General features: G+C 56.6%; 100 protein-coding genes and 2 pseudogenes (2 of these 102 running past the window's edge). 44 read left to right on the top strand and 58 right to left on the bottom strand.

Annotated elements, in window-relative coordinates; translation table 11 throughout:
• Positions 1–821, top strand: the 3' portion of a protein-coding gene (locus ACMGGQ_RS09655) for a LysR family transcriptional regulator (RefSeq protein ID WP_196352252.1). It extends 79 nt beyond the left edge of the window; 821 of the gene's 900 nt are visible here — the last part of the coding sequence; its start codon lies off the left edge, out of view; the stop codon is at positions 819–821.
• Between the two features lie 27 nt (positions 822–848).
• On the opposite strand, the gene ACMGGQ_RS09650 is transcribed toward ACMGGQ_RS09655, so the two are convergent.
• Entirely contained in the window at positions 849–1757 is a 909-nt protein-coding gene (locus tag ACMGGQ_RS09650; RefSeq protein ID WP_045910561.1) for a LysR family transcriptional regulator, read from the bottom strand.
• Between the two features lie 212 nt (positions 1758–1969).
• Between ACMGGQ_RS09650 and ACMGGQ_RS09645 the strand changes: the two are divergent.
• Positions 1970–2224, top strand: a pseudogene (locus ACMGGQ_RS09645) (aldo/keto reductase); the annotation flags it as partial.
• Here ACMGGQ_RS09645 and ACMGGQ_RS09640 read toward each other — a convergent pair.
• Positions 2223–2459, bottom strand: a pseudogene (locus ACMGGQ_RS09640) (aldo/keto reductase); the annotation flags it as partial. The pseudogenes ACMGGQ_RS09645 and ACMGGQ_RS09640 overlap by 2 nt on opposite strands.
• 425 nt (positions 2460–2884) lie before the next feature.
• Here ACMGGQ_RS09640 and ACMGGQ_RS09635 point away from each other — a divergent pair.
• The 3 genes from ACMGGQ_RS09635 (at position 2885) to ACMGGQ_RS09625 (ending at position 4292) form a co-directional block, all read left to right on the top strand.
• On the top strand, positions 2885–3328 hold the full coding sequence (locus ACMGGQ_RS09635; protein WP_048030454.1) for a PACE efflux transporter: 444 nt from the start codon (positions 2885–2887) through the stop codon (positions 3326–3328).
• 94 nt (positions 3329–3422) lie between these two features.
• A complete protein-coding gene (locus ACMGGQ_RS09630) occupies positions 3423–3794 on the top strand; it encodes a VOC family protein (RefSeq protein WP_045910557.1) in 372 nt (123 codons plus the stop codon).
• 135 nt (positions 3795–3929) lie between these two features.
• Positions 3930–4292 carry a DUF4406 domain-containing protein gene (locus ACMGGQ_RS09625; protein WP_048223225.1) on the top strand — a complete coding sequence of 121 codons (363 nt, stop codon included), beginning with the start codon at positions 3930–3932 and terminating at the stop codon, positions 4290–4292.
• A 38-nt stretch (positions 4293–4330) separates the two neighbouring features.
• On the opposite strand, the gene ACMGGQ_RS09620 is transcribed toward ACMGGQ_RS09625, so the two are convergent.
• Entirely contained in the window at positions 4331–5104 is a 774-nt protein-coding gene (locus ACMGGQ_RS09620; RefSeq protein WP_048030458.1) for a DeoR/GlpR family DNA-binding transcription regulator, read from the bottom strand.
• Between the two features lie 86 nt (positions 5105–5190).
• On the opposite strand from ACMGGQ_RS09620, the gene ACMGGQ_RS09615 reads away from it, so the two are divergent.
• Positions 5191–5775, top strand: a complete 585-nt coding sequence (locus ACMGGQ_RS09615) for a GDP-mannose pyrophosphatase (protein WP_420289930.1) — start codon at positions 5191–5193, stop codon at positions 5773–5775.
• Between the two features lie 306 nt (positions 5776–6081).
• A complete protein-coding gene (locus tag ACMGGQ_RS09610) occupies positions 6082–6774 on the top strand; it encodes a helix-turn-helix transcriptional regulator (protein ID WP_048030459.1) in 693 nt (230 codons plus the stop codon).
• A gap of 14 nt (positions 6775–6788) precedes the next feature.
• On the opposite strand, the gene ACMGGQ_RS09605 is transcribed toward ACMGGQ_RS09610, so the two are convergent.
• A complete protein-coding gene (locus ACMGGQ_RS09605; protein WP_048223222.1) occupies positions 6789–7427 on the bottom strand; it encodes an acyl-homoserine-lactone synthase in 639 nt (212 codons plus the stop codon).
• Positions 7428–7866: 439 nt separating this feature from the next.
• On the opposite strand from ACMGGQ_RS09605, the gene tam reads away from it, so the two are divergent.
• Positions 7867–8625: a trans-aconitate 2-methyltransferase gene (gene tam, locus ACMGGQ_RS09600; protein ID WP_048224425.1), complete on the top strand. Its 759-nt coding sequence runs from the start codon at positions 7867–7869 to the stop codon at positions 8623–8625.
• A gap of 5 nt (positions 8626–8630) precedes the next feature.
• Here tam and ACMGGQ_RS09595 read toward each other — a convergent pair whose 3' ends face one another.
• From ACMGGQ_RS09595 to ACMGGQ_RS09565, 7 genes are all read right to left on the bottom strand, one after another.
• The gene (locus ACMGGQ_RS09595) at positions 8631–9821 is read right to left on the bottom strand and encodes a cytochrome c biogenesis protein/redoxin (protein WP_420289929.1); all 1191 of its coding nucleotides are present in this window, start codon (positions 9819–9821) and stop codon (positions 8631–8633) included.
• Between the two features lie 137 nt (positions 9822–9958).
• Positions 9959–11260: an ATP-binding protein gene (locus tag ACMGGQ_RS09590; protein WP_420289928.1), complete on the bottom strand. Its 1302-nt coding sequence runs from the start codon at positions 11258–11260 to the stop codon at positions 9959–9961.
• A complete protein-coding gene (locus ACMGGQ_RS09585; protein ID WP_032647230.1) occupies positions 11257–11997 on the bottom strand; it encodes a response regulator in 741 nt (246 codons plus the stop codon). The genes ACMGGQ_RS09590 and ACMGGQ_RS09585 overlap by 4 nt, the downstream gene beginning before the upstream one ends.
• Positions 11998–12041: 44 nt before the next feature.
• Positions 12042–13037 (bottom strand): alpha/beta fold hydrolase, encoded by a 996-nt coding sequence (locus ACMGGQ_RS09580; RefSeq protein WP_196352259.1) that lies wholly within the window; start codon positions 13035–13037, stop codon positions 12042–12044.
• Between the two features lie 154 nt (positions 13038–13191).
• Positions 13192–13632 carry a GNAT family N-acetyltransferase gene (locus ACMGGQ_RS09575; RefSeq protein ID WP_248221401.1) on the bottom strand — a complete coding sequence of 147 codons (441 nt, stop codon included), beginning with the start codon at positions 13630–13632 and terminating at the stop codon, positions 13192–13194.
• 12 nt (positions 13633–13644) lie between these two features.
• Positions 13645–14115 carry a GNAT family N-acetyltransferase gene (locus tag ACMGGQ_RS09570; RefSeq protein ID WP_420289927.1) on the bottom strand — a complete coding sequence of 157 codons (471 nt, stop codon included), beginning with the start codon at positions 14113–14115 and terminating at the stop codon, positions 13645–13647.
• 11 nt (positions 14116–14126) lie between these two features.
• Complete coding sequence (locus ACMGGQ_RS09565) at positions 14127–14702, bottom strand: hypothetical protein (RefSeq protein WP_248221397.1); 576 nt, start codon at positions 14700–14702, stop codon at positions 14127–14129.
• Between the two features lie 132 nt (positions 14703–14834).
• Here ACMGGQ_RS09565 and ACMGGQ_RS09560 point away from each other — a divergent pair, with 132 nt between their 5' ends.
• Positions 14835–15374 (top strand): GNAT family N-acetyltransferase, encoded by a 540-nt coding sequence (locus ACMGGQ_RS09560; protein ID WP_420289926.1) that lies wholly within the window; start codon positions 14835–14837, stop codon positions 15372–15374.
• Here ACMGGQ_RS09560 and ACMGGQ_RS09555 read toward each other — a convergent pair.
• The 9 genes from ACMGGQ_RS09555 to sad all read right to left on the bottom strand — a co-directional run bounded on the left by ACMGGQ_RS09555 (position 15371) and on the right by sad (position 25737).
• On the bottom strand, positions 15371–16285 hold the full coding sequence (locus ACMGGQ_RS09555) for a bestrophin family protein (protein ID WP_048223212.1): 915 nt from the start codon (positions 16283–16285) through the stop codon (positions 15371–15373). The two genes, ACMGGQ_RS09560 and ACMGGQ_RS09555, sit on opposite strands and share 4 nt — an antisense overlap.
• A 200-nt stretch (positions 16286–16485) precedes the next feature.
• Positions 16486–17937 carry a tagaturonate reductase gene (locus tag ACMGGQ_RS09550; protein WP_420289925.1) on the bottom strand — a complete coding sequence of 484 codons (1452 nt, stop codon included), beginning with the start codon at positions 17935–17937 and terminating at the stop codon, positions 16486–16488.
• 117 nt (positions 17938–18054) lie between these two features.
• Positions 18055–18582 (bottom strand): GNAT family N-acetyltransferase, encoded by a 528-nt coding sequence (locus ACMGGQ_RS09545; protein ID WP_048030473.1) that lies wholly within the window; start codon positions 18580–18582, stop codon positions 18055–18057.
• Between the two features lie 82 nt (positions 18583–18664).
• Positions 18665–19630 (bottom strand): sensor domain-containing diguanylate cyclase, encoded by a 966-nt coding sequence (locus tag ACMGGQ_RS09540; protein ID WP_045910540.1) that lies wholly within the window; start codon positions 19628–19630, stop codon positions 18665–18667.
• Between the two features lie 119 nt (positions 19631–19749).
• Positions 19750–21189, bottom strand: coding sequence for a diguanylate cyclase domain-containing protein (locus ACMGGQ_RS09535; protein WP_420289924.1), 1440 nt, complete (start codon positions 21187–21189; stop codon positions 19750–19752).
• A gap of 113 nt (positions 21190–21302) precedes the next feature.
• Entirely contained in the window at positions 21303–21659 is a 357-nt protein-coding gene (locus ACMGGQ_RS09530; RefSeq protein WP_420289923.1) for a DUF4186 domain-containing protein, read from the bottom strand.
• A complete protein-coding gene (glsB, locus tag ACMGGQ_RS09525) occupies positions 21659–22585 on the bottom strand; it encodes a glutaminase B (protein ID WP_420289922.1) in 927 nt (308 codons plus the stop codon). Before glsB ends, ACMGGQ_RS09530 begins: the two co-directional genes overlap by 1 nt.
• Positions 22586–22647: 62 nt before the next feature.
• Positions 22648–24237 (bottom strand): methyl-accepting chemotaxis protein, encoded by a 1590-nt coding sequence (locus ACMGGQ_RS09520; RefSeq protein ID WP_126533879.1) that lies wholly within the window; start codon positions 24235–24237, stop codon positions 22648–22650.
• A gap of 111 nt (positions 24238–24348) precedes the next feature.
• On the bottom strand, positions 24349–25737 hold the full coding sequence (sad, locus tag ACMGGQ_RS09515) for a succinate-semialdehyde dehydrogenase (protein ID WP_420289921.1): 1389 nt from the start codon (positions 25735–25737) through the stop codon (positions 24349–24351).
• A gap of 98 nt (positions 25738–25835) precedes the next feature.
• On the opposite strand from sad, the gene ptrR reads away from it, so the two are divergent.
• The gene (gene ptrR / locus ACMGGQ_RS09510) at positions 25836–26714 is read left to right on the top strand and encodes a putrescine utilization regulator PtrR (RefSeq protein WP_032674777.1); all 879 of its coding nucleotides are present in this window, start codon (positions 25836–25838) and stop codon (positions 26712–26714) included.
• On the opposite strand, the gene ACMGGQ_RS09505 is transcribed toward ptrR, so the two are convergent.
• From ACMGGQ_RS09505 to ACMGGQ_RS09495, 3 genes are all read right to left on the bottom strand, one after another.
• Positions 26668–27150 (bottom strand): GNAT family N-acetyltransferase, encoded by a 483-nt coding sequence (locus tag ACMGGQ_RS09505; RefSeq protein WP_024908460.1) that lies wholly within the window; start codon positions 27148–27150, stop codon positions 26668–26670. The genes ptrR and ACMGGQ_RS09505 overlap by 47 nt on opposite strands.
• 91 nt (positions 27151–27241) lie before the next feature.
• Positions 27242–28033, bottom strand: coding sequence for a PhzF family phenazine biosynthesis protein (locus ACMGGQ_RS09500; RefSeq protein WP_420289920.1), 792 nt, complete (start codon positions 28031–28033; stop codon positions 27242–27244).
• Positions 28034–28060: 27 nt separating this feature from the next.
• On the bottom strand, positions 28061–28849 hold the full coding sequence (locus ACMGGQ_RS09495; RefSeq protein WP_420289919.1) for a PhzF family phenazine biosynthesis protein: 789 nt from the start codon (positions 28847–28849) through the stop codon (positions 28061–28063).
• Positions 28850–29026: 177 nt separating this feature from the next.
• On the opposite strand from ACMGGQ_RS09495, the gene ACMGGQ_RS09490 reads away from it, so the two are divergent.
• Positions 29027–30223: a sugar transporter gene (locus ACMGGQ_RS09490; RefSeq protein ID WP_353142377.1), complete on the top strand. Its 1197-nt coding sequence runs from the start codon at positions 29027–29029 to the stop codon at positions 30221–30223.
• Between the two features lie 85 nt (positions 30224–30308).
• On the opposite strand, the gene ACMGGQ_RS09485 is transcribed toward ACMGGQ_RS09490, so the two are convergent.
• On the bottom strand, positions 30309–30974 hold the full coding sequence (locus ACMGGQ_RS09485) for a MarC family NAAT transporter (RefSeq protein ID WP_032651801.1): 666 nt from the start codon (positions 30972–30974) through the stop codon (positions 30309–30311).
• A 255-nt stretch (positions 30975–31229) separates the two neighbouring features.
• Here ACMGGQ_RS09485 and marR point away from each other — a divergent pair, with 255 nt between their 5' ends.
• From marR to marB, 3 genes are read left to right on the top strand one after another with little or no spacing between them, the layout of a single operon-like run.
• Positions 31230–31664: a multiple antibiotic resistance transcriptional regulator MarR gene (gene marR / locus ACMGGQ_RS09480; protein ID WP_008502236.1), complete on the top strand. Its 435-nt coding sequence runs from the start codon at positions 31230–31232 to the stop codon at positions 31662–31664.
• Positions 31665–31686: 22 nt separating this feature from the next.
• Positions 31687–32067, top strand: coding sequence for an MDR efflux pump AcrAB transcriptional activator MarA (marA, locus tag ACMGGQ_RS09475; RefSeq protein ID WP_008502237.1), 381 nt, complete (start codon positions 31687–31689; stop codon positions 32065–32067).
• A gap of 33 nt (positions 32068–32100) precedes the next feature.
• The gene (marB, locus tag ACMGGQ_RS09470) at positions 32101–32319 is read left to right on the top strand and encodes a multiple antibiotic resistance protein MarB (RefSeq protein ID WP_008502238.1); all 219 of its coding nucleotides are present in this window, start codon (positions 32101–32103) and stop codon (positions 32317–32319) included.
• Between the two features lie 32 nt (positions 32320–32351).
• Here marB and eamA read toward each other — a convergent pair whose 3' ends face one another.
• On the bottom strand, positions 32352–33257 hold the full coding sequence (gene eamA, locus ACMGGQ_RS09465; protein WP_420289918.1) for an O-acetylserine/cysteine exporter: 906 nt from the start codon (positions 33255–33257) through the stop codon (positions 32352–32354).
• A gap of 194 nt (positions 33258–33451) precedes the next feature.
• Between eamA and ydeE the strand changes: the two genes are divergently transcribed.
• Entirely contained in the window at positions 33452–34669 is a 1218-nt protein-coding gene (ydeE, locus tag ACMGGQ_RS09460) for an efflux MFS transporter YdeE (RefSeq protein WP_420289917.1), read from the top strand.
• 46 nt (positions 34670–34715) lie between these two features.
• On the opposite strand, the gene zinT is transcribed toward ydeE, so the two are convergent.
• The 8 genes from zinT to ACMGGQ_RS09420 form a co-directional block, all read right to left on the bottom strand.
• Entirely contained in the window at positions 34716–35357 is a 642-nt protein-coding gene (zinT, locus tag ACMGGQ_RS09455) for a metal-binding protein ZinT (RefSeq protein WP_252077151.1), read from the bottom strand.
• Between the two features lie 52 nt (positions 35358–35409).
• A complete protein-coding gene (gene urtE, locus ACMGGQ_RS09450; RefSeq protein ID WP_126533886.1) occupies positions 35410–36108 on the bottom strand; it encodes an urea ABC transporter ATP-binding subunit UrtE in 699 nt (232 codons plus the stop codon).
• Positions 36109–36117: 9 nt separating this feature from the next.
• On the bottom strand, positions 36118–36915 hold the full coding sequence (urtD, locus tag ACMGGQ_RS09445) for an urea ABC transporter ATP-binding protein UrtD (protein WP_063621603.1): 798 nt from the start codon (positions 36913–36915) through the stop codon (positions 36118–36120).
• Positions 36915–37988 carry an urea ABC transporter permease subunit UrtC gene (gene urtC / locus ACMGGQ_RS09440; RefSeq protein WP_196364585.1) on the bottom strand — a complete coding sequence of 358 codons (1074 nt, stop codon included), beginning with the start codon at positions 37986–37988 and terminating at the stop codon, positions 36915–36917. The genes urtD and urtC overlap by 1 nt, the downstream gene beginning before the upstream one ends.
• Positions 37988–39562, bottom strand: coding sequence for an urea ABC transporter permease subunit UrtB (gene urtB, locus ACMGGQ_RS09435; RefSeq protein ID WP_262805253.1), 1575 nt, complete (start codon positions 39560–39562; stop codon positions 37988–37990). The genes urtC and urtB overlap by 1 nt, the downstream gene beginning before the upstream one ends.
• Before the next feature lie 24 nt (positions 39563–39586).
• On the bottom strand, positions 39587–40858 hold the full coding sequence (gene urtA, locus ACMGGQ_RS09430; protein ID WP_023618714.1) for an urea ABC transporter substrate-binding protein: 1272 nt from the start codon (positions 40856–40858) through the stop codon (positions 39587–39589).
• A 202-nt stretch (positions 40859–41060) separates the two neighbouring features.
• Positions 41061–42164: a cobalamin-independent methionine synthase II family protein gene (locus tag ACMGGQ_RS09425; RefSeq protein WP_045910526.1), complete on the bottom strand. Its 1104-nt coding sequence runs from the start codon at positions 42162–42164 to the stop codon at positions 41061–41063.
• Positions 42165–42320: 156 nt separating this feature from the next.
• Positions 42321–42734, bottom strand: coding sequence for a rhodanese-like domain-containing protein (locus tag ACMGGQ_RS09420; RefSeq protein ID WP_008502248.1), 414 nt, complete (start codon positions 42732–42734; stop codon positions 42321–42323).
• 73 nt (positions 42735–42807) lie between these two features.
• Here ACMGGQ_RS09420 and ftrA point away from each other — a divergent pair, with 73 nt between their 5' ends.
• From ftrA to ACMGGQ_RS09405, 3 genes are all read left to right on the top strand, one after another.
• A complete protein-coding gene (ftrA, locus tag ACMGGQ_RS09415) occupies positions 42808–43815 on the top strand; it encodes a transcriptional regulator FtrA (protein ID WP_420289916.1) in 1008 nt (335 codons plus the stop codon).
• 40 nt (positions 43816–43855) lie between these two features.
• Positions 43856–44392 (top strand): dihydrofolate reductase family protein, encoded by a 537-nt coding sequence (locus tag ACMGGQ_RS09410; RefSeq protein ID WP_047075346.1) that lies wholly within the window; start codon positions 43856–43858, stop codon positions 44390–44392.
• A 314-nt stretch (positions 44393–44706) separates the two neighbouring features.
• On the top strand, positions 44707–44937 hold the full coding sequence (locus ACMGGQ_RS09405) for a DUF2554 family protein (RefSeq protein WP_417929137.1): 231 nt from the start codon (positions 44707–44709) through the stop codon (positions 44935–44937).
• Here the strand turns inward: ACMGGQ_RS09405 and ACMGGQ_RS09400 are convergent, their stop codons facing one another.
• The gene (locus tag ACMGGQ_RS09400; RefSeq protein ID WP_417929136.1) at positions 44938–46902 is read right to left on the bottom strand and encodes a peptidase U32 family protein; all 1965 of its coding nucleotides are present in this window, start codon (positions 46900–46902) and stop codon (positions 44938–44940) included.
• A gap of 80 nt (positions 46903–46982) precedes the next feature.
• Positions 46983–47510: a helix-turn-helix domain-containing protein gene (locus ACMGGQ_RS09395; RefSeq protein WP_048223163.1), complete on the bottom strand. Its 528-nt coding sequence runs from the start codon at positions 47508–47510 to the stop codon at positions 46983–46985.
• A 71-nt stretch (positions 47511–47581) separates the two neighbouring features.
• Between ACMGGQ_RS09395 and ACMGGQ_RS09390 the strand changes: the two genes are divergently transcribed.
• A complete protein-coding gene (locus ACMGGQ_RS09390; RefSeq protein ID WP_420290561.1) occupies positions 47582–48769 on the top strand; it encodes a benzoate/H(+) symporter BenE family transporter in 1188 nt (395 codons plus the stop codon).
• Here ACMGGQ_RS09390 and ACMGGQ_RS09385 read toward each other — a convergent pair.
• Positions 48749–49621, bottom strand: a complete 873-nt coding sequence (locus tag ACMGGQ_RS09385; protein ID WP_045910521.1) for a helix-turn-helix transcriptional regulator — start codon at positions 49619–49621, stop codon at positions 48749–48751. The two genes, ACMGGQ_RS09390 and ACMGGQ_RS09385, sit on opposite strands and share 21 nt — an antisense overlap.
• A 173-nt stretch (positions 49622–49794) precedes the next feature.
• On the opposite strand from ACMGGQ_RS09385, the gene ACMGGQ_RS09380 reads away from it, so the two are divergent.
• On the top strand, positions 49795–50691 hold the full coding sequence (locus tag ACMGGQ_RS09380) for a DMT family transporter (RefSeq protein WP_008502257.1): 897 nt from the start codon (positions 49795–49797) through the stop codon (positions 50689–50691).
• Between the two features lie 34 nt (positions 50692–50725).
• Here ACMGGQ_RS09380 and ACMGGQ_RS09375 read toward each other — a convergent pair whose 3' ends face one another.
• Positions 50726–51400, bottom strand: coding sequence for a DUF3313 domain-containing protein (locus tag ACMGGQ_RS09375; RefSeq protein ID WP_045910520.1), 675 nt, complete (start codon positions 51398–51400; stop codon positions 50726–50728).
• 135 nt (positions 51401–51535) lie between these two features.
• Positions 51536–53131, bottom strand: coding sequence for an ABC transporter substrate-binding protein (locus ACMGGQ_RS09370; protein WP_420289915.1), 1596 nt, complete (start codon positions 53129–53131; stop codon positions 51536–51538).
• 111 nt (positions 53132–53242) lie between these two features.
• Between ACMGGQ_RS09370 and pepT the strand changes: the two genes are divergently transcribed.
• Positions 53243–54472 carry a peptidase T gene (gene pepT, locus ACMGGQ_RS09365; protein ID WP_069719249.1) on the top strand — a complete coding sequence of 410 codons (1230 nt, stop codon included), beginning with the start codon at positions 53243–53245 and terminating at the stop codon, positions 54470–54472.
• On the opposite strand, the gene tehB is transcribed toward pepT, so the two are convergent.
• Entirely contained in the window at positions 54469–55062 is a 594-nt protein-coding gene (gene tehB, locus ACMGGQ_RS09360) for a tellurite resistance methyltransferase TehB (RefSeq protein WP_420289914.1), read from the bottom strand. The genes pepT and tehB overlap by 4 nt on opposite strands.
• A gap of 134 nt (positions 55063–55196) precedes the next feature.
• Between tehB and ydcK the strand changes: the two genes are divergently transcribed.
• Complete coding sequence (ydcK, locus tag ACMGGQ_RS09355) at positions 55197–56177, top strand: YdcK family protein (protein ID WP_420289913.1); 981 nt, start codon at positions 55197–55199, stop codon at positions 56175–56177.
• Here ydcK and rimL read toward each other — a convergent pair.
• The 4 genes from rimL to ACMGGQ_RS09335 all read right to left on the bottom strand — a co-directional run bounded on the left by rimL (position 56172) and on the right by ACMGGQ_RS09335 (position 60677).
• Positions 56172–56711, bottom strand: a complete 540-nt coding sequence (gene rimL, locus ACMGGQ_RS09350) for a 50S ribosomal protein L7/L12-serine acetyltransferase (RefSeq protein ID WP_420289912.1) — start codon at positions 56709–56711, stop codon at positions 56172–56174. The genes ydcK and rimL overlap by 6 nt on opposite strands.
• A gap of 102 nt (positions 56712–56813) precedes the next feature.
• The gene (locus ACMGGQ_RS09345; RefSeq protein WP_047075337.1) at positions 56814–58469 is read right to left on the bottom strand and encodes a glucan biosynthesis protein D; all 1656 of its coding nucleotides are present in this window, start codon (positions 58467–58469) and stop codon (positions 56814–56816) included.
• A 242-nt stretch (positions 58470–58711) separates the two neighbouring features.
• Positions 58712–59485, bottom strand: a complete 774-nt coding sequence (locus ACMGGQ_RS09340) for a transporter substrate-binding domain-containing protein (protein WP_048030514.1) — start codon at positions 59483–59485, stop codon at positions 58712–58714.
• A 22-nt stretch (positions 59486–59507) separates the two neighbouring features.
• Complete coding sequence (locus ACMGGQ_RS09335) at positions 59508–60677, bottom strand: pyridoxal phosphate-dependent aminotransferase (protein WP_420289911.1); 1170 nt, start codon at positions 60675–60677, stop codon at positions 59508–59510.
• Positions 60678–60791: 114 nt separating this feature from the next.
• On the opposite strand from ACMGGQ_RS09335, the gene ACMGGQ_RS09330 reads away from it, so the two are divergent.
• Complete coding sequence (locus ACMGGQ_RS09330; RefSeq protein WP_262801713.1) at positions 60792–61634, top strand: LysR family transcriptional regulator; 843 nt, start codon at positions 60792–60794, stop codon at positions 61632–61634.
• On the opposite strand, the gene ACMGGQ_RS09325 is transcribed toward ACMGGQ_RS09330, so the two are convergent.
• Positions 61621–63126 (bottom strand): carboxylesterase/lipase family protein, encoded by a 1506-nt coding sequence (locus ACMGGQ_RS09325; RefSeq protein WP_420289910.1) that lies wholly within the window; start codon positions 63124–63126, stop codon positions 61621–61623. The genes ACMGGQ_RS09330 and ACMGGQ_RS09325 overlap by 14 nt on opposite strands.
• A gap of 43 nt (positions 63127–63169) precedes the next feature.
• The gene (locus tag ACMGGQ_RS09320) at positions 63170–64513 is read right to left on the bottom strand and encodes a VOC family protein (protein WP_420289909.1); all 1344 of its coding nucleotides are present in this window, start codon (positions 64511–64513) and stop codon (positions 63170–63172) included.
• A gap of 527 nt (positions 64514–65040) precedes the next feature.
• Here ACMGGQ_RS09320 and ACMGGQ_RS09315 point away from each other — a divergent pair.
• The 8 genes from ACMGGQ_RS09315 to ACMGGQ_RS09280 all read left to right on the top strand — a co-directional run bounded on the left by ACMGGQ_RS09315 (position 65041) and on the right by ACMGGQ_RS09280 (position 71579).
• A complete protein-coding gene (locus ACMGGQ_RS09315) occupies positions 65041–65226 on the top strand; it encodes a general stress protein (protein WP_004150795.1) in 186 nt (61 codons plus the stop codon).
• 94 nt (positions 65227–65320) lie between these two features.
• Positions 65321–65815 (top strand): ferritin-like domain-containing protein, encoded by a 495-nt coding sequence (locus ACMGGQ_RS09310; protein ID WP_023311678.1) that lies wholly within the window; start codon positions 65321–65323, stop codon positions 65813–65815.
• 23 nt (positions 65816–65838) lie between these two features.
• Entirely contained in the window at positions 65839–66042 is a 204-nt protein-coding gene (locus ACMGGQ_RS09305; protein WP_420289908.1) for a hypothetical protein, read from the top strand.
• A 25-nt stretch (positions 66043–66067) separates the two neighbouring features.
• The gene (locus ACMGGQ_RS09300) at positions 66068–66574 is read left to right on the top strand and encodes a ferritin-like domain-containing protein (RefSeq protein ID WP_014883791.1); all 507 of its coding nucleotides are present in this window, start codon (positions 66068–66070) and stop codon (positions 66572–66574) included.
• Positions 66575–66591: 17 nt separating this feature from the next.
• Entirely contained in the window at positions 66592–67464 is an 873-nt protein-coding gene (locus ACMGGQ_RS09295; protein ID WP_008502274.1) for a manganese catalase family protein, read from the top strand.
• Between the two features lie 67 nt (positions 67465–67531).
• Positions 67532–68935, top strand: a complete 1404-nt coding sequence (locus tag ACMGGQ_RS09290) for a cytochrome ubiquinol oxidase subunit I (RefSeq protein ID WP_045910508.1) — start codon at positions 67532–67534, stop codon at positions 68933–68935.
• Positions 68935–69945: a cytochrome d ubiquinol oxidase subunit II gene (gene cydB, locus ACMGGQ_RS09285; RefSeq protein WP_111966698.1), complete on the top strand. Its 1011-nt coding sequence runs from the start codon at positions 68935–68937 to the stop codon at positions 69943–69945. Before ACMGGQ_RS09290 ends, cydB begins: the two co-directional genes overlap by 1 nt.
• Positions 69946–69953: 8 nt before the next feature.
• Positions 69954–71579, top strand: coding sequence for an alpha-amylase family protein (locus ACMGGQ_RS09280; RefSeq protein ID WP_420289907.1), 1626 nt, complete (start codon positions 69954–69956; stop codon positions 71577–71579).
• Here the strand turns inward: ACMGGQ_RS09280 and ACMGGQ_RS09275 are convergent, their stop codons facing one another.
• The 4 genes from ACMGGQ_RS09275 to ACMGGQ_RS09260 are packed head-to-tail and all read right to left on the bottom strand — an operon-like array spanning position 71580 to position 74073.
• Positions 71580–72566, bottom strand: a complete 987-nt coding sequence (locus ACMGGQ_RS09275; RefSeq protein WP_063621590.1) for an SDR family oxidoreductase — start codon at positions 72564–72566, stop codon at positions 71580–71582.
• A gap of 17 nt (positions 72567–72583) precedes the next feature.
• Complete coding sequence (locus ACMGGQ_RS09270) at positions 72584–73102, bottom strand: 2-oxo-tetronate isomerase (protein WP_045910504.1); 519 nt, start codon at positions 73100–73102, stop codon at positions 72584–72586.
• Positions 73103–73113: 11 nt separating this feature from the next.
• Entirely contained in the window at positions 73114–73560 is a 447-nt protein-coding gene (locus tag ACMGGQ_RS09265) for a DUF421 domain-containing protein (RefSeq protein ID WP_008502280.1), read from the bottom strand.
• A gap of 9 nt (positions 73561–73569) precedes the next feature.
• Positions 73570–74073 carry a hypothetical protein gene (locus tag ACMGGQ_RS09260; RefSeq protein ID WP_111967073.1) on the bottom strand — a complete coding sequence of 168 codons (504 nt, stop codon included), beginning with the start codon at positions 74071–74073 and terminating at the stop codon, positions 73570–73572.
• Positions 74074–74211: 138 nt separating this feature from the next.
• On the opposite strand from ACMGGQ_RS09260, the gene ACMGGQ_RS09255 reads away from it, so the two are divergent.
• From ACMGGQ_RS09255 to ACMGGQ_RS09240, 4 genes are all read left to right on the top strand, one after another.
• Positions 74212–74601, top strand: coding sequence for a YdeI family stress tolerance OB fold protein (locus ACMGGQ_RS09255; protein ID WP_406915011.1), 390 nt, complete (start codon positions 74212–74214; stop codon positions 74599–74601).
• 64 nt (positions 74602–74665) lie between these two features.
• A complete protein-coding gene (locus ACMGGQ_RS09250) occupies positions 74666–75550 on the top strand; it encodes an SDR family oxidoreductase (RefSeq protein WP_045910502.1) in 885 nt (294 codons plus the stop codon).
• Positions 75551–75730: 180 nt separating this feature from the next.
• On the top strand, positions 75731–76654 hold the full coding sequence (locus ACMGGQ_RS09245) for a LysR substrate-binding domain-containing protein (protein ID WP_045910501.1): 924 nt from the start codon (positions 75731–75733) through the stop codon (positions 76652–76654).
• 255 nt (positions 76655–76909) lie between these two features.
• On the top strand, positions 76910–79291 hold the full coding sequence (locus ACMGGQ_RS09240) for a glucose/quinate/shikimate family membrane-bound PQQ-dependent dehydrogenase (RefSeq protein WP_069719256.1): 2382 nt from the start codon (positions 76910–76912) through the stop codon (positions 79289–79291).
• A gap of 117 nt (positions 79292–79408) precedes the next feature.
• On the opposite strand, the gene ACMGGQ_RS09235 is transcribed toward ACMGGQ_RS09240, so the two are convergent.
• From ACMGGQ_RS09235 to ACMGGQ_RS09225, 3 genes are all read right to left on the bottom strand, one after another.
• Positions 79409–81100, bottom strand: coding sequence for a methyl-accepting chemotaxis protein (locus ACMGGQ_RS09235; protein WP_420289906.1), 1692 nt, complete (start codon positions 81098–81100; stop codon positions 79409–79411).
• A 160-nt stretch (positions 81101–81260) separates the two neighbouring features.
• Entirely contained in the window at positions 81261–82379 is a 1119-nt protein-coding gene (locus ACMGGQ_RS09230; RefSeq protein WP_420289905.1) for an S-(hydroxymethyl)glutathione dehydrogenase/class III alcohol dehydrogenase, read from the bottom strand.
• A gap of 31 nt (positions 82380–82410) precedes the next feature.
• A complete protein-coding gene (locus ACMGGQ_RS09225; protein WP_008502288.1) occupies positions 82411–82686 on the bottom strand; it encodes a metal/formaldehyde-sensitive transcriptional repressor in 276 nt (91 codons plus the stop codon).
• A 230-nt stretch (positions 82687–82916) separates the two neighbouring features.
• Here ACMGGQ_RS09225 and ACMGGQ_RS09220 point away from each other — a divergent pair, with 230 nt between their 5' ends.
• The 3 genes from ACMGGQ_RS09220 (at position 82917) to ACMGGQ_RS09210 (ending at position 84721) form a co-directional block, all read left to right on the top strand.
• Entirely contained in the window at positions 82917–83285 is a 369-nt protein-coding gene (locus ACMGGQ_RS09220) for an NlpC/P60 family protein (RefSeq protein ID WP_083261453.1), read from the top strand.
• On the top strand, positions 83285–83788 hold the full coding sequence (locus tag ACMGGQ_RS09215) for a YbjP/YqhG family protein (protein WP_069719259.1): 504 nt from the start codon (positions 83285–83287) through the stop codon (positions 83786–83788). The genes ACMGGQ_RS09220 and ACMGGQ_RS09215 overlap by 1 nt, the downstream gene beginning before the upstream one ends.
• A 63-nt stretch (positions 83789–83851) precedes the next feature.
• Complete coding sequence (locus ACMGGQ_RS09210; RefSeq protein WP_069719260.1) at positions 83852–84721, top strand: AraC family transcriptional regulator; 870 nt, start codon at positions 83852–83854, stop codon at positions 84719–84721.
• On the opposite strand, the gene ACMGGQ_RS09205 is transcribed toward ACMGGQ_RS09210, so the two are convergent.
• Positions 84703–85701, bottom strand: a complete 999-nt coding sequence (locus tag ACMGGQ_RS09205; RefSeq protein ID WP_420289904.1) for a LysR family transcriptional regulator — start codon at positions 85699–85701, stop codon at positions 84703–84705. The genes ACMGGQ_RS09210 and ACMGGQ_RS09205 overlap by 19 nt on opposite strands.
• A gap of 90 nt (positions 85702–85791) precedes the next feature.
• Between ACMGGQ_RS09205 and ACMGGQ_RS09200 the strand changes: the two genes are divergently transcribed.
• The 3 genes from ACMGGQ_RS09200 (at position 85792) to ACMGGQ_RS09190 (ending at position 87453) form a co-directional block, all read left to right on the top strand.
• Positions 85792–86268 (top strand): GNAT family N-acetyltransferase, encoded by a 477-nt coding sequence (locus tag ACMGGQ_RS09200; protein WP_063621586.1) that lies wholly within the window; start codon positions 85792–85794, stop codon positions 86266–86268.
• A 124-nt stretch (positions 86269–86392) separates the two neighbouring features.
• Positions 86393–87061: an epoxyqueuosine reductase QueH gene (locus ACMGGQ_RS09195; RefSeq protein ID WP_420289903.1), complete on the top strand. Its 669-nt coding sequence runs from the start codon at positions 86393–86395 to the stop codon at positions 87059–87061.
• Between the two features lie 119 nt (positions 87062–87180).
• Positions 87181–87453, top strand: a complete 273-nt coding sequence (locus ACMGGQ_RS09190) for a DUF883 family protein (protein WP_045910495.1) — start codon at positions 87181–87183, stop codon at positions 87451–87453.
• A 31-nt stretch (positions 87454–87484) separates the two neighbouring features.
• On the opposite strand, the gene ACMGGQ_RS09185 is transcribed toward ACMGGQ_RS09190, so the two are convergent.
• The gene (locus ACMGGQ_RS09185; protein WP_234082913.1) at positions 87485–88948 is read right to left on the bottom strand and encodes an EAL domain-containing protein; all 1464 of its coding nucleotides are present in this window, start codon (positions 88946–88948) and stop codon (positions 87485–87487) included.
• A 276-nt stretch (positions 88949–89224) separates the two neighbouring features.
• On the opposite strand from ACMGGQ_RS09185, the gene ACMGGQ_RS09180 reads away from it, so the two are divergent.
• Positions 89225–90109, top strand: coding sequence for a hypothetical protein (locus ACMGGQ_RS09180; protein WP_045910493.1), 885 nt, complete (start codon positions 89225–89227; stop codon positions 90107–90109).
• A gap of 35 nt (positions 90110–90144) precedes the next feature.
• Here ACMGGQ_RS09180 and ACMGGQ_RS09175 read toward each other — a convergent pair whose 3' ends face one another.
• From ACMGGQ_RS09175 to ACMGGQ_RS09160, 4 genes are all read right to left on the bottom strand, one after another.
• On the bottom strand, positions 90145–91320 hold the full coding sequence (locus ACMGGQ_RS09175; protein ID WP_045910492.1) for an HlyD family type I secretion periplasmic adaptor subunit: 1176 nt from the start codon (positions 91318–91320) through the stop codon (positions 90145–90147).
• Positions 91317–93497 (bottom strand): type I secretion system permease/ATPase, encoded by a 2181-nt coding sequence (locus ACMGGQ_RS09170; protein WP_048030549.1) that lies wholly within the window; start codon positions 93495–93497, stop codon positions 91317–91319. Before ACMGGQ_RS09170 ends, ACMGGQ_RS09175 begins: the two co-directional genes overlap by 4 nt.
• Before the next feature lie 72 nt (positions 93498–93569).
• The gene (locus ACMGGQ_RS09165) at positions 93570–111575 is read right to left on the bottom strand and encodes an Ig-like domain-containing protein (RefSeq protein WP_420289902.1); all 18006 of its coding nucleotides are present in this window, start codon (positions 111573–111575) and stop codon (positions 93570–93572) included.
• 121 nt (positions 111576–111696) lie between these two features.
• Positions 111697–113034 carry a TolC family outer membrane protein gene (locus tag ACMGGQ_RS09160; RefSeq protein WP_045910489.1) on the bottom strand — a complete coding sequence of 446 codons (1338 nt, stop codon included), beginning with the start codon at positions 113032–113034 and terminating at the stop codon, positions 111697–111699.
• Positions 113035–113774: 740 nt separating this feature from the next.
• On the opposite strand from ACMGGQ_RS09160, the gene ACMGGQ_RS09155 reads away from it, so the two are divergent.
• On the top strand, positions 113775–114518 hold the full coding sequence (locus ACMGGQ_RS09155; protein WP_023618764.1) for a DeoR/GlpR family DNA-binding transcription regulator: 744 nt from the start codon (positions 113775–113777) through the stop codon (positions 114516–114518).
• Between the two features lie 13 nt (positions 114519–114531).
• Positions 114532–114579 carry the 5' end (the start) of an oxidoreductase gene (locus tag ACMGGQ_RS09150; RefSeq protein WP_420289901.1) on the top strand. Its footprint extends 1020 nt past the window's final position, so the window shows 48 of its 1068 coding nt (coding positions 1–48); the start codon lies at positions 114532–114534; its stop codon lies beyond the right edge, outside the window.

Raw genomic sequence — 114579 nt, 5'->3', positions numbered from 1 at the left:
AACTGGAAATTACGCCTCCCTCCGTCAGCAATGCGCTTAAGCTGCTGGAAGATCATATTGGCCATCCGCTTTTTGTGCGTACGACCCGCCGTATTGAGCTGACGGAAACGGGGCAGCTGTTGCTGGAACAGACCGCTGCGGCGGTGGAGTCGCTGGAACATTCGCTTGAAAGCATTCGCGACCAGAATCAGGAGCCCTCTGGTATCGTGCGAATCACGCTCTCGCGTTTTGCCTATCTGTTAATTCTTAAGCCTGCAATAGCGAAATTCTGTCAGCAATATCCGGGTATACAGCTTGAAATTTCGGTTTACGACGGTACCGTGAATGTTATCGAAGAGCGTTTTGATCTTGGGATCCGTTTTGGCGATATCCTCGAAGGTGGGGTGGTGGCGCGGCCGTTAATGAAACCCTTTCGTGAAGGGTTATATGCATCCTCAGCTTATATCAGCGAGCATGGAATGCCCGAGGTGCCGGCTGACCTCAGTCAACACAAGCTAATTGGCTACCGTTTTATTACTAACAACCGCATCCTTCCGTTGATTCTGAACGATCGCGGAGAGCAGTTGACGGTTGAGATGCCCGGGCAGTTAATCAGCAACGATATTGACGTTATGGCAGACGGGATCCGTAACGGCCTGGGAATCGGACGTTTGTTTGAACCCATCTTGCAGTTACAGCCGGACAGGGAGCGCTTTATACCCGTGATGGAGAGCTACTGGAAAACCTACCCGCCAGTGTATCTCTATTACCCCAAAAACGCGGGTAAAACGAAAAGAGTGAAGGCCCTAATTGATTTTCTGATATCCGCTACGGGACGATAACGCCTCGTTCAGTATGGAGGCGCTATTTCACAACCCTAGCGGTCGGGCCTCCTGTATGAACTCAATCAGAAGGCGAAGCCCGGTCGGTAGTTGCCGGCGGCTTGAATAATAGATATGAAAACCTTCCTCCAGCGGGGACCACTCCGTAAGCACCAGGCGGAGCCGTCCATCCTTCACATAGGATGCAACAAGAGGCTCCGGAAAATACATCAGGCCGGCTCCGCCTAATACGGCCACAAGGCCCGTTTCAGCCTGATTGACCGTCACAGAGCCAGGCACACTGATTTGGTACGTTTCGCCGTCTCGCTCAAGTTCCCAGCGATAAATCCGATCGTCGCCGAGACGATTGCTTATACAGCGATGGTGTAATAAATCATCAGGATGTTCAGGCGTTCCGTAGCGTTCAAGGTAGTCGGGGGATGCTGCGATAACCCAGCGAATATCGGCAGATAAACGCCGGGCAACCATGTCTTCCGGGACGGTGCCACCATAGCGGATACCGGCATCGAAGCCCGCATCAGTGACGTCAACCATACGGTTGCTGGCCACAATATCGATTTCAATATCGGGATAGCGATCCATAAACGCGGGCATAACTGGCGCAAGCAAAAGATTGGCCGCTTCAACGGCAGCATTGATGCGGATACGTCCGGTAGGGGTATTACGATACCGGTTAAGCGATTCAAGCGCGCCTTCTATCTTGTCGAAAGGCTGAAGGACAGACTGAACCAGTTCTTCACCTGCAGCCGTAGGTGTAACGCTCTTCGTCGTGCGATTAAGGAGGCGAACACCGAGCCGGGTTTCCAGCCCCTTCAGGGCATGACTAAGCGCTGATGCACTCACACCTAATTCAATCGCCGCACGGCTGAAACTGCGATGACGTGCAATAGCCATGAAATAAATGAGATCGGCGACATCCGCTCTGCTTATTTGCATACAGAATCGTTTTCCTTGTGCGTTAAGGCCCGAATGTATTGATACGGAAATGATATACACCATAGACCGATTAGCGCTAATCCGTTGCTGAATTTATTTCACAAGTCCATCCACTCATCGCCTCTCACTGAACACGTTGTGCTTCGTTATTCTTGAAAATTATGCGCTCTGGCCGTCGGTCAGGGCGGAATATTCACCTAACGGAGCCGTGTATGAACTATACGCATCTTGGCCGCACCGGCCTGAAAGTCAGCCGCCTTTGTCTCGGAACCATGAATTTTGGTGACGTCACCGACGAGAAAACCAGCGCCCGCATTCTGGATGAAGCGCTTGAGGCAGGTATAAATTTCATTGATACAGCAGACGTGTATGGCACCGAACAATCACCCGATATCCAGCAAGGCTCGGGGCTGTCCGAAGAGATTATTGGTCGCTGGATCCAGCAGGGTGGACGCCGTGACCGTATCTGGCCATTTCTCTCAGCGCTTTTCCTGTGATCTCTTCAGAACTTCCGCCCGAGTAGATATTTGCGGTATCAAAAAAATTAATGCCAGCTTCAAGCGCCTGACGAATGAGCGGACGTGACGCTTTTTCATCCAGGGACCAGGGTTGAGGCAAACGTTCGGGGTCACCATAGCTCATACAACCGAGACAAAGACGGGAGACTTTCAAACCGCTACGACCCAGATTCACATACTTCATTCGGTGTTCCTTCTTTTATTACCAGCAATTCTGTATGCGACAGGTTATTGCACTGGTATGAAGGGGACCAGCATGTGCTATCGAATGGTGCTGTGAGTTTTTCTCACAAATGGTTTGTTATCGACGGTGGATTTTATCGAGAAGGGAGGACACCAACGTACTAATTTCTGGAGCTGCATGAGAGCACCATGGAGAATAGACCTATAAATGCAATTTAACATAATATACATTATGCGCACCAAAGTATGGTTCCTCAAAATCTGGATTTATTCGGTCGTGATTGTCCTGGCCCATTCAGAGCTCGTGCAGTCGCCTTTTCACGCGTTCATGCTGTCATGATACCCACACAACCCAACCTCTACGTTTACACATGGTTGAAAGACGTTTGATATACTTCAGCCTTTGACCACTGCTGCCGTAAACTTATGGAAATTGAATTAGATAAAAGTGTCAGAGAAAGGATTTTCCACGCGGTCATTTTTGAAGTGACGGCCAACGTTATTATCGCGCTGTCGCTTGCCTGGCTGATGAACGTGTCGGTGCTCCAGTCAGGCTCGCTGTCCGTGATATCCGCGTTAACCGCAACGGCCTGGAATTTTGTGTTTAACAAACTCTTTGACTCTCTTCAGAAAAAATACCGATTTGAAAGAACATTTCTGGTCCGCGCGCTCCATGCGGCCTGTTTTGAAGTTGGCCTTATCATCACGTTAATTCCTGTGGCAATGGTGATGCTGAATTTAACGGTGACGGAGGCTTTTTTTGTAGAGATCGGTCTTGTACTGTTTTTCCTGCCGTACACGATGCTGTTTAACTGGCTCTACGACTACCTGCGCTGGACATTTGTTGGGCGGAAACGGTCTGCTCTGTAGCGAGACATCTGTCACATAGGCACGCCCTTGATCATATTCGACTCCTCTCACCTTCTATACTCTTCATTTCCCTATCTCTTTTGAGGAGTCGATAATGTTTGACCATGTTAAATTCGGCGTCAGTGATTATGAAAAAAGTAAAACCTTCTTCCTTGAGGCGCTTCGCCCGCTTGGTGTGGAACTCATTGATGAAGGCGCGCCAGATTACGGTGTTGAAATGAGCGCTGGCGACGTTTCACTTTGCCTTTTCCAGACAAATGATAAACCTGCGCCTCTGCATCTGGCGTTTGTGGCTACTACGCGTCAGCAGGTTGATGATTTTTACCACGCCGCGCTGCGCGTTGGCGGACGTGATAACGGCGGGCCGGGATTACGACCGTACGGTGAAAATTATTATGCCGCTTTTGTCATCTCACCTGATGGTCATAACATCGAGGCCGTGTGCCATGCACCGGAGAACCGGTAGCACAACGCCTTTGTCAAAATGCTCATGCGACTTTGTGCACGATATTGCACGAAGTGTTGTATTTCAGGCCGGTAATGGCGTAAGGTATCCTCTGTAAATGTGCAGTTTCATGCAATAACGCTGACAGAGGTATTAATGACACAACAGTTGATTTTAATTGCCGGTCCCTATCGCAGCGGAACCGATGGTGTTCAGGCGCGAATTGACGAGAATCTGGCGCGTCTCGAAAACGCAGCATTAGCCGTTTACCAGCGTGGCCACATCCCGGTCATTGGTGAATGGCTTGCTTTGCCGCTGGCAAAAGCCGCAGGCTCAAAAACGGTAGGTGATGAAATCAGCGAAGCGATGCTGTACCCCGTTGCTCACCGGCTCATCGCAAAATGCGATGCGATTTATCGTATTGCCGGTGCGTCTAAAGGTGCCGATATGGACATTGAGGTAGCCAGAAAATATGGTCTCAGCGTGTATACCGCGCTTGAGAACATTCCAGAAGCGTAAGCCTGGACGCCAGCCAGCCTGACGTTAAAGGCTGGCTGTCAGAGGCGGTCACGATCTGAGGTCAGCACGACGGATACCCCCTTTTCCGATACCGCGCGGATCCACGCCTTATCCGTACCGTCTTCAACGACGATGGTATTCACTGAAGATACATCGCCAATCACAAACGACGACGCGGTGTTGATCTTTTCCGGAGACGCCAGAACGACCGTTTCCGCGGCTCTGCCGGAAAATGCACGTTTGATGCATGCCTCTTCGAAATCACCGGTTGTCAGCCCCGCATCGGGATGAATACCGGTCACTCCCATAAAGAACAGGTCTGCATGTATATTCTCTATGCCTTCGATGGCCGCAGCACCGACCGCAACAATCGAGTGTTTATACAAGCGTCCACCGATTAAAATCACCTCAATGGAGGGATGATCAACGAGCCCCAGAGCAATACTTGGGCTGTGCGTCACCACGGTGATGCGCAAGTCAGGAGGGAAAAATGTAATCAGCTCCGAGGTAGTCGTGCCACCGTCGACAATCACCACCTGGCCTGATGAAATCAGCTGTGCTCCTTTCCGGGCCACCCGTTTTTTCGCATCCATCTTCACGGATTGCCGTTCTGCAAACGGAGCTATAGCGGAAGATGACGGCAGCGCGCCGCCATGAACACGCTGCAAACGCCCTTCTGCTGCCAGCTCGCGCAGATCGCGCCGGATGGTATCTTCAGAGACGTCAAAGAGAATGCTGAGCGCTTTTGACTGGACCTGGCCTTCGGCACCCAGCTTTTCAAGGATCAATTGTTTTCGCTGACTGGTGAGCATCATGAATTCCTGATGTTGCATGTTTTATCTTGAACATGCATGATATTGCTGTTTATGATCATTACTCTACGTAAGGAGGAACAATCGTGCAATCAAAACGTGCAGATGTGCGCATCATCGACAGTGAAACCCTTTCTGACAACTGGTACACCCTTAAAAAATATACCTTTGACCTCCAGCGGCGTGATGGCGAATGGCAACGGCAGCATCGGGAAGTCTATGACCGTGGCAACGGCGCGACGATTCTTCTCTATAACCGTGAGAAAAAGACGGTGATCCTGACGCGTCAGTTCCGCTTCCCTGTCTTTATCAACGGTCACCAGGACGATTTAATTGAAGCTGCCGCGGGATTGCTGGACAACATGGATCCCGAAAGCCGCATAAAAGCAGAAGCGGAAGAAGAGACCGGCTTTCACGTTTCGCGCGTGCAGAAAATCTGTGAAGCCTATATGAGCCCAGGCTCCGTCACGGAAAAACTCTATTTTTATCTTGCAGAGTACCAGCCAGATGACAGAACCGGCGCAGGCGGTGGGATCAAGGCTGAGGGGGAAGATATCGATGTGCTGGAAATGACGCTTGAAGAGGCTTTACGCAGCATTGAAACGGGCAAGATTGTCGACGGTAAGACCATCATGCTGCTTTATCATGTTGCCCTGAAAGGTATTCTGTAACCTACTGGTTTACATCCTGATTTGAAGGCGCATGAAATCGGTACGCTTGTGCGCTACCCGGATGAAAAGCGGAAAACCTCCTAAATTTTGCAGCCTACTATATTTAGTGAACGATTTCGAAATTCGATAAAATCATCAACTATTCCCTCAGTCACCTGCATTTATCATTCAAAAATGCCAAACGTTCACGAGGCTGCCTGCTGAGGTAGCCTGTCTTATCGGTTGTCTGGATTAAAATGCGACTCGCTACAGATAACGAAGCATATTATACTTGGTCCTCCACTCGAACAGGAGGCAGCAACTCACGTGAAGGATACATATTACAACGACATAACGATCAACACGCAAATTCAGAGTGAGCTGGACGCGTTTTTTGAGGATTTCAAAGGGATCGTCTTCGCCTACGCTATTATGAACAAGAAAGATCCTTCGCAGATGAGGATACTCAATAATAGTCCCGAGTGGTTTAATATCTATCTTGAAAGAAAATATCAGTTCATTGACCCTGTCATTATTCGGGCTTTGCGCTGTGTTGACGATTTTTTCTGGGAAAGTGATGTCGTCCTGTCGGATGGTTACAACCTGACACGCATTTTCGACGAAAGTGTCCAGTATGATATTTACCAGGGACAGACGTTTCCTCTGCATGACTATCTGAATAATCTTGTGGTCTTATCCGTCATCAGTCCTAAGCATTCTGGCATTGACATAGAGAAATATCGACCGCAATTTCTACGCTTCCTTGTTCAGTTACATCAGAAGACACTCAATCTTTATAGTCAGCATCAGCAGAAAAAGAATGTTTTCTTATCACCACGCGAGCGCCAAATCCTTAAATGGGTCAGCGCCGGGAAAACGTACGCAGAAATTGCGGTTATTTTGTCTATTGCTGAGCGCACCGTTAAATTTCACATGGGCAATATAATGAAAAAACTCGGTGTAAATAATGCCAGACACGCAATAAAACTTGGAACGGAACTCCGGTTACTGGAGGACTGAGCCTCAGCCACTGGTTATAAATGGCGTAAATGCTCGAGCATTTCGCGAAGCCAGTGACTGGATTTATCTTTGCTAATAATGTCTTCAATAATGCTGGGGCTGGCAGGCATATAAATATAATAAATAACCTCCCCTTTTTCAGAGACGCCGCGCTGAATTACTTCAACTTTCCAGTTCGCATGGCGAAATATGGCATACATACCACGACTGGCTACTGCGTACATCCCGTGATATTTTTTCTTTAGGCAATAAATATTCATTGCAAGAAACAATGCTTTACTGGCGGGCACGCCCTGCAGACTTGCAGAGTCTCGTGTTTCTTTATCTAAAAATAAGCGACTCACTTCACAACAGGGAACATCTGCAGGAAAAACAATGGGATTATCGAAATAGTTGTGAAAGATCTCGCTTATCATTGTCGGCTGCGTTGCGTTAATAAATCGCGCGCCGCATAACAGCTGTCCATCATACATTCCCAGCAAGTATGTCGTGTTATGGGAATCAAACTGATCCTTTTCCATACCTTCGATGCATTCCACTTTCCAGTCGAGTCGGTCCCGAAAAGTTTTTCTTCTGAGTCGGTAGAGTTCGTGTGCTAATGCTGGTGGTAAATCATCGTAGTCGTGTAAAAAAAATTCAATGACAGAATTCATGCTCTTGTTCCTGATAATAACACCTGAAACTATTATCACCTGTCTTTAAGGACAGCTTTCATTGTGCCGCATATTCCCTATACTTAAAAAGTACCTGACCACGAAGTTCTCGCAAAACTAAGCGGTCAGGAGGTCAAAGACCTACGAAACACCAGGGATATACCCATCGATGATTATCTAATATTTAAAGTTTCGGGTACAGAGCATAAGAAGCACTTTGCCGATAAAATATTAAAAAACAATAATCACAAAATAATTACAATAAAAACATTGCCCCTTAATCTTTTAAGGGGTAATATTTCTGTTTGCTTATTTTTTCTACCTTCCCTTCGTTTTACTGACTCTGCTGATTTCATCTGCCCAAAACCCTCGTCGGTACCGCTTTACAGACATCTGCCTGTGCTATTCTTGCTGAATCATGTAAGACGGAGAATTGATGATGGCCGACTGGAATCCTTCTCTTTACCTGCAATTTGGCGCAGAAAGAACGCGTCCAGCCGCCGAATTGCTCGCCAGAATTCCTCTGGATGAGGCTGCGACTATCGCCGATCTGGGCTGCGGTCCGGGCAACAGCACGGCGCTGTTGAAGCATCGCTGGCCTTCTGCGCACATCACCGGGGTCGATAACTCCCCTGCTATGCTCGAGGAAGCACGCGCCGCCTTACCTGACTGCCACTTTGTTGAGGCCGATATCCGGCAGTATAAGCCTGGTCAGCCGCTGAGCCTGATTTATGCCAACGCGTCACTGCAATGGGTTCCGGACCATTACGATCTCCTGCCGCATCTTGTCTCCCTGCTTAAGTTAAATGGCGTGCTGGCGATCCAGATGCCCGACAACTGGCTGGAACCCACTCATGTGGCGATGCGTGAAGTGGCGCTGGAGCAAGACTACCCAGACCGGGGCCGCGAACCTCTGCCGGGCGTACATGCTTATTACGATATTCTGTCGGAGGCTGGCTGTGACGTGGATATCTGGCGGACAACCTATTATCACAAAATGAGCTCTCATCAGGCCATTATTGACTGGGTAAGCGCCACCGGCCTGCGGCCCTGGCTCCAGGAACTGAATGAGAGCGAACAGAAACGTTTCCTGAAACGCTACCATGAACTGCTGGAAGAGCAGTATCCGCTCCAGGAAAACGGGCAGATACTGCTGGCTTTTCCTCGGTTGTTTATCGTGGCTCAACGCCAGCCCTGATCCGATTACAGGCGGGCTTCTTTGAGCAAATGCTGGATAACCTTTTCCTGCCGCGCATAATCCCCCTCGCCAAAGGCGGTATAGCGCAACTGCCCTTTGGCATCAAAGTAGTAATGCGCTGGCCAGTACTGGTTGCCGAACGCATTCCAGATTTGATAGTTGTTATCCGTCACGACCCGATACGGCAGTTGCCACTTTTTCACCGAATTTTTAACCGACGAAAGCGGTTTTTCCCAGGGGTATTCCGGGGTGTGAACCCCAATCACCACCAGACCCTGCGATTGATACTTTGTAGCCCACTCCCGCACATATGGGAGCGTATGCTGACAATTAATGCAGTCCCAGGTCCAGAAATCAATCAGAACAACCTTCCCTCGCAAGGATTCAGACGTGACAGGGTCACCGTTAATCCATCCCGTTCCACCACTTAGCGGAGGCAGCTGGCTGCTGGGCTCAGCGATTGCCACCGGCTGGAGCTTCACCGTCGCGGTTGTGGGTTTTGCCAGGTTTAAGAGCGCGGTCTCAAGACGGTCTGCGACGCCGTTAGCGCCTTTCAGCAACGAGGTCATCCCCGTCGCATTCAGGACGACTGCCGCTAACATCGCCACCCCCGCCCCCTGACGCAGCTTCGCCATGAGTGCCGATTTTGCTTTCAGCGGGGTCATTAGCGTGCGGCCTCCAATGACGAGTAATCCCAGCATCAGCGCGCATCCGCTGCCATAGGCAGCCAGCAGTGCGCCGGTGGTAATGGCGGAATGCCCCGCAATGTTAATGCTGAAGATCGCTCCCAGGATGGGGCCCGCGCAGGGAGACCAGAGCAGTCCTACCGCAAGCCCGGCCAGAAAAGCCGATGCCATTCCGCGCGTTTGCCCGCTTCGGGTGTTGAGGACATTTCCCGCGCTGACGGCCGGACCGGCAATACGCTGGGCGAAAGACGGGAAAATTAAGGCCAGCGCGGCGGTGGCCAGAATGACGAGCGCGATCCAGCGCCCAACAATGGTCGCCTCTGTTATCCACTCGCTGGCGACGGTGACGACCATCGCCACCAGGGTGAACATCACGACCATCCCTGCGAGCAGGGCCAAAATATGTCGTCGTTGCCCCTGAAAACCGGCAAACAGGAGTGGAATAACCGGGAGCGTACATGGGCTGAGCAGGCTTATCATCCCACCCAGAAAAGCGATTAACAGAAACATAATGACCTCACATTACACGTCCTGCGACACTGCAGTGAGGCTATTTCATCGTCCTGATGTGTTCAGGATATGTGTAAACGCGCGGTTTTTGTCTGGCTCTGTATCACCCAGGCCGGGAGATACAAAGCCGTACAATTTTACGAACGACGCGGTAGCGTAATGGCGACATCCAGTCCGCCTCCGGCGCGGTTCGCCAGCCTGAGTTTTCCTTCCAGCTGTGCGGTCAGTTGCGCGGCAATCGCCAGGCCGAGTCCTGTCCCGCCGGTATCGCGATTACGCGAGGTTTCAACCCGATAAAACGGCTGCAGAACCGCCTCCAGTTCGGCTTCGGGTATTCCCGGCCCGTCGTCCACAATGTGAATCACCACCTCTTCGGCAGACGAAATATCAATGGCAATGACGGCACCGCCGCCGAACTTCAGCGCATTATCCAGCAGGTTAGTCATCACTCTACGAAGCGCCTGTGGACGCGTGACGATGGGCAAGCGGGTTTCGCTTGCCTGAAACTGCACGTTTTTACCAATGTCCTGATAATCGCTGGCGATGCTGTTGACCCAGGCGTTCAGCTCCAGCTTCAGCGACGTTTCTTCCAGTGATTCTGATGACCGGGCATACGCGATACCCTCACGCACCAGACGAGACATACTATCAAGATCATTGAGGAGCTTGTCGCGTAGTTCCGGTTCCCCGGCCATTTCGACACGCAGCTTCATGCGAGTAATGGGCGTCTGGAGATCGTGGGAAATCGAGGCCAGGATCTGTGCGCGTTCCCGGAGATAAGACTGAATGCGTGCCTGCATGGCGTTGAAGGCATGCGCTGCCCGCTGCACCTCAAGCGGCCCCTTTTCCGTCATTGGCGTGCTGGCCGCCGGATCTAGCGCGTCCACCGCGCGGGTAAAGTGTGAAAAAGGCCGTACCACCTGCCGCACGGCGATCCAGGCGCAGACGGCCAGAACCAGCAGCTGCAGGACGAGAACGATTGGGAGCCAGCTGGCGACGGGCGGCATGCGCGGGATCAGGTCAATGGTCAGCGGCGCGCCATCGCGTAATGTAAGATGGGCCTGAATATGCGAAATGGCGCCGGGAACCGCGGTAAAGCTAAGCGGGTAATGCGCGGCAAGCGTCGCTTTTAAGGTTCGGATGGCATCTTGCGAACGCTTATCCGTCGGCGCTGAGCCGGGTTCTCCTGTGCCCAGAATATAACGATAGTTACCTCGTTCAAGCCGAGGCAACCAGGTGGCGCGTTCGCTGGCCGGTAAGCGGTCTAAAATGGCGACGCTGGTTGCGACATCGTTTTCCAGATTACCGAGCATCACCGTGCGCGCGCTGTGCATGCGTTCAGTCATGACCAGCGTCAGGCTCAGGGCGTTAGCCAGCAGCAAACCGGACAGTACGACGATCAGCAAACGGGCCAGCAGAGAGCGTGGCCAGAGCGTCATTCGTTAACCTCTTTGATGGTCACCGGCATCGTAAAGACGTAGCCTTCGCTGCGCACGGTTTTGATATAGGCGGGCGTGCGGGCATCTTCATTGAGACGCTGGCGCACCCGGCTTACCAGCAGATCGACAGAACGTTCAAACAGTTCGGCGTCACGTCCCTGCGTCAAATTGAGCAATTGGTCACGGGTCAGCACGCGTTGCGGATGGTCCAGGAAAACGCGCAGCAGACGATACTCCGCCCCACTGAGTGCCACAATCACCCCTTCCGGGTCGATTAAGTGGCGAGCAACGGTATCGAGCTGCCATTCACCGAACATCACCAGCCGCCCTGCTTCTGTCACCTGTAAATTGGGCGGCATCGTGCGAAAACGCCGTAAAATCGCTTTGATGCGTGCCAGAAGCTCACGGGCGACAAACGGCTTCACCACGTAGTCATCCGCCCCCATCTCCAGTCCCAGGATCCTGTCCGTCTCCTCATTGCGCGCCGTCAGCATCAGGATGGGCAGATCTTTATGTTTGCCGCTGCGTAACTGCCGGCATAGCGTGAGACCGTCATCGCCGGGCATCATGACGTCCAGCACCACCAGGTCGATATGCTGTTTATCCAGTACGCTACGCATCTCTTTGCCGTTGGCCGCGCCCGTCGCGCGATAGCCAGACTTACCGAGATAATCGACAATCAGTTCACGAATATCCCTGTCGTCATCGACGACAAGGATGTGGTCAATATGTTCCACCGAACTCTCCAGACCGAAGGGTAACGTACTGAAAATAGCACATTTCACAGCTTATCCGCGTCGATAACTGCCTTGACGAAATCCTGTGGATCTTCCTGAGGCGGGTTATGCCCCACGGTTGCGCCGAAGGTGCGGTGCTCATATTTGCCGGTAAATTTAGCTGCATAGGCCTGCGGTGCCGGATGCGGCGCGCCGTTGTTGCCGCCTTCGATGGTGATCGTTGGGACGGTGATATTCGGCAGCGTGGCCAGTTTTTGCTCGTAGCGGTCGTATTTACGCTCGCCTTTTTCCAGCCCTAAACGCCAGCGATAATTACTGAGCGTCACCGCGACGTGGTCCGGATTATCGAGGGATTTGGCACTGGCGTTAAAGACCGCATCGCTAAATTTCCAGTCAGGCGAGGCCTGCGACCAGATTAAGCGCGCAAAGTCATGCGTGTTTTTGGCATAGCCTTCAGCACCGCGCACGGTGGCGAAATAGAACTGATACCACCACTGCTGCTCTGCTTTTGGCGGCAGCGGCTGTTTGCCAATCTGCTGGCTGCTGATGAGATACCCGCTCACCGACACCAGTGATTTTACGCGCTCAGGCCACAGCGCCGCGACGATATCCGCCGTCCGGGCGCCCCAGTCATATCCTGCAAATACCGCCTGCCTGATATTCAGCGCATCCATCAGATTAACGATATCTTTCGCCATCGCCGAGGGCTGGCCGTTGCGCGGTGTGTTTGCTGACAGGAAACGCGTGGTACCGTAGCCGCGCAGAGACGGCACAATGACCCGGTACCCTTTTGCCGCCAGTGCGGGTGCAACCTCGGCATAGCTGTGAATATCGTAGGGCCAGCCATGCAGTAAAATAACCGGCTGACCGTCTTTCGGGCCAATGTCGACATAACCGACATTCAGATCGCCGGCGTTAATTTGCTGAGGATGATCAAAGGCTGCGGCGACGTTTGTGCCAGTGACTTCGGCCTGACAGGACATCACGGTGCCAAGCGAAACGGTCAGTGCGAGGGTTGAGTAAGCAAGTTTGCTGAACATGTTGGTATCTCCGGTTGAGTACAATTCACGGGGATATCACAACACCTCAATGTATAGCGGATATGTGCGAAAGCGGGTTTATTGCAAGCCTGTGTATGTATCCGGGACGCTGATACAGTGTGATACAAACACAGGCGCTGAAGTTGCTGAAGTTTTAGAGGGAGAGACGATAGCGGACGTAATCGTCAGCTTCACCATATTTGTCATAGAGTTTACGCGCCGGGTTGTTTTCCCGGGTGACCCAGTACAGTTTCGACCACCCTTCGCGCTTGCCTTCGTCAATCAGAGCGTCAATGAGCGCCTTACCGGCTCCCGCCCCGCGTTCGGCAGCATCAACAAACAGATCTTCCAGGTAGCAGATGGGCGCGGTTGACCAGGTGCCTTCATGCAAAATGCACATTGCGAAACCGATGACCTTTTCGTCCTTCTCCACGACCCGGCAGAACATCGATGAATGCGCTGAGAGCGCCCTTTCCCACGTCGCTGCGGTGACGGATTCCTCGAGGAAGCAATCATAAAAATGGGTGTAACCATCCCACAGCGGTCGCCATTGGGAATAATCCTCTGCGCGTAAAGGTCTTACCGTAACTGCCATGTTTTCCTCACATTACAGGTCAATTACCATTTCAAAACAGCGTAAATCAGCCCCCGCCATACGCGAATGATGATTATGTTCTCTCAGCGTAACAAACCCCAGCTTCTGATAAAACGACTGGGCGTTAGGCGTCGCATCGAGCGTCAGGCGGGTTATCCCCCGGCTGCGGGCCTCGTGTTTGAGTGCCTCAATAATCCGGGTCGCCATGCCTTTACCGAAGGCTGCGGGCAAGGTGAAAATCGCCTCCAGGCAATGGGTATCCAGATCGAGATAGCCGCTTGCCGCAATATCGCCCTTTTCATCTTCAATCACGTAAAAAGGGTATTCAATGACCATCTGCCGATAGCGTTCGGGCATCAGATCAGGCGTCCAGCGCGCAATGACCTCTGCGTCGTAACTGGTTTTACAGCCGTGACGAATCGCCTGGTTGCGAATATTCCAGAGTGTTTCGGCTTCCTGTGGCCTGGCTTTTCGTAATGTCATAAGCTCCCCCTTTAACGGCTTTTTAGCCGCATTTCCCGTGCCGATCTGGCAAGACGCTGAGTACGACAATAGAGTGTAAACAGCACAAAGCCGCTGCTGTTCATAACCATCCGACAAAGTAACAGCGCGAAAGATGCAATGACGAGTGGCCAGAGGCTTCCATCATGAGAAAGCAGGATATGTAGAACCTTAACGAGGGTCGTTATCAGCAGGATGATGAACAACGCCATAAAGCCCGACAATCCCGACGTCTTACCACGAGCCAGTAGTACGCTTGTCACAATGAGCGCGCCTGTCATCGTCAATGATGGTAAGAAAAAGCTCAATGCATGATGTAAAGGAGACAAACCCTGCAACGTGCTGAGAAAAGGCAAAAGGTTTAACGCAAACGCCACTAAAAACAGAGGTAACAGCATAGCTACCGGATAAGGATTTTGACGCGGAAGCTCGCTGAGGGGGCGCGAAAAATACCGTTCAAGCTCGGGAGTGGGTCGGGTATCCCCACGGGTAACAGCTTCCTCTATCTCTCTGCCATGCTGCAAGAGATTCTGGAATACGCGTCCAACTAAAAGAGACAAAAATTCCATTAAAATTTCGCCATTAGAGATGCAACCCATCTTTGGTAGTGAATAACCACAGCACGTCTCAACAGAATGTGATAGAGATGAAAATACCAGAACGCAAACAAAAGCATAACGCCTAAATAGGGAGATCCGCGCATGACGATACCGACGCTCACGACAGAACGTTTACTGCTGAAACCGCTGGTAGCGGAAGATGCCGTCCAGATACAAACGTTGTATCCGCGCTGGGAGATCGTCCGCTATATGGTCTCTTCCGTGCCCTGGCCCTATCCGGATAACGGCGCGGAAAACTATGTCAACAACGTGGCGCTGCCGGATATGGCGAAAGGGATTGCCTGGTTCTGGAGCATCCGGCGACGTGAGGTGCCGGATGAATTGATGGGCATTATTTGCCTGTACGACGTCGAGGATAACAACCGCGGGTTCTGGCTCGCGCCGGAGTTCCAGGGTCAGGGATATATGCGCGAAGCCAGCATTGCCGCGACGGATTACTGGTTCAACACGCTAAACAAATCCGTTTTGCGGGCTCCGAAGGCCGCTGCTAACAGCCGCTCCCGTCGTATTTCGGACAGTAGCGGCATGCGGCTTATCAGGACGGAGAAGAAAGCCTACGTCAGCGGGATGCTGGACTCCGAGCTGTGGGAGATCACCCGCGACGAGTGGAACGCCCGTTAGGTCAGCTGATAGTGCTTATCCGGCACCAGCCTTTCCGGAATATTCTCTTCGTCGTTCATCTGCAGCAGATCGCGTTCCATCATGTTGCAGATGGCGTCCAGCGGCAGGTCGTTATCTTCTGTGCCAAATGGGTCTTCCAGCTCTTCCGCCAGGGTGTCCAGCGAGATAAAGGTGTATGAAATCAGCGCCGAGACAAAGGGCGTCATGTAGTGCAGATCCACAACCAGCGCAAACGGCAGCATGATGCAGAACAGATAGACCGTACGGTGCAAAATCAGCGTGTAGGCAAACGGTACTGGCGTGGTCGCAATGCGCTCGCAGCCGGACAGGACGATGGACATATCGTTCAGACGGTTATTCAAGCTGTGAAACAGGATGTCTGAGAGTTGCCCGTTACGTCGCCGCACGGCCAGCCACTCCCCCATGATCAGTAAAATACGGTTCGCGGGCGCGCTGGCGTTCATCACCTGACGTAAATCATCCGGAGAAAGATAGCGAGAGAGTTGCTCTGCGTTCAGCTCCCGGCGCAGGGTCATCCGCAGGCAGTTGGCAAAAGCAATCTGCAGTCGCACGAATTCGCCAAGGTGCTTATCGTCAGGCAAGGTGTTTTTTACCTCGCGAAACAGCGAGCGTGCCGCTATCATCAACTGCCCCCAGAGCAGGCGAGCCTCAACGTAGCGTGAATAACAGGCGTTGTTTCGGAAACCCAAAAAGATAGCGATCGCCACGCCGAGAATGCTGAATGGCGCCACGGTAAATTTGATGCCCAGTGAGGTATACCACGGCAACATCAGGATAACGGCAATAGAAAGCAGGAAATTGAGCAGCAATCGGGTATAGATCTTAGGCAGTACCGAACCGTGCCAGACAAAAATCAGTTGTAGCCAGTGCTGTTTAGGACGAACGATCATAGTGAGTTTCAGGAAAGAAAAGAGCGAGGCTATTAAACGAGATCCCCGTCACCGTTGCAAGCTTGTTAACGGGACATTGCATTTTCTCCCCTGATTAGCGAAATCCGCACAGTGCTGCATGTGCTTTTTAAAAACAAAGGCAATAGTATGTTGTAACTAAATAGATCGTATTCAAACCCGGCCGAAGCCGGGTGAACGCATTAGCAAAGCGGTTTAACCGCAGCGCGCATGCCCTTCAGCAGAATGGCATCCAGGTCCAGCGTGACCTGGTCGACAAGCCCACTCACCTGCGTCAAGTCCTGCTCCCAGTGTTCGCGTGCGCTGAGCACGGACTGTACCAGCTCACGGGTGCTCAACTGCCGATCGCGGTGCTGCGCCCAGAGCTGCTGATAGCTTTCCAGCCAGCACGCATCATCCTGCACCGGATAGCTCTCCCCGTCACGCTCCGCGCGGTAGAACGCGATCAACGCGGCTAAGGCAAACGTCAGACGTGCCGGTAATTGCCCCGTTGCCTTCTGCCCTGCCAGCAGCTGCGGCAGGATGCGGGTACGGTATTTGGTCATACCGTTAAGCGCAATGGAAAGCAGCTGGTGTCTGATGTAAGGGTTACGAAAACGCCCAGTCACCGCACTGGCGAAAGATTCCAGCTCGTTACGCGGCAAATCGAGGACCGGAATGATCTCCTGATAAATTGCTTTTTCGACGAACGCGCAGATCTCCGCATCATTCATCGCCTCGCCTACCGTATCCAGCCCGGCCTGGAAGGCGACCGGCACCAGCGCCGTATGCGCCCCGTTCAGAATGGCAACCTTGCGTTCTTTGTAGGGCCTGATGTCGTCGACAATCCGTACATTTAGCGGGTACTTATCCAGACGAAGTTCGCGGGCAAGGGATGCAGGTCCCTGAATAACAAACAGATAGAAGTGTTCGGCCGTGTCCAGGAACCCATCGTGATAACCCAGCTCAGCTTCAAGCGCAGCCGCTTCGTCACGTGGATACCCCGTCACGATACGGTCAACCAGCGTCGAGCAGAAGCTGTTGGCGTCATTGAGCCACTGAATAAAGGCGGCGGGCAGCGCCCACTCCTGCGCATAGCGCAAGACGAGTTCACGCAGTGCGTCACCGTTGTAGTCAATCAACTCGCAGGGAATGATGATCCAGCCCTTGTCAGCCGCACCGTTGAAGTGGCTAAAGCGCTCAAACAGCAGACGGGTCAGCTTCGCCGGGTAGCTCACCGCAGGGGCATCGTCGAACCGGTCACCCTCGTGGTAGCTGATACCCGCTTCGGTGGTATTCGAGAAAACAAAGCGCATATCCGGATTGTGTGCCAGCTTCAGGAACGCATCATACTGATTGTAGACGTCGATTTCCCGGTTAACGGAGCGGATAAGCCGGCTCGCGCTCACCGCCTCACCCTTCTCATTCAGACCGCGAATGAGCGTGGTATAGAGACCGTCCTGCGTATTCAGTGACGGCGGGAAGTCGCTCTGAATCGGACGGACGATAACCACGCCGGCGTTAAGATCGGCATGTTCGTTTAACAGGTCAATTTGCCAGTCGACAAACGCGCGCAGGAAATTGCCTTCACCAAACTGAATGATGCGTTCGGGATACAGAGCACCGGGAAAATCGCGACGGTTGAGCGTGTTCACAAGAGGTTCCTTTTATGATTAGTCATACAGCCTGATAAGATTGGTACGATAACTTATCAAAACTTAACGACCAGAAACCCTGTTTTGATCAATACGTCGCGTAGTTGTGCAGAAAAATTATAAGAACTTATAAAACACGGACGTGGATGTCATGGCACCGTCCGGCATCAGGGCATAGCGCGGGATCTCACCAACCTTTTGCCAGCCAGCACGCTGGTAGAAGGTCTCGGCCCCGCTGCCGGTGGAGGTATCGAGCACCAGCACCGAAATCTCTCTGGCTCTGGCTTCAGCTTCCAGCGCTTCCATCAATGCCATCGCGGCTCCTTTCCGGCGCGCTTTCTCGTGAACCAGCAGCTTCGCCACATCGGCGCGATGCGGCTGGTTTTCGGGCTGATCTGTGATCAGCTGCACCGTTCCGATGACGCCGTCCTGCGCATCGACGCAGGCAAGCACCAGTCGCTCGCCACGCGCGACGCTTTCGGCAATACCGCGCCAGAAAATACGGGCCTTATCCAGGCCATAAGGAAGCATAAAGCTGACGGATGCCCCGCCGTTTACGCAGTTTTCGAGGATCCCGGCCAGCGCATCAAGATGGGTGAGGATCTCTTCCCGGGTGAGATTTTTGATTTGCAGTGAGGTATTCATTGTTTTTCCTTACGTTGAATACACTCACTTTGTATTTAACAACTTATTAACGCAAGCGGATCGGACATAGGCTTTTGTTATGTCACCGGGCGCGCTGGCGCTGCTGTTTCATGGCGTACATCTTTTCATCGGCATCTTTTAACCACTGCTGCAGGTCGTTGCCGTTATGATCGAATTCGCTAAGCCCCCATGAGAACTGAAGCGACCAGGGATGCAGCTTGCGGGCGTTATAGTGTTCCACCTGCTCAGCGAGATACTGCATGGCAATCCAGGCCCCCTGCTCATCCGTATCCGCAAACAGCACGGCGAACTCGTCCCCGCCAAACCGCACCAGCAGATCCGCTTCACGGAAAGAAGCACGCATCAGTTGCGCCATGACTTTCAGCGCCTTATCGCCCTCTTCATGCCCGTAGCGATCGTTAATCTCCTTAAAGCGATCCAAATCCAGCCAGCCGAGCGTGAGCGGCTCAGCCCGGCGCCGGGCAACAGAAAGCGTGAACCGCACCAGCTGATTAAAGCCCCGACGGTTGAATAAACCCGTTAATTCATCCGTTGTCGCCGCGCTGATAGCGGCAAACTCATCTTCAGCCAGCGCGCCAAGATCCCCCAGCACGGCGAGATCGGCCGCTGAAAACTCCCTGGGCGCGTAGTCAATCAGGCAGAGCGAGCCCACGCTCGCGCCGTCACGCAGGCGCAGCGGGAAGCCCGCGTAAAAACGCACGCGAGGTTCACCGGCCACCAGCGGATTATCCGCAAAACGATCGTCCTGCAGCATATCCCCCACCACCAGCGGTGCTTCGGTGAGGATCGTATGGCCACAAAACGAAATGTTACGCGGTACGGAATTGGGTGCCTGCCCGTCGGCCGACTTCACAATAAGTGAATGCTCATCAATCAGATTGACCATCGCCAGCGGCACCTGGAAGAAGCGCTTTGCCAGACGTGTTAACCGGTCAAACGCCGGGGAGCTGTCTATCTCAAGCAAACCGGATTCGCGCAGCGAGTTCAGTCTGTCTGTTTCATTTTCAGGGGTTGCAGGTGCTTTCATAATGTCTCCTGACGTAAAGCGTTACTAAAAGCGTAGCTTAAACAGAGACATTGTCAGTGTTCGAACATCCTGTTAAGCCGCTTGCTATTCACGTCAATGCCTTATGACGATTAACGCAGCTATATTTCACTCCCGGAGGTCGCGGCAAGCTGCTCGTCCGACATCCGGGCACTGGTACGATTTCGACCCGCTTTTTTTGAACGATAAAGATGATCGTCCGCTTCGGCCATCAACGTGTTGAAGACCTCGGTCAACTGCCATGACTCAGACTTTCCGCTTCCGAGGCCAATACTGACCGTCAGGTAGAGCGTCTGGTGGCGCCACGTGAAAGGATGGCTGGCGACGGTGGTTCTGATACGCTCCGCCAGTTCATAACCGTTTTGCGCATTACCAGAGTTTACCACCACCGCGAACTCTTCCCCGCCCATTCGCGCAACCATGCCGTCTTCGCCGACAACCTGTTGAACCTGCCGGGCAAATGACGCCAGCACGCGGTCACCACACTCGTGACCATAGTTATCATTAATGCTTTTAAAGTAATCGATATCCAGCAGCATGACGGTCAGAAAACGCGAGTGCCGGTGCGTCTCTTCGTGTTTTAACGCCTCATAAAGCCCGGAACGCGAGTAAACATGCGTTAAGAAGTCATAATCCGCCCGCAGGGAAACCTGACGGATCAGGGAATTAATGGCAGCCATGCTGACGGAGACCATCACCGGACAGATCGCCATCGTGGCAATACCCAGCCGGGCAGAAAACATCATTGGGGTGGTAAACGGCGTCGCCACGGCAATATTAATCACCGAGTTGGCGACCAGAATAATTTCAATGGCGCCCGTCACAAACGTCAGCAAGCAGGTCACAGGCAATGGGTAGCGTACGGCACACCAGATAAGCGCAGGCAGAGGAAAAGAGAGGCTCCCCGCTCCGCCAATCACCACCGACGCGACCACCGAGACAATTAGCACAATAACCGGTAGCAACTGCTCCAGACGCAACCTGAATTCGCGCACGGGCATGCCCAGCGTGAGCATACACGGCACAACAAGCACGCCGGTTGAGAACTGCTCGCTAAACCAGTCGGCAAACAACGGCCAGAAGGTGTGACTGTCAATCCCGACCGAACCTACCGCGCCGAGCAACGCGCACAGCAGCGCGGCGATCAGACAGTAGTTGAACAGGCGTAATGCGTTAAGCGGATCGGGGGTTTTCTTCATCAGCCGCTTATCACGCTGAACCAGCACGGCCACAACGACGATAAAGACCATGTTAGACAGGTTGATCACCACGGAGGCCATCCCCCAGCTGGTCGTGACCGCGTCGTACAACAGCATCGCGACATAGGATACTGCATAGTAATGCAGGCGATTCAGGAAAACATATCGGGCAAAGATCCCTGCCATCACGCCATTGAGTGGCCAGAACAGCGACAAGGCCTCCACGAGACGTAATTCCGCGCCCACAAAATAGAACAAGGTGGTGAGGATAAAGATCGTCGATGCATTTCGCAGCGGCGTGTCAGGCTGGAACGGTCTGAAAGCGGTAAGAGCAGAACGCATTAAATATCATTCCATATGAAAGCTTATGGCAATTATTGCGGTCGTCAGCACGATCGGAGCTCACTTAAGATGCATCTATAACACAAATACAGCGGGATCATAACTCGTCAAATTTAGGCGTTCTTCTGCAGTACCAACCAGTGGTGAATGACGCTGACGATATACTGCTGCTGCTGCGCGGTAAGCTGAACACCGTGTGGAATATTATGCCATTTTGCCAGGCAGCCCCGACAACAGGTGGCGGTAGCATGCTGGGCGATAAACACCGGGTGACCGCGCATGGGCGTCTGTTTCCCGTCGTTTGCAGGTTGTGCAGGGGCAAGACGCTTTTCGACAAAATCCGCGGCATGCTGGTCAATGGTATCCGGTCCTTTGTCCCAGCAGTACTGCCGTTCCTTATCGCCTAAGCGAAAGCGCGAGCGAAACGTCGATCGCGCCAGACGGGAAAAAAGAGGATCCAGGTCAGACATCAGTAGACTGAACGTCCCATACGCTGGGTCAGTTTCTCCAGAACCGCCACACCGGCAAGCGAATTTCCGGTTTCATCCAGCTCCGGGCTCCAGACCGCAATCGCCATTTCATGCGGCACAATAGCCACGACTCCGCCACCGACGCCTGATTTAGCCGGGAGACCAACGCGCCAGGCAAACTCGCCGGCGTTTTGATACATCCCGCTGGTCGCCATCAGCGCGTTAACCTGGCGTGCCTGCAGAGGTGAAACCACCTCCTGATCGAGATGCGGCGCGTGCCCCTGATGCGCCAGGAACAGGAACGTCTGAGCCAGCTCAACGCAGCTCATCTTCAGGGCGCAGTAATGGAAGTAGTTTTGCAGGACGGTCGCCACGTCGTTATGGAAATTGCCGAAGGATTTCATCAGCCACGCGATGGCCGCGTTACGGGCGGAATGTTCGAATTCCGAGCGGGCCACCACCGGATCGTAGGCAATGTCGTCGACGCCCGAAAGCTGGCGCACGATCTCCAGCATACGCTGACGCGGCGCGCTGAGGCGGCTTTGCAGCATATCGCAGACCACCAGCGCCCCGGCGTTGATAAAGGGATTTCGCGGTTTACCCTGTTCTATCTCGAGCTGAAGCAGCGAGTTAAAAGGCTGGCCGGACGGATCTTTGCCCACCCGCTGCCAGATCTCGTCTTCTTCATACTGGCGCATCGCCGCAACCAGACTGAGCACTTTCGAAATGGACTGAATGGAAAAACGTTCTGTTGCATCCCCTGCCTGGTATCGCTGTCCGTCGATGGTACAGATAGCAATGCCCAGCTTATTCCCGCTGACCGAGGCAAGGGCCGGAATATAGTCGGCAACCTTCCCCTTTCCAATTAACGGACGAACCTGCGCCAGAATCTCGTCCAACATATCATTATGGATGACCGCAGCCACACTTTGCTCCTTGCCCTCAGGCTAAAACGGGCTGCGAGTATAACAGAGGCTTATGTATTGCGTCAGGCGCTAAGACGAAAACGCGAAACGGCCTGCAATAAAAGATCGGATTGCTTTTGCAGACGTTCAGAAGCATCCGAGGCGTCAGAGACCAGCAAATCCGTCTGACGGGAGACCTGGTTCAGCGCCTGAAGCTGACGCGTCATCTGGTGAATACTGTCTCCCTGACTGAGCGTGGCGGTGGAGATCTCATTAAGCAAACTGCTTAAATTGCCCACCAGACCGGTGACCTGCTGCAGATTCTCTTCCATCAGGGTGACGGCACGAGAACCGTCTTCAATCCCCTGCACCGAGCGGTTGATCAGCTCCTGAATGGTCTGCGTCGAGTGGCTGCTCTTTCTGGCCAGCAGCCCAACCTCCCGGGCAACGACGGCAAATCCGCGCCCCTGATTTCCGGCATGGGCCGCCTCAATAGCGGCATTCAGCGCCAGGATGTTCGTCTGAAACGCCACGCTGTCGATCATCGCCACGATCCCGCGCATCTCGGACGATCGCTCGACGATCGCCTGCATCGACGCGTTTACGGTCGACATCATCTGGTCTCCCCCCACGGCTGCCTGGCGCGCTTCATCGGCCCGGGCGCTGGCGAGTCTGGCATACCCGGTATTGCCTTCAACGTGGCTTTCCAGCGCCGCGATATGCGCCGTCACATCCTCAAGCTCTTTCGCCTGACGTGCCGACTGCTGATACAGCTTCTGGTTACCCTGTGCCAGGGCATCAATGTTCTCCACCATGGTCGCCGTGGCATGGCTGACCTGCGTCACCAGTTGCTGCAGGCCAAGCTGCATCGTGGCAATACTGTCACTAAGCTGCCCAATCTCGCGATTGAAACGCATAACGTTCGGCGGCGTGCCGGAGAGATCCCCTGCTGCCAGCCGGTTGATATGCGCGATGAGCCGACGCAGCGGCGTAATCACCCATCGGGACATACCGAACCAGACGACAGCGGCGATGGCGACTAACAGCACCGGGGCAAACAGAAATAACGTTTGCAGGTCGGAGAGCTGCGCCATGAGGCTCTGACGCCCCTGCATCGCCTGCTTCTCGCTTGCCTGCTGATAGCGCGCATAGTTGTCGTTAAAATCCGTCTGAAACGCCTGCGCCGGGACGGCAAAAAAAGCGTCGATGGTGTTGGTCTTGACCAGACCTTCAGCCTGTTCTTTGATCGCACCGTAGAAAAGTTGATAGCTGTTCACCAGCGCGTCGTCTTTCGGGGGATTCAGCGCCAGCCAGGCCTTCCACGCCTGCTGCGAAACCGTCAGCGCCTTTTGCGCGTCATCCATCAGGCTATGCCAGCTTCCGTCGGAGCCGGTCTCTTTATCCTGCATAAACCAGACGCCGGAGCGGTTAAGGAGATCGCTTGCGGCCAGCAGAGAGACGCGAGCCAAATCCAGCTTGCTCTGCTGCTGCCAGGCCAGCAGGTTGTGCTGCTCGTTGCGCTGGGCTTCGTTCAGGGAGGCGTTAAGCAGGAGTGACGAGGAGAGCTGCAGCGCGGAGAAAAGGCCAATGATGCAAAAGATCCCCGTCAGCAGGCCAAAGTGACGGGGGGTGAGACGCTGCGCAATACGGCGAAAAATTTGCGTTAGGTTCATAATTAGCTTCATTTACAAGGCGTTAGACGCGAGCGAGTCTACGAAATGAAAATGACAGAACCATTGCAGATTAGTGACAACGGCCCTCGCGATGAGGGCCGAAATTAAGGATTACACGCGATCCTTCCACACCGTCTGCGCATTACAGAACTCGTGCAAGCCAAAGTGGGAAAGCTCGCGGCCAAAGCCGCTTTTCTTCACGCCGCCAAAGGCTACGCGCGCATCGCTGGCGCTAAAGCCGTTGATAAACACCCCACCGCACTCCAGCTCGCGGGAGAAGGTCTCTGCCAGCGCATCACTGGCGGTAAAGACCGTGGCTGACAGACCAAAATCGCTGTCGTTGGCCAGCCTCAGGGCGTGCTCCGCGTCTTTCGCGACCGTAATGGCCGCGACCGGACCAAACAGCTCCTGACGGAACGCCGTCATCGACGGGGTGACATTCGCCAGCACGGTTGGCGCATAATAATTCCCCTCGCCGCTGATTTTCTCACCGCCCAGCAGCAGCGTTGCCCCTTCTGCCAGCGTCGCCTGTACCTGCTGATGCAGTTCATCGCGCAGATCAAAACGCGCCATCGGGCCCAGGTAGTTTTCTTCCTGGTCCGGCGCACCCAGCTTCAGGGCCGCAACCGCATCGACAAAGCGTTGGGTAAAGGTGTCCGCAATACCTTCTTCCACAATGAAGCGTTTTGCCGCCGCGCACACCTGTCCGGTATTCTGGTAGCGGCCTGTTACCGCCGCCTTCACGGCAAGATCCAGGTCGGCATCGTTGAGAACGATGAACGGGTCTGAGCCGCCCAGTTCAAGAACGCATTTCTTTAGCGCAGCCCCCGCCTGAGCACCAATGGCTGCCCCGGCACGCACGCTGCCGGTGACGGTCACCGCCGCAATACGACGATCGTTAATCGCCTGGCTGACGCCGTCGTTGGTGGCGTTCACCCAGCCGAACACGCCGTCAGGGAAACCCGCATCCGCAAAAATCTGCGCGATAAGATCCGCCGAGCCGAGCACGTTGGGCGCGTGTTTGAGCAGATAGCTGTTCCCTGCCAGCAGAATCGGCACCGAGCCGCGCAGCACCTGCCAGAGCGGGAAGTTCCACGGCATTACCGCGAGGATCGGCCCCAGCGGACGGTATTCAATAACCGCGTTCTGGTTTTCCACCTGCGTGGGTTCCGCACGCAGCATCGCCGGGCCGTGCTCGGCGTACCAGTCGCACAGGCCGGCGGATTTCGCCACTTCCGCCCGTGCCTGCTGGATGGGTTTGCCCATTTCACGGGAGATCGTCTGCGCCATCTCTTCAGCGCGATGACGCAGCGCGGCGCCAAGATCGCGCAGCTTTTGCGCCCGGTGGGAGACGCTTTCGCGACGCCACTGGCGATAGCCCGCGTCGGACTGAGAAATCGCGCGTTCAACCTGTTCCGGCGTCGCCCACGGATACGCGGCGAGGGTTTCACCCGTGGCCGGGTTGACAGAGAAGGCATGTGTTGCAGAGGAATAAGTCATGGTGTTCTCCACGTTTTTCGGTTGATTAATTGTGGCCCACTCTGCTATTTCTTAAAAATGAATAATACTAACCACCTTATTCACGAAATGAGAATATTATGGATTTAACCCAGCTTGAGATGTTTAACGCCGTCGCGCTGACGGGCAGTATCACCCAGGCGGCGCAAAAGGTGCACCGCGTGCCGTCTAACCTGACGACCCGCATCCGCCAGCTGGAAGCCGATCTGGGCGTTGAGCTGTTTATTCGTGAGAACCAGCGTTTGCGTTTATCCCCGGCTGGCCATAACTTCCTGCGCTACAGCAAGCAGATCCTCGCGCTGGTGGATGAAGCGCGCATGGTTGTCGCGGGGGATGAGCCGCAGGGCTTATTTGCCCTCGGCGCGCTGGAAAGTACCGCCGCCGTGCGCATTCCTGAAACGCTGGCACAGTTTAATCAGCGCTATCCGCGCATTCAGTTTGCCCTTTCGACCGGGCCATCCGGGACGATGATTGATGGCGTACTGGAGGGAACCCTCAGCGCCGCCTTCGTCGACGGGCCGCTGTCGCACCCGGAGCTGGAAGGAATGCCGGTCTACCGGGAAGAGATGATGCTGGTCACGCCTGCCGGGCATGTGGAGGTGACGCGCGCCGCGCAGGTCAGCGGCAGCGACGTGTATGCCTTTCGCGCCAACTGCTCGTATCGCCGACACCTGGAAAGCTGGTTTCACGCTGACCGCGCCGCGCCCGGCCGCATTCATGAGATGGAATCCTATCACGGCATGCTCGCCTGCGTTATTGCGGGCGCGGGCATCGCGCTGATGCCGCGCTCGATGCTGGAGAGTATGCCTGGGCATCATCAGGTGGAAGCCTGGCCGCTGGCAGAAAACTGGCGCTGGCTCACCACCTGGCTGGTGTGGCGACGCGGGGCGATGACCCGCCAGCTGGAGGCCTTTATAGCGCTGCTAAACGAACGTCTTCAACCAGCGCCTTCTCCATAAACAGGCTGAGCGGATCGTCAACGTACGGGGCAAACGCCGGGCGCAAATCGTATCCGCACTGTTCATAAAGACGCACCGCGGCATGCTGCTTGATGCCCGTCTCCAGCCGTACCGTATGGCAATGACGGCTCAGAGCCTCATCTTCCAGGGCGGCCAGCAGCGTCTCTCCCAGATGCTGGCCACGATGGGCCGGGTCAATATAGACCCGCTTCATCTCGCCCGTACCGTCGCCGTTGAGCACGATAGCGCCACAGCCAACGGCCTGAAGCTGCTGGTCGCGAATGATCATCAGGATCAGCGAGGCTTCCGGCAGCGCAGCCAGATCGAGCAGATGATTACTTTCAGCGGGATAGAGTTCGCTCTGATAGCGGTCAAGCGCCGCGATCAGGCTAAGAATGTCCGGGTGACGTGCAGATTCAGAGGTAATGGAATACATGGCAGGCTCCTTGCTTTTTTATCAGGCTAAATTTCAACATAGCGCAGGCCTGCCAGGGTGCTTCATAGTATTAACTTATCGCTCCGCCCTGTTAGCGCAAAAAAACACGCCCTTTCAGATACAGGGTGGCCTGACCGCCGATCAGTACGCGGTCGCCCTTCAATTCGCAGCGCAGATCCCCGCCACGGTGTGACACCTGGCGGGCATTGAGTGACGTTTTACCCAGCCTTTCGCTCCAGTAAGGGATCAGCATGCTGTGGGCAGATCCGGTGACCGGATCTTCGGGCACCCCTTCGCCCGGGCAGAAAAAGCGGCTGACGAAGTCATATTTATCGCCCGGCGCCGTCACGCAGACCATTTTATCCAGCGGAAGCATTGCCCCAATATCCGGCGTTAACGCTTCTACCTGCTGCTGGCTCTCCAGCACCACCAGGTAATCACGTCCAACGCGCACCTCTTTTGCCTCTGTGATGCCCAGGCCGCTAAACAACAGCGCAGGTGGGTTCTCGACCACCTCCGTTGACCACGCGGGGAAGTTCAGCGTCAGCCAGTCGCCGCTGCGTTTAACCGACAGCTCGCCCACGAAGCGCGTGGTGAAGGTGATTTCAGTGTGCGGATAGTCAAGGTATTCGAAAATAGCGTGCGATGCGGCAAGCGTGGCATGGCCGCACAGGTTAATTTCATCCAGCGTGGTAAACCAGCGCAGCTCAAACCCACCGTCGGTACGGACGAAAAAGGCGGTCTCAGACTGGTTATGCTGCTGCGCCATTTTGAGCAGCGTCTCGTCCGGCAGCCACTCTTCCAGAGGACAGACCGCTGCCGCGTTGCCGCCAAAGGTTTTGTCGCTGAAGGCATCCACCAGATAAAAATCAATTTCCTGCATTGTCTCTTCCTCTCTTGTTATGGGTATTTAGCGCAGAAAAACTGTGCCTTTCAGATAAAGTGAAGCCTGTCCGCTCATCAGCACGCGCGAGCCTTTCAGTTCACAGCGCACGTCGCCGCCGCGCGCGGAAACCTGACGGGCAAGCATGGCTGTTTTGCCCAGCTTTTCGCTCCAGTACGGGATCAGCATGGTGTGCGCGGAGCCGGTGACCGGATCTTCCGGTAAGGAAACGCCGGGGGAGAAAAAGCGGCTGACAAAATCGTATTCCCCCTCACCGCGCGCCGTCACGCTCACCTTATGCTCGCCCGGCGTCATCGCCGAAAAATCCGGGGCGAGGGCCTCGACCTGCTGGCGATTTTCCAGAACGATGACCCAGGCGCGCCCTTTACGGGCTTCAACGTAGCGGCTGATACCCAGCGCCGAAAGCATTTCCGGCGGGGGCGTCTCTTCATGGGTTGGACATGCCGGGAAGTCCAGCGTCATCCAGTCCCCCTCCCGGGTGACCGTCAGGCGGCCAGAGGCGGTATCAAAGTGGATCCGCGCGTCCGGATAATCCAGCTCGGTAAACAGTACGTGCGCCGCCGCCAGCGTAGCGTGACCGCAGAGATTGACTTCGCTAAGCGTGGTAAACCAGCGTAGCTCAATGCCCCCTTTGCTGCAGACGAAAAACGCCGTTTCCGACTGATTATGCTGCTGCGCCATCTTCAGCAAGATCTCATCGGGTAACCATGCTTTCAGCGGGCACACGGCGGCCGGATTACCGCCAAACGTGGTATCGCTGAACGCATCGACCAGATAAAAATCAATCTCCTGCATTGTCTTACCGCCTGTTTTTATTGTGTTGTTCTTTTATATTCAATGAAAACAGCGTCCCCGGCTACCGCTTTCATAAGGTAAATATTGAGATCTGCGTCACATAATGGTTGAGTTTTCGCCGTTCGACGTTTTAAGATCGTCTCCTCTTCTTTTCAGCAACGAATCTCAGACATCCCTATGACAACGAACACAGTTTCCCGCAGGGTCGCGTGGCTACGCGTGGTCACGCTGGCAGTTGCCGCGTTTATTTTTAATACCACAGAATTTGTGCCGGTTGGGCTGTTGTCTGACATCGCTGACAGTTTCCAGATGGAAACAGCGCAGGTGGGCATTATGTTGACCATCTACGCCTGGGTGGTGGCGCTGATGTCTTTGCCGTTTATGCTGCTGACCAGCCAGATGGAGCGGCGCAAGCTGCTGATCGGTCTGTTTGTCTTGTTCATTGCGAGCCATGTGCTGTCGTTTATGGCGTGGAATTTTACGGTGCTGGTCATGAGCCGAATCGGCATCGCCTTTGCCCATGCGGTGTTCTGGTCGATTACCGCGTCGCTGGCGATTCGCCTGGCGCCGGCAGGTAAACGCGCCCAGGCGCTGAGCCTGATTGCTACCGGTACCGCACTGGCGATGGTGCTGGGTCTGCCGATTGGCCGCATCGTGGGGCAATACTTCGGCTGGCGCACGACCTTCTTCGCCATCGGTATGGGCGCGCTGGTGACACTGGTATGCCTGATTAAACTGCTGCCCGCGCTGCCGAGCGAACATTCCGGCTCGCTGAAAAGCCTGCCGCTGCTGATGCGTCGCCCTGCGCTGCTGAGCATCTACCTGCTGACCGCCATCGTCGTGACGGCACACTACACGGCGTACAGCTACATTGAACCGTTTGTACAGGTGGTGGCGGGCTTTAGCGCCAACTTTGCCACCGTCTTACTGCTGATCCTCGGCGGCGCGGGCATTATCGGCAGCGTGCTGTTTGGCAAGCTGGGTAACCGGCACGCCTCCCTGCTGGTGAGCAGTGCCATCGGCCTGCTGCTGGCCTGCCTGCTGTTATTGATGCCCGCCGCGGGCAGTGAAAGCCATCTGGCGATCCTCAGCCTTTTCTGGGGCGTGGCGATCATGATTATTGGCCTGGGCATGCAGGTGAAAGTGCTGGCCCTGGCGCCGGATGCGACGGACGTCGCCATGTCGCTGTTCTCGGGGATTTTCAATCTGGGCATTGGCGCGGGGGCGCTGGTGGGAAATCAGGTCATCCTGCACGTGTCGATGTCGGCGATTGGCTATCTGGGGGCTATTCCGGCCCTGGTGGCGCTGATCTGGTCGGTACTCATCTTCCGTAAGTGGCCGGTGGCGCTGGAGGAACAGGGGCAGCACGGGTGAGGGTTGTTGGTGCCGGGTGGCGCTGCGCTTACCCGGCCTACAAAACCCGTAGGCCCGTGCAAGCGAAGCGCCGCCGGGCAAGACATCAATGATAGGTCTTAATAATCTCCAGCACGCCGTTAATAATAAACTGCACGCCCATACAGACCAGTAAGAAGCCCATCAGACGGGAAATTGCCTCGATACCGCCCTTACCTACCCAGCGCATAATGGCGCCGGAGCTGCGCAGCGACACCCACACGATAAGACCGATAATCGCAAAAATCAGCGGTGGCGCAACCGTCAGTACCCAGTCCGGGAAAGTTGCGCTGTCACGCACCGTTGACGCGGAGCTGATGATCATCGCGATAGTCCCCGGCCCCGCCGTGCTCGGCATGGCAATCGGCACAAAGGCGATATTCGCACTCGGTTCGGTTTCCAGCTCTTCCGATTTGCTGGTCGCTTCCGGCGACTCATGCGCTTTTTGCGCCGGGAACAACATGCGGAAACCAATAAAGGCCACAATCAGCCCCCCGGCGATACGCAGACCAGGGATGGAAATCCCGAAGGTATTCATCACCACCTGTCCGGCGTAATAAGCCACCATCATGATGGCAAACACATACACCGAGGCCATCATCGACTGATGGTTGCGCTCGGCGCTGTTCATGTTCCCTGCCAGCCCGAGGAAAAGCGCCACCGTCGTTAACGGGTTAGCCAACGGCAGCAAGACCACCAGCCCAAGGCTGATTGCTTTAATTAAATCCAACATAGTGCGTTGTCGTCCTTATCCATATTTAACACAGCAATTATAGGGGGAAAGTGTGACATTCAGCCATGGGGGCAACGTAACGATTATTTTCCTTCAGAAAAGATAACTGTCAGTTATCTCTATGATTTGAAAGACCTCAAATAAAGTTCATGAAACGTTTTAGCAATTCGTGGCATCGGCTGATTCATTCAGTTGACTTATACTTGCCTGAGCAATAATATCTGCCGTGACTAACTACTTGCCAGGGCAACCATTGTGAAAAGCACCAGTGATATCTTTAACGACGTTGTTCCGCTGGGTCGTCTTATTCATATGGTCAATCAGAAAAAAGATCGCCTGCTCAATGACTACCTGTCACCGCTGGATATCACCGCAACACAGTTCAAAGTGCTGTGTTCCATTCGCTGCGAAGTGTGTATCACGCCGGTTGAGCTGAAAAAGGTGCTCTCTGTCGATCTGGGTGCGTTAACCCGCATGCTCGATCGTCTCGTCTGCAAAGGATGGATAGAACGAAGCCCTAACCCGAATGACAAACGCGGCGTACTGGTGAAGCTAACCAGCGATGGCGCGGCCATGTGCGAGCAATGTCATCAATTAGTAGGACAAACACTGCATCAGGAACTAACAAAAAACTTAACGGCAGATGAAGTGGCAACCCTTGAGCTTCTGCTGAAGAAAATCCTGCCGTAAACAGAAAAAAAGAGGTATGACGATGTCCAGACGCAATACTGACGCTATCACAATTCATAGCATTTTGGACTGGATCGAGGATAACCTGGAATCGCCGCTCTCCCTTGAAAAAGTGTCAGAGCGTTCGGGTTACTCCAAATGGCACCTGCAACGGATGTTCAAAAAAGAGACCGGTCATTCATTAGGTCAATATATTCGCAGCCGCAAGCTGACGGAAATTGCCCAGAAACTGAAAGAAAGCAATGAGCCGATCCTTTATCTGGCGGAGCGTTACGGATTTGAATCACAGCAAACCCTGACGCGTACGTTCAAGAACTATTTTGACGTGCCGCCTCATAAGTACCGAATCACCAGCGTGCCGGGCGAATCCCGATACCTGTATCCGTTAAAACACTGTAGTTAATCATCGCCTGTAACCGACGTAACCGAGGAAATCATGAAAGTTATCGCCTCCGCCGCCCTCGCCTTGCTGGTGCTGTTCTCCAGCCAGACCTTCGCGGAGCAAACCCCTCGTGCAACGCAGCAAAATAATCCTGATACGATGATTTTGCCGTCAGCACATGACCAGTCGCCTTATGATTTCAACCACATGGGTGCTGGTAGCGACAAATCCGACGAATTAGGCGTGCCTTATTATAATCAGCACGGCTTCTGATTCGTTTTTGCCCCGCAGATGCGGGGCTTTTTTTATGCCTTTTCGCTTACCCGCGTCGTCCGACGAACCCGCAGACCAAACACGTTAATGTACAGCCCGGCCATGATCAGCACGGCACCCAACAGCTGCAGCGCGCTTAGCGTTTCATCCAGCAGGATTGCCGCACTGGCAAGCCCTACCACCGGCACCAGCAGTGATAACGGCGCGACGCGCCAGGTCTCATACCGTCCCAGCAGCGATCCCCAGATCCCGTAGCCCACAATGGTGGCGACAAAGGCCAGATAGACGAGAGACAGGATCGTGGTCATATCGATGTCGACCAGACTGTTCAGCATCACCGCCGGACCGTCCAGAATACTCGACGCCAGCAGAAACGGAATAACCGGGATCAGTGCGCTCCACACCACCAGCGACATCACCGCCGGGCGCGCCTCGTGCTGCATAATCAGCTTATTGAAGATATTCCCGCAGGCCCAGCTCAGCCCTGCCGCCAGCGTCAACATAAACCCGATCAGCGCCACATGCTGACCATTCAGGCTGGCCTCGATCAGCACCAGCACGCCGAACACCGCCAGGGTGATCCCCGCCAGCTGTTTGCCCTGCAGGCGCTCGCCAAACACGAACGCGCCGAGAATAATGGTAAAGAACGCCTGCGCCTGTAACACCAGCGAGGCAAGACCCGCCGGCATACCGAACTTGATGGCGCAAAAGAGAAACGCGAACTGGCCAAAGCTAATGGTCAGACCGTAGCCCAGCAGCAGTTTAAAGGGGATCTTTGGACGCGCCACAAAGAAGATGGCCGGAAAAGCGACCAGCATAAAGCGTAAACCGGCCAGCATCAGCGGCGGCATGTTGTGCAGCCCCAGCTTAATGACCACAAAATTGAGCCCCCATACTACGACCACCAGCAATGCCAGCAGCCCGTCTTTCCGCGTCATATCCCGCCCCTGAATTATTAATAATTTGTTAACACTTCAAGGTAACAGAAAAAAGTACATCACGAGAAGATCATTATTTCTGGCAGGCAGCTGAAGCACTTAGGGATAAATCAGGTGCTATACAAGCCCCTTATGTCATGGTAATCCTGTTAACACACATCTAATAAAAGCATAAGCAACTGTCGGGCAGGAATATGAAACCATCTCTCAGGCGCTCAACCGCAGCGCTGCTGGCATCGTCATTGTTGTTAACCATCGGTAGAGGGGCAACGCTGCCGTTCATGACCATCTATCTCACGCGCGTCTATAGCATGAGCGTCGAGAATATTGGTTATGCCCTGACCGTGGCGCTGACCATTGGCGTGGTATTCAGCCTGGGATTTGGCATTCTGGCCGATAAGTTTGATAAAAAACGCTACATGCTGATCGCGATTGTGGCGTTTATCGCCGGATTTGTGGCGATCCCGCTGGTCAATAACGTTACGCTGGTGGTGCTGTTCTTTGCGCTGATTAACTGCGCCTACTCCGTCTTTTCGACGGTGCTGAAAGCCTGGTTCTCCGACGTACTGACGTCCAGCCAGAAGGCGCAGGTCTTCTCGCTGAACTACAGCTTCCTGAACATTGGCTGGACGGTCGGCCCGCCGATTGGCACCCTGCTGGTGATGTACAGCCTGCAGCTGCCGTTCTGGCTGGCAGCCTTCTGTGCCGCCCTGCCGCTGGGCTTTATCCATTTCTTTGTGCAAAAAAGCGTGGCGTTAGATACCGCAGAGGAGAAAACGCCCTGGCAGCCGTCGGTCTTGCTGAAAGACCGCGCGCTGTTCTGGTACACGCTCTCTGGCCTGCTGGCCTCCTACGTGGGTGGGTCGTTCGCGAGCTGTATTTCGCAATACGTTCTGGCCGCGCATGCGGACAGTGATTTCGCCGAAAAGGTGGTAGCCGTGGTGCTCCCGGTCAACGCTGCCGTGGTGGTGACGCTGCAATATGCGCTGGGCCGCAAAATCTCAGCCAGCAATATCCGCCCGCTGATGACCCTTGCCACCCTGTTTTTTATCGTGGGACTGGGCGGCTTTATGCTCTCCGGGGAAAACCTGGTTTACTGGGGCATCGCTGCCGCCATTTTCACGCTGGGTGAGATTATCTATGCGCCGGGTGAATACATGCTGATCGACAACATTGCGCCACCGGGAATGAAGGCGAGCTATTTCTCCGCGCAGGCGCTGGGTTGGCTCGGCGCGGCGGCAAACCCGATGATCACCGGTATCATCCTGACCAACCTGCCGCACTGGTCCTTGTTTGTGATCATGATGGTCGCCATCGCCATGGCCTGGCTGATGATTTTGCGCGGGATGAGCGTGAAAAGTGAAGATAGCGTGTCGGGTGGCGCTGCGCTTACCCGACCTACAAAACCCTAATCGTAGGCCGGGTAAGGCGAAGCCGCCCCCCGGCAAAAGCAAAAAACTAGTGGTGCAACATCTCCTCCACCACCTGCTCTTTATACATCTCGTTCGGGTAATAGGTCGGCCAGTTGTCCATCTCTTTCAGCAGCGCCTCCTGAGAGGTGTTGCCCATGAAGATATGGAAGTGAGACGAGGCCTTCGGTCCGATGGTATGGTCGCTGAACTGCACGAACTTCGGCGCCTTGCTAGCGGCATCCTTACACTCAAAAAGATAGCGAACGCCTTTCTTACCTGACGCGTAGGTCAGAATTTTGTAGCCGCTGTAATCATACTGACACCGGCTGACCGCTTTGCCCTGATGGAATTCCATCACGTTATTTTCGATGCCTATGGCATCCACGTCCGTCGCATATCCCGTGCGGTAGTAGGCTTTCACCTCATCAAAGGATTTGCTTTTGTCTTTCTGGGCTTTCTGTTTAAAGACCGGATCCAGCGAACCATCGAGCAGGAACGGATAGACCGACTGCCAGGTCCCATCCCAGTCAGACAGCGTTCTGTCCTTCACGTCTTTATCCTCAAACACGCCGTTCGCCGCCTTCTGTTCCGCTTCGGTCATCTGATGGCCGTGCGAGTGAGCAAACAGCTGGCCGCTGACCAGCAGCGCTCCCAGAGTCATGGCAAATTTTCCAATATGTGCAGCCAAAGTAACGCCCTCATTCCGTTTTATAAGAATGAGAATGTTATATTATAACATTTCAGATCGCAACCAGGCCGCGCACGCCCTCCTGCTCCATGTTTTCGCCCCGCCCGCGCTGAATAATGGTGCCGCGGGACATCAGCAGATAGCTGTCGGCCAGCTCGGCGGCAAAGTCGTAAAACTGCTCCACCAGCAGGATCGCCATGTCACCTCTGTTTGCCAGGGTGCGGATCACGTGGCCGATCTCTTTAATAACGGAAGGCTGTATGCCTTCGGTCGGTTCATCCAGGATCAGCAGCTGCGGACGGCTCGCCAGCGCGCGCCCAATCGCCAGCTGCTGCTGCTGCCCGCCGGAGAGATCGCCTCCGCGACGATGCTTCATCTCTTTGAGCACCGGGAACAGCTGCCAGATCTCCTCCGGCACCTGCTTCGCCTCGCGGGCGGAAAATCGCGACAGCCCCAGCTGGAGGTTCTCCTCCACGGTCAGGCGCGGGAAAATCTCCCGTCCCTGCGGGACATACGCCACGCCAGACTGTACCCGCTGGTGCGGTTTACTGTGGGTGATCGTTTTTCCCTGCCAGATGACCTCCCCGGTTTTCGCCGGGATCAGCCCCATCAGACACTTCAACAGCGTGGTTTTCCCCACGCCGTTGCGACCCAGCAGACAGGTGACTTCGCCGGTGATGGCCTCAAAGCTCACGCCGCGCAGGATATGGCTGCCGCCGTAATACTGATTCAGTTCGTTGACCTGTAACATTCCCTCTCCTTAACGTCCCAGATAGACCTCAATCACCTGCTCGTTGGCCTGCACCTCGCGAAGCGACCCTTCCGCCAGCACCCGCCCCTGATGCAGCACAGTCACATGGTCGGCGATGGTTTCAACAAAGCCCATATCGTGCTCCACCACCATCAGGGAGTGTTTGCCCGCCAGCGTTTTGAACAGCTCTGCGGTGTATTCCGTTTCCGCGTCGGTCATTCCGGCGGCGGGTTCATCCAGCAGCAGCAGATGCGGGTCCTGCACCAGCAGCATGCCGATCTCCAGAAACTGCTTTTGTCCGTGGGAAAGCAGCCCGGCGCGGCGGTCGCGCTCGCCGGTCAGCCGCAGTAAAACCAGCATCTCATCGATCCGATCGCGCTGCTCGCCGTTGAGTTTTGCCCGCAGGCTCGCCCAGACGGACTTATCGGTTTTCATCGCGATCTCCAGGTTTTCCCACACCGTCAGCGCTTCAAAAACCGTGGGCTTCTGGAATTTACGCCCGATGCCCTGGCGGGCGATGGCCGCAGGCTCCAGCGCGGTCAGGTCGATGGACTGATCGTAAATCGCCCTGCCGCTCTTTGGCCGTGTTTTGCCGGTGATGACGTCCATCAGCGTGGTTTTACCGGCCCCGTTGGGACCGATCACGCAGCGCAGCTCACCCACGCCGATATTTAGCGAGAGATCGGTCAGGGCCTGAAAGCCATCAAAATTGACGTTAATCGCCTCAAGCTGCAGGACCGGGTCGGTCTGCTCGCGGTAGCGATCGCCGGGTAGCTGGCGGGTGAATAACCCTTCGGCTGGCTGCATTATTTTTCTCCTTTACGAAACAGTCCGTAGACGCCGCGCGGTAAAAACAGCGTAACGGCGATAAAAATCAGCCCCAGAAACAGCTGCCAGTATTCCGGCATCGCGACGGTGAAGAAACTTTTCGCCCCGTTCACCAGCGCCGCGCCAATCACCGGACCCACCAGCGTGCCGCGCCCACCCAGCGCCACCCAGATGGCGGCCTCTATCGAGTTTGTCGGCGACATTTCGCCCGGGTTGATAATGCCCACCTGCGGCACATAGAGCGCCCCCGCCAGACCGCACAGCACGGCAGAGAGCGTCCACACCAGCAGCTTGAATCCGCGCGGATCGTAGCCGCAAAACGTTAGCCGGTTTTCGGCGTCGCGAACGGCGGTCAGAATGCGGCCAAACTTGCTCTTCGCCAGCGCAAACCCTGTGCCCAGGGCCAGGAGCAGCAACAGCACTGTGGCCAGAAACAGCGCGATACGGGTCGTCGTTTCCGTTACTGAAAACCCGAGCAGCGTGGTGAAGCCGGTAAAGCCGTTATTGCCGCCAAAGCCGGTTTCGTTGCGAAAGAACAGCAGCATCCCGGCATAGGTCAGCGCCTGGGTCATAATCGAGAAATAGACCCCTTTGATCTTCGAGCGGAAGGCAAACCAGCCAAATACCAGCGCCAGCAGCCCCGGCACCAGCACAATCAGCACCAGCGCCCAGGCAAAATGCTGGGTGCCCCACCAGAACCACGGCAGTTCGCTCCAGGAGAGAAACGACATAAACGCAGGCAGACCGTCACCCGCAGCCTGGCGCATCAGGTACATGCCCATCGCGTAGCCGCCCAGCGCGAAGAAGATCCCGTGCCCAAGCGACAGCATACCGGCATAGCCCCACACCAGATCCAGCGCCACCGCAACGATGGCATAGCAGAGGATCTTGCCAATCAGCGTCAGCATCCAGGTTGACAACGCCAGCGGATGCGTCGCAGGCAGTAAGGCGAAAAACGGTAATATCAGCAAACACACCACCAGCAGGCTGCCTGCTATCTGCGTGGTGCGTGGCGCTTTACGCGCCAGCGTTAAGGTCAGCGGCTGGCTCATCAGTCAATTACCCTCCCTTTCAGCGCAAACAGTCCCTGCGGGCGTTTCTGAATAAACAGCACGATCGCCACCAGAATCACGATTTTGCCCAGCACCGCCCCCATCTGCGGTTCAAGGATTTTATTAAAGATCCCCAAACCAAACGCCGCGGCCACGCTGCCTGCCAGCTGACCTACGCCTCCGAGCACTACCACAAGGAAGGAGTCGATGATATAGCCCTGTCCCAGCTCCGGCCCGACGTTACCGAGCTGCGATAACGCCACGCCGCCTAACCCCGCAATGCCGGAGCCAAGCCCGAACGCCAGCATATCGACGCGCCCTGTCGGTACCCCGCAGCAGGCGGCCATGCTGCGGTTTTGCGTCACCGCCCGCACATTGAGCCCCAGACGGGTTTTATTGAGAATGAGCCAGGTGAAGAACAGCACCAGCAGCACGAATCCCAGCACCACAATGCGGTTCCACGGCAGCGTCAGGTTGGCAAAAACCTGCACCCCGCCGGAGAGCCATGCCGGGTTCGCCACCTCGAGGTTCTGGGCGCCAAAGGTCATGCGCACCAGCTGGATAAGCATCAGGCTGATGCCCCACGTCGCCAGCAGCGTTTCCAGCGGACGACCGTACAAATGACGGATCACCGTGCGCTCCAGCACCATTCCAATGCCCGCCGTCAGGCAGAACGCGACCGGCAAGGCGATAACGGGATAGAGCGCCAGCCACTGGGGCGCAAGCCCGGCCATCGCCTGCTGCACCATCCAGGTGGCATATGCCCCCAGCATCAGCATCTCGCCGTGGGCCATGTTAATCACGCCCAGCAGGCCGTAGGTGATAGCCAGCCCCAGCGCGGCCAACAGTAGTACCGATCCGAGGGACAGCCCCATAAACGCCTGGCCCAGCAGATCGCCCCACATCAGTCGGTGCTGGATCTGGCTAAGACTCTCTTCTGCGGCCGCGCGAACGCCGCTATCCGGCTCCGTCTGTGGCTGGGTAAACGGGGTGAGTCTGGACTGTACGTCCGGATCGTCGGACTGGCCTAACAACGCCACGGCCTTGCGGCGCACCTCGGCCTGCGGGCTTGCCAGCTGAAGATTCGCGACCGCCAGCAGCAGCGCCTGACGGGCCACGGCATCCGTTTCATCGCTCACTCGCTTTTCCAGAAAAGCGAGCATGTCGGGCCGGGCATCGCGCTGCAGCTGACGCGCCGCCGCTCGCCTTTCGGTGACACTGTCACTCACCAGCTGATGCGTGGCGATGGCGGTCGCGGCCAGCACGCGCAGCCGGTTCGTCAGTCGAACGGCTTTGGTTGGGCCCTCTGCCGTCTGACTTTCCCCCAGCGGGATGACGTTACCATTGCGTTGTGCAAAGGCGTGCTTTTGCGTATCGACGTAGAGGTTTTCTTTTTGCAGCGCCTCAAGGAGCGGCAGTCTTGACGCATCCGGCGCGGCGGCCCACTGGGTCAACAAATCCGCCTGCTGGCTGCGGCTGGCGGCAACAAAACGATCGGCATCCGATGCCTGCACCATCCCTGGCAGCAGTCCGGAAAGCCATACAAGAGCGATGAACAGGCGCATGGCGTTCATGACGTTTCTCCCTGCGGTGATGGCTTAGTTGCTGGCGGTTTTCATCGGCTGGTCGGGTTTTTTATCATTCCCGGCGATGAACGGACTCCACGGCTGGGCGCGTACCGGCTGTTCGGTCTGCCACACCACGTTAAACTGACCGTTGCCTTCGATTTCACCGATCATGACCGGCTTATGCAGATGATGGTTGGTGGCATCCATGGTGAGCGTAAAGCCTGACGGCGCCTTAAAGGACTGACCGGCCATCGCCGCACGCACTTTGTCCACATCGGTAGTGCCCGCTTTTTCCACCGCCTGAGCCCACATGTGAATCCCCACGTAAGTGGCTTCCATCGGATCGTTAGTTACGACGGTGTCGGCGTTCGGCAGCTTGTGCGCCTTCGCATAGGCTTTGTAATCCGCCACGAACGCCTGGTTAGTCGGATTATCGACGGACTCAAAGTAGTTCCACGCCGCCAGGTTACCCACCAGCGGTTTGGTGTCGATCCCGCGCAGCTCTTCTTCACCGACGGAGAAGGCCACCACCGGCACGTCGGTCGCTTTCAGCCCCTGGTTAGCCAGCTCTTTGTAGAACGGCACGTTGGAGTCGCCGTTGATGGTCGACACCACGGCGGTTTTGCCGCCCGCAGAGAATTTTTTGATGTTGGCGACGATGGTCTGGTAGTCGCTATGACCAAACGGGGTATACACCTCTTCGATATCCTTATCCTCCACCCCTTTCGAATGCAGGAATGCGCGCAGGATCTTGTTGGTGGTGCGCGGGTAAACGTAATCGGTGCCCAGCAGGAAGAAGCGTTTCGCCGCGCCGCCGTCTTCACTCATCAGGTATTCCACTGCCGGGATCGCCTGCTGGTTCGGCGCCGCGCCGGTATAGAAGACGTTTGGCGACATTTCCTCGCCCTCATACTGCACCGGATAGAACAGCAGGCCGTTCAGCTCCTCGAAAACCGGCAGTACGGATTTGCGCGAAACCGAGGTCCAGCAGCCGAATACCACCGCCACTTTATCCTGGCTCAGTAGCTGACGGGCCTTCTCGGCAAACAGCGGCCAGTTTGAGGCCGGGTCCACCACCACCGGCTCCAGTTTCTTGCCCAGCACGCCGCCTTTGGCGTTGATCTCGTCGATGGTCATCAGGGCGACATCTTTCAGCGGGGTCTCGGAGATAGCCATCGTGCCGGAAAGAGAATGCATGATCCCCACTTTGATGGTATCGGCCGCCTGCGCGCCAAAACTCATCCCCATCGCCACGACGGACGCAGATAACGCGAAGGCTTTTAGTAAAGTACGACGGTGCATATTTTCACTCCTGAAAAAGAACGCTGTGCGAAAACGTCCGTTACGGCGTGGACGCGGAAAAAATGTGTCAGCGAAGCAGGAGCAAAAAGAATGCCAGAATGGAGATAGCGCTATTTCTGGGAGGGTAACGCCGGATGTAAAGAGAACGTCTCACAATGGCACAGCGCTGCACTTTTATAATGCAGCGCTGAGGAGGGAGGTTTTACCAGACTTCGCTGGCGATCTGCGTGACCAGACGGACTTTGTCCCACTGCTGGGATTCGCTCAGGCTGTTGCCCTCTTCGGTAGAGGCAAAGCCGCACTGCGGGCTAAGGCAAATTTGCTCTTTCGCCACGTATTTCGCCGCCTCTTCCAGACGGGCTTTAATCCCCTCCGGGTTCTCCAGCTCGCCGTTTTTCGTGGTAATAAGACCCAGCACCACCTGCTGCTTGCCCGGGCGGACAAAGCGCAATGGCGCAAAATCCCCGCTGCGGTCGTTATCATATTCGAGGAAGAAGGCGTCAACGTTGACGGTTCCGAACAGCACTTCCGCTACCGGCTCGTAGCCGCCCTCGGAAATCCAGGTGGAGCGGAAATTGCCGCGACAGACGTGCAGCCCGATGGTCAGATCGTCCGGCTTGCCCTCCAGCGCCTTGTTCAGCACGCGGGCATAGATGCGCGCCAGCTCATCGGCGTCGTCGCCGCGCTCGCGGATCTGACGGCGCTGATCGTCCGAGCAGAGATAGGCCCAGACGGTGTCATCCAGCTGCAGATAACGGCAGCCCGCATCGTAGAAGGCCCGAATGGCGTCGCGCCAGGTGGTGGCCAGATCGTCAAAATAGACGTTCAGGTCCGGATAGACGGTCGCATCAATGTCTTTGCGACCGCCGCGGAAATGCAGCACGCTCGGGCTGGGAATGGTCATTTTCGGCTGGGCGTTCCCGCTGATGCTTTTCAGATAGCGAAAGTCTTCCAGCATCGGATGCTCGCCAAAGCCCAGCTTGCCGGTGACGCGCACGCCGTGGGCTTTGGTTTGCACGCCGTTAAACTGGATGCCCTGCTGCGAATCGTAACGCTCAACGCCCTGCAGTCCGTCGAAGAAGTCGAAGTGCCACCAGGCACGACGAAACTCTCCGTCGGTCACCACATGCAGGCCGCACGCACACTGCTGCTCGACGACGTGGCGAATGGCCTCGTCCTCCACCGCGCGAAGCTGCCCGGCATCAATCTCACCGCTGGCAAATTTCAGGCGAGCCTGCTTGATGGCATCCGGGCGTAAAAAACTGCCGACTACATCGGCGCGGAACGGGGCGTGGTGTCGTTGCATGGAAATCTCCTCAGTCTGCCGGCAATAATTGCCCGCAGTGATAATTCATCATTTGAAGTTTTAGACTTCTGGATGTCTAAATGTCCAAAAACAATGTCATACCTCACCGGTGCCGGCAAACGAGAAAATTTCACGGGTGTTGAAAAAAATTCATCTTCACAGCGCGGCGACGGACGCCTCGCTGGCAAACGCGTAGCGTTCATCTTCCCAGCCGGTGATCCCACCGAGCATGATTTTGACCGGCAGCCCGAGACGCGCCAGCTTCAGCGCGGCTCTGTCCGCGCCGTTACAGTGCGGCCCTGCACAGTAGACGACGAACAGCGTTCCTTCAGGCCATTGGGCCATGCGCTCAGCGGTCATCTGGCTCCATGGCATATGCAGAGCGCCCGGCACATGGCGACGGGCAAACTGCTCCGGGCTTCCCACAACATGCAGTAAAACAAAGTCCTGCTCATTATGCGTGATGGCATGATGCACATCGGCGCAGTCGGTTTCGACGCTCAGGCGGCGCAGGAAATGGGTAACGGCTTCCTGCGGCTCGGCAGCCGGAAATTCAGTAACATAGCTCATGATCCTTCCTCATCTTTGGCGTTTGTGTTAACACTACTCTATCCACAAATTCAGCCCGTGAATGCGCTCGCTTATGCCAGAAAACAGCAAAAAGATGACAACGTTAAGACAGATTGCCCGCCCGAAGGTGGTGGTGCTGGCGTATGACGGTCTGTGTACCTTTGAGTTTGGGGTGGCGGTGGAAATCTTCGGCCTGCCGCGCCCCGAGTTGAGCGACGACTGGTATCGTTTTGCCGTGGCAAGCGTTGACAGCGGTGAGCTTCGGGCGACAGGCGGGATCCGTATCATTACCGATGGCGATCTCTCCCTGCTTGAGTCTGCCGATCTGATCGTGGTGCCGGGCTGGCGTGGGCTGGATTCGCCGGTGCCGTACGCGCTCCGCAACGCATTACGTCAGGCCAGCGCGCGAGGCTGTCAGCTGCTCTCCATCTGCTCGGGCGTATTTGTGCTGGCCGCCTCGGGGCTGCTGAACGGACGTAAAGCCACGACGCACTGGCGCTACATTGAGACGCTAAAAACCCGCTTCCCTGACATCGACGTGGTCGAGGATGTGCTCTACCAGGATGAAGGCGATATACTGACTTCCGCAGGCAGCGCGGCGGGGATCGATCTCTGCCTTCACGTTGTACGAAGAGATTATGGGATGGAAACCGCCAACAGCGTGGCGCGTCGGCTGGTCATTCCCCCTCACCGGGATGGCTCTCAGCCGCAACAGCTGAGTCGCCCGGTGGCGCAGCTGCGCGAAAGCCAGCGCCTTGGTCAGCTGTTTGATTTTCTGCACACGCATCTTACCGAGCCGCACAGCGTCGACTCGCTGGCGCGCCGCGTCGGTATGAGTCAGCGCACGTTTCTTCGTCGCTTCGAAGCGGCAACGGGAACGACGCCTGCCCGCTGGTTACTCAATGAGCGCCTGCTGCGGGCGAAAGATTATCTGGAAAGCAGCCGTTTAAGCATCGACAGCATCGCGGAACAGACCGGGTTTGGTCAGGCATCGACGCTGCGTCATCATTTCCGCCAGCAGTTCGCAATTTCCCCGGCTCAGTACCGTAAACAATTTTCTCATTCTGGTACTGCGCGCTGAGGCGTCAGTCTTTTGGTTTTGCTGGAATAAGGAGAACCTGATGGTCACCACACACGTTTTTATCGCAACCAGTCTTGATGGCTACATCGCCAGACACAATGACGATATCGAGTGGCTGCTGCAGCGCGATGACCCGACTGAGGATCATGGCTATGCGGCGTTCATCGCGGACAAAGAGTGGATCGTGATGGGCCGGGGGAGCTATGAGAAGGTGCTGACTTTTGACACCTGGCCGTATGATCGGCCCGTGCTGGTCCTCTCCCGACGGCTGGCCGACACGCCGGTGCCCGACGCATTGAGGGGCAAAGTACAGTTTTCAGGCCGCACGCCAAAGGAGGTGCTCGACGATCTGGCGATGCAGAACGTCCATCGCGTCTATCTTGATGGTGGGCAGGTGATACAGTCGTTTCTGCGGGAAGGATTGGTCGCCGATATGGTGATCACGACCGTTCCTGTCCTGCTCGGCTCGGGTAAATCACTGTTTGGCGCCCTGCCCGGGGATATCGACTTGACACTGGTCTCCAGCCGCAGCTTCCCTTCGGGTCTGGTGCAGTCGCACTACCGACTGATGCCGTAAAACCACGGTAAACACTGCGCAAAAAAAAACCGCCAAAAATGGCGGTAAATGCTTGCATGGATAGATTTGTATTTTGGTCTCTACGTCCCGACACGACATGGCCGGGCTGCGGATCCCATACAACCTAACACCCGTTGTCTTAACGAAGGTTAAACAGCCTTTTTTAACCCGCATGGGTAAAGCTCTCTCATGACATGCAGCGCGCCCGAAATCATACTCTTTGACATTTCCTTTGCGCTAATTTGAAGTTTTGAATAATAACCATAATAAATAATCGGCATGATCAAGCCGCAATGTTATTCGGCGGTGACTTCATGGTTAAAAAAGGTTTATCTCTCGTGATGCTGATCTGTGCCCTTTTTTCAGGCCAGCTTATGGCCGGGCACAAAGGACATGAATATCTGTGGATAAAGAATGTGGATCATCAACTTCGTCATGAAGCCGACAGCGATGAATTGCGAAGTGCGGCGGAGGAGTCGGCGGAAGGTTTGCGCGAACACCACCTGTGGCAGAAATCGCGCAAACCGGACACGCACGTTCGGTAGTTAGCTGCCCTTGCGTTTTGGCAGCGTTTTCATCAGATCGTCCGGACTGACGGACGCCACAATACTGCCGGGCTGCGGCATTTTGAAGATGTGGTTTTTCATCTTGCCAATCACATGCATTTCGCAAGGACGGCAGTCAAATTTGAGGGTCAGTACTTCGTCACCGTTTACGAGCTGCATAGGGGTAGCCTTCCAGCTCTTGATGTTGCCTTTTGCCTGCTTAGGGCACAGGTTAAACGCGAAACGGAGGCAGTGCTTGGTGATCATCACCGGCACATCTCCCTTCTCCTCATGCGCTTCATAGGCCGCGTCGATCAGCTGCACGCCGTGGCGATGATAGAATTCACGTGCTTTATGGTTATAGACGTTGGCCAGGAAGGATAAATGCGTATCCGGGTAGACGGGCGCAGGAACGGCTTCCGCTTTACGGCTAGCGTGTGGGTAGTTCGCCAGGCGCGCGTCATCCAGCATCTCGGCGGTTTCACGGCGGAACTGGTTGAGCAAACTGTTCGGCACAAACAGGGCATCCGGCAGGTTGATCTCAACGTTGCGGGCGTAGTAAATCGTCTGGCCCAGCTTCGCGACGCCATCCTTCAGGCTGTTGAGCGCTTTCTCCGCGTTGTTTGCCACCTCGAACAGGCCATCAAGCGTATGCGTTACGCTGATGCCGTCTTCACAGGTCATGGTCAGAATCAGCTGCTCTTCCCAGCCGCCCAGTTCAATATCCACCGCAATACGACGTTCGCTGGAGGTTTTCAGCAGCGCCTGCTGCCAGTTATGATCGAGGTTACGGTTAAGCGCCGCGTTCGGTCGCGCCTTGTAGAGATCGGCCGGCATTTCATTCGGCCACACGCGGTAGCGGTTCTCGCCGGTTTTTTCGACCGTGTTGGCGCGGAAGCCCACCACTTCACGCTTAATCATCACGTTAAGGCCATCGCCGTTCGCCAGCGGCTCCGTCACCGCAACATCAAGGTGATCTTTCGCCACTTTCAGCACTTCGCCAACCGGTAAGCCGATAAACTTCGGTGAGTCAAACGCGCCGATATCCCCTTTACGGGCATTCACAAAATAGTCCGTGCTGCCGCGGTGGAACGTTTTGTCCGTCGACGGAATAAAGAAATGCTCGGTACGACCGGCCGACGCGCGCGCCAGGTCACCGCGATCCTCAATAATGGCATCCAGCATCTGGCGATAGTGCGCGGTGATGTTCTTCACGTAGCTCATATCTTTATAGCGCCCTTCAATCTTGAAGGAACGCACGCCCGCGTCGATCAGCGCGCCCAGGTTGGCGGTCTGATCGTTATCCTTCATCGAGAGCAGGTGTTTTTCAAATGCCACGACGCGCCCCTGATCGTCTTTCAGGGTATACGGCAGACGGCAGGCCTGTGAACAGTCGCCGCGGTTGGCGCTGCGGCCCGTTTGCGCGTGGGAAATGTTGCACTGACCGGAATAGGCGACGCACAGCGCGCCGTGGATAAAGAATTCAATCGTCGCGTCTGTCGCCTGGTGAATATCGCGGATTTGATTCAGGTTCAGCTCGCGGGCCAGGACGATCTGCGAAAAGCCGACGTCAGAGAGAAACTTCGCCTTCTCTACCGTGCGGATATCACACTGGGTACTGGCGTGTAGTTCAATGGGCGGAATATCCAGCTCCAGCACGCCCATATCCTGAACAATCAGGGCATCCACCCCGGCCTGATAGAGATCGGTAATCAGACGTTGCGCAGGCTCCAGCTCATCATCATGAAGAATGGTGTTCAGGGTCACGAACACTTTCGCCCCGAAACGGTGGGCGAACGGCACCAGTTCAGCAATATCGCTCAGGCTGTTGCTGGCGTTATGGCGGGCACCGAAGCCAGGACCACCAATGTAGACGGCATCTGCGCCATGAAGGATCGCTTCACGGGCAATGGCGGCGTCACGGGCCGGGCTTAAAAGTTCAAGATGATGGGATTGCAGGCGCATACTTCGTCGTTATCCGTTATGGTCAAAATGGCGGCTATTGTAGTCAGAAGTCTGCGTCAGCGAAACAGTTTTGCGTAGCCTCAGCGGGGATAATGAATCAGGGAGTGAAAATGCACCGTCCGGTCGCTGCTGTTGCGGTAGGCATGCGGTTTATCGCCGGCGAAGCGGACGCCCGAATCGGCAGAAATCGTCTGCCACTTGCCCTCGAGCTTCATCTCCAGCTCGCCGCTGATCACCACCACATGTTCAATCACCCCTGCCTCATGCGGCGTGGATTCACTCAGGGCGCCGGGGGCCAGGGTAATGGAGAAATAATCAAACCGGAGCGCCTCGTCCCACGGAAAGAGCGGCTTGACGACCATCGCCTGCTGCTGCGGGTCAAACACCGCCTGTCGGTCCGCCTCAGGCGTGATGAAGGCGGAAAACGGCACGTTCAGTCCTGTGGCAATTTTCCACAGCGTCGACACCGTGGGGCTGGATTCATTTCGCTCGATTTGCCCGAGCATGGCCTTTGACACGCCGGTCTCGTCCGCGAGCTTCGACAAACTCCAGCCGCGTGCCTGGCGCAGCGTTTTCAATGTGGTTGCAAGATGTCGTGTGATGTCCATGTTCCCTCCTGGTGACATTCAGCATACCACTTGTACGCTATAGCGCACAGTGCTACCTTACTTTGGACGTTATAACGCACAACGGAGTTTTCATGCGCCCTTCCTCTCATCTTATTCCAGTCGCACTGGCTGGATTTGTCGCCGTGCTGGTCGGTTACGCAAGCTCGGCAGCCATCATCTGGCAGGCCGCCGCCGCGGCAGGCGCCAGCGCGCAGCAGATTGCGGGCTGGATGACCGCGCTGGGGATTGGGATGGGCGTCAGCACGCTGGCGCTCTCCTGGTGGTACAAAGCGCCCGTACTGACCGCCTGGTCGACGCCCGGCGCGGCGCTGCTCGCCACCAGCCTGCACGGCGTCACACTGGCGGAAACCATTGGCGTGTTCATCTTTGCGAACGCGCTTATTTTGCTTTGCGGCGTTACCGGGCTTTTCGCCCGTCTGATGAAGCTGATCCCCCATTCGCTTGCTGCCGCCATGCTGGCCGGGGTATTGCTGCAGTTTGGCCTCCACGCGTTTGCGCATCTTGAGGGGCACTTTCTGCTGTGCGGCAGCATGATTGCGGCGTGGCTGATCGCCAAAGCGCTGTCGCCGCGCTATGCCATCGTGGTCACGCTCCTGGTGGGCGGTATGGTGGCATGGTTCGGTGGTGACGTTGTCACGGATAAGCTCACGCTTTCACTGGTGATGCCCGAATTTATTGCGCCCGCCTTCACCTTCACCAGCCTTGTGAGTATTGGCTTACCCTTCTTCCTGGTCACCATGGCCTCACAAAACGCGCCGGGGTTCGCCACGATGAAAGCCTCCGGTTACCCGCTGGCGGTCTCACCGCTCATTATCGTTACGGGGGGAATGGCGCTGCTGTTTTCTCCGTTTGGCGTCTTTTCAATCTGCATTGCGGCCATTACCGCCGCCATTTGCCAAAGCCCGGATGCACACCCGGATGCGGGTAAACGCTGGCTGGCGGCCATCGCTGCGGGAGGGTTTTATCTGCTGGCGGGAATTTTCGGTGGCTCCATTACCGGGCTGATGGCCGCGCTGCCGCTCAGCTGGATCCAGACGCTGGCCGGTCTGGCACTGCTGGGCACCATCAGCGGGAGTTTATATCAGGCGCTGAGTCACGAAGCGGAGCGCGACGCGGCTATCGTCACATTTCTGATGACCGCAAGCGGCGTGACAATCCTGGGCATCGGTTCGGCATTCTGGGGGCTGGTGCTGGGCGGAGTATGCTACGCCCTGTTTTCACGCGCTCGCCGCGCGTAGCTGCGAAGGCGTCATGCCCGTCGCGCTGCGAAAGCGGTTGCTGAAGTGGCTGGCGGAGTTAAACCCGCAGGCAAGCGCGATCTCCGTCAGCGGCGTCGTCGTATGCTGGACAAGGGCTTTCGCTTTATCCATTCGCCTCTGCATCACATACTGATGCGGCGCCAGCCCCGTCGACTGGCGGAACATGCGGGCAAAATGGTATTCGCTGAGGGCAGCCTGCGCCGCCAGTTCGGCCAGCGTCAGGGGCTGCCCGAGGTTCTCTTCGATAAAGGCGAGGACGTTGCGCAGCACAAACGGCGACAACCCTCCCGTGACAACCGGTAGCTTCCACTGCACGTTTGAGTAATTTTGCAGCAGATGGGTCAGCAGCAGCGTGGAGGCCGTGCTCAGAGTGAGCTGGTTGGCGTGCTGCTGCCAGTCACAGCCCAGTAAAAACTGGCGATACAGCGTGGTGATCTTCGGATCGCTGCCAAAAATACGCTCGTCCAGGGTCAGCGAAAGCGGTCGCTTGTCCCAGATTTTCTCCCCCACATCGCGCAGGTGTTCATCGGTGCAGTAGAGATGCACAAACGACAGGTCATCACGGATGTCCCACGTCGATTCGCTCTCTTTGGGCATCAGGCAGAAACGGTCCGGCCCCCCACCGTTCTTCCAGCCGCCCGGCGTTTTTTGATAGCTTTCGTAGCCGTCCGCCACGTACAGGCTGAGGGTATGATGGTTGCTTTTAACGGTTATCGTGTCGTGCTTGTTGTACCACGCTGCCAGCTGAATACCCGAATTCAGCGAGACGGTTTCCCGCAGGACTGCATTCTGTTGGCAAAGCGTTTCAAAGGTATCGTAAGCGTGAGACATAACCGTTAGCGCATGAATGATCGGAATATCAGTCTAAAAAGAGTTGTCCCCCGTTGCCAGACCCCAGGGAAGAAAAAAGCGCAAGATTTTGCAAGTCACCCGCAAGCAGGTGAAAGCCCGTTACGCAGCTCAGCGCCATACTGCGGGTTTCCGCGGTTTGAGAAGAGACAACTATGAACGCATTATTATATGGACTCGTGGTCATTATCTGGGGAACCACCTGGATTGCGATTTTCCTGCAGCAGGGCCCCGTCGCGGCACCGGTGTCGATTTTCTGGCGCTTCGCCGTCGCCAGCCTCACCATGATGGTGGTGTTACTCGCCCTGCGTCGCCTGCGCACGCTGGCGCTTCGGGATCATCTTTTTTGCCTGCTTCAGGGATGCTGCGTTTTCTGCTTTAACTTCTGGTGTTTTTACACGGCAGCGGCACATATCAATACCGGCCTGGAGTCGGTGATCTTCTCCATGGCGGTGCTCTATAACGCGATTAACAGCTTTATTTTCTTCGGGCAGCGCCCGCCCGCGCGTTTCTGGACGGCGGCGGCACTGGGGCTGGTTGGGATCGTCACCCTCTTCTGGGACGATTTGCTGGCCAGCGGCTGGAGCGCGTCACTCCTGACCGGCATTGGGCTTTCCGCGCTCGGAACCTACGGCTTCTCGCTGGGCAATATGATCAGCATGCGCCATCAGCGCAGAGGCCTGGAAACCATGACCACCAACGCCTGGGCGATGCTCTATGGCACGCTGGTGATGGGCTGCATTGCGCTGTTCAGAGGCGATAGCTTTGTGCCGGAATGGACGGTGAGCTATCTCGGCGCGCTGGTGTATTTGGCCCTGTTTGGCTCGGTGATTGCTTTTGGTGCCTACTTCACGCTGGTGGGACGTATTGGCCCGGGCAAAGCGGCCTACAGCACGCTGCTCTTTCCGCTGGTGGCGCTCTCCATCTCCACGGTCTATGAAGGCTACGTCTGGCATGTCAACGGAATCGTGGGATTAGTGCTGATCCTGGGAGGAAATATGGTGATGTTTACCAAACCGGAAACCTGGTTCAGACGCTTACGGATGGCGTAAATAAAAAGGCCTGCATTACGCAGGCCTTTTTATTTTATTTTGCGGTCTTTTTCACATCAAACATAGTGGCATCCGTCGCCATATCATCAACAACCTGCTTCAGCGTCGCAAAGGTCATTGGCGTGCTTTCGTTATTCAGCTCTTTACCTTCGCCTTTACGTACCACCTTCATGACCGGTTTGTTGGTGGCCGCATCGATCAGCTCGCCTTCAAAGAAGAGATGCGTATCCATGGTGCGGTGTCCGGTTGCCATCTGCGTACCGGCAACCACCAGCGCAACAGGCACCACTTCATAGAACTGCAGCCCCTCTTTCTGCGAACTCACCCCGGTAATCGCGCCGCGGAAAATCAGGCTATGTTTACCCGGCGTGGTCACAACCGGCTTACGCGTACCAATCGCCGTTTTCATTTTGTTATTGGTGTAATTCAACAACTCATCAAGCGTTTTTTGACCAATTTGCGTGGTCGGTTTTGGCGTTGGGTAATAGGTAATCGGTGTCCAGAGAATACTGTCGTAGTTAGCCTCATTATAAGAAGGATCAACCCAACGCAGCGTTGGTTTACCCGTCGCAGACGTTGTCTGCTGCAAGCCTGAGTAGTCTTTTAAAAAGCCGGAGTATTGTTCTGGAGCGGCGACTTTTGAAGAACAGCCCGCCAACGCCAACAGACCAGTAAGCACTGCAACTTTAAAAAAAGTTTGAGTACGCATGATAGTTTTCCATGTTATCTGCAAGTATGCATTTGAAGTTATAGCAAAAGACGGGCGGGTTTGTTGTGACAAAAAATGATGCGGTGAGCACAAATTGCAAAAAGATTGCCCGGACGCATGCCGGGCAGTGAAAAATTACTGATTTATATCCACTTGCCAGAACAGATGTTTGCCAAACGGGTCGATTTCATAGCCCTTCACCTCCTTGCGTACCGGTTCGAAAATCGTTGAATGCGCAATCATCACCGCAGGCATCTGGTCATGCATCATCTGCTGCGCCTCTTTATACAACGCCACGCGCTTATCATGATCGGTTATCGATTTCGCCTCGGCAATGAGGTTATCGAAGGGCTTGTAGCACCATTTCGCCGAGTTTGATCCGCCGTTCGCCGAGGTGCAGGTAAAGAGCGGGCCGAAGAAGTTATCCGGATCGCCGGTGGCCGTCGTCCAGCCCATCAGCGCGGCCTGATGCTCTCCGCCCTTCACGCGTTTCAGATACTCGCCCCATTCGTAGGTAACGATTTTGGTCTGTACGCCAATTTTCGCCCAGTCCGCCTGAATCATCTCCGCCATGCGTTTCGCATTCGGGTTATAGGGACGCTGGACCGGCATCGCCCATAAATCGATGCTGACGCCGCTGGCAAAGCCGGCCTCTTTCAGCAGCGCTTTGGCTTTTTCAGGATCGTAGTCGTAATCCTTAAGCTCGCTGTCGGCACTCCAGACGCCCGGCGGCAGCAGATTCTTCGCCACGGTGCCGGTACCGTGGAACACCGCATCAATAATGGCCGGTTTATTGATGGCCATCGCCAGCGCCTGACGGACCTTCACGTTATCCAGCGGCGGCTTCTGCGTGTTGAACGCCAGGAAGCCGGTATTCAGTCCGGCCTTGCTCATCAGGTTGATATCTTTGTTGGCCTTCATGCTCGGCAGATCGGCCGGGTTCGGGAACGGCATCACCTGACATTCGTTCTTCTCAATTTTGGCAAAACGCACGGAGGCATCCGGGGTGATGCTAAACACCAGCCTGTCCAGCTTCGATTTCCCCTGCCAGTAGTCGGCAAACGCCGTGAACAGGATCCGGGAATCCTTCTGATACTGCGCCAGCTTAAACGGCCCGGTGCCGATGGGCTCCATATCCACCTTCTCCGGCGTGCCCGCTTTCAGCATCGCGTCGGCATACTCCGCTGAAAGGATCGAGGCAAAATACCAGGCCAGATCGGCGACAAACGGCGCTTCCGGGTGCGCCAGGGTAAAGCGCACGGTGTGGTCATCGACTTTATCAATGGCGGTTATCAGGCTGCCGAACTCCAGACTTTCGAAGTTCGAGTAGCTGCCGTTAGAGACGTTGTGGTAGGGATGATTCACGTCTTTTTGCCGCATAAACGAGAAGATCACGTCATCGGCGTTAAAGTCACGGGTCGGCGTGAAGGATTTATTGCTCTGGAACTTCACGCCCTTGCGCAGATGGAAGGTGTAAACCTTGCCGTCGTCGCTCACCTCCCAGCGTTCCGCCAGGCTCGGCACCAGCTCCGTGGTACCAGGTTTGAAATCGACCAGACGGTTATAGACCGGCACGGCGCTGGCGTCGACGCTGGTTCCCGAGGTGTAAAGCTGAGGGTTAAAGTTTTCCGGCGATCCTTCGGAGCAATACACCAGCGTTTTCGCAGCGACAGCGGAACTGACCGTGAGTGCCGCGAGCGCCAATGTGAAAGTTGTGAGTTTGCTTGTCATCATTTATTCCTGTCTTTTTAATTCGACGGCTAATTAATTCTTTTGCCATTTCATAAATAACATTAAAGTGATGTGGCAAACACCTGAAAAATAAATAAGGAATAAATCACTATGGGCTCGCCGCTTTCCAGACAATTAACGCACCGTTTTTTCCGCTATCTCGCGATCACCAGCCAGAGCGATCCCAGAGTCAAAACCCTGCCCTCAACGCCGGGCCAGCATGACATGGCGCGCGAGCTGGCGCAGGAGCTGGCACAGCTGGGGTTAGACGACATTGTGATAGATGAATTCGCCACGGTGACGGCGGTTAAAAAAGGCAACGTGCCCGGTGCGCCGCGCATCGGCTTTATTACCCATATTGATACCGTCGACGTGGGACTTTCACCGGATATTCATCCACAAATATTAACGTTTACCGGTGAAGATCTCTGTCTGAATAAAGAGAAAGACATCTGGCTACGGGTAAACGAGCATCCCGAAATTCTGGCTTATCCGAACGAGGAGATTATTTTCAGCGACGGAACCAGCGTATTGGGCGCCGATAATAAATCGGCGGTCACGGTGGTCATGACGGTGCTGGAAAACCTGACGGCGGAACATCAGCATGGGGATATCGTCGTGGCGTTTGTGCCTGACGAAGAGATCGGCCTGAACGGTGCCAAGGCGCTGGATCTAAAGCGCTTCGACGTCGACTTTGCCTGGACCATTGACTGCTGCGAGCTCGGTGAGATTGTCTACGAGAACTTTAATGCGGCAGCCGCGGAAATCCGTTTTACCGGCGTGACGGCGCACCCGATGTCCGCCAAAGGCGTGCTGGTGAATCCCCTGCTGATGGCGACTGATTACATCAGCCATTTTGATCGCCAGCAAACGCCCGAGTGCACCGAGGGGCGTGAAGGCTATATCTGGTTTAACGGCATTCAGGCCGGACAGAACGAGGCCGTTCTTAAGGCCAATATCCGCGACTTTGATAAGGAGAGCTTTGCCGCGCGCAAGCAGCAGATTGCCGACGTAGCCGCGCTGATTGCCGCCCAATATCCGACGGCCAGCGTGGACTATCGCATTGAAGATACCTACAGCAATATCAGCAATGCGATTGGCGAAGACCGGCGCGCCATCGATCTGATGTTCGAGGCGATGGAATCGCTCGGCATCACGCCGAAACCGACGCCAATGCGCGGCGGCACCGACGGCGCGGCGCTCTCGGCTAAAGGGCTACTCACCCCGAACTTCTTCACCGGGGCGCATAACTTCCACTCGAAGTTTGAATTCCTGCCGCTGTCGTCGTTCGAGGCGTCTTATAAGACTGCCCTGCAGATCTGCCTGCTGGCCGCCCGTTAAGCGGGCTTTCGTGCCAGCATCGTGGCAAAGCGCAGCTTGATGCGGTTGCCGTTTTCATCAGTGCGGTGCAGTTCGCCAACGTCCTCGTTGTATTTGAGCAACTCCCAGCCTTCGTAGTAGTTGCTCAGCTCACCGCTCCTGAAGGCAAACGGGAAGCCGACCGTGCAGGGGTAGTCTGCCGTATCCATGGCGGCAACGATAAGATTGTAACCGCCCGGCGTCGTGCAGCGCTGCATATTGGCGATAAGGCTCGGGATGGTTTTTGCCTCCAGGAACATCATCACCACGGTAGAGAGAATAAAATCGTACTGGCCGTCAAAGCTCAGGTTGTTGAGATCCTTAATCGCGGTATGCAGATTAGCGATCCCTTCTTCCGCCTTGATGCGTTCGATATTGTCGATGCTCATCGGGTTCTTGTCCCACGCGGTCACATCGTACCCGTTGGCCGCAAGGTACAGGCTGTTACGGCCGTTGCCGCAGCCCAGATCCAGCGTTTTACCGAGCTTCACAATCTCCGCGCTGTACAGCACCTCTGAATGGGTACGGGTTAAGCCATATTTCTCTGTGAAGTAATTCTCATCGACGGTCATTGTTTTTCCTGCGTTCGCATAAAGTGAAAGTGCATTTTACATGCCATTTTAAGGCGTTTGCCGTCTGGTTGCCAGCCGCTCGAAAAGCGAAAACTTTGCTACGTTTAGTTAAGACGCTTATCAGAGACATGAAGATGAACAAATATCGCCTTAGCGACGAGACCCGCCTCTGGCAATGGAAAAACGGCGAAACCACCCACGCCACCACGCTGCGGCAGATTATCGCCACGGCGGACTTTAACGACGTGACGGTCGGCACGAGAGGCGGCTGGATTGACGATGAGCGCGCCCTCGCGCAGGACGGCGACTGCTGGATCTACGATGAAAACAGCGTGGTGTTCGCGGGGGCAGTCGTCTCCGGCAACGCGCGTCTTACCCTGCCGTGCATCATTAGCCATGACGCGCATATCGGCGACAGCTGCTGGCTGGACGGCGCAGAGGTCAGCCACGGGGCGCGAATAAGTGACAACGTCACCATTCAGCAATCCTGCGTACGGGGCGAGTGCCATATCTACGGCGACGCGCGCGTGCTGCATCAGAGCGTGGTCATTGCCGCCAAAGGGCTGACGCCGGACCATGAACAGATCCTGCAAATTTACGACAAGGCGACGGTGAGCCAGTCGCGGATTGTGCACCAGGCGCAAATCTACGGCGAGGCGATGGTCAATTTTGCCTTTGTTGAACACCGGGCCGAAGTCTTCGACAACGCGATCCTGGAGGGTAACGAACTGAACAACGTCTGGGTGTGCGACTGCGCAAAAGTCTATGGTAACGCCCGCGTGATAGCCGGGTTTGACGACGATGCCATCCCGACGGTGCGCTACAGCTCGCAGATTGCGGAGAATGCCGTGGTCGAAGGCAACTGCGTCATTAAGCATCACGTCCTGATTGGCGGGCAGGCCTGGCTGCGCGGCGGGCCGATCATGCTGGATGATAAAGTGGTGATCCAGGGGCGCGCGCGCATCAGCGGAGATGTGCTTATCGAACACCGGGTTGAAATCACCGACGATGCGGTCATTGAAGCGTTTGCCGGCGAGAGCATTCACCTGCGCGGCGAAAAAGTGATTAATGGCGACCAGCGCATCACCCGCACGCCGCTGCTGGGCGCGTTATAGGGTATAGATCCGGCCGTAGATATTGACATCGTCAAAGCGGCCATTCAGGTATTCCGCTTCCCGCAGGCACCCTTCTAGCGTAAAACCGTTGCGCACGGCAACGCTGTTGCTGTGCTGATTCGCCACCCGACACTTGATCACAAAACGACGGATCTCACCGCGTTCAGCGTAGTAGCGCATAAACGCCTGCAGTGACTGAGAGAGAATGCCCTGACCCTGGTGGGCTTCATCCAGCCAGTAGCCGATGTAGCCGGCTTTGTTGGTCGGTTCAATGGTGTTGAACGACAGCACGCCAACCAGCGCATCATCCTTGAAGATCAGAAACGTTTTGGCGTAGCCGCGCTGGTGCAGCATCTGGTTACTCTGCACGTTGCGGCGGGTATCCTCTTCGCTGCCCACGTGCTGCGCCCAGTCAAAGGCGGTTTGCAGAAAGGCTCTGTTTTTGACGACGAGATTGTGCAGGTCGGCGGTATAGCGCTCTTCGACGGAACGTAGTTCGATGTGTTGTGAAACGGGGATGATTTCAGATGTCATGGTGCCTCGTCATCGCCCGGTGGCGCTGCGCTTACCGGGCCTACAGTACTGAAACGTAGGCCGGGTAAGGCGAAGCCGCCACCCGGCACAATCCCACAAAAGTTAACGCATTACCCGGTCGTCAACGTACTGACGTTTATCCGGCGCTGGCGGGAAATACTGGTACAGCCAGGTTTCGCTGATGGCGTCGCCCTGGCAGCGCAGGAACAGGCGCATATCCACCGGTTCCGTCGAATCTGACGTCGGGTACCAGTCAAACAGAATGCGATAGCCGTCAAACGGCTCAACGTAGAGGATCTCCACCTGCTTCGCTTCACCGCTGGAGAGCGTAATCACCGGCTCGATGCCTTTTGGCGCAGCAGCCTTCAGGTCGCCGCCGACGAAGTCGATGGCAAAGCGACGGGCCCACACTTTCGGGTAGTTTTCGCCCGGTGCCCAGCCTTCCGGGAAGCCGCCCATGCCGGTGCGGGTGGCGTAGACGTTGGCCAGCGGGGAGCGCACCGGCGGCATCGCGCTCCAGTAGAGGCGATATTTGAAGTCCAGCTCGTCGCCCGCTTTGACGGCTTTTTCCGGCTGCCAGAAGCAGACCACGTTATCCAGCGTTTCACCGGTGGTCGGGATCTCCATCAGGCCAACCGCGCCTTTACCCCAGTCGTTACGCGGTTCCACCCACAGGCTTGGACGCTTGTTGTACCACCCCATCACGTCCTGATAGTGCGAGAAATCGCGATCGAGCTGCAGCAGACCGAACCCTTTCGGGTTTTTGTCCATATAGGCATTGAACTGCAGCTTCTGCGGGTTGTTCAGCGGACGACAGATCCACTCCCCGTTGCCGCGCCACATCGCCAGACGGTCGGAATCATGGATTTGCGGGTGAATAGTGTCACACATGCGGCGTTCGTTATTGCCGCAGCTGAACATGCTGGTCATCGGCGCGATGCCGAGCTGCTTGATGTCCTTACGAGCGTAGAGATGGTTTTCCACCTCCATGATCACCTGGCTCTTCTCGCAGTGGATCACGAATTTATAGGCGCCGGTGATGCTCGGGCTGTCGAGCAGCGTATAGACGGTAAAGGTCGTATCGCCGGGCTTGACGGTCTCAAACCAGAAGGAGGTAAAGTCCGGGAACTCTTCCGGCGTGTCGGTGAAGGTATCTACCGCCAGGCCGCGGGCGGAAAGGCCGTACTGGTAAGTGTCATCCACTGCGCGGAAATAGCTCGCGCCCAGGAAAGAGACGATATCGCGACGTGCCAGCTCCGGCGCCTTAAACGCGCGGAAGCCCGCAAAGCCGAGATCGCTTTGCCCTTCCAGCTGTTTGGTATCCACCCCCGTTTCACCGTAGCTGAACAGCTCCGGACGGAAGTGGATCTCGCGCGCCATAGAGGTGGACTGGTCCAGCGAGAACATCCGCACGCGACGGCGGAACCCCATTCCCATATGGAAGAACTGCACGTCCAGCTGACGCCCTTCAATGTTATTCCACAGTGACTGCTTTTCATCGTAGCGGATGGCGTTGTACGCCTGCGGCGTCATCGTGGCCAGCGTCTCCGGCAGCGGGCGCGGCGCGCCACCCCATGGGGTTTTCGCCAGGTCATGCGCCATGGATTGCAGGACGGAGAAGTCAAAACGACGGCTCTGGCCGTCGGCAATGTCAGAGTCAGCAGCGTATGCCGCTTTGGAAAACAGGGAAGCAAGGCCGGATGTGCCGCTCAGGGCTGCCACTGCCAGCGAGCCTTTTAGAAAACGTCTGCGATTCATGCCTGGAAAAACGTCCTTATGGTCGTGTGAATGTGTTTCGCGCTCGGCGAAATGACGGCAAGAAAGAACGCACAGCCTAAACAAAAATGGTTAAGAATCCAATTGTTGGCCGGTGATTATCTGAACAAAGTGAGAAATATTTTCTGTCGACCAGAACGGCCCGAAAGTGGTGTAAAGAAAGCCTGGAAAATGTGTATAAAAATGCCCCGTCAGGACATCAGCTGACGGGGCGAATGAGGCGGTTATTTTACGCTGACATCGATACCCGGGAAGTACTTATCAGCGAGTTTGGCGATCGTGCCGTCGGCACGTACTTTATCAATTGCGGCATCAAGCTGCTTTTTGGTGGCCTCGTCACCTTTACGCAACCCAAAGCCGATCCCACTGCCGAGTATAGTGTCGTCAGACACCGGCTTGCCGATGAAGCCAAACCCTTTCCCCTGCGGCTTGCTGAGGAAACCTGCCTGTCCGGCCGCGGACATGACCAGCGAGGCGTCGATACGGCCATTCAGCAGATCGCCCCAGGCCATATTCTGATCTTTATACGACACCACGGTGACACCCTGCTTTTCCCAGTGCTCTTTGGCATAGGTTTCCTGAATGGAGCCCTGCAGCACGCCAATGGTTTTCCCCTTCAGCCCTTCTGGGGTTGCCTCAACCGCCGTGCCGGCCTTGCCGACCAGCTGCGACGGAATACGGTAAATCGGCTGGGTAAAATCAATGCTCTTGCGGCGCTGCTCGGTGATATTCATCGCCGAGTTGATGGCGTCGAATTTCTTCGCCACCAGGCCCGGGATCAGCGCATCAAACGAGGTTTCCACCCAGCTGCACTTCAGCGCTGCCGCTTTGCAGATGGCATTCCCCAGCTCAACGTCAAACCCTTCCAGTTCGCCTGCCGCATTGCGGCTTTCAAACGGCGGATATTCGGCTTCCAGACCGTAACGCAGCTCGGACGCCGCGAAGGAGGAAAAGGTACACAGCAATCCCATGCCGACAACTAGCGCGCGTATTTTCATCTCAAACTCCTCAGAGCCTATCTCAGCGTGGTTTAACCCGACACAGGGCTTGGGCACCTGCCCGTAACGTCGCCTCATCTTTCGCAAAAGAGAGACGAATCAATTTATTATCCGTACCGTCCGCATAAAACGCCGACAGCGGAATGGTAGCTACACCGTACTCAACGATCAGCCGTTTCACCAGCTCGCTGTCGCGCTCGTTGCTGAATTGGCTGTAGTCCGCCAGCATGAAGAACGATCCGGCGCTGGGCAGCAGCGTGAACGGCGAATCGGCCAGCAGACTCTGCAGCAGATCGCGCTTGCGCTGGTAAAACGCCGACAGCGACAGCCAGGTTTGCGGGTCGACCATATGTTCAGCAAACGCGTGCTGCATTGGCGTATCGGCAGAAAACATTAAAAATTGATGGACTTTACAAATCTCGTCCATCAGCACCGCCGGTGCAACACAGTAACCCACGCGCCAGCCGGTGACGTGATAGGTTTTTCCGAAAGAAGAAATAATCACGCTACGCTCCGCCAGCTGCGGGTGCGTGGCCATCCCGTGGTGCGGCTCACCGTCAAACACCACGTGTTCATACACTTCGTCAGACAAAATAATGATGTCGGTATTGCGCGTCAGCGCCGCCAGCTGCTGCAGGTCGTTGGCTGAAAAAACCTGGCCGCTCGGGTTGTGCGGCGTATTGATGATGATCATGCGCGTGCGCGGGGAGATGGCAGCCCGGACTTCGTCCCAGTTGACGGCAAAATCCGGCACGGTGAGCTTGATGGCAATCGGCGTTGCCCCCTGCAGACGGACAATCGGCGCGTAGCTGTCAAATGACGGCTCGAAGTAGATCACCTCATCACCCGGGTGCACCAGCCCGCTGATTGCCGAATAGAGCCCTTCGCTGGCGCTGGCGGTCACCAGCACCTCGCTGGCCGGGTCATATCGCGTGCCGTATAGGGTGGCAATTTTATCGGCAATACGCTCTTTGAGCGGCTGCAGACCGGTCATCGACGCATACTGGTTATGCCCCGCCTCCATTGCGCGGGTAACGCCCGCAACAAGCTTCGGGTCGCAGGAAAAATTCGGTGCGCCCTGAGAAAGGTTAATCGCGTTATGCTGCGCCGAGAGCTGGCCGATAACGGTAAAAATGGTGGTGCCCACATCGGGCAGTTTAGAGCGCGTTTGCACTGGCGTTCGTAAAGCCATCCTCTTTCCCTTCTCATGGACATTGCATAACTATTCAAACAACATCTCTATTGTCGGGACAATCGAATTGTTGTCATAATAGCCATGAGAAAAATGCATAGCTGAGGTGTTTCCATGTCGCGCCGTTCGCTCCCGCTTAATGCCATCGACGCATTTTTAGTCACCGCGCGTCACCTGAATCTGACCCATGCTGCCGCAGAACTTTGCCTGACGCAGGGGGCCGTGAGCCGCAAGATAGCCTCCCTCGAAGCGTGGTTTGGCTTTCCGCTTTTTGAACGCCACGCACGCGGCCTGCGTCTCTCCTCGCAGGGCAGCGCCCTGCTCCCGGAACTGCAGTCTGCTTTCGAACACTTGCTGACCGTGGCCGACCAGGCCCGCAGCCAGCAGACCGTGATCCGGCTCAAGGCGCCCACCTGTGCCATGCGCTGGCTGGTGCCGCGCCTGCTGGAGGTGGAGCGTGAGCAGCCGGATCTGCAGATCGCCCTGACCACCACCACCGATCACAACGTCAACTTCAAAACCGAATCTTACGACGCGGCCATCGTGTTCGGTACGCACATGAGCGCAGGCGATCTGCTGTTCGAAGAGGCGCTCACCCCGGTGATAAGCCCGGTGCGGGCAGGTGCAACGCTGGGATCGCTGACGTTCCTGCACCCCACAAGGGATAAGACAGACTGGTCGCTGTGGCTGACGAAACAGGAAGGTCCGGGCTTTGCCATGCACAAAAATCAACACTTCGACACGATGGATCTCGCCATCACGGCCGCCATTCAGGGGCTGGGCGTGGCCATTGCCGACGAAACGCTGGTGGCCGAAGATGTCCGCGCGGGAAGACTGATGAGGCCTTATGAAACCAGCATAAAAACCGGCGCGAGCTACCGGCTGGTGCTGCGCGAAACGCCAGGGGAGGAAAATGGACTGGCGGCGTTTCGCGCCTGTTTGCTTAATCGAGGCTGACGTGGTGCTTCATTACCCGTTTGAAGAGGCTCATGCGGGCGCGCATAAAGCGGTTTTCAAGCCGGAATCCTGCATGTTTATTCACGCCAATGCGTAACAAAACATCCCGCCCTTTTCGGCATGCGGGCCAGTGCGTCGGCCCCGGCAGGATCTCACGAGGCCCTGCATCTCGCGCAAAGCTCACCCAGTAATCGGCGACCTGCGCAGCAAACTGTAAATCCCGTTCGTTGACATACTGGCGTGAAGGCTCAACCTGGCCGAGGGTATCGAAGACATAGGGCACTTCATTGCCGTGCCAGGCGCCGTTGATATAGGTGGCATGTTCCGCTTCCGCAACATAGTCAAACCAGTAACGCCAGCACAGTCCGCCGACGCGCTGCTGCGCCTGCATCACGACATAGCCCATCGTGGTGAACGCCATGTCGCGGCACACCTGCCTGCCCAACTCCTCATCGCCTTTGACGCCCGGATAGAGCAGCTTAATCAGCCCCAGCCCGAAGCGTCGCTCCCGGCGGAGCTTCTGGATTTGCCCGGCAAGATCGATGCCAAACACCGCCATCACGCTGGCCTCATCGCTGTTCGACCCAATCATCACCGGTACGGGATGCTGGCGGGCCGCGAAAAAGACGTCCAGCATCGCTTCGGGCAGAACGCAGTCCCCGACGATGGGCGCCGGGGCGACGTTCAGCGGCGCGGTTAACGGCCAGAACGCGTCCGGCGGAATGGCGCGCAGCTGCTCAGCAGTCGCCTTCTCCAGGCCAAAATGGGCGGCCAGCGCTTCCCCTTTTTGCAGCGCCTGTTCACGCGGCGTGTCCGGCAAGGTATACCCGCTTTGCACAATCGCCTTGTGGAACAAGCCAGCCGCCAGGGGCGATGCCAGCAGAGAGAGCACGCTGCGCGCACCGGCTGATTCGCCAAACAGGGTCACGTTAGCGGGGTCGCCACCAAATGCGGTGATATTGTCCCTAACCCATTCGAGGGCCGCGATCTGATCCAGCAGGGCAAAATTATGCACCACGCGATCTTCCTCGCCTTCCAGCGCGGGATGGGCGAAAAAGCCGAGATGGCCGAGACGGTAGTTGATCGTCACCACAACCACCCCGCGTGTGGCCAGCGCTTTGCCGTTATAAGGCGGCAGGCCGCCTGCGCCAATCGTAAACCCGCCCCCGTGCAGCCAGACCATAACCGGAAGCGCCCCGGCGCGCTCTTTGGGGGACCAGACGTTCAGATAAAGACAGTCTTCCGAGAACTGACCGGGATCGCCCCCGCCCAGCTCCTGACAATATTCGCTGCTTTGCCAGCTTGAGGCCGAAAAGGCTGTGGCCTGGCGAACGCCATCCCACGGCTCAAGGGGCCGCGGGGAACGCCAGCGCCACTCGCCCACGGGCGGTGCGGCGTAGGGAATGCCGCACCAGACGTGGACATTTTCATCGGTTAAACCAGAGAGTGCGCCCTGGCGCGTTTCAACCACAGGGGCGGAAGGATTTTGCATAACGACCTTATTTTTTCCATCACACCCCAGCAGAGTAACGATTTCAGAGCAAACCGCAACGCTGTTTGCTGCGGGTTTCAGCCTCCTGGTAGAGCGTGAACTCGTCATACACCGGGCAGCCCAACGCGTCTTCAAACGCATCGCGGCTGGCGTTGCCGTGGCTACGGGCCTGGGTTTCATTCCCGAGATTGGACTGGAATATCCCGGCTGCGCTAACCGGGAGGAAATCTTCGTAGGTGATCGGCTGAGCGACCACCCATCCGCGCTCGATTAGCGGCTGCGGATCGTCTCCCGGCCGGAACGCATGGCGATGCGCTTCACCCGCAGGCGTCAGACGGTAGCGGAAATACGCCAGCTCCTGACGGCGCATTAGCAGTTCACTGTCCGGGAAGGCGCTAAAGATCTCCCGCAGATGCAGCTGATGCGTCAGGTTATCTTTGCCGGTACCGGCCTGGGAAAGCAGGCTATCGTACAGTTCACGCCCTTTCGGGGTCAGCGCCACGCCGCGCTGCTCAATCTCACCGAAGCGCGCAGTGTGGGTGCCCTTATGTTCCCCGGCAAACAGCACCGGCTCTTCCAGGGCTTTAAAGCTGGTTTGACGCAGCAGGACGGGCACCTCGCGACGCGGCGGCCCTTCAATTAAAATTTTCGGCTCGATACCGTACTTCGGCATCAGCTCCTGCACCCGGTCAATATCCAGCGTGCGCGGCGTGAGGTGGTTAATATGGCAGCCCGGGAAGCAGACCACATCGGCAATCAGGCGATGCTCGTTATGCAGCGCCTGATAGGTTTCCTGATCGACCGTCGCATGACGGTGCCAGCGGAAGGTTTCCAGCGCTTCCTGCACAAACTCGTGCGCCTGTTCGTCAGTAAACTGCCCCTCAGATTCATACAGATCGAGCAGCGCCAGACAGCGCGGGGTAAAGATGTTCCGGTGAGAGAGGATTTCCGCCGCCCGTTCGCGCAGCGCAATGTTGTCAATCAGCTCAAGGCGCAGCAGCGACGTAAAGATACGGAACGGATTACGGCACAGCGCCGCATCATCGATCGGGCGAAACGCCGTTGAGTGGACCGGCACCCCCGCCTGGGAGAGATCATAATAGCTGACCGGGTACATCCCCATAATGGCAAACATACGACGCAGGGTTGAAAGTTCATGTGCTGTGCCAACGCGGATCGCCCCGTGACGCTCCACGTTCAGGCGCGCAAGCTCATCGGCGTTTGCCAGTTGTTCATGTAATAGTGGGTTATTTTCCAGCACCGCCAGGTTTACGTCCGCAACCAGTTCGAGCAAGGTGCCGTACTGCGGAACTTCCTGCTGGTACATCGCCGACATAGCCTGCGAAAAGTGTTCCCGAATGTCATCAGCCGTGATGGTGTTCGCCATGATGTCATGCCTCCAGTGAATATTACCTGGAGTGTAGAGAAACCCGTTCCTTCCGGGGGGAAGAATTTCTGATTTGTGATCTTAAGACGACAGTGGTCAAACCGTGTGCTACATGCCTCTGAACGAGCCTTAACGAAACCGCCCTTTCAACCTGAACGCTTTTATCCAGGATTTTCCTTATAATTATTTAGGGTTCCGCTTGCTAGCTATAAAGGAGTATTTTTTATTTTCCCCTGACTACAAATCAACCAATTTGAGTACGCCATTATTTTTATCCTCACCTTTCAAATTTTTAGCTCTAAGTTAGGATTAATCTGAATGGTTGTTTACAAGTCCTTCCTGCCTATCCATATTTCCATTTCAAGCGAAGCGTAAATTTACAAATATTTAAAAATAACGCAGCCGCAAATAGCAAAACGCATTTGACGGATGACACACAGCGACTAGAGTTATTACTCGAACGACGAGTGATACGGAATATTTTCGTATCGTACTGACATAACCAATATATGACTATGAGGTTTAATATGGCAGAGCATCGTGGTGGTTCCGGTAATTTCGCTGAAGACCGTGAAAAAGCATCAGAAGCTGGACGTAAAGGTGGCCAGCACAGCGGTGGTAATTTTAAAAACGATCCGCAACGCGCATCTGAAGCGGGTAAGAAAGGGGGACAGAACAGTCACGGCGGAGGCCGTAAGTCTGATAACTCCTGATCTTATTTAGTACTCTTTTAATAAAACCAGAGAGCATGCTGCGGGCTGAAAAGCTCGCAGTACCCTTTCTTTATTTTACCGGAGCGTAATTATTATGAATATGAAAAGTGTTGAGGATGTATTTATTCATCTTCTGTCGGATACCTACAGCGCGGAAAAGCAGCTTACCCGAGCGTTAAGTAAACTTGCCCGTGCCGCCTCCAGCGAGAAGCTGAGTGCCGCCTTTACCGCACACCTTGAAGAAACGCAGGGTCAGATTGAGCGTATCGACCAGATCGTCGAGCAGGAAGACGGTATTAAGATCAAACGCATGAAGTGCGTGGCGATGGAAGGCTTAATTGAAGAAGCCAACGAAGTTATCGAAAGCACGGAAAAAAATGAAGTGCGTGATGCCGCGTTAATTGCCGCTGCACAAAAAGTTGAGCACTACGAAATAGCCAGCTACGGTACCCTTGCCACATTAGCAGAACAACTGGGCTATAAAAAAGCCGTTAAACTTCTTGCCGAAACGCTGGAAGAAGAAAAAGAGACCGACCTTAAACTCACCGACCTGGCCGTTGGAAATATTAACCAAAAAGCGCAGAAATGACGCAATAACACAGGTTAAATAAAATGAGCATCAGTCCCAGGACAATTAAACGGTGCCATTTAACGGAAGCTATAATATGGTTCATACTCGCTATCCCTTCCGTAATATGGTGGAAGAACAGCGTGCTATGGGTCATTATCATCAGTATCTATGCCAATATTGTCGGCCATTTATCTGGCTACAGTGCCGCACGTGCCGATCAGGCTGCTGAAAGTGAGACCAAATAAGCGAACCCCTAATGAGGATACAATGATGAATCACGTAGAACACTACCATGACTGGCTACGCGATGCCCATGCGATGGAAAAGCAAGCCGAATCTATGCTGGAATCCATGGCCAGCCGTATCGATAATTATCCTGATGTTCGCGCCAGAATTGAACAGCATATTAATGAGACAAAACGGCAAATCACATTGCTGGAGGAAATCCTCGACCGTAATGATATTTCTCGTTCGGTCTTAAAAGACTCGATGAGCAAAATGGCGGCGCTGGGGCAATCCATCGGCGGCATGTTCCCTTCAGACGAAATCGTGAAGGGCTCGATCAGCGGCTATGTCTTCGAACAGTTTGAAATCGCCTGCTATACCTCCCTGCTGGCAGCGGCCAAAAAAGCCGGGGACACCGCTTCGATACCCGCTATTGAGACGATCCTCGCAGAAGAGCGCGAAATGGCCGACTGGCTGATTCGCCATATCCCGCAAACGACGGAACAGTTCCTGCTGCGCTCAGACGCATCGGGTGTCGAAGCGAAAAAATAATCCACAGGAGAGTGCCTATGTTTCGACACGTCAAACAGCTGCAATACACGGTTCGCGTCGCCGAACCGAATCCCGGCCTGGCCAACCTTTTACTGGAACAATTTGGCGGACCGCAGGGTGAACTGGCCGCCGCCTGCCGCTACTTTACGCAAGGGTTGAGCGATGACGATCCGGGCCGCAAGGATATGCTGATGGATATCGCGACCGAGGAATTAAGCCACCTCGAAATCATCGGTACCCTGGTTGGTATGCTGAATAAAGGTGCCAAGGGCGCGCTGGCGGAAGGGGTGGAAAATGAGGCCGAGCTGTATCGCTCCATGACCGAAAACGGCAATGACAGCCACATCACCTCCCTCCTCTACGGCGGCGGTACCCCGCTCACCAACTCGGCGGGCGTGCCGTGGACGGCGGCCTACGTCGACACCATTGGCGAGCCGACGGCGGACCTGCGCTCAAACGTGGCGGCCGAGGCCAGAGCCAAAATCATCTATGAACGGCTGATCAACGTGACTGACGATCCCGGCGTTAAAGATGCCCTGGCGTTTCTGATGACGCGTGAGGCGGCGCATCAGCTCTCCTTTGAGAAGGCGCTGCAGTCCATCCGTAATAATTTCCCGCCGGGAAAACTGCCGCCAATCGAGGAATTCACCAACAAGTACTACAATATGTCTGAAGGTGGAGAGGTTCGCGGAAGCTGGAACAGCGATAAACACTTCGATTACGTTGAGTCCCCCCAGCCTGCGGTGGATGGCGGCGATGGCAGTGCCAGCGTCACGCTCACAACCGAGCAGGCAACCCTGGTCAAGGCGATGTCTGCCCGCACGAAATCCGATCCACATTCCGACCCGCTGACCGGTGCCGAGCTGGGTGCCGGAAAGACTAAACCGTAATCGGTTTGCCGGGCAGGCCTGAACTGCCCGGCAATTCGCGTGCCCCATCGTCTCAGAGGTACGGACCATGTTCGAACTCGATGCGTTTCATCTGGCCAGAATTCAGTTCGCTTTTACCGTCTCGTTCCACATCCTGTTTCCCGCGATCACCATCGGTCTCGCCAGCTACCTGGTCGTGCTGGAGGGCATGTGGCTGCGCACCAAAAACGACGTCTGGCGATCGTTGTACCACTTCTGGCTAAAGATATTTGCCGTTAACTTCGGCATGGGCGTCGTTTCCGGGCTGGTGATGGCGTATCAGTTCGGCACCAACTGGAGCGGGTTCTCTCAGTTCGCGGGCAGCATTACCGGCCCGCTTCTGACCTACGAGGTGTTAACCGCCTTCTTCCTGGAGGCCGGATTCCTTGGCGTCATGATGTTCGGCTGGAACAAGGTCGGCCCGGGGCTGCACTTCTTTTCGACCTGCATGGTAGCGCTCGGCACGCTGATGTCGACCTTCTGGATACTCGCCTCTAACAGCTGGATGCACACGCCGCAGGGTTTTACTATCGAGAACGGCCAGGTGATCCCGCAGGACTGGCTGGCCATCGTCTTTAACCCTTCCTTCCCTTACCGTCTTATTCATATGGCTATCGCCGCGTTTCTGAGCAGCGCGCTGTTTGTAGGGGCATCGGGGGCATGGCATCTGCTGCGCGGTAACGATACGCCCGCCGTTCGCACCATGTTTTCGATGGCGATGTGGATGGCGCTGCTGGTCGCGCCCATTCAGGCGGTGGTGGGCGATATGCACGGCCTGAACACGCTTGAACATCAGCCGGCAAAAATTGCCGCGATTGAGGGTCACTGGGAAAATCCCCCCGGTGAGGCTACCCCGCTGCTGCTGTTTGGTCTGCCGGATATGGAGGAAGAGCGCACCAAATACGGCCTGGAAATCCCCGCGCTCGGCAGCCTGATCCTGACGCACAGTCTGGACAAGCAGGTCCCGGCGCTGAAAGACTTCCCGAAAGAGGATCGCCCAAACTCGACCATCGTTTTCTGGTCGTTCCGCGTGATGGTCGGGATGGGACTGCTGATGATTACCCTTGGTCTTGTCAGCCTCTGGCTACGCTATCGCCATCGACTTTACCACTCGCGTCCGTTCCAGTGGTTTGCCCTCTGCATGGGTCCTGCCGGGCTGCTGGCGCTGCTTGCCGGCTGGGTGACCACCGAAGTGGGACGTCAGCCGTGGGTCGTCTATGGCTACCTGCGCACCATCGACGCGGTATCGCTGCACAGCACCCTACAGATGAGCATCAGCCTGCTGGCGTTCTTCGTTGTCTACTCATCCGTGTTTGGCGTGGGCTATGTTTATCTCATCCGGCTGATTAAGAAAGGACCTCAGCCCGTCGATACGCTGACGTCAAACACCTCGGGCACGCCTGCCCGTCCGCTGTCTGCCGCTGAGTCTGTTCCGGAAGAGGAGAGAATCTGATGGGCGTCGATATCTCAGTGATTTGGTTTGCCATCATCGTGTTTGCCACGCTGATGTACATCATTATGGATGGCTTCGATCTGGGCATTGGCCTGCTGTTTAATTTCGTGGGCGATGCGAAAGAGCGCGATGTGATGGTCAACAGCGTAGCGCCCGTCTGGGACGGCAACGAGACCTGGCTGGTGCTCGGCGGTGCGGGGCTTTTCGGCGCGTTTCCGCTGGCCTACGCGGTCATTATTGATGCGCTGACGATCCCCCTCACCGCAATGCTGATCGGCCTTATTTTTCGCGGCGTCGCCTTTGAGTTCCGCTTCAAAGCCACACCCTCACACCGTCGGTTCTGGGACTACTCCTTTGCCGGCGGCTCCCTGCTCGCCACCTTTAGCCAGGGCGTGGTGGTGGGGGCGGTGATCAACGGCTTTGACGTGGAGGGCCGACGCTTTGTCGGCTCGGCGCTGGACTGGCTCACCCCCTTTAACCTCTTCTGCGGCATCGGACTGGTCGTCGCCTACACGCTGCTGGGCACCACCTGGCTCATTATGAAAAGCGAAGGCGCGCTGCAGGTCCGCATGCGCGAGCTGACCCGCCACGTGCTGCTGGCCCTGATGGTGGTTATCGCGGTAGTCAGCGTCTGGACGCCGCTCGGCTGGCAGTATGTCGCCGACCGCTGGTTTACCCTGCCCAACTTCTTCTGGTTCCTGCCGGTTCCTCTGCTGGTCGGTATCTTCAGCGTGCTGATCTGGCGCCTGACCCGCAATCCGGACAGCCACTCTCGCCCTTTCCTGCTGACGCTGGGGCTGATTTTCCTCGGGTTTAGCGGGCTGGGCATCAGCCTCTGGCCAAATATTATTCCGCCGCGCATCACCCTGTGGGAGGCCGCAGCCCCGCCTGCCAGCCAGCTGTTTATGCTGGTTGGGACGTTACTGATTATTCCGGTGATCCTGGTGTACACCGCCTGGAGCTACTACGTTTTCCGGGGCAAGGTCTCGGATACTGAAGGCTATCACTGAGGAACGCTATGACGGACTGGCATACACGGGCCATTATTTACCAGATTGATACCGCACTCTTTTATGATTTGAACGGCGATGGCTGCGGGGACATCGCCGGGATAGCGGCCAAGCTGCGCTACATTCGCCGGATGGGGGCGACGGTTATCTGGATCACCCCGTTTTATCTCACCCCCTTTCTCGATGAAGGCTATGACGTCAGCGACCATCTTCAGGTGGACCCCCGCTTCGGAAAGCTGGCCGATATCATCGCCCTTATCGAACAGGCCCGCGAGCTGGGCATGCAGGTCATTATTGAGCTGCTGATCCAGCACACCTCCGACGCGCACCCCTGGTTCCAGCAGGCCCGCCGTAACCCGGCGTCACCCTACCGGGATTACTACCTCTGGTCAGATACTGACGAGGACGATACGCCCCCGATGTTTCCCGGCGTGGAGGAGAGCATCTGGAGCTGGGACGACGAGGCGGGACAATACTACCGGCACATGTTCTATCGCCATGAACCGGACCTGAACCTGACCTCACCCGCGGTGCTGAAAGAGATTGAGAACATCATCCTCTTCTGGCTCAAGCTGGGCGTATCGGGGTTCCGCCTGGATGCCGCCTCCCACCTGACCACGCAGGCGGGAAACGGTAATGAAAAAAAGGGTCTGTGGATCCTCGAGCATATGCGCCGTCTTATTGAGGAGCATAATCCGGAGGCGATCCTGCTGGGTGAAGTGGACGTCGAGGTGGAGGCCTATCAGGACTACTTTGGCAATAATGACCGCCTGAATCTGGTGCTCAATTTCTGGCTCAACAAGTATTTTTACGTCAGCCTGGCCCGCAAAAGCGCCCGTCCGCTGCGCAACGCGGTGAAGAAGATGATCGTCCCGCCCGATTCATGCTGTTTTGCCAACTGGCTGCGCAATCACGACGAGTTGGATCTGGAGGGCATCAGTCAGAAAGACAAACAGTTTGTCCTCGATACCTTCGCCCCTGAAGAGGAGATGAACGTCTACCAGCGCGGGATCCGCCGTCGCCTGGCCCCGATGCTCAATGGCGATCTGAAGCGGCTGGCGTTCTGCCACGCGGTACTCTTTTCCCTGCCTGGCGTTCCGGTGATGCGCTATGGCGATGAGATCGGCATGGGGGATGACCTCGATCTGGAGGAGCGCTACGCCGTCCGCACCCCCATGCAATGGGCGGGATCGCAAGGCGGCGGTTTTTCGGCAGCCGACCCGGGCAAATTTATCGCGCCGATTATCGACCGCGGTCCTTATCGCTATCAGAAAATCAACGTCGCTGATTCGCTGCTCCACCGCAACTCGCTTCTGCATCGGATCATTGATATCGCCAATACCCGCTCGGAGTTCCCCGAAATCGCCGTTGCGCCCTTTCGGCTCCTCACGATCGATAGTGACGCGGTGCTGGGGATCTATTACGAGACCGAAGAACGCAGCATCCTGACCTTTGTTAACTTCAGCGACCAGCCGGTACGGTTCACCGTCAAGGGGATCCGCAACGCCACCTGGACCGCCTGTCTTGCGGACAAACGCTACGATGACGCGCTGGTTTGCGGTAAAACCGTTGAGCTCACCCTTGGCGGCTATGGCTATCGCTGGTTCTGGACGCACCGCAGCGCGCTGCGCTGATTACGGTTTCCGGCGGGTGAGCAAGCGCGTTAATACAATCCCCGCCAACGCCAGCCCCCCTAACGCCACTTTGCCCGGCATACCGGAGGTGACGGACGTCGCGCGGGTTTTCGCTTCGTCAGTGAAACGGCCATGGATTTTGTGCAGGTCGTTAACCGGCTGGTCGAGATAATCCCGGCGGTCCGGCGCGTTCAGATCGTCCGTCATCTGACCTTCCCAGGCTTTCTTCACCATCAGCCGGTCCAGAAAACCCGGGAAGAGGAACTGCCCGACAATCGACTGAATGGTGCTGCTGCCTACCCACAGCTCACGCACCGGCTTTTGCGCCACCCTGAAGATGGCGCTGGCGGCAACTTCAGGCTCGAACACCGGCGGTACCGGCCGCATCGCCCACGCGAACTTGTTCCTTGCCCATTCAAACTGCGGCGTGTTAAGCCCCGGCATCTGCACCATCGAAAGCTGAACCCGGCTGTTCTCATGCATCAGCTCGGTACGTACCGCGTCGGTAAACCCGCGGATCGCCGCTTTGGCCCCGCAGTAGGCGGACTGCAGGGGAATGGAACGGTAGGCCAGCGCGGACCCTACCTGGATAATCACGCCCCTGTCGCGCGGAACCATAAGCTCGAGCGCCGCGCGGGTACCGTTCACGTAGCCGAGGTACGTCACCTCAGTCACGCGTCGAAACTCGTCCGGCGTAAGGGTGCGAAACGGTGCCAGCACGGCCCCCATGGCATTGTTAACCCAGACATCAATCGCGCCGAGGCGATACTCAATGTCGTTAGCCGCGTCCACCACCGCCTGACTGTCGGCGACGTCAGCCTGCACGGCGTGTGCATTTACGCCGAAGCGGCGCAACTCTTCCTGGGTGGAGTGCAGGCTTGCCTCATCGCGGGCGATGAGGCCGACATCGTAACCTGCTTTTGCAAAGCGCAGCGCCGTGGCTTTTCCCACGCCCGCCGTCCCACCGGTAATCACTATGACAGCCATAGAACCTCCACGTGAAATCAACCGTTATGCCCGTCCGACAATGCTGTCACCAGCTCGGCCAGCGAAAAATGCACCGCTTTTTCCACCACGTCCTGACAGTCGCCGGAGAAAAGTACGGTGCGGGTTTGCGTCTCGCCCTGGATGTTCCACGCAAAGCAGACCGTCCCCGCCGCCGTGCCATCGTCGCCCCCTTCCGGGCCAGCATAGCCGCTGATGGCGATACTGATATCCGCCTGGGCGATGTCGCGGATGCTGGCGGCCATCTCGGTCACCGTCTGCTCACTGACGGCGGTATAGCGTGCGAGCGTCTCAGGACGAACGCCGAGGATCCGCGCTTTGGCTTCGTCGCTGAATACGACCAGGCCAACATCATAAAAATCGGCCGTGTTCTCTTCGGCGCAAAGAGCTACCGAGAGCTTTCCGCCGGTACAGGATTCCGCCGTGGTTAAGCGAAGCCCGAGATCGGTTAATTTGCTCGCCAGTTTTTTCGTCAGTTCACCCACGGTATAATTGTTGTCGTGAAAAAGATTGCTCATCTTTTCGCCTCTTATTTCTCAAAAGGAATGATTGAAATATGTCCATTGCGCTCAAGTATGGCATATTTAATTTGGCTTATTTCGGTAATACCATTATTTTGACGCGCTGACACCAGAATATCATCGCAAGAGACATCGACCTTTTTGAGTTTATCCGCCAGGGGTACGCCGTTTTCCACCAGAATCACAGGAGTGCCGTCCAGAATATTCTCCACCGGAGAAAAATACTTCTTCATAAGGCCAAAAATAATATCCACTACCACCAGGGTGGTAATGGTAATCATCGCACCGGTGACGGAGAAATCTTGTCCGAGAAGCGCCTGCTGAGTGGCTTCACTAATTATCAGGAGCAGTATGAGATCGAAGCTGGTCATCTGCAGCAGCGCACGCCGCCCGGCCACTTTAAATACCACCACGAGGAACAGATAAATCGCCAGCGCACGAAAGACCATATCCATATCAGCCTCCTAGGGGTAAATAAATTGCCAGAGGGTTATCTCCGGCTCGTTGTTTACACGAACGGTCGTGTTCCATTTACCGGCTCTCGAAGGCGTGGTGAAGAGTAACATCGCGAAGCGGTCTGACTTTTTCAGGTTGTTATAGACAAAATAGAGGGTCTTGCCACGGCTGAACATGCTGTCCGGCTGCGGCCAGACGCTGCCAGGCTCGTAAATATCGCTGCTCTCGCTGGCCATGCTGAGAACATACTTTCCCTCTGTTCGCACCGGGAACGCCAGCGCCATTCGCGTCTCCGTCTCCCGGCGGCCAAACCGTTCATAGCTTATGGTCAGTGATTTAGCGGAATTGGTTTTAACCGTATCGCTGACCCACCCGCTTGAAAACAGACCAGCGATAGCGGCGATGATAATAGCCAGCAGAACAATAAAACCCACCTGACGAAACGCGTATTCAAACGTCAGCAAGCGATAACTCTCATCTATCCCGGGCAACTTTTCATTTTCACGCTTCATGGTCATCGTCACCGTTTCGCTTATTATCCGATAAGTTTGATTTTTCACGCGAATGTTTTTAGGACTTATCACATTTGCCACATAAAGAAATAGCAACAATACTTAATAAGTCAAGACACCCAAAATGAAGGATATCCGATGAAATTATCACTTATTTCCGCTTTTATGATATTTCTGGTTCCGGCCGCCTTCGCAGATAATAACGGCGGGTTACAAAAAGATGAAGCTCCGCCGCCACCCCATGCGCTGGATAGCGGATATCGCGGAACCGATGATGCGCGTATTATGACCATCGATCAGGCAAAACAACTGCACGACGGTGCGACCATTTCATTACGCGGTAATCTTATTGATGGTAGCGGCGATAAGTTTGTATTTCAGGATAAAACCGGAAAAATCGACGTTATTATTCCCCAGGCAGTCTTCGACGGCAGAACGGTAAAACCCGACCAGATGATCAGTATCAACGGTTCGCTTGATAAAAAATCATCCCCTGCCGTCGTCCGTGTTGATCGTTTGCAGAAATAATTCAGCGAAGCGTTAACGCTGCAGTTATCCATCAAATCTCACCCCTTGGCTTAAGGAGTCAGCTATGAGTGATACTAAACAACGTACGAACGCTTACCCGCAGCCCCCGTTCCCGGAACAGCCACAAACGCCACCGGGACTGGCATCCGAAATGCAGCCCGTACCCGACCACGGGGAAACCAGCTATAAAGGGCATGGCCGCCTGGCGGGCAAAAAAGCGCTGATCACCGGCGGTGACTCGGGTATCGGTCGCGCTGTAGCCATCGCCTATGCCCGTGAAGGCGCGGACGTGGCGATTAACTACCTACCTGAAGAGGAAAAAGACGCCGCTGAGGTTATCGACCTGATCAAAGCCGAAGGGCGGAATGCCGTCGCGCTGCCGGGGGACGTCCGGGACGAAACCTTCTGCCAGAATCTGGTCGAAGAAGCCGTCTCGAAGCTGGGCGGGCTGGATATTCTGATCAACAACGCCGGTCGCCAGCAGTTCCGTGAATCGCTTGAAGAGCTGACCACCGAAGATTTTGACGCGACGTTTAAAACTAACGTGTACGCGCCTTTCTGGATCACGAAGGCGGCTCTGCGCCATCTGAAAGCCTCGTCCGTGATCATTAATACCTCCTCCGTCCAGGCGGTGAAGCCCAGCCCGGTGCTGCTGGACTACGCCCAGACGAAAGCCTGTCTGGCGGTATTTACCAAATCCTTAGCCAAGCAGCTGGGTCCGAAAGGCATTCGCGTCAACGCGGTTGCTCCCGGTCCCTACTGGACGGTGCTGCAGTCCAGCGGCGGCCAGCCGATGGAAAAAGTGAAGGAGTTTGGCGGAGATACGCCGCTGGGACGTCCGGGTCAGCCCGTCGAGATTGCCCCGCTGTACGTCACGCTGGCCTCGGATGAATGTTCATTTACGTCCGGCCAGGTGTGGTGTTCTGACGGCGGTGACGGGGTAATCTAACCGCATAACCCTTCCCCTCAGCAATGAGCAATAAATGAACAAGGATGTTCGCTCTTATTCCCCTGCCGAAAAACATGTTGTAACTCAAACAGATCAAATGTTAAAAATATTTTGCTATCAGGTTATCAAAATTAAACAACTTAACTTGTCACCCGCATCGCTCTGTTTTTAACATCGCCTATGGAAAAAAATGGTCTGTTCAGTCAGCGCATACGCTTGCGCCATTTGCATACATTTGTGGCCGTCGCTCAACAGGGAACGCTGGGGCGTGCGGCTGAAACTCTTAACCTGAGCCAGCCTGCGCTCTCGAAAACCCTCAACGAGCTGGAACAGCTGACCGGCGCCCGTCTTTTTGACCGCGGTCGGCTGGGCGCGCAGCTTACCATCGTCGGCGAACAGTTCCTGACGCACGCCGTTAAGGTGCTGGATGCGCTCAATACCGCAGGCCAGTCCCTGCATCGAAAAGAAGAGCACAGCAGCGAGGTCGTCCGCGTCGGGGCCCTGCCTACCGCCGCGCTGGGCATTCTTCCGCCGGTGATTGGCCAGTTCCACAAGCAGCAACGGCATACCACGATCCAGGTTGCCACCATGAATAACACCATGCTGCTCGCGGGGCTGAAATCGGGCGAGCTGGATATCGGTATCGGCCGCATGTCCGATCCTGAACTGATGGGGGGTCTCAATTACGAACTGCTGTTCCTGGAATCCCTGAAGCTGGTGGTTCGTCCCGATCACCCTCTGCTGCAGGATACGGTGACGTTAAGCCGCGTGATGGAGTGGCCGGTGGTGGTGTGTCCGAAAGGGACCGTCCCCCGTCAGACCGCCGAAACCTTGCTGCAAATGCAGGGGTGTACGCTGCCATCAGGGTGCATCGAAACGCTGTCGGCCTCGCTTTCACGCCAGCTCACGCTCGACTATGACTACGTCTGGTTCGTTCCCTCCGGGGCGGTAAAAGATGATTTGCGCCAGGGCACGCTGACCGCTCTCCCGGTAACGGCCCCCGGCGCTGGTGAACCTATTGGTATTTTGACCCGGGTAGATACTCCACTTTCCACAGGCGCGCAGACGCTGCTGAGCGCCATCCGCAAATCAATGCCGGTTTAAAACCTTTTCGACCCTCCCCTTAACCCTCTCCCCTCAGGGGCGAGGGGGCTGTCCTGTGCGTTAATCAAATAATGCGGAATAAATCATTAACAATTGCGTAAAACAATTTAACAGTTTTATCATAGCGGAGAATTCACCAAATGGTTCGCTAATTATTTGACAGAAACGAATTCACCGGCATTAACCATCAATCCCACCGCATTTATTACCCAACTGGTACATACCCGACACGGCGGGGGATCTAAGGAGACAGAAATGGCATTTGGCAGCGCGCCACGCGGGATACCTCGTATTCTGCAGTGGCTTCTTGCCGGACTGATGATGCTCATCGGTCTGGCGGTCGGCGGGTTGGGCTTTAAGCTCGCCACCGTGGGCGGAAGTAGTTACTTCCTGATAATGGGCGTGGTGATGGTGATTGCCGCGATCCTGATTTTCCTCAACCGCACCAGCGGGATCCTGCTTTACGGCATCGCGTTTATTGCCTCGCTGTTCTGGGCGGTAAGCGATGCAGGCTGGGATTTCTGGCCGCTCTTCTCCCGCCTGTTTACCTTTGCCGTGCTGGCGTTCCTCTGCGCCATCGTCTGGCCCTTCCTGAGCGCAGCAAACCACACTGCGCCGAACAAAGCCCCCGCTTTTGGCGTCGCGGCCCTGCTCGCGGTGGCCATGCTCGTCAGCCTGGGCTGGATGTTTAAGCCGCAAACCCTCGTGGCAGCGAACGAGCCCGTTCCGGTGAAACCCGTTGCACCCGGCGAGCAGCAAAAGAACTGGGAACACTGGGGCAACACCACCCACGGCGACCGTTTCGCCGCGCTGGACCAGATTAACAAGCAAAACGTCAACTCGCTGAAAGTCGCGTGGGTTGCGCACACCGGCGATATTCCGCAGAGCAACGGCTCGGGTGCGGAAGATCAGAACACCCCTCTGCAGATTGGCGACACGCTGTATGTCTGTACGCCATACAGTAAAGTGCTGGCGCTGGACGTGGATTCCGGTAAAGAAAAATGGCGTTATGATTCGAAAGCGACCGCGCCGAACTGGCAACGCTGCCGCGGTCTGGGCTACTTTGAAGATCACGCAAACGTGACAGCGTCACAGACCGGAACATCGCCAGCGGCATGCCCTCGCCGCCTGTTCCTGCCCACCACCGATGCCCGTCTGATTGCCATCAACGCGGATAACGGCAAGGTCTGCGACGACTTTGGCGACCATGGCATCGTGGATCTGAGCGTCGGCATGGGCGAGATCAAGCCCGGATATTATCAGCAAACCTCCACGCCGCTGGTTGCCGGGAACGTTGTCGTCGTTGGCGGTCGCGTCGCGGATAACTACTCTACCGGTGAACCGCCGGGCGTGGTGCGCGCCTACGACGTTCACACCGGTAAACTGGCCTGGGCGTGGGATCCGGGTAATCCGAACCTGACCGGCCTGCCGCCGGAAGGCCAGACCTACACCCGCGGTACACCGAACGTCTGGTCTGCGATGTCTTACGACGCCAAACTGAACCTGATCTACCTGCCAACCGGCAACGCCACGCCAGACTTCTGGGCGGGCGAGCGTACCGCGCTGGACGATAAGTACAGTTCCTCCATCGTCGCCGTCGACGCGGCCACCGGCCAGGTCCGCTGGCATTTCCAGACCACCCACCACGATCTCTGGGACTTCGACCTGCCTTCCCAGCCGCTGCTGTACGACCTGCCTGACGGTAAAGGCGGCACCACGCCGGTGCTGGTGCAGACCAGCAAGCAGGGCATGATCTTCATGCTTAACCGCGAAACCGGCAAGCCGGTGGCGAAGGTAGAGGAACGCCCTGTCCCGGCGGGTAACGTTGAAGGTGAACGCTACTCCCCAACCCAGCCGTACTCCGTTGGCATGCCGATGATTGGCAACCAGACGCTGACCGAGTCCGACATGTGGGGCGCGACGCCTGTTGACCTGCTGCTGTGCCGCATTCAGTTTAAAGAGATGCGTCATCAGGGCGTCTTTACCCCGCCTGGTCTCGACCGTTCCCTGCAGTTCCCTGGCTCACTCGGCGGGATGAACTGGGGCAGCGTCTCCGTTGACCCGAACAACAGCCTGATGTTCGTCAACGATATGCGCCTGGGTCTGGCGAACTATATGGTGCCGCGCGCGAACGTGGCGAAAAATGCCAGCGGCATCGAGATGGGGATTGTTCCAATGGACGGCACGCCGTTCGGCGCGATGCGTGAACGCTTCCTGTCACCGCTGGGTATTCCGTGCCAGAAGCCGCCGTTTGGCACCATGTCAGCCGTTGATCTGAAAACCGGCAAGCTGGTGTGGCAGGTCCCTGTCGGCACGGTGGAAGATACCGGCCCGCTGGGCATTCGCATGCACATGCCAATCCCGATCGGTATGCCGACCCTGGGCGCGTCGCTCTCTACCCAGTCCGGTCTGCTGTTCTTTGCCGGTACCCAGGATTTCTACCTGCGCGCGTTTGATACCGCCACCGGGAAAGAGATCTGGAAAGATCGCCTGCCGGTTGGCAGCCAATCCGGCCCGATGACCTACGTGTCGCCGAAAACCGGTAAGCAGTACATCATCATTAACGCCGGTGGCGCCCGCCAGTCGCCGGACCGCGGTGATTACGTTATCGCGTACGCATTACCTGATAAGAAATAAGATGTGAAAAAGGGACCGAAAGGTCCCTTTTTTTTGCCCGGTGGCGCTACGCTTACCGGGCCTACCGTTATACGTAGGTCGGGTAAGGCGAAGCCGCCACCCGACGCAACACGCCACTCAGAACGTCTCCCAGTTATCCCCGGAAACCGTCGCCGCCGGGCGTAACGGTACGTTCTGCGCCACCGGCGCAGCCGTCACCACGCGGCCCTGCTTTGCGCTATTCAACCGAAACGCGCCAACCGCCTCGGTCAGACGCGCGCCCTGTTCTTCCAGAGACGCCGCCGCCGCGGAGGCTTCTTCCACCAGCGAGGCGTTCTGCTGGGTCACTTTATCCATCTCAGAAATCGCCTGGCTCACCTGCACAATACCGCGGCTCTGCTCATCGGACGCCGCGGCGATCTCCAGCATGATGTCGGTAACGCGTTTCACCGCGTCGACAATCTCATTCATGGTGTTACCGGCGGCCACAACCTCGCCGGAGCCCTGGTCGATCAGCGATACCGATTCGTTGATCAGGCTTTCGATCTCTTTTGCGGCATTCGCACTGCGGCTTGCCAGAGTGCGCACTTCACTTGCCACCACGGCAAATCCGCGCCCTTGTTCACCCGCACGGGCCGCTTCTACCGCCGCGTTAAGCGCCAGGATATTGGTCTGGAAGGCAATGCTGTTAATCACGGCGGTGATTTCAGAGATCTTCTTCGAGCTGCTGGAGATATTGCCCATGGTTTTCACCACGCCGGAGACCATCTGGCCGCCGCGGGTGGCTTTGCCGGAAGCATCTTCCGCCAGCTTGCTGGCATGATGGGCGTTATCGGCGTTCTGCTTCACCGTCGCGGTCAGCTGTTCCATGCTTGCGGCGGTTTGCTCGATGGCGGCAGCCTGCTGCTCGGTGCGGGAAGAGAGATCGGTGTTACCGGCAGAAATTTCGCTGGTGCCACGGTAGATTTCCTCCGCCCCCTGACGCACGGTGCCGACCGTTTTTTCAAGCGAGTGCTGCATGGTTTGCAGATCGCGCGTCAGGCGACCAATTTCGCTGCGCCCCGCCACGTCGTCCGGCATCGTCAGGTCGCCCTTAGCGATATTCTCGATACGTTTCGCTGCCCGCTGCAGCGGATTGATTACCGTGCGGCGCAGCACGACAAAGGTCATTGCCGTCAGCACCAGCGCCAGCGCAAACGCGCCCACCATAAACATCAGGCCCAGCTGCGTGCGGCTGTGCGCCTGCGCCGTCAGCGCATTGGCACGGTCGGTACGGATCTTAATCGCCTTCAGCAGTACGGCGTTATAAGCGTCATCCAGCGGACGCGCCGTTTCGTTTTCGTGATTGATGATCGCTTCGAACATGCCGTTTTTGGCGAATTTGACCATCGGCTGCATGCCAGCGATATAGGCGTCGTAACGCGCCTTGAGATCCGCGTCCAGCGCTGCGCCCTGGGCGGTGCGCACGGCACGATTCATGTAGGCGGTAAAGCTCTCCTGGGACTGCTTAATGCGTGTTTCCGCCTCGCTGATGTTCTGCTTCATGGCGTCCATCTCCGCGATACGGCTTGCCGCACCGGCGTGGATCAGATTGATACGCGCGGTTCGCAGATGGTTTGAGCTGTTCGACAGCCCCATACGCACCTGAATTTCAGCTGTGACATCCTGCTGATCGTTATCGGCCTGCAGCAGGAAATAACCCGCAAGACCCGAGCTCAAGGCAAACAGAAGAATAATGCCACCGAGAATGGAGGAAAACAGCGGAACCAGCCTGATGTGATGCAAGAAGCTCAGCTTGCGCTGCGCCAGCATCGAAGTAGTGTTGTCCATGACCGTCGACTCTCTTGTAGGTAAGATGCGTAAAAACACGCCTGTTAAATAGTCATCGGCACGGCACAGATTAAGATTACGGCTAAAAACGCCGCACTGGTCACACTTTAGAGAAGATTATTAAAGAAACGCCAGCGGCGAAAAACCGCTGGCAGAAGAGTTACTTGTCGCCGAAATGGATAACGGTACGGATGGATTTTCCTTCGTGCATCAGATCAAACGCCTCGTTGATCTGCTCCAGCGGTAAGCGATGGGTAATGAACGGATCGAGCTGAATCTTGCCGACCATGGCATCTTCAACCATACCCGGAAGCTGGGTACGCCCCTTCACGCCGCCAAACGCGGAACCGCGCCATACACGCCCGGTGACCAGCTGGAATGGACGGGTTTTAATCTCCTGACCCGCACCGGCCACGCCAATGATGATGCTCTCGCCCCAGCCTTTGTGGCAGCACTCCAGTGCGGAACGCATCACGTTCACGTTGCCGATACACTCAAAGCTGAAGTCCACGCCGCCGTCGGTCATCTCAACGATGACGTCCTGAATCGGCTTCTCGTGATCTTTCGGGTTCACGAAATCGGTCGCGCCCATTTCACCCGCCAGCCTGAATTTCTCCGGGTTAGTGTCCACCGCGATGATACGACCGGCCTTCGCCTGCACCGCGCCCTGAATCACCGCCAGACCAATGCCGCCGAGACCGAACACCGCCACGGTATCGCCCTCTTTGACTTTTGCCGTGTTATGCACCGCGCCAATACCGGTGGTCACGCCGCAGCCCAGCAGGCAGACTTTGTCCAGCGGCGCCTGCGGGTTCACCTTCGCCAGCGAGATCTCCGCGCAAACGGTGTATTCGCTGAAGGTGCTGGTGCCCATGTAGTGATAAACCGGCTCGCCGTTGTAAGAGAAACGGGTCGTCCCGTCCGGCATCAGCCCTTTCCCCTGGGTGGCGCGCACCGCCTGGCAGAGGTTAGTTTTGCCGGATTTACAGAACTTGCATTCGCCGCATTCCGCGGTGTACAGCGGGATCACGTGATCGCCCGGCTTCAGGCTGATCACGCCTTCGCCCACTTCCACCACAATCCCGCCGCCTTCATGACCGAGCACTGCCGGGAAGACGCCTTCCGGGTCATCGCCCGAGAGCGTAAACGCATCGGTATGGCACACGCCGGTATGGGTGATTTTGATCAGCACTTCGCCTTTCTTCGGCGGTGCCACGTCAATTTCAACGATTTTGAGCGGCTGGCCGGGGCCAAATGCAACTGCAGCGCGAGATTTCATATGCCTTCCCTTTTTTGTCAGGTATGTGGATTTATTTTAGATAAGAGCGCAGTAAATGGCCGACTTCCGCCATGCGTACGGCTCGCTGATCCGGCGTGGTGTCCCCCGCAACCAGCTCATCTTTGAGGTGAATTTCAACCATTTCGCCCATCAGGCCATTGGCAGCCCCGCGCACGGCGGCAATTTGCTGCAGGATGGCCAGACAAGGGTCGCCCGACTCCAGCGCACGTTCAAGGGCATCAACCTGGCCCCGAATGCGACGGACGCGGGTAAGAATACGTTTTTTATCTTCGGGTGAATGCGGCATACGCCCTCCTGATACTATAGGGGGGTATGGTATTTAACTTTTATCTCGATGTAAACCTTCTGTTTCCGTTGCAACATCAGCGTATCTACCGCATATCATCAACCAAGCGAATAAAACTTCAAAAAGAGATAATGCTCTGAAATATATAATTTTTTAATGACATTATTTGCCTAACCCGATTGTAGCTTCCGTTGTTTAGTGACGATTTCATATACAACAGGAGTTAACACATGGCATGGAACAAACACGCAGCGGCCCTGCATGCACGCCAAAATGCAGGGACTTCATCGCAAAAACGCTGTGGAGAATATACGCGTAAGGCAATACGTGCAGGTGGCGTGGATATTGGCAATGCACCTAACGCAAAAGACTATGGCAGTAACCTTGAACGGGCAGGTTTTCGAGTTTTAGGGCAAGGTGAAACATTACAGGAAGGCGATGTGGTTGTTATTCAGCCTTATGCAGGCGGTAATCCTGCGGGTCACATGGCAATTTATGACGGCACTACCTGGTACTCTGACTTCAGACAAAGAGATATGTGGGGTGGCCCGGGATATCGCTCCTTACGCCCTGCTTACAAAATTTACAGGAAAAGCTGATGCGTTACGTTCTCTTGATGTGCCTGTTACTATCGGGATGTTCAACGCAAATGGATGCGCCGGAAAAACGTACTCATGACTTTTACACGTTTTACCTCACTGCTTTCGTTACAGACAGCAAAGAAGATAATCTCGATTCACCAAAAATGCGTGACTATATTGCGCAAGACACGCTCTCCCGACTGCAAAAAATTTCCTCTCTCTATGAACAAGAAATTATCGGTTCTGATTATTTTACCTATACGCAGGACTATGCGGCTGCGTGGATCCCTGACCTAAGCGTAAGCAATGCGATTAACTCTGCGTCCGGGAAAGTTGTTAACGTTCAGTTGGGTGTGGGTAATGAGCGGAAACTACATCTAAAAGTGTATCTGCGCAATGAAGACGGTAAATGGAAAATATATCGCGTCACCGATGCGAGCCATCATTTCGAACAGTATATTTTTGACGAGAGGGCGATTGCTGCGGCACAACGATATGCGGCCAGTATAACTTCACCATAATTAGCAAGATCGGTCAGGATTATGACCATTCAATGAGGCAAAGTGGGTCATCAGGAGGATGCAATGAACGATGCAATCAAAACAACGACCTACCTCGAGCGCTTCACGATGGTGTGCGACTATATTGCCCACCATCTCGATGAGCCACTCACGCTGGAGAAGCTCAGCGCGATAGCCTGCTGTTCGCCTTATCATTTTCACCGGCAGTTTCTGGCATTTAGCGGTCAGCCTCTGTATCGCTATATCCAGTGGCTACGCCTGCGTCATGCTTCCTGGCGACTGGCGTTTAATCCTCAGGATAAGGTGATTGATATTGCGCTCGATGCCGGTTTCCAGAGCCCGGAATCGTTCAGTCGCGCCTTCAGAAACGCGTTTGGAAAAAGCCCCCGTCAGTTTCGGCAACAGCCGGACTGGCTGAAATGGCATCAACGCGTACCGAAAATGACCTTTCAGGAGCAAAAAACGATGGAAATTAAGATTGTCGATTTCCCACAGACCCAAGTGGCAATGCTGCAGCACCGTGGCAGTCCGGATCGGGTTAATGACAGCGCGGCGAAGTTTATTGCCTGGCGTAAAACCACGGGCTTATCGCCAGTACACGAAAGCAGCACGTTTGGCATTGCCTGGGATGACCCGGCAACTACGCCAGCAGACGCCTTTCGTTTCGATATCTGCGGCAGTATCCCGGAACCGATACCAGAGAATGAATTTGGCGTTTCCAGTGGTGAAATTGACGGCGGACGCTACGCCGTCGGGCGCCACACCGGTTCGCTGGATACCATTTCCGCCACGGTGTGGTCGATGTTTCGCGACTGGCTACCGGCCAGCGGCGAAACGCTGCGCGATGCCCCGGTATTTTTCCACTACCTCAACTTTATTCACGAGGTGCCGGAACACGCGCTGCAAACGGATATCTACCTGCCGTTAAATTGACGATCCGTTACAGACCGTCCTTTCTGCCGGGTGGCACTGCGCTTACCCGGCCTACCGTCCCCTACAGCCTGCGCCAGCGTTTGCAGTTCCTCCTTCAGCCAGCGGGTCGCGCCCCGCTGGCCGCTGCGTTTATGCGAGTAAATTTTCACTTCAAACGTGCGTATCGGAAACGGTAACGCAAAAATCCTGAGATCCGCTGTCTTAATCAGCTTCTCCGCAGCATAGCGGGGGATCGCCATCAGCAGGTCACTTTCCGCTACGATAAACGGTGCGCTGAGCATCGACGGCGTTTTGATCGCGATTTGTCGGGTATAGCCCAGTTGCTCAAGCCGCACGTCCAGAACGCCCTGCTTCTCATTCCACGGCGTAACCACCAGGTGCCGGGCCGCGAGATAATCCTCCAGCGTCAGCCGGGTCCGGCTTGCGTTGCTGATGACCACATACTCATCTTCAAACCAGCCGATCTCTTCCAGTTCCGGATGACGGATATCCTCCGGCGTGCTGAAGCCCAGCGCCAGATCCACCTCGCCCGCCAGCAGTTCCGTCAAAGCCGGGCTGTGCGGCAGATAGCGCAATTCAAAGCGTAAACCCGGGGCTGTAAGCTGCAGCCTGTGTATCAGAGCCGGAAAAATGCAAAGCGCGGTAAAGTCCGTTATCGCAATCTGCAGGCTCTCCGTACTGCTGGCTGCATCAAACTCCGGCTGCGGGGTCAGCTCATGATTCAGGAACGACAGTGCGGAAGCAATCGAAGGTGCAAGCTGAGAGGCATACACGCTGGGGGACATGCTGTTCCCTTCACGAAAAAACAGCGGGTCATTCAGGGTGGCGCGCAGGCGCGACAGCGCATGGCTGAGCGCGGATGTGCTCATCGCCAGCTCGTCAGCGGCCAGCCGAACGGAACGGTGGCGGTATATCGCGTCGAAAACGGGCAGCAGGTTTAAATCAAGCCGTCTCAGTATCGGATGCATAATATTCATCATATGTTGATTTCATTGCACTTAATTCTTCGGACAATACGCCGTATGCTTAATGCCATCAATCAGGACACACGCTAAAAAGCAGGAAAAACAATGAGCATCACCCTTCGTCAGGCCCGTCCCGAAGATGCAGCGGCCATTTACGCCATGATTTACGAGCTGGCGGTGTATGAAAAAGCCCCGGAAGAAGTGGTTACCACGCCGGAGGAGATCCGGGAAACGCTCTTTGGCGCAGGTACTAAAACCGAGGCATTGATCGCGGAGTCTGAAGGCAAGATCGCCGGCTACGCCGTGTTCTTCACCAGCTATTCAACATGGCTTGGCCGCAACGGGATTTACATGGAAGATCTGTATGTTTCCCCAGCTTATCGCGGCCTGGGGGCGGGAAAAGCACTGCTGAAACATATCGCCCAGCTCGCCGTACAACGGCAGTGCGGTCGCCTTGAATGGAGCGTGCTGGACTGGAACCAGCCCGCCATCGATTTTTATCTGAGCATTGGCGCGCTGCCGCAGTCCGAATGGGTGCGCTACCGTCTTGACGGAGAAGCGTTGCTCAAATTTGCCGAATAGCGGCACGTCATATCCGAGAAGATCCCGCCCCGCGGGATCGCGCTTTCCTGCGTCGATCCCGTCTCAACAGATTATGAATTTATGCTACCCTTCCATAAATTTCATCAACATAGTGCAGAACGCCATGACGACAGCCCCTTTTATTCGCCCACAACTCACCCTGCCCAACGGCGCTGACAAACTGCTGCTGCACTCCTGCTGCGCCCCCTGCTCCGGTGAAGTGATGGAGGCTATTCAGGCGTCGGGCATTGAGTACACCATTTTCTTCTATAACCCCAATATCCATCCGCAAAAGGAATACCTCATTCGTAAGGAGGAGAATATTCGCTTTGCGGAAAAGCACGGCGTGCCGTTTGTTGATGCCGATTACGACACCGATAACTGGTTTGAGCGTGCGAAAGGCATGGAATGGGAACCCGAGCGCGGCGTCCGCTGCACCATGTGCTTCGATATGCGTTTCGAGCGCACGGCGCTCTATGCGGCAGAAAATGGATTCAGAATTATCAGCAGCTCGCTGGGGATCTCCCGCTGGAAGAACATGCAGCAAATAAACGATTGCGGCCAGCGTGCGGCCGCGCGCTATCCGGGTATGGTTTACTGGGACTATAACTGGCGCAAACAGGGCGGCTCCTCACGCATGATTGAGATCAGCAAGCGGGAACAGTTTTACCAGCAGGAATATTGCGGGTGCGTTTATTCGCTCAGGGACAGTAACCTGCACCGTAAGTCTCAGGGTCGCCCGCTGATCCGCATCGGGAAACTGTATTACGGTCAGGATGACAATGAGAAATAACGGGTTCCCGGTATAGAGATATATCCGAAAACCGCCCTGTCAGGTGCCGAATTTAGCCTTGCGTCTCCCACATCCGCAAAGAGCAGCTATCCTTTAACTATCAACAAAAGGAGGCAAAAATGTCTGATATCGGTACTGATAAAAACACCCAGTTTGCTGAAGACAAGGCAAAAAATAAATTTGATGAACTTGCAGGTTCAGCGCAGCAGCAGTTTGGTGAATTCGTCGATTCACCAAAACATCAGGTTAAAGGTGCCGCGAAAAAATACGCCGCTCAGGCCAGCGATGCCGTTTCCGACGTCACAGAAGCGGTCAGAAATAATCCCCTCACCGGCCTCATCGCCGCGGGTGCTGTCGGTATTGTTCTCGGCCTGTTGCTGGGTCGAAAATAAATCAGAGCCCTTCGGGGCTTTATTTTTCTCATCAGCTAAATAACCGTACCATGCGGTCTAACTCATCCTCTTTCACGGCACGTGAAAGATAATATCCCTGAAAGTTTTTAACGCCCAGCGCGACGAGTTTCTCGAACTTTTCTTCGCTATCAACCCCTTCTGCAATACAGTCAGTGCCGGTCATGTCGCTATAAATCTGAATCGCTTTTATCAAATTGTAGTCATTGTCATTTGCCACAAAGTGATCGACGATGTCCCGATCCAGTTTGAGTCCATCGAAATGAACCTGGCGCACCGGGAACATGGTTTGATGGTTAGAAAAGCAGTCATCCAGAAATAAACGACACCCCGTTTTGCGTAAATGCCGCATGGTTTCAGGGATCCTTTTATCCTTCGTCACGTCAATATCCTCTGCAAATTCAAAGACCAGCTTTTCCGCCCACTGCGGTTTGAGCAGCATATCGATGGCCTTTCGTGCCATATCAGGCAAGGCATTTCCGGATGCCAGACGAGGCGGGATATTCACAGAAAAATAATATTTCCCGTTATACTTATTAATACCTGAAACGGCAGCATGGATGACCAAGGCCGTTATTTGCAGCCATATCTCATGATTGGTAATATCCGTTAAAAAACTGGCAGGCTTGACAATTTTACCGTTTTTATTCCAGCGAATCAGTATTTCAAACCCAACACCCTTTTTATCCCGATCGGTAATGATCTGATATGCCGGAAATATTTCGCGATTACGTAGGGCATTAAAAATGTCGGTTTCCTTCTCCGTGAGCCCCGTTTTTTGACGTGGGTGTTTAGCAGGCATTTCTGCTTTAAAATTATGCGGGTCGTGTAGCCAACGCTTAATTAAGTGTAATTTAAGCACGCCTTCCTTACGGTGGGTATACACCGTTTTATTCGACAACCCCATTCTATCGCACATTTCTTTTACGGACATGCCGCGGTAGAAACTTAATAATACGTCAATTTCTCTTCGTGTTAACCACTTAAGATTTTCTTGCGAGGAAATATCCATGTAGCGTTCGCGTAATGCGCGAGAGCGATCCTTAAAACTTTTATAATTGGTGTGAAAACAGGCTATTACATCAGAAACGCTGGCTACGCGAATCAATGATAGTTGATAGCGGTTATTTAAAAGACTGCCCAGCGTGCGGTACAGCCAGCCATCGGGAATATCACCATACAGGGTGACATGCCGAATAACGGGGAGTGCATTGAGTACCGAGGCCAGTCGCTTCAGGCTTTCCAGGAGGTTGACCACGCCTTTCCCGAGAAACACCACGATATGCGCATCCTGATTTTTAAGGATATTTTCAATATCCTGTTGAGATGCCTCATCTCCGTTAAAGTGGATCCGGGAAGCATGGATTCCGTATTTATTAAGGATCGAACAATATCCCTGGAATGTGAAACCGCAGGCTGAGATGACAAACTTATGTTCATCGCACGCCCCATTTCTGAGAGAAATTTTGTGGGTCATAACCTGCTCCTGGGCACCAAAGCGCCATTTCCATTTGAGTATGCGTAAAATTTATTGCATCTGTTGCGAAGTATAATTTTACAGTAGCACCCAGGGTTAAGAAACTGTTATCAGCCTAATTCACCGGAACATCTTTGCGTTAATCACCCGCGTTTAAATATACTTTTCTTTTCAAATAACCACGGCAAATGTTTTATTCTCAGGGTATAATGAAAATTCCGAAAAAGAAGACTGGATACTTCATCTATCGGCTCATTCAAATACGAGAAAAATGCTATGGATAATCATATCTCATCCAGGGCCTTGCTACATCGAAGGGATGTTATAAAAAACAATCCACGATTCGGTGAGGCAATATTAGAGCACTACACAATTAATGACACCATCTACAAAAAACAACCTTTGTTCTACAAGACAATGCTGCAGGAATCACGGTTCAACATTATCCTCTCCATGTGTTGTTTTATTTTTGGAAATCAGGCCGAGTCAGTCTCAGAAATTAAAGAGTTATGCTCTCGCTATAAGATAGCCAGCCCTAACAGCGTTATTGCGATCATCACGATACTCAGAACCACCGGGCGCATCAGGACCTGGCGCTGTACGGAAGACAGACGCAAAACGAGAATCGCGCCAACCGAAAAAGGCCTGAATGAACTTAAGCGATATATGTCCGGCGCTTTTTTGCCCGTCAGTATTCTTTACCCAACATTCAATATTAACGTGAACCTGCTGGATAATGATATTTTGAGAAATAACTTTTTCCGCCGCGCGGCAGAATATCTTTTTCGGGGATTAACGTTCAGAAAGGTGTTGCCTGAAGTGGGATTATTTATCGATAAAGATGGTGGACGTATGATTATGCTTTATCTTTACCTGCAGGCTATGAAAAATAAATCTGCCCATGGTGCCGTTATCGACTATTCAGCCAGCACGCTCGCAAAAGAATTTTTTGTATCGCGCATCCACGTCAACCGGATTATCAAATCGGCTCAGGAGGCAGGCTATCTGAAAGATCGGGGTGATGGTCGGCTATCGGTCTATCCGGCGTTTATCGAACTCGTCGAAAATTATGCCGGGTTATATTTTGCGTATGTTACGCATTACATCAACGTTGTTCCTAAAGAGCGACGCCACGTTCACAACGTGACGTCAACCGTATAATCCACCAGGCGTTCGGTGTTCCGAACGCCGTTCACTTATCTTTCCCGCAGCGCCTCTTTTGCCTTGTTCAGCGGTTTCAACAGATAATCCAGAATGGTTTTGCTGCCGGTTTTAATGTCTACGGTGGCAATCATGCCCGGAAAGACCGGGAACTCCTGACCTTGCTTATTGGTCAGATGGTTACTGTCGGTACGAATATAGACGCGATAGTAATAAACATCTCTTTTCACCTCATCCTGCAGGGTGTCCGGCGAAATCATGGTCACTTCCCCTTCCAGCCCACCGTAAATGGAGTAATCATAGGCCGTCACTTTCACCAGCGCCTTCTGGCCGGGATGGATAAACGCCACATCGCGCGGTGAAATTTTCGCTTCTACCACCATCTGATCGTCAAGCGGAACCAGACTCATCAGCTTGCCGTTCGGCGGGATGACGCCGCCCACGGTCGTGACGTCAATATCCTTCACGATCCCGCGAACCGGCGCATTGAAGGTCAGTCGGGTCAGGGAGTCTTCCCGTCCCTTCATCACCGAACGCTGGGCTTCAATCTCCGCATTGGCTTTCGCCAGCTCTTCGCGGGCGCGGACGTAATACTGGTTTTTCATCTCGGTGATTTTATTCTCAAGCTCATTTTTTTGACGCTCAAGACGCAGCACCTCCACCTTGCTGGCCGCCCCCTGGGTCACCAGCGGACGGGTCAACGACAGCTCACGCTGCACCAGCTCGGCACCCTGACGTAAACCCGCCAGCCCTTTTTCAAGGCTCTCGCGACGGGACTGATAGAGCGCCGTTTCCTGCTTAACCAGCTCAACGTCGTCATCCAGCTCCTCGGGAAACGTCAGCTCCGTGTCGTTAACTTCGGCCTTCAGGCGTGCCGCCGTGGCCAGCGCCGCATTCAGACGCGACTCGCTCTCCAGCACGCTCGACTCGGTTTTTGTCCGATCAAGCTGCGCGAGCTGCTGGCCGCGCTCGACGATGTCGCCTTCGCGCACCATCAGGCTGTGGATAATGCCGCCTTCCAGGGACTGGATGACCTGCTCATGCGAAGACGGTATCACCTTGCCGCTGCCTGTCGTCACCTCATCAAGATGGAACAGGCTCGCCCAGGCGATAAACACCACCAGCAGGGCGAACAGGGACCATGCCACCAGGGTAGAGCGCGGAAGGCGCGGCTCCTTCAGTCGGCTATTAAAACGGGAGAAATCATTCATGCCGCCCCCTCCTCTGCAACCGCCGCCGGTTTCATGGTCACGGTGCGCTGCGCTGTCTTTTGCGGCGCCATACCATGCTGGTGCAGGATGGCGTCGCGCGGGCCGTCCATCACCACCTTGCCGTTTTCCAGCACGATGATGCGGTCGACCAGGTCCAGAATCGGCAGGCGATGCGTCGCCACCACCAGCGTGCGGCGCTTACCCAGCCATGTGTGAAGATGCTGAATAAACTGCTTCTCGCTCATTTCGTCCAGCCAGGCGGTAGGCTCGTCCAGCAGCAGAATAGTCGGCGAGGTGATCAGGGCGCGCGCCAGCAGCAGCGCCTGACGCTGTCCGCCCGAGAGTCCCGTTCCGCCCTCGTTGATGATAGTGTTCAGCCCCATTTTCTGTTTGCGCACAAACTCCAGCGCGCCGCTGTTGACCAGCGCCTGGTGAATCTCATCGTCGGTCGCCAGCGGGTTACCCATCAGGATGTTGTCCCGCACGGAGCCAAAGAACAGACGGGCCTGCTGGCTCAGCAGCTGCATGTCGCGACGCACGTCGGCCGGGTCGAGGTGATTGAGGGCAATATCGTCCAGCAGAATGCTGCCCTGCTGCGGCTCCTGCATGCCCGCCAGAAGCTGTAACAGCGTGCTTTTGCCGGAGCCATTGCGCCCGAGCACCGCCACACGCTCTCCGGCGCGGATCTGCAGCTTGCTGATGTTGAGCACGGTGAGTTTCTCTTCCTCGTCGTAGTAAAACCCCACGTCCTCAAGCGCATAATCGCCGCGCAGGTGGGCTTTGTGCACCTTCTTGCCGTGCTGCGGATCGTCAATCGGCCGCTGCATCAGGTCGTCCAGCCCCTTACGGGCAACTTTTGCCGACTGCCAGCGCGAGAGCACGCCTGAGATCTGCGACAGCGGCGCAATGGTCCGCGACGCCAGAATCGAGGTACCCACCAGCGCACCGGTGGTCATGTCGCCGCTGATGACCAGGTAACAGCCCACCAGCAGCACCACTGCGTAAACAATGGACTGCACCTCCTGGGTCCAGGTAAGCAGCAGGCCCGTCAGCCAGCGCTGCTTCATGCCGACGCTGGCGGCAACGTCGTTGGTGTTATTCCACTGATTCTGGAAACGCTGCTCGGCGCGCATCAGCTTGATGTCTTCAATGCCCTGCACCGCTTCCACCAGCGTGGCGTTGCGAATGGCGGATTCACGCATCCCTTCGCTGGAGAGTTTCCCCAGCGGGCGCTGCACCAGCAGGCCCGGAATAAGCAACAGCGGCACGGCGAGCAGGACCACCAGCACCAGCGGACCGCCAATCATCCACAGAATGAAGACGAACAGCAGGAAGAACGGCAGATCGGAGAGGGCCGCAATGGTCGTCGAGGTGATCAGCTCGCGCACCGACTCCAGCTCGCGGATCTGCGCGATAAACGATCCGGTTGATTTCGAGCGTGCGCCGTTTTTAATCCGCAGCGCGTGGGCAAAGACGCGTTCAGAGATGCGCAGATCGGCGCGCTTCCCTACCACGTCAGAAATGTGCACACGCAGCATGCGCATGATGAATTCGAACACGATGGCAATCATCACGCCGCCAAACAGCACCCACAGCGTGGCTTCTGACTGCGATGGTACTACCCTGTCGTAGACCTGCATGGAGAAGACCATGCCGGAAAGCGCCAGCACGTTGGCGACCAGCGCCACCAGCATAATGTCGCTGTAGCGTCGCCAGTCCTTCAGCGCCAGCTGCCAGAACCAGTTTTTCTCATACGGTTTGATGTAGTCATCCACGCGGGCATCCGGCGTGGACTCGAGCGGGCGCAGCACCATCAGGCCCTTTAATCGCGACCCGAGCGCCTCGCGCGTCAGCGTCGTCTCCAGGCCGCCGTCGCCGCTGAACTGCAGGCTGACGTTGCCTTCGTTGTCCATGCGGTTGATCACCGCAATCTGCCCGCCGGTGAATTCTGCCAGCAGCGGCAGACGCCACGGATCGAGGGAGACCGCTTCCGCCGCCACCACACGCATCCCCAGCCCAAGCTGGCGCGCCATCTCCTCCAGCACCAGCTGGCGCGGCGACTGGCTTTCATGGTTAATCGTGACCCGAACGTGCTCCACCGAAAAGTCCAGCCGGTAGTGCTTCGCGATGATGAGCATGCCCTGCAGCCAGGGTTCGTACTGTGGATGTGTCTTCATAATCTCCGGGTTAACGCAATTCGTGTAAAGAAACGCCAAAAGGCCGCGGGGATCGCTCCCCGCGGCGTTGTTTTACGCAATTAACAGTTGATGGTTCGCCAGCAGCGTCGCCAGATCCGTCTGCACGCCGTTCAGCGTCACCAGGGTGGTTGGCGAGAACTGACCGCCGGTACCGTCCAGGTCAACCTGGATCTCGGTATTGCTGCCGTTCTGCACCACGCGGATGTAATCGCTGATATTGCCCGCGCTGCTGTCCAGCGTGGCCACGCCGTTCACGTAGCTCGCCGAGCCCGTGCCGGTATAGCCGCTGCCGGAAAGCAGATCGCGCAGGTCAATACGATCCGTGTCTGCCGTCCCTTCCCAGGTGCCGACCGTAAAGCCGTTCACCACGTCGTGACCGTTACCGCCCGTGGCATCCGAGGCGTTGATCAGCTTGTAGAGCAGCGTATCGTGACCGCCGCTGCCGATGTTGAAGGTGTCATTTCCGCCGCGGCCTTCGAACCGGTTATCACCGCTGTTGCCGGTGATCACGTCGTCGTAATCCGAGCCGTTAATCCCTTCGATGTTCAGCAGACGCGTGGTGCCGAAGCCGGTGTTCTGCGCGGTTGAGAGGCGCAGATCCACGGTCACGCCAGAGGTCGCATTGCGGTAATCCACCACGTCCATCCCACCGGTGTTGCTCCAGGTGTCATGGTCGGAATGGGTAGTCCAGCCGCCGGAACCGTTGTAGGTATAAGTGCCATTTTCGGCGATAAAGGTGTCGTTATACCCGGTCCCGGTAATGGTTCCGCTGTGGCCGCCGGTGGCCGCTTCGGCCGTCAGGACGTAGCCCTCCTTGCCGTTGCCCGCCTCCAGGCCGCTCCAGGTGACGTTATCCGACACGCCGTTGGTGATCTTCAGGATCTCGGCCGAATAGGTTTCATTCGGATCCAGCCCGTAGAAGCTCACCAGCGCGGACGTATCGTTCGACCCGATACCGGACTGGGCGTTAATGATCTGCGAGGCCACCAGCACGCCCGCGGCGTTGTACAGGTTGACCGTATTGCCGTAGTAGGCGTTGATGCCCTCGCTGTCGACAATGTGCAGATGCATCGCGGTGCCGTCAGCAATGGTTTTGCTGTTTTGCACCAGCACCACCTTGCCGTTCTGCTGAGAGACCAGCAGGTCCTGCGCACCGTCCCAGTTGTAGTCCACTGCCGCCACGCCGGTGGCGTAAGCAATGCCTGAAGCCAGCTGGCTTGAGGTCCAGGTGGAGCCGTAGCCGTTGTTGGTGAACAGCGTCGCCGTCTGCGAGCCGCCGTAGGTGCTGAGCTTGATGATGTCCATCTGCCCGTCACCGTTCCAGTCCACCGCCACCGACAGATAGCCCGCCGCTGCGTTAGAGGCCTCGACCGCGCTCTTGGTGGCCGAGAGCTTCCCGGTGCCGTCGTTGTAGTAGATCACCCCGCCGTTGTTGTTGTAGCTGCTGCCCAGGTACAGATCCATGTAGCCATCGCCGTTGAAGTCCGCCCACGTCATGGACGCCGCCGTGGTGGTATTCGAGGCGTTAGCCACAAACACGTTCGTCAGGTTCTGACCGATGGATAACGTCCCGTTGCCGTTGTTGTTGATCACGGTTAACGAGTACGCGCCGCTGCGGTTGGTGTGCTGAACAATATCCACCGTACCGTCGTTGTTCAGGTCAACGCCGGAGATTTCGCGCCCGGAATCAAACTGGCCGTAGAAACCGCCTTCTCCACCGGTGCCGTCCGGCGACAGGACACCCTTGTTGTTCACCAGATAGGTCAGGGAGTCCATACCGGCATCGCCGTACGCCAGATCCAGATACCCATCCCCGGTTTTATCGTACGCAATCACACCGCCGTACCAGATGGTGGTCCCCATTGCCAGCTGACTGGCGTTATAGGTGCTGCCATCGTAGGTCCACATCACCTGCGTTGACCCGGCGTAGGTATTTTCCGTCGCGAAAATGTCCTGCGTGCCGTTACGGTCAAAGTCGGCGGCGGTCTGGCTCACCACGTAGTAGTTACGGGTGTTAGTCAGCGTATTGCCGGCATAGGTCGAGCTATCGCTGCTGGAGTAAGACTGGCCGTTAGCGATGATATTCCACAGACCGCTGCTGTTCATGCCGAGGGTCATGGTGGAGTTGTTGCTGTTCCCCGCCGTGGTTGCCCAGTCGGTGTTCACCGAGGTGGTATCAATCACAAGGCTGCCGGTCGCCGTACCGGTGGTATTGCCGTTACCCGCGCTGCTCTTCACCTGCGCGGTCACGCTGTAGCTCGCCACGCTCAGCACATCGCCGTCCGGGATCTGCAGATACCAGGTGTTGTGATCCGGGTCGACCACCACCGCACCGCCCGTCTGGGAGGTGTAGGTTTTGCCGTTCACCGTCACCACCAGATATTCACCGTTCACCAGGTCAGCGGAGACGGTACCGGTGACAATCGGCGTGGTATCAGACGTGGTCTGCGCGGTAATCGCCGCCGTGGTGGTCGGGATGCTGGTATCAACGTTCAGCACGAAGCCGTCGGATTCCGTGTAGTTTCCGGCCCTGTCGGTGACGCGCACGATGTAGGTGTGATTCCCGTCGCTCAGGCCGTTGTCCTGGAAGGACCAGCTTGCGCTGCCGTTCATGGTCACCTGGCCGAGCAGAACCCCGTCATGGTAAAGCTGCACGATCTCACCGTCGTCCGGGGCACGGTTAAGCGTCCCGTTGATCAGCGGCGAGTTATCGTCCGTTGCCACCGCGCTGCCAAAGGTGCCCTGACGCTCGCCTTCGCCGTCGGTGTAGCTCACGACCGTGCCAACCGTGGTCGGCGGCGTGGTGTCTACCGTGACGACCTGAGACGCAGTGGAACCCACGTTGCCCGCCTGGTCGATAATCCGCACCTGGTAGGTGTAGTCCCCGTCAGGCAGATCGCGGGTATCGGTGTAGCTCCAGCGCTGGTTGGTGACCGTGGTATCAAGCCAGGTATTCCCGCCGTCGAGGCTGATCTGTACGCGCTCGTCGCTTGCCAGCGCGCTGCCCAGCGAACCGTTGATGGTCAGCGTGGTGTCCATGGTGATGAAATCACTGCCGGACTGCCCGGTATCTTCGCTGATGCTGTCGATGGTGACGCCATACTGCGGCGCCTGCGTATCCACCGTCACCGCCTGCGAGGTGGTGGCCCCAACGTTACCCGCCAGATCAACGACCCGCACCTGGTAGTTATGGCTGCCGTCGGTCAGGGTACGCGTGTCGCTGTAGCTCCACTGCGTACCGCTTACGGTGGCGTATACCCAGGTCGTGCCGCCGTCCATGCTCACCTGCACGAATTCACCCGCGCCGAGTTCTGCGCCGAGCGTTCCGTGCAGCGTGTACGAGGTCGAACTGGTCAGGAAGTCGTTATTATCGAAGCCGGTATCCACGGTAATGTTATCCACGGTCACCGTAATCGCCGCATCCGGGGCGACCGTATCGACGGTCACCTGCTGATGGGCGCTGGCCCCCACGTTACCGGCGGCATCCACCACGCGGACGTAGTAGTCATAGGTCTGGTTACCCAGCGTGCGGCTATCGACGTAGTACCAGCTGTTGCCGGTGACGATCACGTTCTGCCAGGTGACGCCGCCGTCGATGCTGATCTGGGCGTATTCGCCGTCGGCCAGCGTCGCGCCGAGCGAGCCGTGCAACGTCAGGGACGTATCGCGAGTGATAAAGTCGCTGCTGCTCAGGCCGGTATCGTCGCTGATGCTGTCGATGGCGATCGTTTTGCTGGCGTCCGGCGCAACGGTATCAATGGTCACCACCTGAGAGGCGTTGGCGCTGATGTTGCCCGCATCGTCAATCACGCGCAGCTGGTAGTTGTAATCCCCGTCGGCCAGCGTACGGCCATCGACATACGTCCAGCTCAGGCCGCTGACGCTGACGTCGGTCCAGGTGACGCCGCCGTCAAGGCTGATCTGCGCGTGGTCGCCGCTGCCCAGCGCCGCGCCCAGCGTCCCTTTCAGGCTGATCTGGTTGTCGCTGGTGATAAAGTCGCTGCCGGACAGGCCGGTATCCTGCGTAATGGAATCCACGGTAATGGTGGTTGCCGCAGGCTTCGTCAGGTCAATCACCACGTCCTGGCTGTCCGTGGCCCCCACGTTGCCCGCGTTATCAATCACGCGGACCTGGTACTGATACGTCCCGTCCGTCAGGGTGCGGCCATCGGCGTAGCGCCAGGTGGTGCCGGTCACGGTCAGGTCAATCCAGGTGACGCCGCCGTCGAGGCTGATCTGCGCCTTCTCGTTATTGCTGAGCTGCGCGGTCAGCGAGCCGTTGACCACAACGTGGCTGTCGTTGGTGATGAAATCACTCGCGCTCAGGCCGGTGTCGTTTTGCAGCGAATCAATAGCGATCCCCATCGACGGCGCGGTCAGATCGACCGTGACGGTATGGTTATCGCTGGCGCTGTTGCCGATGGTATTGCTGACCTGCGCGTTAATCACGTACGAGCCGCCGTCTGCCAACGCGGTCACGTCAGCGCTTCCCACCGTGTAGCTCCAGGTACCGTCATTCTGGACGGTAGCCGCATAGGTTTTACCGTTTAGCGTGATGGTCACCGTCTGGCCTGCCGGCGCGTCGGTGGTGCCGCTGATGACCAGCGCCGTGCCGTGCTCGGCGGCGTTGACGATGTCGTCCTGCGCAAAGGTGTTAATGGTGATGGTTGGAACATCGCCGTTCAGCGTCACGTCGTGCGTTGCGCTGCCCGGGTTGCCCGCCTTGTCGTTCACCGAAGCGGTGATGGTGTACTCCCCGTCGCTCAGGCCGAGGAAATCACGGCCCGGCACGAAGACCGACCACGATCCGTCTGCCCCGACGGTCGCCTGATAGCTGTGCCCGTTGAAGGAGACGGTCACCGTCTGGCCCTGTTCCGCCGTGGTCGTGCCGCGGATGGTCTGGCCCGCCAGCTGCTCCGCGTTGTTGACGATATCGTCATCGGCCACAGTGCTGATGGTTACGGTTGGCGCAACGGTATCCACTGTTAAGGTGTGCGTGGTCTGGCCGTTATTACCCGCTTTATCGTTGACCGAGGCAGTGACCGTCAGCGCGCCCTGGCTCAGGGCCGCCAGGTCGGCTGCCGGCACGTCGAGCGTCCAGGTGCCGTCGCTGCCGACAAGCGCAGTGTAGGTTTTGCCGCCCAGCGTCACGGTAACGGTCTGACCCGCCTCCGCGCTGGAAGATCCGTGCACGGTCAGCGGCTGCTGCGCTTCCGCGGCGTTCAGCATGTCGTCAACCGACAGCGTCCCAATGCTCACCACCGGCGCAGTGGTATCCACGCTGATGCCGTGCGTTGCCGACGCGCTGTTGCCCGCGCTGTCCTGTGCCGATACGGACACCTGATAGCGTGCACCATCGGCCAGGGCGCCCACGTCGGCGGCCGGTACGGTTGTCGTCCAGGTGCCGTCGTTCTGTATCGTGGCGGTATAGGTCTTGCCGTTCAGGGTCACGGTGACCTGGGTCCCGCTGGCGAACTGCGCGCTGGAGCCGTTAATCACCAGTGACGAACCGGCTTCAGCCGCGTTGATGACGTCGTCACCGCTAACGGTGTTCACCGTCAGCGCCACGGAGGCGGTGTTGACCACCACGTCATGGGTCTGGGTGCTGCTGTTACCCGCGCTGTCGGTAATGGTCGCGCTGAGGGTCACGGTGCCGTCAGTCAGCGCGGAAATCACGCTGGCCGGAACGCCCACGCTCCAGTTGCCGCTGGCGTCAACGGTAGTGGTGTACTGGTGCGAACCGAGGGTGATAACCACTTTATCACCGACGTTCGCGCCGGTTGCCGACCCGCTGACGATCTGCGCCTGGCCGTGCTCCACGCTGTTAATCACGTCATCGCCCGCCACCACGTTAAAGCTGACGGTCGGCGGCGTGGTATCAAGCGTAATCGTCTTACCCGCGCTGCCCGGATTACCCGCCGCGTCGCTCACGCTCACCTGCACGGTGTAGCCGCTATCCGCCAGTGCGGTCAGATCGCTGCCCGGAACGTTCACGCTCCAGACGCCGCCCTGCTGCACCTGGGCGGTATAGCTCTTACCGCCCAGCGTCACGGTGACCGTCTGCCCGGCTTCCGCCGTGGTGGTGCCGGAGATAGCAACGCCCGCAGCCGCTTCGCTGCCGTTAATCACGTTATCGCCTGCGACCGTATCAATGGTCACGGTTGGCGCAGTCGCGTCCACGCTGTACTCCCGGCCCGCCGTGGCGCTGTTGCCGTGCGCGTTGGTGACGCTCACCTGCACGCTGGCGTCACCGTCTCTCAGGCCCGCGAGATCCGCGGACGGCACGGTGGCCGTCCAGTTACCGTCAGCATCCACCTTCGCGGTGTACGTCTTGCCGCCGAAGGTAACCGTAACGGTCTGGTTTTCCTCCACGTTCGAGGTGCTGCCGGAGAGCACCAGATCCGCACCTTTCTCCGCCGCGTTAATCACGTCGTCGGTGGCAATCGCATCGATGCTGATAGCCACCGCCGCCAGATCGACGGTCACGTCATGGCTGATGGTCACCGGGTTGCCCGCCGCGCTCTGGCCTGCAACGGTCACGGTGACCGTACCTGCTGCGAAGGCCGCGACGTCTGCCGCCGGGATCGCCGCGCTCCAGGAACCGTCTGCCAGCACGGAGGCCGCATAAGTTTTGCCATTGACGGTCACGGTGAGCGTTGTGCCTGCCGCCAGCCCGTCGCTGGTGCCGGAGACGATCAGGTTTTGAGTATGTTCGATGCTGTTGATCACATCGTCGCCCGCCACGGTATCAACGCGCAGGCCCGGCAGGTTAGCGTCGATCGCGATCTCGCGCTCGCCGGTCCCGGTATTACCATGGCCGTTGGTGACGGTTGCTGACACGGTCAAATCGCCATTGCCCAGCGCCGTCAGGACGGACTCCGGCACGTTCACGGACCAGGTCAGATCGCTCTGCACCGTCGCGGTGTAGGTGTTGCCGCCAATGGTCACGGTGACGGTATTGCCCGCTTCCGCGTTCGTTACCTTGCCGCTGAGGGTCTGGCCCGCGGCCACTTCCGCCGCGTTAATGACGTTATCGCCCGCCACGGTGTTGATGGTGACGCCCGGCAGCGCGGTGTCTACCAGCAGGTTCGCGGTGTTGCTCACGCTGTTGCCCACGCCGTTGGTGGCGGCCGCGCTCAGGGTGTAGTTGGCTTCGCCCAGGCTCGCCAGATCCGCCGCCGGGACCGTCAGGCTCCAGCTTCCGTCTGCCGCGGTCGTCGCCGTGTAGTTTTTGCCGTTCAGGGTCACGGTCACCACGGTGCCTTCCGCCAGGTTGGCGCTGGTGCCGCTCACGCTCAGATCCTGACCTTTCTCCACCGCATTCAGCACGTTGTCACCGCTGATGGCGTTGAAGCTGACCGATTGCAGGCCGGTATCGACGGTCACGTTATGCGTACCGGTGCCGGTGTTGCCCGCCGTGTCGGTGACGGACGCAGTCACGGTCACGGTGCCGTCGCTGAGGCCGGAAATCACGCTTGCCGGTACGCCCACGCTCCAGTTACCCGCCGCGTCCAGCACGGTGGTGTACGTCTGGCCGCCGATGGTGACGGTGACCTTATCGCCCGCGGCCGCGCCGGTGGCGGTACCGCTGATGATGTGCGCCTGGCTGTGTTCTGCGAGGTTAATAACATCGTCACCCGCTACGGTGTTGATGGTCACCGCCGGAACGGTGACGTCCACCGTCAGGTTGTGATCAACGGACACCGGGTTACCCGCCTTGTCGCTGACGCTTGCGGTCACGGTCACACTGCCGTCCGTCAGGGCCGCTACATCGGCCGCCGGGACGTTCAGCGTCCAGCTGCCGTCCGCGCTGACGGTGGTGGTGTAGTCTTTGCCGTTCAGCGACACGGTCACCGTCTGGCCCGCTTCGGCAGAGCTGCTGCCGGACACGGTCAGTTCGCTATTCGCTTCGGCGGCATTAAGAATGTCGTCCGTCGCCAGAGTGTTGATGGTCACGCTCGGTGCGGTCGCATCCACGCTGTACTCGCGGCCCGCCGAGGCGCTGTTGCCGTTCACGTTGGTGACGCTCACCTGCACGCTGGCATCGCCGTCCTTCAGGCCAGCCAGATCCGCAGACGGTACGGTCCAGCTCCAGTTGCCGCTGTCGTCCACCGTGGTGGTGTAGATTTTGCCGTTCAGGCTGATGGTCACGGTCTGCCCGGCTTCCACGTTGATGGTCGCACCGGACAGCACCAGATCCGCGCCCTTCTCCGCCGCGTTAATCACGTCGTCGGTGGCAATCGCATTGATGCTGATGGCAACGGTCGCCAGATCTACCGTCACATCGTGGCTGATGGTAATCGGATTGCCCGCAGCGCTGTCGCCGGTGACGCTGATTTTGACGCTGCCTTCCGGCCACGCGCTCACGTCGGTAGACGGCACAGCCGCGCTCCAGGTGCCGTCCGCCAGCACCGTGGCCGCATAGTCTTTGCCGTTGATGGTGACGGTCAGCGCCGTGCCCGGTGCCAGCCCGTCGCTGGAGCCGGTGACAATGAGATTCTGCGCATGCTCAATGCTGTTGACCACGTTGTCGCCCGCGACGGTATCGACGCGCAGGCCCGGCAGGTTAGCGTCGATCGCGATCTCGCGCTCGCCGGTGCCGGTGTTGCCGTGGCCGTTGGTGACGGTCGCCGTCACGCTCAGGCTGCCGTTGCCCAGCGCGGTCAGCACGTCAGACGGCACGTTGACGGACCAGGTCAGGTCGTTCTGCACCGTTGCGGTGTAGCTGTTGCCACCAATGGTCACGGTCACGGTATTGCCCGCTTCGGCATTCGCCACGGTGCCGCTCAGGGTCTGGCCTGAGGCCACTTCCGCCGCATTAATGACGTTATCGCCCGCCACGGTGTTGATGGTGACCGTTGGCAGCGCGGTGTCTACCAGCAGGTTCGCGGTGTTGCTGACGCTGTTGCCCACCCCGTTGGTGGCGGTCGCGTTCAGGGTGTAGTTGGCCTGACCCAGACCGGCCAGATCCGCCGCCGGAACCGTCAGGCTCCAGGTACCGTCTGCCGCAGTCGTCGCCGTGTAGTTTTTGCCGTTCAGGGTCACGGTCACCACGGTGCCTTCCGCCAGGTTGGCGCTGGTGCCGCTGACGCTCAGGTCCAGACCTTTTTCCACCGCGTTCAGCACGTTATCGTCGCTGATGGCGTTGAAGGCCACGGACGGCAGACCGGTATCGACGGTCACGTTATGGCTGCCGGTGCCGGTGTTGCCCGCCGCGTCGGTGACCGACGCCGTGACGGTCACGGTGCCGTCGCTGAGGCCGGAAATGACGCTGGCCGGTACGCCCACGCTCCAGTTCCCCGCCGCGTCCAGCACGGTAGTGTAAGTCTGGCCGCCGATGGTGACGGTCACCTTATCGCCCGCTGCCGCGCCGGTGGCGGTGCCGCTGATAACGTGTGCCTGACTGTGTTCAGCCACGTTAATCACATCGTCACCCGCGATGGTGTTGATAGTGACCGCAGGAACGGTCACATCCACCGTCAGGTTGTGGTCCACGGACGCCGGGTTACCCGCCTTGTCGCTGACGCTTGCGGTCACGGTGACGCTGCCGTCGGTTAATCCTGCCAGATCGGCCGCCGGAATGTTCAGCGTCCAGCTGCCATCCGCGCTGACGGTGGTGGTGTAGTCTTTGCCGTTCAGCGATACGGTGACCGTCTGGCCCGCTTCGGCGGTACTGGTACCGGACACGGTCAGATCGCTCTTCGCTTCGGCGGCATTAAGGATGTCGTCCGTCGCCAGGGTGTTGATGGTCACGCTCGGCGCGGTCGCATCCACGCTGTACTCGCGGCCCGCCGAGGCGCTGTTGCCGTTCACGTTGGTGACGCTCACCTGCACGCTGGCGTCGCCGTCTTTCAGACCCGCCAGGTCGGCGGCTGGCACCGTGGTCGTCCATTTGCCGTCGGCACCTACGGTCGCGGTGTAGCTCTTGCCGCCGAAGATGATGGTAACGGTCTGGTTTTCCTCAACGTTTGAGGTCGCCCCGGAGAGCACCAGATCCGCGCCCTTCTCGGCGGCATTAATCACGTCGTCGGCGGCAATCGCATCGATGCTGATGGCAACGGTCGCCAGGTCCACCGTCACATCATGGCTGATGGAGACCGGATTACCGGCGCTGCTCTGGCCTGTCACGGTCACGGTGACCGTGCCTGCCGCCAGGGCACCCACGTCCGCAGCCGGGATCGCCGCGCGCCAGGTGCCGTCCGCCAGCACGGTCGCCGGATAGGTTTTGCCGTTGACGGTCACGGTCAGCGCCGCCCCCGCCGCCAGCCCGTCGCTGGTGCCGGTGATAATCAGGTTCTGCCCGTGTTCGATACTGTTGATCACGTCGTCGCCCGCCACGGCATCCACGCGCAGGCCCGGCAGGTTAGCGTCGATAGTGATATCGCGCTCAGCGGATCCGCTGTTGCCGACGCCGTTGGTCACGCTGGCCGACACCGTTAAATCGCCGTTACCCAGCGCAGTCAGCACGTCCGACGGCACGTTAACGGACCAGGTGAGATCGCTCTTCACCGCTGCGGTGTAGATGTTACCGCCAATCGTCACGGTCACGGTATTGCCCGCTTCGGCATTCACCACCTTACCGCTGATGGTCTGGCCGGCTGCCAGCTCCGCCGCGTTAATCACGTCGTCGCCCGCAATGGTGTTGACGATCACGCCCGGCAGAACGGACTCCACGTTTACGGTGTGCGACGCGCTGGTGCTGTTACCGACGCTGTCCGTCGCCGAGGCGGTGACGGTGTAAAGCGCCTCGCCCAGCTGACCGACTTCGCTCGCCGGAACGGTGGTGGTCCATTTTCCGTTATCGTCCACCTGCGCACTGTACGCTTTGCCGTTCAGCACCACGGTCACCACCGCGCCTGCCGCCAGGCCGGAAGCCGTACCGGAGAGGGTCAGGTCCTGGGTTTTCTCTGTGTTGTTGATCACATCGTCACCGGAAACGGTGTCAATGGTCAGCCCCGGCGCGGTCAGGTTCACCTCCACGCCGTGCGTGGCGCTGTTGCTGTTGCCCGCTTTATCGGTCAGCGCCGCGGTAATGGTGTAATCCCCGGCGGCCAGCGCGGTGACGTCCGCCGCAGGCACGCCCACGCTCCAGTTGCCGGAGGCGTCCAGGGTGGCGGTGTACGATTTGCCGTTGAGGGTGACCGTGACCACGTCGCCCGCCGCCGCGCCCGTCACGGAACCGGTGACAATCAGGGCCTGCGCATGCTCGACGCTGTTGATCACGTCGTCGTCGGACACGGTGTGAATGGTCAACTGTGGAACGGTGGTATCTACCAGCACGTCGCGATCCGCGGAGGCCGGGTTGCCCGCTTTGTCCGATACGGCGGCGCTGACGGTGTAGTTCCCGTCGGTAATACCGCTCAGATCCGCGGACGGCACGGTCACGCTCCAGCTGCCGTTAGCCTGCACGGTGGTGGTATAGTCCACACCGTTCAGGGTCACGGTGACGGTCTGGCCCGCTTCGGCGTTGGTGACGCCGTTAATCACCAGATCCTGCTGCGCTTCAGCCGCATTGATGATGTTGTTGTCGCTGATGATTTCAATAGACACCGTCGGCGCGGTCGCGTCCACGCTGTACTCGCGGCCCGCCGACGCGCTGTTGCCGTTCACGTTGGTCACGCTCACCTGCACGCTGGCGTCGCCGTCCTTCAGGCTGCCCACGTCGGCAGACGGTACGGTAGCCGTCCAGTTGCCGTCGGCATCGACCGTCGCGGTGTACGACTTGCCGCCGAAGGTGATGGTAACGGTCTGGTTTTCTTCCACGTTGGTGGTGGAGCCGGACAGCACCAGGTCCGCGCCTTTCTCTGCCGCGTTAATCACGTCGTCAGAGGCAATCGGGTTAATGCTGATGGCGACTGCCGCCAGATCCACCTTCACGTCATGGCTGATGGTCACCGGATTCCCCGCGGCGCTTTGCCCCTCCACGGTCACGGTGACCGTGCCCGCAGCCAGCGCGCTGACGTCTGCCGCCGGAATGGCCGCCGTCCAGGTGCCGTCCGCCAGTACGATGGCCGCGTAGGTTTTGCCGTTGACGGTGACCGTCAGCGCGGAGCCGCTCGCCAGTCCGTCGCTGGAGCCGGTAATAACCAGGTTTTGAGCGTGCTCAATGCTATTGATCACATCGTCGCCTGCCACGGTATCGACGCGCAGGCCCGGCAGGTTTGCGTCGATGCTGATGTCGCGCTCGCCGGTGCCGGTGTTGCCGTGGCCGTTGGTGACGCTGGCTGACACCGTCAGATCGCCGTTACCGATGGCGGTTAAGACCGAGGACGGCACGTTGACCGACCAGCTCAGATCGTCCTGAACCGTCGCAGTATAGATATTGCCGCCGATGGAAATGGTGACAGTGTCACCGCTCGCCGCACCGCTCACTTTCCCGCTCAGGGTCTGTCCGGCAGCCACTTCCGCTGCGTTAATGACATCGTCCGTCGCGACCGGGTTGATGGTGACCTGCGGCAGCGCGCTGTCGACCAGCACGCTGTGGCCGGTGCTCGCGCTGTTGCCCGCGGCGTCAGTCACGCTCGCCGTCACGGTGTAGCTCGCTTCGCCCAGCGCCGAGACGTTTGCCGCCGGAACGGTCACGCTCCAGTTCCCGCTCGCGTCGGTGGTGGCCGTATAGCTGATTCCGTTCAGGGTCACCGTAATGGTCGTTCCGTCCGGCTGGTTACTGGTGCCGGATACCTGCAGATCCTGGCCTTTCTCGGTCGCGTTGATCACGTCGTCAACCGCCAGGTTATTGATGACAATGACCGGCGCGGTCAGGGAGACGTCAAATTCGTGCGTCGCGCTGGCGCTATTACCGGCTTTGTCGGTGAGGGTCGCGGAGATCGTCTGGTCACCATTAGCCAGCGCGCCCACGTCCGCCGCCGGAACGCCCACGCTCCAGCTGCCGGACGCGTCCAGCATGGCGGTGTAGTCTTTACCGTTCAGGGTCACGGTAATCACGTCGCCCGCCTGCGCGCCCGTCACCTTACCGGAGACGATCAGCGCCTGGCCGTGCTCGGCAATATTCACGATGTCGTCGCCGGCAACGATGTTGAAGGTGATCTGCGGCACGGTGGTGTCCACCAGCACCGAGGATCCCGCGCTAGCCGGGTTACCTGCTTTATCGGACACGGTCGCCGTGACCGCCGCGCTGCCATCGGTAATGCCTGCCAGATCCGCCGCAGGCACGTCGAGCGTCCAGCTGCCGTCCGCCTGCACCTGCGCGGTGTACTGATTGCCGTTGAAGGTCACGGTGACCGTCTGGCCTGCTTCGGCCGTAGACGTCCCGCTCAGGGTCAGATCCTGCGCCGCCTCAGCCGCATTCAGCATGTTATCGCCGCTGACGGTGTTAATGGTCACCGTCGGCGCGGTGGTGTCGACGCTGAATGCCTGCGCCGAAGAGGCCGCGTTGCCGTTCACGTTGGTGACGCTGACCTGCACGCTGGCGTCACCCTCTTTCAGGCCGCTCAGATCGGCAGCCGGAACGGTCCAGGTCCAGTCGCCGTTGCCATCCACCGTCGTGGTATACTTTTTCCCTGCGAAGGTGATGGTGACGGTCTGGCCCGCTTCAACGTTGGATGTCGTACCGGACAGCACCAGATCCTGGCCTTTTTCCGCCACGTTAAGCACGTTGTCGTCGGTCACGCTGCTGATGGTGATGGCGACCGGCGCGAGATCGACGTCCACGACGGTCCCGATGGTTACCGGGTTGCCGGAGGCATCCTGCGCGCTTGCCTTGATATCCAGCGAGCCATCCGCCCACTGGGACACGTCCGCCGCCGGTACCGCCGCCTGCCAGGTACCGTCTGCCAGCACCGTTGCGGAATACGCTTTGCCGTTGATGGTCACGGTCACGGCACTGCCCGCCGCCAGATCGGTGCTGGTGCCGGACACAATCAGGTTCTGCGCGTGTTCAATCACGTTAATCACGTCGTCGCCTGCGACCGTATCAATACGCAGCCCCGGAAGCTGGGCGTCGATGGTGAAGTCGAGAGAAGAAGAGCCGGTATTGCCGTGGCCGTTGGTCACGCTGGCCGATACGGTGAGATCGCCGTTGCCGAGCGCGGTGAACTGACTCTCCGTTAACGGCAGGCTCCAGGTGAGATCGTCCTGCACGGTTGCCGTGTATGTCTGACCGCCGAGGATAATCGTGACAGTGTCACCTGCCGCCGCGTTCGTCACCTTACCGGAAAGGGTTTGCCCCGCCGCCACTTCCGCCGCGTTAACGATATTGTCGCCCGCCAGCGTGTTGATCGTTACCACCGGCAGCGAGCTGTCCACCAGCACATCGTGCGAGGTTGAGGCGCTGTTGCCTACGCTATCGGTGACGTTCGCCGTCACGGTGTAATTCGCTTCGCCCAGCGCCGAGACGTTTGCCGCCGGAACGGTCAGGCTCCAGTTGCCGCTGGCGTCAGCGGTGGCCGTATAGTGTATGCCGTTCAGGGTCACCGTAATGGTCGTGCCTTCCGGCTGGTTGCTGGTGCCGGAAATCTGCAGATCTTCGCCTTTCTCGGTCGCGTTAATCACGTCGTCTGCCGCCAGCGTGTTGATACCGATGACAGGCGTCACGGTATTCACCACCACGTCCAGCGAAGTGCTTCCGGTATTGCCGGACCTGTCGGTCACGGAGACGTCGATGGTCCAGGTGCCGTCAGTCAGCCCCTGCACGACGGACGCCGGCAGGCCAAGGCTCCAGTTGCCCGCCGCATCCACCACGGTGGTGTAATCGACGCTGTTAATGGTAATGGTCACAAGGTCGCCCGCTGCCGCACCGGTGACGGAGCCGCTCAGGATTTGCGCCTGTGAATGGGCGAGCTGGTTAACGGTGTTAGTGTCGGTGACAAAGTCGTTGATGGTCACCTGCGGCACGGTCGCGTCCACCAGACCCACGCGGTCGGCGCTGCTGCTGTTGCCCGCCACGTCGCTCACGGTGGCCGTCACGGTCACGATGCCATCGTTGAGGGCGCCGACATCAGCCGCCGGAACGATCAGCTGCCAGGTACCGTCCGTCTGGACCGTGGTCTGATACGTTTTACCGTTCAGCGTCACGGTGACCGTCTGGCCTGCTTCAGCACTGCTGGTGCCGCTCAAGGCTAAATCCTGCTGCGCCTCAGCCGCGTTGATGATGTTGTCGGCGGTCAGATTATCGAGCGTAATCGCTGGCGGCAGCGTATCCACCGTGACCACGCGCGACGCGTCGGCACTGTTGCCATTGACGTTCGTGACGCTGACGCTCACCTGCGCGCGCCCGTCGATCAGGGTTTCCATGGCGCTGGCAGGCACGGTCAGGCTCCAGGAGCCGTCCTGCTGCACCTGTGCGGTAAAGGTCTGGTCGGCGAATTTCACCACCACGGTCTGCCCCGCCTCCACGCCCTGCGTCTGGCCGGAAAGGGTTAAATCGGCGCCTTTTTCTGCCGCATTCAGCAGGTCGTCGCCGGAGACGGTATCAATGGTGACCGCCACGGCGTTCAGATCGAGTTCAATCGGGTGTTCAGCCGCAACGGTATTGCCCCAGGCATCTTCAGCGCTGACGCTAACCGTCACCTCTCCCGCGGTCCAGGCCTGCAGGTCCGCAGCCGGGACGCCGATCTGCCAGTGGCCGCTGGCGTTCACCGCGGTAACGTACTCAACGTTATTGATGGTGACGGTAATCTGCGTGCCGGCAGCCAGATGGGTGCTGGAGCCGGTGACGGTCAGATCCTGCTGCTGCTCAATGGCGTTGACCACGTCATCGCCGGAAATGGTGTTCACACGCAGGCCCGGCAGCTGTGCGTTGATGTTGATATCGCGCTCGCCGGTACCGGTATTGCCGTGCGAATTGGTCACCGACGCGGTGAAGGTTAAATCGCCGTCGCCGAACGCCTTAAGATCCGCTGACGGGATTTTCACGCTCCAGGTCAGATCGCTGCCCACCGTGGCGGTGTAGCTCTTGCCGCCCACGGTAACAGAAACGGTATCGCCCGCCGCCGCGCCGGTGACGCGACCGCTGAGCGTTTGATCCACACCCGCTTCGGCGTTATTGACCAGGTTGTCCCCCGCAAAGGTGTTGATGATCACCTGCGGCAGCACGGTATCCACCAGCAGCGTCGCCGCGGCAGAGCCGCTGTTACCCACGCTGTCAGTACCGCTGACGCTGACGGTGTAAAGGGTGTTCGCCAGATTCAGGACGTCGGAAACCGGCACCTGGACCGCCCAGATGCCGTTTTCAACGGTGGCCTGATAGCTGACGTTGTTCAGCGTCACGGTGATGGCGCTGCCGTCAGGCAGGTTGCTGGTGCCGGTCAGGCTCAGCGGCTGCATTGCCTCCTGAGCATTCAACACGTTGTCCTGGCTGATGGTATCAATCGTAAATTCTGGCGGGTTGCCGCTCAGCGTAATGCCGTGTGTGGCGCTGCCGGTGTTGCCTGCCGCGTCGGTCACGGAAACTGAAATCGTGTGGTTGCCTTCACCCAGCGCGCCCAGCACGGATGCCGGAACGCCCACGCTCCAGCTGCCGTCCGCCAGCACCACGCCGGTGAAGGACTGGCCGCCAACGGTCACGGTGACCACATCCCCCGCGGCGGCGCCGTTTGCCTGCCCGGAGATAATCTGCGCCTGACCCTGTTCGCTGGTATTGAGAATATCGTCGCCCGCCACGGTATCGATGGTGACAACCGGCGCGGTGGTATCCACCGCAAAATCGGCGGTGACAGACGAGCCGTTGCCCGCTTTGTCGCTGACGTTCACCGTCAGGGTGTGATTGCCCTCGCTGAGCGCCTGCACATCGCCCGCCGCAAGCGTGACGGACCAGGTGCCGTCGCTGCCCACCGTGGCGTTGTAGTTTTTACCGTTCAGCGTGACTGTGACGATCTGACCGGCTTCCGCATTCGTTTTGCCGGTCAGCGTCAGCGGCTGGCTGTGCTCGGCGGCATTAATGATGTTATCCTGCGCGAGGGTATCGACAGAGAGGATTGGCGCGACGGTATCCACGCCGATTGTCTGGCTGCCGCTCACGGTGTTACCCGCCGCGTCTTTGCCGCTGACGTTAACCGTCCAGGTGCCATCGCCCAGCGCCTGCGCGTCGGCCGCGGGTACGTTAACGCTCCACGTCCCGTCAGCGCCCACCACGGCCGCGTAGGTTTTACCGTTTAGCGTCACGGTAAGTTCGGTGCCCTGCGCCAGATTCTTGCTGGCGCCGGAGAGCGTAAAGCCTGCGGATTGCTCGCTGGCGTTAAGCACGTTATCGCCCGCCGTGGTGGCCAGCGTAATGGCGGCCTCGGCGGTCGAGACCGTTACGGTGATATTGCCCGCATCGGTAGTCTTACTGCCGTCGATCTGCACCACCGACCAGGTGTGTTCCCCGTCCGTCTGGGTCGGTAATTTTACCGTCCAGGTGCCCTCTTTACTCACCATGGCGCTGGCGATGGTGCTGCCGCTGCTGTCTTTGATCTGGATCGTCGCGCCCGGCTGACCGGTACCGCTAAAAGTTGGCGTGTTGTCGTCCGTGATCGCGTTTGCTGTCAGCACGCCCTGCTTGTCGCCCGCTTTATCCGACAGCAGGAAGGTTGGCGTGGCGCTTTCCACCTCTTTCGTATTATCAATAACTTTTGTTTTAGTATCGCCGTCGCCGCCGTTTGCCAGCAGCGCCCCGATGGCACCGCCGCCTAATGCAGCTCCCGCAATCCAGCCCCACGGCGCGTCGCTTAAGACGCTTTCCTGCTCCAGGAAAGGTTGAATGCTGCTAATCGGTGTGGCCTGCGCGGTTAACTCGGTCACCGCCACGCCTGATGCTTCCCCGGCATCGGCAAAAGAAATATGCGTCAGTTCCTGACGATCGTTGAATACCAGCTCTGACTGAGTATGCGTTTCAGGATCTTCAACAAAATAGTTATTGCAGCGAATCACGCTGCCATCTTTCATATAAATGAGGAGGTCTTTCCCCTGACGGACATAACGCGCCACATCCTGAGCAGAACCCTGGATTTCAATCACGCTCGGGGATGAAATAGAGACCGACAAATTCCCTTCGCCGGTTAATTTCGTTTTCTCCGCCGTTTTGCGAATGATGACATCAACAACCTTTATGTTACTCATATTTCTCTCCTTGCAGGTGTACGGATTCCTGTGGATATGTCCACCAGACGGATGTAGCTATCCCTGGGAAAAAACACCCATTATTTTCAGACTTATTTTTCGCGACAATACGCGTCTTTTTTTAACTCAAATCGGGTAATTTTGCGGCAGCGTTTTTCTCTATTCCAATAAGCGGCATTAAATTATCAACCGCGGAAGCATAATTAATTGCCGAACTCCAGCCATCATACTCAGCGATTATTTTCGCCGAGGTGGCCTGCCAGACATCCTGCTCAACGCTGAGCAGATCGTTAATGCTCCGCTTGCTCAGGGTGTACTCATTTTTATAGACATCACGGGCGCGCAGGGCATTTTCCAGCTGCTGTTTCCCGGCCTCCATTCTTCCCCGTGCACCGGTCCAGTCCGCCTGCGCGACGGAGGCTTTTTGCAGGACATCGAAACGCGCCTGATCGACCTGAGAGGAAGCCATCGCCCGTGCTCCTTCAGCCTGCCGCACGCGTGCAGAGACCGCGCCGCCCTGATAAAGCGGTGCGTCAATGTTGAGCTGGATCTGGTCGTCCCAGTACGAACGGTTGTCCGACTCGTAACGGGTACGTCCGCCCTTCAGGCTTAGGGTCGGCCAGTGCTGGGACTTCGCCGTTTCCACGCCATACTGGGCTGAGCGCTCCATGTTTTGCGCGGCCATGACCGCCGGTATCAGCGAATAATCAATGCGGTTGAGCGAATCAGGCTCAACAGCGAGATTTGCGGGTACAGGCGAAAAGTTATCGGCCTGCATTCCGGTTAATACCGCGAGCCTTGCGCGGGCGCTGTTTAAGGCGGCGTGATACTGCGCGACCGTCGCCTGCATGCCGGCAATACGCGTGCGGGTCTGGAGCTCATCGGAGGTCGAGCTCACGCCCGCGTCGGCGCGCAGCTTTGCCAGCTGCTCAACATTTTTTAGCGCCTGAACGTTCTCCTTTGCCGCCTGCAGCAGATCGGCATAGCGTTTGACCTCGACATAGCTCAGCGCCGTTTTTTCCGCCACGTCAGAGAGCGTGCTCATCAGCTGGTAGCGGTAGCTATCGCGCTGGGCGGAAGACTGGCTGATGCTGTTATTGGTCTTGCCAAAGTCATATATCAGCTGCGTCAGGCTCAGCCCCCACGCGGCTGAATTCTTCAGCGACCCGCTGGAATCGGTGGTCTGGCTATGGCCCGTGCTGCCGTTCAGCGATATTTGCGGCATCCAGCCGCTGCGCGCTTCATCTATTTGCGCCTGACCAATACCGAGTTGCGCGGCCTGCTGACTAATCGACGGATCGCGATCGATAGCAAAAAGAATACTTTCTTTTAAGGTTGTCGTGGCAACCGGGGCAATACCCACCTGACTACTATTGGCGTACGCCGTATTTATGGCTAATGAAATGAATGCCAGTGCTGCTGTAAATCGACGTAACATAGGCTTTCGCAATATCGTCATTTTTATCTCCCTGACTCTGAGTGACACTGAAGCAATTACCCAAAAAGAGGTATAGATAATTAGACAAATATCTTATTTCGCATCCTTGCCGAATTTTAGGTAAAACTCCCCATACCCATTTCCTCTGGAGATGAGATCTGCCTGCGTCTTATTTAAATTAAGAATTTACTTATTTCCTAAAGTGGTTAGCAGCATAACAAAATGCGTTATAAGCCACTACACCCCCAATGTTAATGTGGTGTTACAATTAAGAAAAAAGATGGGGTTTCTGGACAAAACTCTTAAAATGACCTTTCAGATGAAACATATAAACCGACTGTTATTTAAGGAAAATTCTTAATTGGTTACCTGCACATTTTTGCGTTAATTTCCGGGCGGGTCAGACACAAAGATTTTCAAAGAAGTGTCAATTTAAGTAGCCAAACCAGCAAAATTAGAATTTAATGCTATTAATAAACTAATTAAAGCAATCAAAAACCACACTAGAAACATTTAACAGAATAAAAATCCAGACAATAGGAGTGTAGTGGTTACATAACCCAAATCGTTAAATAAAACATAACAATAACATTGTGGTTAACATTCAAAACAGCTTACTTATACCTGGTTAATACAATTTTAATAATCACGCATCTGAATCATCACGCCTCTCCACGACATCAAAACGACGTTGCCCTTTTCTCTGCGTTAAAATGCTGTATTATGCAAACTATTGCGACATTTTGCAGGAACGCAGACCGATGCACAAAACCGCACGACAACGCCACGTTCTGGATATCCTGAGCGAGCAAGGCCAGGCCAGCATCACCGAGCTGGCAGAAAAGCTGCAGGTTTCAGCCGATACCATCCGTCGGGATCTGACCGACCTGGAAAACCAGGGGCTGGCGCAGAAGAACCACGGTGGGGCCATCGCGCTGAATCTTTCCGCCATGAATCGCCAGGGCCGCAATACGCTGCTGCCGGAAACCAAACAGCGCCTGGGAAAACAGGTCGCACAGCAGGTTCCTGCGGGTTCTACCCTGTTTCTGGATGCGGGCAGCACGGTGATGGCTGTCGCCTCCTTTCTTCGCGGGCCGCTCACCGTCATTACCACGTCGCTGGATATCGCCCAGCATTTTAGCGACCGGGAAGACGTTGAACTGATCCTGCTCGGCGGGAAATGGGACCATAAGCAGCGCCTGTTTGCCGGAAGCGCCACCTTGTCCTTGCTGTCCCGCTATCGGGCAGATATCGCCATCCTCGGGGCGTGCGCCATTCATGCTGAACTCGGTTTGAGCGCCGGTAAAGAAGCGGATGCCGAGGTTAAACGCGCGATGCTTGACGCAAGCCATGCGCACTGGATTGTTGCCGACCACCTGAAAGTCAACCGCTGCGAGCCGTATCTGGTTTCCGGGTTATCTAACATTCAACAACTCTTTTTAGATCGTCCCTGGCCAGAGCTTGGGGACCCTGGCGCATTGCAGGTCACGGTGTGCGCGAATTAACGTGGAGAAGTTCATGAGTACAGTTCGAACAATTAACATTGCGCTGATCGGGTATGGATTT

It is taken from the genome of Enterobacter sp. BNK-13, from assembly GCF_048685015.1.
Taxonomy (GTDB): Bacteria; Pseudomonadota; Gammaproteobacteria; order Enterobacterales; family Enterobacteriaceae; genus Enterobacter; species Enterobacter quasiroggenkampii.
Note: the sequence above shows the minus strand (reverse complement) of the source record. Positions and strands in the feature narration are given on the sequence as shown.

What these genes read in the sequence shown, in the direction of transcription:
- ACMGGQ_RS09650 (WP_045910561.1), bottom strand. Translation starts at nt 1,757, where the DNA reads ATGCAAATAAGCAGAGCGGATGTCGCCGATCTCATTTATTTCATGGCT.
- ACMGGQ_RS09635 (WP_048030454.1), top strand. Translation starts at nt 2,885, where the DNA reads ATGGAAATTGAATTAGATAAAAGTGTCAGAGAAAGGATTTTCCACGCG.
- ACMGGQ_RS09630 (WP_045910557.1), top strand. Translation starts at nt 3,423, where the DNA reads ATGTTTGACCATGTTAAATTCGGCGTCAGTGATTATGAAAAAAGTAAA.
- ACMGGQ_RS09625 (WP_048223225.1), top strand. Translation starts at nt 3,930, where the DNA reads ATGACACAACAGTTGATTTTAATTGCCGGTCCCTATCGCAGCGGAACC.
- ACMGGQ_RS09620 (WP_048030458.1), bottom strand. Translation starts at nt 5,104, where the DNA reads ATGCTCACCAGTCAGCGAAAACAATTGATCCTTGAAAAGCTGGGTGCC.
- ACMGGQ_RS09605 (WP_048223222.1), bottom strand. Translation starts at nt 7,427, where the DNA reads ATGAATTCTGTCATTGAATTTTTTTTACACGACTACGATGATTTACCA.
- tam (WP_048224425.1), top strand. Translation starts at nt 7,867, where the DNA reads ATGGCCGACTGGAATCCTTCTCTTTACCTGCAATTTGGCGCAGAAAGA.
- ACMGGQ_RS09595 (WP_420289929.1), bottom strand. Translation starts at nt 9,821, where the DNA reads ATGTTTCTGTTAATCGCTTTTCTGGGTGGGATGATAAGCCTGCTCAGC.
- ACMGGQ_RS09590 (WP_420289928.1), bottom strand. Translation starts at nt 11,260, where the DNA reads ATGACGCTCTGGCCACGCTCTCTGCTGGCCCGTTTGCTGATCGTCGTA.
- ACMGGQ_RS09580 (WP_196352259.1), bottom strand. Translation starts at nt 13,037, where the DNA reads ATGTTCAGCAAACTTGCTTACTCAACCCTCGCACTGACCGTTTCGCTT.
- ACMGGQ_RS09575 (WP_248221401.1), bottom strand. Translation starts at nt 13,632, where the DNA reads ATGGCAGTTACGGTAAGACCTTTACGCGCAGAGGATTATTCCCAATGG.
- ACMGGQ_RS09570 (WP_420289927.1), bottom strand. Translation starts at nt 14,115, where the DNA reads ATGACATTACGAAAAGCCAGGCCACAGGAAGCCGAAACACTCTGGAAT.
- ACMGGQ_RS09565 (WP_248221397.1), bottom strand. Translation starts at nt 14,702, where the DNA reads ATGGAATTTTTGTCTCTTTTAGTTGGACGCGTATTCCAGAATCTCTTG.
- ACMGGQ_RS09560 (WP_420289926.1), top strand. Translation starts at nt 14,835, where the DNA reads ATGACGATACCGACGCTCACGACAGAACGTTTACTGCTGAAACCGCTG.
- ACMGGQ_RS09555 (WP_048223212.1), bottom strand. Translation starts at nt 16,285, where the DNA reads ATGATCGTTCGTCCTAAACAGCACTGGCTACAACTGATTTTTGTCTGG.
- ACMGGQ_RS09545 (WP_048030473.1), bottom strand. Translation starts at nt 18,582, where the DNA reads ATGAATACCTCACTGCAAATCAAAAATCTCACCCGGGAAGAGATCCTC.
- ACMGGQ_RS09540 (WP_045910540.1), bottom strand. Translation starts at nt 19,630, where the DNA reads ATGAAAGCACCTGCAACCCCTGAAAATGAAACAGACAGACTGAACTCG.
- ACMGGQ_RS09535 (WP_420289924.1), bottom strand. Translation starts at nt 21,189, where the DNA reads ATGCGTTCTGCTCTTACCGCTTTCAGACCGTTCCAGCCTGACACGCCG.
- ACMGGQ_RS09530 (WP_420289923.1), bottom strand. Translation starts at nt 21,659, where the DNA reads ATGTCTGACCTGGATCCTCTTTTTTCCCGTCTGGCGCGATCGACGTTT.
- ACMGGQ_RS09520 (WP_126533879.1), bottom strand. Translation starts at nt 24,237, where the DNA reads ATGAACCTAACGCAAATTTTTCGCCGTATTGCGCAGCGTCTCACCCCC.
- sad (WP_420289921.1), bottom strand. Translation starts at nt 25,737, where the DNA reads ATGACTTATTCCTCTGCAACACATGCCTTCTCTGTCAACCCGGCCACG.
- ptrR (WP_032674777.1), top strand. Translation starts at nt 25,836, where the DNA reads ATGGATTTAACCCAGCTTGAGATGTTTAACGCCGTCGCGCTGACGGGC.
- ACMGGQ_RS09505 (WP_024908460.1), bottom strand. Translation starts at nt 27,150, where the DNA reads ATGTATTCCATTACCTCTGAATCTGCACGTCACCCGGACATTCTTAGC.
- ACMGGQ_RS09500 (WP_420289920.1), bottom strand. Translation starts at nt 28,033, where the DNA reads ATGCAGGAAATTGATTTTTATCTGGTGGATGCCTTCAGCGACAAAACC.
- ACMGGQ_RS09495 (WP_420289919.1), bottom strand. Translation starts at nt 28,849, where the DNA reads ATGCAGGAGATTGATTTTTATCTGGTCGATGCGTTCAGCGATACCACG.
- ACMGGQ_RS09490 (WP_353142377.1), top strand. Translation starts at nt 29,027, where the DNA reads ATGACAACGAACACAGTTTCCCGCAGGGTCGCGTGGCTACGCGTGGTC.
- ACMGGQ_RS09485 (WP_032651801.1), bottom strand. Translation starts at nt 30,974, where the DNA reads ATGTTGGATTTAATTAAAGCAATCAGCCTTGGGCTGGTGGTCTTGCTG.
- marA (WP_008502237.1), top strand. Translation starts at nt 31,687, where the DNA reads ATGTCCAGACGCAATACTGACGCTATCACAATTCATAGCATTTTGGAC.
- marB (WP_008502238.1), top strand. Translation starts at nt 32,101, where the DNA reads ATGAAAGTTATCGCCTCCGCCGCCCTCGCCTTGCTGGTGCTGTTCTCC.
- eamA (WP_420289918.1), bottom strand. Translation starts at nt 33,257, where the DNA reads ATGACGCGGAAAGACGGGCTGCTGGCATTGCTGGTGGTCGTAGTATGG.
- ydeE (WP_420289917.1), top strand. Translation starts at nt 33,452, where the DNA reads ATGAAACCATCTCTCAGGCGCTCAACCGCAGCGCTGCTGGCATCGTCA.
- urtE (WP_126533886.1), bottom strand. Translation starts at nt 36,108, where the DNA reads ATGTTACAGGTCAACGAACTGAATCAGTATTACGGCGGCAGCCATATC.
- urtD (WP_063621603.1), bottom strand. Translation starts at nt 36,915, where the DNA reads ATGCAGCCAGCCGAAGGGTTATTCACCCGCCAGCTACCCGGCGATCGC.
- urtC (WP_196364585.1), bottom strand. Translation starts at nt 37,988, where the DNA reads ATGAGCCAGCCGCTGACCTTAACGCTGGCGCGTAAAGCGCCACGCACC.
- urtB (WP_262805253.1), bottom strand. Translation starts at nt 39,562, where the DNA reads ATGAACGCCATGCGCCTGTTCATCGCTCTTGTATGGCTTTCCGGACTG.
- urtA (WP_023618714.1), bottom strand. Translation starts at nt 40,858, where the DNA reads ATGCACCGTCGTACTTTACTAAAAGCCTTCGCGTTATCTGCGTCCGTC.
- ACMGGQ_RS09425 (WP_045910526.1), bottom strand. Translation starts at nt 42,164, where the DNA reads ATGCAACGACACCACGCCCCGTTCCGCGCCGATGTAGTCGGCAGTTTT.
- ACMGGQ_RS09420 (WP_008502248.1), bottom strand. Translation starts at nt 42,734, where the DNA reads ATGAGCTATGTTACTGAATTTCCGGCTGCCGAGCCGCAGGAAGCCGTT.
- ftrA (WP_420289916.1), top strand. Translation starts at nt 42,808, where the DNA reads ATGCCAGAAAACAGCAAAAAGATGACAACGTTAAGACAGATTGCCCGC.
- ACMGGQ_RS09410 (WP_047075346.1), top strand. Translation starts at nt 43,856, where the DNA reads ATGGTCACCACACACGTTTTTATCGCAACCAGTCTTGATGGCTACATC.
- ACMGGQ_RS09405 (WP_417929137.1), top strand. Translation starts at nt 44,707, where the DNA reads ATGGTTAAAAAAGGTTTATCTCTCGTGATGCTGATCTGTGCCCTTTTT.
- ACMGGQ_RS09400 (WP_417929136.1), bottom strand. Translation starts at nt 46,902, where the DNA reads ATGCGCCTGCAATCCCATCATCTTGAACTTTTAAGCCCGGCCCGTGAC.
- ACMGGQ_RS09395 (WP_048223163.1), bottom strand. Translation starts at nt 47,510, where the DNA reads ATGGACATCACACGACATCTTGCAACCACATTGAAAACGCTGCGCCAG.
- ACMGGQ_RS09385 (WP_045910521.1), bottom strand. Translation starts at nt 49,621, where the DNA reads ATGTCTCACGCTTACGATACCTTTGAAACGCTTTGCCAACAGAATGCA.
- ACMGGQ_RS09380 (WP_008502257.1), top strand. Translation starts at nt 49,795, where the DNA reads ATGAACGCATTATTATATGGACTCGTGGTCATTATCTGGGGAACCACC.
- ACMGGQ_RS09375 (WP_045910520.1), bottom strand. Translation starts at nt 51,400, where the DNA reads ATGCGTACTCAAACTTTTTTTAAAGTTGCAGTGCTTACTGGTCTGTTG.
- ACMGGQ_RS09370 (WP_420289915.1), bottom strand. Translation starts at nt 53,131, where the DNA reads ATGACAAGCAAACTCACAACTTTCACATTGGCGCTCGCGGCACTCACG.
- pepT (WP_069719249.1), top strand. Translation starts at nt 53,243, where the DNA reads ATGGGCTCGCCGCTTTCCAGACAATTAACGCACCGTTTTTTCCGCTAT.
- tehB (WP_420289914.1), bottom strand. Translation starts at nt 55,062, where the DNA reads ATGACCGTCGATGAGAATTACTTCACAGAGAAATATGGCTTAACCCGT.
- ydcK (WP_420289913.1), top strand. Translation starts at nt 55,197, where the DNA reads ATGAACAAATATCGCCTTAGCGACGAGACCCGCCTCTGGCAATGGAAA.
- rimL (WP_420289912.1), bottom strand. Translation starts at nt 56,711, where the DNA reads ATGACATCTGAAATCATCCCCGTTTCACAACACATCGAACTACGTTCC.
- ACMGGQ_RS09345 (WP_047075337.1), bottom strand. Translation starts at nt 58,469, where the DNA reads ATGAATCGCAGACGTTTTCTAAAAGGCTCGCTGGCAGTGGCAGCCCTG.
- ACMGGQ_RS09340 (WP_048030514.1), bottom strand. Translation starts at nt 59,485, where the DNA reads ATGAAAATACGCGCGCTAGTTGTCGGCATGGGATTGCTGTGTACCTTT.
- ACMGGQ_RS09335 (WP_420289911.1), bottom strand. Translation starts at nt 60,677, where the DNA reads ATGGCTTTACGAACGCCAGTGCAAACGCGCTCTAAACTGCCCGATGTG.
- ACMGGQ_RS09330 (WP_262801713.1), top strand. Translation starts at nt 60,792, where the DNA reads ATGTCGCGCCGTTCGCTCCCGCTTAATGCCATCGACGCATTTTTAGTC.
- ACMGGQ_RS09325 (WP_420289910.1), bottom strand. Translation starts at nt 63,126, where the DNA reads ATGCAAAATCCTTCCGCCCCTGTGGTTGAAACGCGCCAGGGCGCACTC.
- ACMGGQ_RS09320 (WP_420289909.1), bottom strand. Translation starts at nt 64,513, where the DNA reads ATGGCGAACACCATCACGGCTGATGACATTCGGGAACACTTTTCGCAG.
- ACMGGQ_RS09315 (WP_004150795.1), top strand. Translation starts at nt 65,041, where the DNA reads ATGGCAGAGCATCGTGGTGGTTCCGGTAATTTCGCTGAAGACCGTGAA.
- ACMGGQ_RS09310 (WP_023311678.1), top strand. Translation starts at nt 65,321, where the DNA reads ATGAATATGAAAAGTGTTGAGGATGTATTTATTCATCTTCTGTCGGAT.
- ACMGGQ_RS09305 (WP_420289908.1), top strand. Translation starts at nt 65,839, where the DNA reads ATGAGCATCAGTCCCAGGACAATTAAACGGTGCCATTTAACGGAAGCT.
- ACMGGQ_RS09300 (WP_014883791.1), top strand. Translation starts at nt 66,068, where the DNA reads ATGAATCACGTAGAACACTACCATGACTGGCTACGCGATGCCCATGCG.
- ACMGGQ_RS09295 (WP_008502274.1), top strand. Translation starts at nt 66,592, where the DNA reads ATGTTTCGACACGTCAAACAGCTGCAATACACGGTTCGCGTCGCCGAA.
- ACMGGQ_RS09290 (WP_045910508.1), top strand. Translation starts at nt 67,532, where the DNA reads ATGTTCGAACTCGATGCGTTTCATCTGGCCAGAATTCAGTTCGCTTTT.
- cydB (WP_111966698.1), top strand. Translation starts at nt 68,935, where the DNA reads ATGGGCGTCGATATCTCAGTGATTTGGTTTGCCATCATCGTGTTTGCC.
- ACMGGQ_RS09280 (WP_420289907.1), top strand. Translation starts at nt 69,954, where the DNA reads ATGACGGACTGGCATACACGGGCCATTATTTACCAGATTGATACCGCA.
- ACMGGQ_RS09275 (WP_063621590.1), bottom strand. Translation starts at nt 72,566, where the DNA reads ATGGCTGTCATAGTGATTACCGGTGGGACGGCGGGCGTGGGAAAAGCC.
- ACMGGQ_RS09270 (WP_045910504.1), bottom strand. Translation starts at nt 73,102, where the DNA reads ATGAGCAATCTTTTTCACGACAACAATTATACCGTGGGTGAACTGACG.
- ACMGGQ_RS09265 (WP_008502280.1), bottom strand. Translation starts at nt 73,560, where the DNA reads ATGGATATGGTCTTTCGTGCGCTGGCGATTTATCTGTTCCTCGTGGTG.
- ACMGGQ_RS09260 (WP_111967073.1), bottom strand. Translation starts at nt 74,073, where the DNA reads ATGAAGCGTGAAAATGAAAAGTTGCCCGGGATAGATGAGAGTTATCGC.
- ACMGGQ_RS09255 (WP_406915011.1), top strand. Translation starts at nt 74,212, where the DNA reads ATGAAATTATCACTTATTTCCGCTTTTATGATATTTCTGGTTCCGGCC.
- ACMGGQ_RS09250 (WP_045910502.1), top strand. Translation starts at nt 74,666, where the DNA reads ATGAGTGATACTAAACAACGTACGAACGCTTACCCGCAGCCCCCGTTC.
- ACMGGQ_RS09245 (WP_045910501.1), top strand. Translation starts at nt 75,731, where the DNA reads ATGGAAAAAAATGGTCTGTTCAGTCAGCGCATACGCTTGCGCCATTTG.
- ACMGGQ_RS09240 (WP_069719256.1), top strand. Translation starts at nt 76,910, where the DNA reads ATGGCATTTGGCAGCGCGCCACGCGGGATACCTCGTATTCTGCAGTGG.
- ACMGGQ_RS09235 (WP_420289906.1), bottom strand. Translation starts at nt 81,100, where the DNA reads ATGGACAACACTACTTCGATGCTGGCGCAGCGCAAGCTGAGCTTCTTG.
- ACMGGQ_RS09230 (WP_420289905.1), bottom strand. Translation starts at nt 82,379, where the DNA reads ATGAAATCTCGCGCTGCAGTTGCATTTGGCCCCGGCCAGCCGCTCAAA.
- ACMGGQ_RS09225 (WP_008502288.1), bottom strand. Translation starts at nt 82,686, where the DNA reads ATGCCGCATTCACCCGAAGATAAAAAACGTATTCTTACCCGCGTCCGT.
- ACMGGQ_RS09220 (WP_083261453.1), top strand. Translation starts at nt 82,917, where the DNA reads ATGGCATGGAACAAACACGCAGCGGCCCTGCATGCACGCCAAAATGCA.
- ACMGGQ_RS09215 (WP_069719259.1), top strand. Translation starts at nt 83,285, where the DNA reads ATGCGTTACGTTCTCTTGATGTGCCTGTTACTATCGGGATGTTCAACG.
- ACMGGQ_RS09210 (WP_069719260.1), top strand. Translation starts at nt 83,852, where the DNA reads ATGAACGATGCAATCAAAACAACGACCTACCTCGAGCGCTTCACGATG.
- ACMGGQ_RS09205 (WP_420289904.1), bottom strand. Translation starts at nt 85,701, where the DNA reads ATGATGAATATTATGCATCCGATACTGAGACGGCTTGATTTAAACCTG.
- ACMGGQ_RS09200 (WP_063621586.1), top strand. Translation starts at nt 85,792, where the DNA reads ATGAGCATCACCCTTCGTCAGGCCCGTCCCGAAGATGCAGCGGCCATT.
- ACMGGQ_RS09195 (WP_420289903.1), top strand. Translation starts at nt 86,393, where the DNA reads ATGACGACAGCCCCTTTTATTCGCCCACAACTCACCCTGCCCAACGGC.
- ACMGGQ_RS09190 (WP_045910495.1), top strand. Translation starts at nt 87,181, where the DNA reads ATGTCTGATATCGGTACTGATAAAAACACCCAGTTTGCTGAAGACAAG.
- ACMGGQ_RS09185 (WP_234082913.1), bottom strand. Translation starts at nt 88,948, where the DNA reads ATGACCCACAAAATTTCTCTCAGAAATGGGGCGTGCGATGAACATAAG.
- ACMGGQ_RS09180 (WP_045910493.1), top strand. Translation starts at nt 89,225, where the DNA reads ATGGATAATCATATCTCATCCAGGGCCTTGCTACATCGAAGGGATGTT.
- ACMGGQ_RS09175 (WP_045910492.1), bottom strand. Translation starts at nt 91,320, where the DNA reads ATGAATGATTTCTCCCGTTTTAATAGCCGACTGAAGGAGCCGCGCCTT.
- ACMGGQ_RS09170 (WP_048030549.1), bottom strand. Translation starts at nt 93,497, where the DNA reads ATGAAGACACATCCACAGTACGAACCCTGGCTGCAGGGCATGCTCATC.
- ACMGGQ_RS09165 (WP_420289902.1), bottom strand. Translation starts at nt 111,575, where the DNA reads ATGAGTAACATAAAGGTTGTTGATGTCATCATTCGCAAAACGGCGGAG.
- ACMGGQ_RS09160 (WP_045910489.1), bottom strand. Translation starts at nt 113,034, where the DNA reads ATGACGATATTGCGAAAGCCTATGTTACGTCGATTTACAGCAGCACTG.
- ACMGGQ_RS09155 (WP_023618764.1), top strand. Translation starts at nt 113,775, where the DNA reads ATGCACAAAACCGCACGACAACGCCACGTTCTGGATATCCTGAGCGAG.